The organism is Erythrobacter sp. SN021, assembly GCF_021864455.1.
In genome coordinates this window covers 341,443-454,392 of record NZ_JAKKUW010000001.1, presented here as the reverse complement: position 1 = coordinate 454,392, position 112,950 = coordinate 341,443, and the positions used below count along the sequence as shown (strand labels likewise).

Below are 112,950 nucleotides of genomic sequence, written 5' to 3'. Positions count from 1 at the left end.
TATACCTGCATCGGCAAATCGCATTCCTATAACGGCGTGCAGGTGGTGCCCGGCGTGACCGCGATGATGATGCGCGAAGGCGGGCTCAAAACCTTGGCCTACGATGCCGCGACCGAGACCGTGCGTGTCGGTGCTTCGGTATCCGTGCGCGATCTGAAGCTGTTTCTGCGCGACGAGCATGGCCGCGGTTTGCACAATTCGGGCAATTACATGGAGCAGTCGGTCATCGGCGCCCTGGCGACCGGCACGCATGGCTTCGGCCCGCGTGCGGTGATGGCCGACAGTATCGTCGAGCTGACGTTCCTGAACGGTACGGGGCAGCGGGTGACGCTGAAACGCGGCGATCCCGATTTCGCCTATGTCGCCCTGTCCTTCGGCACGATCGCGCCGATCGTCGAGCTGGTGCTGGAGACCAAGCCGCTCGAACCCTATGTATCGGTCAGCTCGATGAGCCGCCTGTCGAAACTGGACGAGCTGAAGCAAGGCTCGATCGCGGCGAACTGGGCTGTGTTGCCCTATACCGATCCCGACGATCCGGTGATCATGCTCCACGCGCTGGCCGAATGCGACAAGGGGCAGGAGCCTTCCGCACACCCGGAGGCCAAGGGCGGCAGCGGCTGGTTCGCCAAGTGGTTCCTCAAGCGCTATTACAAGTTCGACCGGTTCCTGCCGAAACTGCGCCGACCCATGCAGCGGTTCATCGACTGGCTCGATCTCAAGCAGAGCGAGCGTGTGGTTACCGATCCGGGCGATCTCGATTATCTCTACGATCCCAAACCGGGGCTGAAGGAAAACCGCGCGCCGAGCATTACGCGCGGGCTCTTTTCGACCACGTACACAGGGTACAATCTGGCGTTCTTCGTCCCGCTGGAGAAGGCGCCCGCCGTGGTGAAATTCATCATTCACGAGGCCGATGCGCTGCGCGATCTGGGCTTCTATCTCAAGGGTATCATCTCGGTGCGCGAACTGCCCGGCGAGGCAGGCCCGCACTTCGCCGCCAATGCGCGCCGGCCGATGGCGGCGATCGACCTGTTTGCCGACCCGCGCGATTATGCCTGGCTCGAGCGGCTCCAGCTTCTCGTCATGCAGTACGAACCGGATACGCGCCCGCATTTCGGCAAGAGCGCGCTGGGGCCGCATTTCCGCGATAGTCTCGGCCAGGCGCATCTCGATCGGCTGATGGACATCCATCGTACCCATTACCCACAGGGCAGGCTGATGTTTTCGGAGCGTGTGCGCGCCATGCTCGATGTCGGCCGTCCGCTACCGGGCGAAGCGGCGGCGGATTCGGGGCTGGTCGGCTGAAATTTCGGCGGAACATGCACGGATTCGTGCGTTGAGACAGTGTGTCCGTCCCGCTCCGTTTCCTGCTGATAGCCATTCCGGTCATGCTGCTGGCCGTGCTGGTCGTGTGGCTGGCTCAGGCACAGACGAGTGCGGAAGATCCCGTCGTCGAGCAGGTCCAGGCCGAAATCGAACCGATCGCGCTTTCACCGGACCAGCAAGAGCTTGACCGCGAAATCAGCCGAATCGGCGGCACCTTCGCAGGCCATGTGGGGATCGCCGTGCACGATATCGAGGCGCGCCGAACGCTGCATTTCAACGGGCTGGAGCGCTTCCCTCAACAAAGCGTCAGCAAGCTGTGGGTGGCGATGACCGCCCTGGACGAAGTCGATGCGGGCCGTCTCGATCTGGCCGAAATGGTCGACATCCGCAGCCGGGACCTTACGGTGTTCTATCAGCCGATCCGCAAGATCGTGCGGCGGAAGGGAAGCTTTTCTTCGGATTACGCCGATCTGATCGCGCGTGCGATCATCGAAAGCGACAATACCGCGAATGACCGTGTTTTAAGGCGCGTCGGCGGGCCGGAGGCGGTGCAGGATTTTCTCGACGGTCATGGTCTGGCGAGCATCCGTTTCGGCACCGACGAGCGGACCAAGCAGAGCGCGATTGCCGGGCTGGAATGGCGCCAGTCCTATTCGCAGGGGCCGGCCTTTTTCGATGCGCGCGACCAGGTGCCCGATGCGCGTCGGCGCGAGGCCTTCGAAACCTATCTCGCCGATCCGCCGGACGGCGCGCCGCCGGTGGCGATCGTCGAGGCGCTGGCGCGCCTCTATCGCGGCGATTTGCTGTCCGAAGAGTCGACTCGCTTGCTGCTGGACACGCTGGAGCAGACCAAAAGCGGACCGAGGCGACTGAAAGCGGGCGCGCCCGAGGGCTGGACCGTGCGCCACAAGACCGGCACCGGGCAATTCTTCGACGGGGAGCAATCGGGTTACAACGATGTCGGTATCGTCACCTCTCCCGAAGGACGCAGCTTCGCGATCGCCGTCATGATCGCTCGAACCCGCGAGCCGACGCCTGCGCGGATGGAAATGATGCAGGACGTCGTGCGGGCCGTGGTGCGCTACCACGCGGCGCAATACGGGCCTCAGCTTTCCAGGGAATTGCCTATCGCGGCCGGCGGCACTGCGCCGGGCGCAATTCCGTAATCGACATGGGACCAGATCCTCTCGTGGAAGAAATAGAGGATCAGCTTGGTCACCACTTCCAACCCGCCGATCGATGCAGCCGTGGCGATGTTACCGGTGAAGAGCCATGCGAGCAGCATGGTGTCGAGCGAGGCAAGAACGCGCCAGGTTGCCGTCTTGCTTGTGCTGCGCGAATAGCTCTCGCGCCGCTTGTCGCCAGTGAGAAAGGTGCCCCAGCGGTTCCACTCCCAGAACCGTTCGTGGAGATAATAAAGCACCATTTTGGTGACTACTTCCGCTGTCGCAATCAGCCCCGCAGTGCCGAGGGCTTCCTTCTTGCTGTGTTCGAGGCCGAAGACGGGGCCGAGATAGGCGATGAGCAGGTAGGACAGCAGTAGCGTGTCGAGCGAGCCGACCACACGCCAGGAAATCGCCTTGGCGAGCGAGCGGCGCCGCGTGACCGGCGGGTGGGCCGATGCCGGGTGGACGCGGTTCTCGGGCTTGGGCCGCGAAAGCCCGTCAGCATCGTACATGGCGGGCCTCTATTCAGAGTTCCGAGGATTTGTCGAGCGCCGCTTCGGGACCCAGCGCATGACGCCTCCGGCCAGCGGTGTCCACAGCCCGGTACGGATACCGGCCGCGGCGAGCGTGTCGCTGGTCCACTGGTTGCAGGTGTTGCCGAGGTGATAGGTGCCGGGGGCATCGTAGAACACGTCGTTGCCGAAATAGCCGGGATGGATGACGCGGCCTTCGCGCTGTGGCACGACCCGTTCGATCGCCGTCACCAGTCGGGCGTATTCGTCGGGCGCGATCCGCAGCACGCGCAGCGTCGGACTTGGGGCAGGGCGGACATAGTGCGCGACATGCAGCAGACCGTCGCCATTGGCGAGCGCGCCGACCGCCGTCGACAGCGTGATATCCCCCCAGGTCGGTGTGTTGAGAAATACTTCGCGTTCCCCCCAGCTCACCGAGACATGGGTGTAGGGGCGATAGGGCATCGACAGATCGCGTGCCGGGAACTCCGCACGCCAATCTTTGACCGGACTGACCAGCGGCATGACGATGGCCGTGTGGACGCCATTGGTTTCGACCATGATGTCGATGCCGACGGCGGGCTCGGTCCAGCCTGCATTGCGCGGAATGGCGCTGCCGATCCATGCGGCGAGAAGGAACAGGGTCAGCAGCGTCGCGGGAAGGGCCAGTGCCCAGGCAGCCCACTTCGCCGCGCGTCTCACCGTATGCGGCTCTTGCGCAGCCACAGGATCGACCAGTCGCCATTGACCAGCTTGCGCGACAGACGGAAGCCGAGCGCGCGGTAGGCGCGGCGCACGCGGCTCTCCTGCGTTTCGAGCAGGCCGGCAAGCAGCAGGTTGCCGCCCGGTGCGATCGATCCAGCGAAGGACGGCGCAAGCTCCACCAGCGGCCCGGCAAGGATATTGGCGATGAACAGATCGTATGGTCCGCGCAGCGCGAGAAGCGGGTTGTCCATACCGTCGGCAATCACCATCGTCAGTTCGCCCGGTCCGTCGCCTTCGGCAATGGCATTGGTCGCCATATTGTCGCGCACCACGTCCGCGCAGACGGGATCGATATCCGATGCGGTGGCCGTGGCGTTCGGCCAGAGGTGCATGGCGGCGAAGGCCAGCAATCCGGTGCCCGTGCCGATATCGACGTGGTTGCGCGCGACCACGCCTTCGCGCTTCATCAGGTCGAGCATGGCGAGGCAGCCCGCCGTGGTCTCGTGCTGTCCGGTGCCGAAGGCCTGGCTGGCGGGTATGACGAAATCGACCATCGCCGGATCGGCTTCATGCTCTGGCGTGCGGACGTAAAACCGGCCCGCGCGGATCGGATCGACGCCCTTTTGGCTTTCGGTCACCCAGTCGGTATCGGGCAGTTTTTCGACCGAAAGAGCGGGAGGCGTGCCTTCGAACAGCGCGGCCACGCGCTTGAGATCGGCCGGTTTGGGCTTGCGGTCGAGATAGACTTCGAAAGTCCATTCGTCGGGCAGATGGTCGGCGACCTCCATGCCGGTGACCACCCATTCGCAAGGCCAGTCGAGCGCATCCTCATGCGCGACGAGCGCCGCCCTGGCGACCGGCTTCGATACTTCGGCACGGATCTTCCACGCGTCACTCACCGCCACGCTCCTTGGCGAGCCGCTTGTCGAGCCGCGCCTCGATCGCATCGGCATATTGGCTGCAGCTCATGCCGCCGACCAGCGATCCCCCTGCCGCTCGCTCGACCATCTTGCTCGCCGATGGATGCGGCGTGATCAGCAGGTCGCAGTCGACCTCGCGCAAGGTTTGCAGCCCGGCGCGATAGGCGGCGACATAATCGGGATGATCGGCGAAGCGGTAATCGTCGCTGCTGACCGGCGACGCCGAGTCGGCATAGACGATATCGAGGCAGTCCCCCGCTGCATCGCAGGATTGCCATGTCCAGCTCAGCGCGCCGGGCGAATGTCCGGGGGTGGCGAGCGCGGTGAGGGTGGCGGTTTCGGTGCGGACCGTGTCGCCATCGCCGACCACCACGTCGACCCCGACCGGTTCCATGGCATCGTGCATGCCGAATTGCGGGTCCTGCGGGCCGGATTCGCCCGTTCTCAGGACCTCGACCGCTCTGCGCGAGGCGACGACATGCGCGCCGCTGGCTTGCTTGATCAGCGCGTGTCCGCCGGTGTGATCGAAATGTTCGTGGCTATGCAACAAGCTGGCAATCTCATTGGGGCGGAAGCCGAGCTTGCCGATATTGTCGAGAACCACCCTGGCGCCTGCCTTGGTCCCGCTATCGATCAGCACATGGCCCTGCTCGCCCGCGATAAGGATCGCCGAAATGCCGCAGGTGCCGACGTAATAGGTCGATCCATGGATGCGATAGGGTGGGGCGGGCTTGTCCCATTCGTCCCATTTCGTGCAACCGGACGCCCATTGCTGCGGCGAGACGCGTTCGGGCTCGGGCAGCGGATCGGGCCGCTGGATCGGCGGGGCGCAGGCTGAAGCGAGAGTCGCAAGTGCGCAAGCAAGAAGCGATTTAGCGGACATAGCTGGCTCCATTGGCATCGAGCGTCGCGCCGGTCATGCTCGGCGGTGCATCGAGCGCGCAGAAGGTGATGATCCTGGCGATTTCCTCCGGATCGGCGACGCGGCCCAGCGGGATATCGGCCAGCAGGCCGGAACCGCCGCGGCTTTCGAGATAGTCGCCCGCCATCGACGTGTCGGTAAAGCCCGGGGTGATCGCGAAGCTCAATATGCCCTCGCTGGCATATTGGCGCGCGATGGTCTTGTGCATTGCCAGCATCCCGCCCTTGCTCGCCGCATAGTGCCAGTGCGCGGGCGAATCGCCGCGATGGCCCGCCCGGCTGGCAACATGGACGATGCGCCCCGGCACGCCGCGTTCCTGCCAGTGCTTCACGGCGAAACGGCTGAGCTGCGCGGCGGCGGTCAGGTTGATCCGCATCGTATCTTCCCAGGCATCGAGCCATTCGATGTCCGATCGCTCGATCGGATTGGGATCGAACAGGCCGGCATTGTTGACCAGCACATCGATCGCGCCGCCGAGACGGGCACGGGCGGCCTCCCACAGTTCATAGGGGGCGCCCGGTTCGCAGAAATCCGCCGGAACCGTGTCGACCGAACTGCTCTGTGTCGCCTGGCCGATGACCTCGGCGCCGCGCGCTTCGAGCGCTGTCTTGGCTGCCGCGCCGATCCCGCGGGAACTGCCTGTAAGGAGGATATTCGTCATTGCCGTCGGTTACCGTCTCAACCCCTCTACGTCACCCCCGCGCAGGCGGGGGTCCATTACAACCGTTGCCAGTGGCAGGAAGGGCATCTGGATTCCCGCCTTCGCGGGAATGACGGGAAGGTTGGAAAGAGGAGGCTCTACGCCTTGCACCATGCGCCAGCTTCGCTAAGGGAAGGCCTCCAAATTATCCAACCGGACGAAACGCATGGCCAACCGCCCGATCGCACCGCACCTTCAGATATGGAAATGGGGGCCGCATATGGCGGTCTCGATCCTCCACCGCATCACCGGCGATGGGCTCGCCCTTGTCGGCCTCGGCGTGCTGCTGTGGTGGCTGGGTGCGATGGCTGCGGGGCCGGACGCCTATGCGACTTTCGAAGCGGTCATGGGATCGCCGCTGGGCATGGTGGTGCTGGTTGGCCTGTCGTGGGCTTTCTTCACCCACATGATGAGCGGCCTTCGCCACTTCGTCCTCGACATCGGCGCCGGTTACGAACTCGACACCAACAAGACCTGGTCGATCCTCGCACCGGTCATCGGCATTCTTCTTACGGCGGGCTTCTGGGCCCTCGTCCTTCTCAAGTGAGCATCATCCATGGGTAACGGAACCTCCATCGGACGCGTGCGCGGGCTTGGCTCGGCGCATGAGGGCGCGCATCACTGGCTGGTGCAGCGCTTCACCGCCATCGGCAATCTGGTGCTGATGCTCTTTCTCGCGGTGAGCCTCGCGCTGCTGCCGGACTATTCCTACGCCGCCGTCACCGGCTGGGCATCGCAGACGCTGCCCGCCACCGCGCTGGCGCTGCTAATCGTATCTGTCTTCTGGCACGCAAGGCTTGGCCTGCAGGTGCTGATCGAAGATTATGTCCATGACGCCGGCACCAAGTTCGGCACTCTCGCCCTTCTCAACCTTGCAACCATCGGCGGCGGTGCCTTCGGCCTCGTTTCGATCGCCCGCATCGCCCTCGGAGGAGCCGCCTGATGGCCCGTACCGATACTTTCAGCATCAACGGCCGCGAATATCCGATCACCGACCATACCTATGACGTGGTCGTCGTCGGCGCGGGCGGCTCGGGCCTGCGCGCCACCATGGGCGCCGCCGAAAGCGGTCTCAAGACCGCCAATATCACCAAGGTCTTCCCGACCCGTTCGCACACCGTCGCGGCGCAGGGCGGCATCGCCGCCAGCCTCGGCAACAACACGCCCGATCACTGGACGTGGCACATGTACGATACCGTCAAGGGGTCCGACTGGCTCGGCGATCAGGACGCGATCGAATATATGGTCCGCGAAGCCCCGCAGGCGGTTTACGAGCTGGAGCATGCGGGCGTGCCCTTCAGCCGCAACGACGACGGCACGATCTACCAGCGCCCCTTTGGCGGCCACATGCAGAACATGGGCGAAGGCCCGCCGGTGCAGCGCACTTGCGCCGCCGCCGACCGCACCGGTCACGCCATGCTCCACGCGCTCTACCAGCAGAGCCTGAAATACGACGCGGACTTCTTCATCGAATACTTCGCGCTCGACCTCATCATGAAGGACGGGGCCAATGGCGAGAAGGAATGCGTCGGCGTGATCGCCATGTGCCTCGACGATGGCACGATCCACCGCTTCCGGTCGAAGGCGGTCGTTCTGGCGACCGGCGGCTATGGCCGCTGCTACTTCACCGCGACATCGGCACACACCTGCACGGGTGACGGCGGCGGCATGGTGCTGCGTGCGGGCCTTCCGATGCAGGATATGGAATTCGTCCAGTTCCACCCGACCGGCATTTACGGCGCGGGCGTGCTTATCACCGAAGGCGCGCGCGGCGAGGGCGGCTATCTCACCAATTCCGAGGGCGAGCGGTTCATGGAGCGCTATGCGCCGAGCGCGAAGGACCTCGCCTCGCGCGATGTCGTCAGCCGTTCGATGGCGCTCGAAATGCGCGAAGGCCGCGGTGTGGGCCCGGAAAAGGACCACATCTACCTCCACCTCGACCATATCGATCCCAATGTGCTCGCGCAGCGCCTGCCGGGCATCACGGAAAGCGGCAAGATCTTCGCAGGTGTCGACCTGACCCGCGAACCGCTTCCGGTCACCCCGACCGTCCATTACAACATGGGCGGCATCCCCTGTAACTATCACGGCGAAGTGATGGCGGGCGATGCGAACGATCCGGAAAAGATCGTCCCCGGCCTGTTCGCTGTGGGCGAAGCGGCCTGCGTCTCGGTCCACGGCGCGAACCGCCTCGGCTCGAACTCGCTGATCGACCTCGTGGTCTTCGGCCGCGCGACCGGCCACCGCCTGAAGGAGCTGATCAAGCCGGGCACGTCGCATGACGAGCTACCTTCCGACAGCGCCGAAATGTCGCTCACCCGTCTCGACCACTTCCGCCATGCCGACGGCGGCACGCCCACCGCGGCGCTGCGCGCGGACATGCAGAAGACCATGACCCGCCACGCCGCCGTGTTCCGCGACAGCAAGCTGATGGCCGAAGGCGTCGAAAACCTGAAACAGATCAACAAGCGGATGGAGGACGTGAAGGTCCACGACCGCTCGCTGATCTGGAACAGCGACCTTATCGAAACGCTCGAGCTCGACAACCTCATGGCGCAGGCCAATGTCACCATGGTGAGCGCGGAAAACCGCAAGGAAAGCCGCGGCGCCCATGCGCATGAGGACTTCCCCGACCGCAACGATGGCGAATGGATGAAGCACACCATCGCCTGGTTCGACGGCTGGGGCGGAAACGGCGGCGGCGTGAAGATCGACTACCGCCCGGTCCACGAATACACGCTGACCGACGATGTGAAGTATATCGAGCCGAAGAAGCGGGTTTATTGATCCAGACCGAGAACCATCATTGGGTGCCGAAGTTTCTATTGCGAAACTTCGCCTCCGATGATGGTCGAGTTTATTCATTCGATTTGGCGACGGGCGAGATTGGCAAGCGCCCACCAAAGCGACTCGCGTCGTCGCTTAACTTCAACCAACTTATGGTCGGGGATGCTCCTCATGTCTTTGAGCAGACCTTCGAGCGGATCGAAACGGCGGCGGCGCCCGTCATCAAGAAGGCCCTTAATCAGAATAGGTTGTCCGATCTGTCAGGCCAAGACCGCTTTGCCCTGTCCAGATTTGTTGCCGCACAATCGTTTCGCACGCAAGCATACCGTGAAGGGTTAGGCGCCAGTCGCAGGGGCTACGATATCGGCAAAGTGATCTCCGCTCATTGCGACGACATCGATCAGTTGGCCAATCTGATCGCTATGCGCCGGTGGGCCTTGATGCGCACCGGCGAAGATCGACCGTTTGTAATCGGAGACAATCCGCTGGTCTTGCAAAATACCGCGCGACCGGGGGATGGGGGGAGCCTCGGCCTTGATATGCCCGGAGTCGAGGCGATGATGCCCCTGTCCCCATGTCATGCACTCTATATGCCGTCGCCAGACATAGGCGATCTGCTCATCAAAGGCTATTGGGACGCGCTATGCATCAGGAGCCGAATGCTTGCAGGGTTTGAAAACCATTCCGACTTTACGGAGAGCGAGCATGCTACTGTGGAGAGATGTCTCCAGAAGGGCGTGTGTCTCTACCGTGCGCTTCGTCTTGGAGAACCTTTGCAAGCTGATGGTGAGAATGTGATCAATTTAAATGCTCTACAGGTCTTCTGGGCATCATCGAAGGTGTTCTCGAACCTAAAGGATTTTAACTTTGTGAAGCAAGTTCTAGATCGCTCCCCGCGTGCCCGAGAGATAATACCAGTACATCTTGTTCGCTGCGGCTAGTGATCAGCATTCGAAAGAGCGGCCAAAGCTCATTTGCCAATCAGTTGAGAGCCCCAACGCATCTTGTAGCGTGATCTATAGCCACGCTTCCCAATCCCGCGCCACATGCACGATATTTACGATCTCGATTGCCTCGTCCGACACGCGGTAGAACACCAGATGCTGGCCGCAGCGCATTTCCCGGATGCCGGGCCTGCCGACGACCTCCGGGAAGCGTAACGGAAATTCACGGAGCGCCTTGATCCGCTGGCGCAGTTGCGCCGCATACCGTCGCGCCTGCGTCTCTCCCCATTCGCGTTTCGTATAGCGTGCAATGCGGCGCAACTCGGCCGATGCTGCCGCGCGATAGACGAGTTTTCTCATTCCTCGCCGAATTCACCCTCAAACCAGCGATCGATATCGAAATCGTTGTCGATCGAGCTGGCCAGTCCCTCGTCGATCTTTTCCAGCAGTTTCGAACGAAAGTGTGCGCGCTCTTCATGTAGGCGCAAGGCATCGCGGATCACTTCACTGGTCGAAGCATATTCGCCGGATTCTACCTTTTTGCGGGTATATTCCGCGAAGCGTTCTCCCAAGGCGATAGAGGTATTCTTGGCGGCCATTGGCCAGCTATACCAAAATTTGGTATTTGCGGCAAACGCATTGACTTGCGAGGACCGAAACCGTCAATTCGCGCAATGCGTTTCATTCTCCCGATGCTGGCAATCGCAGCCTCCTTGGCTTCCCCCACTGCCGCCCAGCTCACCGCGCCCGAGCAGGCCATCGTCGAAACCGTGGAGAGCGGGTTCGAGAGCGATGCCGCGCTGCTCGAGGAAATCACGCTCATCAATTCGGGCACGCACAATCATGCGGGCGTGAAGGCGGTGGCCGATGTCCTGGTCCCCGAATTCGAGGCGCTGGGATTCGCGGTCGATTGGATCGACCAGTCCGCGGCGGGCCGGGCAGGGCATCTCTTCGCGCGGCACGAGGGCACCCCCGGCACCACCAAAATCCTGCTGATCGGACATCTCGACACGGTGTTCGAACCCGATTCCTCCTTCACCGGTTTCGTGCGCGAGGGCGACAGGGCGGTCGGGCCGGGCGTGGTCGACGACAAGGGCGGGATCGTCGTGATCCTTTCCGCCCTGCGGGCGATGAAGGCGGCGGGCACCCTCGATGGCGCCAACATCGTCGTCGCGCTGACGGGCGACGAGGAGGATGCGGGCGAACCCCTGGAGGCTGCGCGCCGCGACCTTGTCGAAGCAGGCGAATGGGCCGATGTCGCGCTGGGCTTCGAGGGGTTGTCGGTGCTCGACGGCAAGGATGCGGGCGTGATCGCGCGGCGATCCTCGGGGAGCTGGACGCTGACGACAAATGCGAAGAGCGGGCACAGTTCGGGCATTTTCTCCGAGCATGCGGGCTATGGCGCGATCTACGAGATGGCGCGCATCCTCGACACTTTCCGCCGCGAACTGCCGGAAGAAAACCTGACCTATAATGTCGGCTTCATGGCGGGCGGGACGCCGGCTGAATTGGGCGAGGACGGCCTTTCCGCTACCACCAGCGGGAAGACCAACATCATCCCGTCCAGCGCCGTGGCGCGCGGCGATCTGCGCGCGCTGACGCAGGAGCAGAACGAGCGCACGGCCGAAACGATGCGCGCCATCGTCGCCGATCACCTGCCCGGCACCGAAGCCGAGATAACGATCGAATTCCGTTATCCGCCGATGGCGCCGACCGATGGTAACCGCGCGCTGCTGGACAAGCTCAACTCCATCAACGCCGATCTCGGCCGCGAGCCGATGGCCCCCTATCCGCCCTCGCGCCGCGGGGCGGCCGATATCAGCTTCGTCGCGCCCTACACGTACGGGCTCGCCGGAATGGGGCCTGCGGGCAGTGGCAGCCATGCCGAGGGCGAGGCGATCGATTTGCGCTCGATAGTGCGGCAGGCGCAGCGGACGGCGATCCTCATGAGCCGCCTGGCGAAAGAGGCCTCGGACAAATAGCTTTCTCGATGCGGTTTCTGTCGATCACAGCCTGCGCGGCATTGCTCGCCTCTTGCGCGACCACCGCCGGCACGCCTCCTGCAGTGCTAGGGGCGGCGCCCTTCTATCAGAAGCATGTCGACGCGATGGGCATTCCGATCCTCTCGTCCTCGCGCGTGCCCGACGAGGCGCTGTTCGCCGCGCGCGACATGATGCGCGGGATGCTCGCGCACCGGCCCGATCTGGCCGCCTGGCTGGCCGCCAACGACTACCGGGTCGCCCTGATCGCGCGCGACGAGGCGCTGCTCGACCTTCCCGAGAACGCCCACTGGACCAAGCCCGCGAGAGACGACCCGCGCCTCACGCGCTGCGAGATCAAGCATTACGAGGCGCGTATCGGGTCGAAGAGCACCCGCGAATATTGGGACAATCGCGCGCGCGGAATCGGGGGCGAGCGGATGGTCGGATCGGAAGAGGACGTGCTCGGCCTGCCGATCAGCCGCTATTTCGGCGAAACGATCTTCGTTCACGAATTCGCCCATAATGTGCTGTTCGCGATCGAGGGTGCGGACCCTGCGCTCTATCGCAAAGTCGAGGCGGCCTATGCCAATGCGCTGGCGAACGGGCTGTGGTTCGAGGAATATACGACCACCACGATACAGGAATACTGGGCCGAAGGGACGCAGTTCTGGTTCAATTCCAACCGTCTGCAAGCCTTCGACGGGCGGCAGATCCTGGGTCACACCGATCTTTCGGCCTACGATCCGCAGCTTTTCGCGGTGCTGGCCGAGGCTTACGGCGAGCGGCATGCGCTGAAGAGCGATCCCTTCCACATGCATCCCGCACGCACACCGCCCGGACGGCCGCCGGAGAACACGGCCGAAATCTGCTGAGCGCGGTCAGGCCGGTTGCGGCGTCAACCGGTCAAGCAACCGAGTCCGGTTTGCGGCAATATCCGCCAGGGTGAAGCCGTCGAGATGGGCGAGGAATGCCTCGAGCGCACCGGATAATGCGGGTTTGAGCCCGCAGGCCCCATCGATCATGCATTCCGCCTTGCCGCCCATGCAGGCGACGAAGCCGTCGAAGTGCTCGAGCGAGCGTACAACGGCGCCGACATTGATGTCCGCGGCCGGACGGGCAAGCCGGAGTCCGCCACCACGGCCGCGCTGCGTATCGACGAAGCCCGCCGCCGCCAGATCCTGCGCCACCTTGGCGAGGTGGTTGCGGGAAATCGCATAGCGTTGGGCGATCCAGTCGATCGAAAGGGTTCGATCGGTGGCGGCCAGCGCCATGAGCATGCGCAGGGCGTAATCGGTGCGGAGGTTCAGTTGCATAAAAAAGGTATATTGGATGTTGCTTTTGTGTGCAAGTACGATAAAAGGCATATCAAATACCTGTTAAAGAGTCGGAGCCCTTGATGTCGGAAGTCCAGGAACGTACCCGCGAGGAAGTGCGGGCCGCGCGAGCCGCAAAGCGCGCCGAGGCCGAAGCGCTCGGCGTGGACGAGGCTTTCGTCTCGAACATGGTCGAGCACTTCTATGCCGCGATCCGCGAGGACGATCTGCTCGGCCCGATCTTCGCCGAACGGATCGACGACTGGCCTACTCATCTTGCGAGAATGAAAGCGTTCTGGCGCTCTATTCTGTTCAACAGCGGCGAATTCTCGGGCAATCCCATGCGTAAGCACATGGCGATACCGGGCCTCGAAGAGCATCATTTCGCCCGCTGGCTCGAGCTGCTCCACGCCACCCTGCGCACGCTGGAAGAGGAGCCGGGTGGGACCCTGCTCGTCGCCGGTCGCGCGCGCTCCATTGCCGATAGCCTGCTGACCGGAATTGCCGTCCGCCGCGACGGCCTGGTCGGCTCGCGAGCAGGAAAGGACCTTCCACATGTATGACGATCACACATTTCTCGCCTCCGAACATCCTGACGCCGTCGTGGAACTCGAAGCGCTCGAATCCTCGCTCTCGCCGATCGCCGCGCCGCCTGTGGCGCCCGCCAATCACGGCTTCCAGCTTCCGCGCCGCCTCTGGCTGTCGATGTTTGCGTGCTATGCGATCTTCTTCGGCTTCATCGCCATTGCCACCGGGGGCAGCGGTGCCGCGCGGTTCGCAATCGTGGTGTCGGCGCTCTATACGCTCGTCTATTTCGGCGTCGCGCGTATCGGTGCCCGGCAGGCGGGGCCGGAAGTGCCGTCGCCGCTGGAGCGCGGGCGGGCGCTGATGACATGGACCGGCCCGATGGAGCCGCGCGCGGTTTATGCGCAGATCCTGATCGTGCCGGCGGTGATCGCCTTTTTCGCAATCGGTATCGCCATACTCGGTCCTTTCGCGGCATGAGCGAGGCGCGGCTGAAAACCTATCGCCAGATCGGCCCGTTCGATGAAACCAGCCTGCCCGCGGGATTGCTCGCGGAACATCGCCTGAAGCCGGGAACATGGGGGCGACTGGAAATGATCGCCGGGGCGGTCATGCTGGTATGGGACGATGAGGCAGGGGGGCGCGAACGACTTTCCGCCAGCGATATCGCTCGAATACCGCCGCAACGCCCGCATCATCTCGAACCCGAGGGGCCGTTCACGCTCTCGATCGCATTCCAGCGCCCTGCCTGATCCCGGCTCAGTCCGGAGCGGCATCCACGCGCCGCATATCGACGATCTCGACCGGGTCCGCGAGCAATTGCCCCTTCATCCACCCTTCGCCCTTGTCAGGATCGGGCGGGAGCGCGTGGATCGCATGGACCACTTCCATCCCCTCGACGACATATCCAAACACAGCGAATCCCGCCTGCAGGCTGGGGTCGGGTGAGGCCGGATTGGCATCGAGCCCGGTCTGGTCCTTGATCATGATCGAGAAATCGCCCGTCGCCGTGCCGGGATCGTAACGCGCCATCGACAGCGCGCCGTCGGTGTGGCTGAGGCCGGTCCGGGTGGTCGGTTCATGCGCGATCGGATCGAGCACACGGTCGGGATGCATCTGTGTTCCGCCTTGCAGCAAGCCGTTGGGCGGCTCGCCCCAGTCGAGATGCATGGCGCGGTAGAACTTTGTCCCGTCGAAGCGGTCCTCGTCGACATAGCGCAGGAAATTGGCCGCCGTGATCGGCGCACGCTCGGTCTCGATCGAAACGGTGATGTCGCCCATGCTGGTTTCGATCACGACCAGTTGGGTATCGAAGGTCGGCTCTTGCGGAGGCGCTTCTTCCTGCGCGAACAGGGGCGAGGCGAGGAGGGCGAGCGGGGCCAGTGCGGCGATGATCCGTGTCATTCATCCAGACTGATATGTCGTTGGTCGAGAAGCAAGCGTCTTTCCCGCCCATTCATCCACGCTTCAGATTTACAGGCGTAGTCGTCTCGGCTACAGACGTAATCGAAGAATTACGCGTGTCAGATCAGGAGTAGGGAATGGCGAAGCGCAAGAACGCCCCGGGCGAGCGGATCAGCGAAGCCGAGCACGCCGTTATGGAAGTGCTGTGGGACAAGAGCCCGATTTCCGCTGCCGAGGTGTGCGACGAAGTCTGCGCGCAGCGTGACTGGTCGATCCCGACAGTGAAAACGCTGCTCAGCCGCCTGGTCCAGAAGGAAGTGGTCGGCACCGAGCCCGACGGTCGCAAGTTCCTCTATCGTCCGCTGATCGAGCGGTCCGACTATGTCGGGGGCGAGAGCCGCCGCCTGGTCGATCGCCTGTTCGGCGGCCGCGCCGCGCCGCTCTTCGCGCAACTTGCCGAAAGCGAGGCGCTGACCGAGGACGATCTCGCCGAAATCGAAGCGCTCTTGAGGGAGATGCGCAAATGACCGAGCTTATCCGCGAATATTGGGACTGGTTCCTGTTCGACACGCTGATGTGGACAGGGGCGCTGATCGGCGTCGCGCTGCTACTGCGCCGCCCGGTGGCGAAGCATCTTGGTGCCGGGGCGGCCTATGCCCTGTGGTTCCTGCCGCTGGCCCGCCTGCTGTTTCCGCCGGTCACGCTTCCCGCATGGATGAAGCCGAGCTTTCTGGAAAGTGCGCCCGCCCCCGAACCTGTCGTGACAGACCTCGCGCTGACTCCCGCCGCCGAAAACGGTTTTTCCTATACCGATGTCCTGGCACCGGTAGCGCCAGCGACAATGGAATCGCCGGTCGATTTCGTCGTGCCTCTGGTGATCCTCTGGCTGGTCGGCGCGGCGATCTTCATGGGGCGGCGCTTCTGGCTCTATGGAGAGCTGCGCCGCGAATTGCTCGAGGATGCGCGTCCCGTGGGCGAGGTCGGCACTATCCGCCTCGTCGAGACCACTGCGATATCCGGTCCGATGGCTTTCGGCGTCATCGACAAGGTCGTGGCCTTGCCCGATGGCTTCATGGTCAGCCGCGAACGCCAGGTCCGCGATCTCGCCATCGCGCATGAGCTCGAACACCACTACGGCCACGATATTCTCGTCAACGTGCTGATCCAGCCGCTCTTCGCGGCGCACTGGTTCAACCCGCTGGGCTGGATGGGCTGGACCGCCATGCGCCGCGACCAGGAGGCGGCCTGCGATGCCCGTGTGGTCGCCAGCCGCAGCCGCGACGAGCGCGCCGCCTATGCCGCGATCATCGCCGATTTCGCCCGCCGCCCGCAGATCGCCCCGCGACCCGCGCTGGCGGCGCCGATGGCCTGTCCCGTTCTCGGCGACAAGTCGATCATCCACCGCCTGCGCAGCCTGCCCATGACCGACCATTCCCGCCGCCGCCGAGTTGCCGCGCGCGGTGCCGTGGCTGCCGCCGTCCTCGCGCTGCCGATGACCGCCAGCATCTGTTATGTTGGCGTATCGCCGGCCACGGCGGGCGATACGCCGGAGCCGACCGAAGCCGTGTGGGCGCTTGCGGATACGGAACAGCCTGTGTCGGTCGATCGGAACGTGGAGCACATCTTGAAACGCGCCGAGCTCGCGCATCTCGATGTCGAGGCCATGACCGAGATGATCGAGGACCGTGTCGAACGGGCCGAGACGATCCGCGAGCGTGCGGAAGAGAGCCGCGAACGGGCTGAAGAACTCCGGGAGGAACATTTAGCGGACGGTCGCCGTGAATGGACTGAAGACCGCATCCGGTATGCGCAGGACCGCAAGCAATGGGCTGATGGTCGCGTCCAGTGGGCCGAAAGCCGCGCCGCAAGCGCCGAGAGCCAGGCGAAGAGCGCCAGAGCCCGTGCCGTGGCGCATGCCGAATGGACCAACGATCTTGGCGAAACGATCGGTAAATCGGTCGTGATCGGAATGGCCAATGTTCCCGAGGTAATGGAGGATTGCCGCTATCCCGACAACCCCGTCACTTCGATCGAGAATGATGGCCGCGTCACCATGTATATTTGCGATACGGCCGGTGATCGGCTCGCGCTCAAGGCCTTGCGGCAGGCACGCCAAGGGATCGAAACGAACAGTCGACTTTCAGACGAGATGCGTCAGGAGATCCTGCGTGACCTGGACGAAGAAATCCGCGAATTGAAGCGCACGATCCGTAGCTGACCTTGTGCTTCAAGCCCGGCGCTGCGCTACGCAGCATACCCAGGAAGGGCACGGTCGGCGGGACCGCGCCCTTTCGCGTTTTCGTGGTCGGCCTCAGCCGATCGCGGTGATCCGGTCGCAAGCGCGGTCGTCGCCTTGCAGCCCGAGCCTTAGCGCGTCGCTGCGCTGCTTGCTGGTACCGTGGGTGAAATTCTCGCTCGAAACACGGCCACCGGTCAGCCGGTCGTCGCCGATCGCGGCGGCGGCTTCCATGCCTTCCTCGATATCGCCCGGCTCGATCAGATTGCGGTTCTTGCCCGCCCATACTCCGGCGTAGCAATCGGCCTGCAGTTCCATCAGCACCTGCAACTGGTTGCGGCGGCTGGGGTTCTGCTGCTGCGCGCTGCGGATTTGTTCGGAAATCCCGGTGATGGTCTGGATGTGGTGGCCGTATTCATGCGCAAGCACGTAATAGCGCGCGAAATCGCCGCCAGCGCCAAGCTGGCGCTCGAGCGTGTCGTAGAAGCTGGTATCGATATAGATCGTCTGGTCGGCCGGGCAGTAAAACGGCCCCATCGAGGAATTGCCCGCACCGCACCCGGTACGCACCCCGCCGCCGCCATACAGATCGAGCGTGGGCTGCTGGAAACGATCGCCCAGGCCCTGCTGCTGGAACGTCATCGCCCAGGTCTGGTTGAGCGATTGCAACCCGTTGCAGGCTTCGCGCGCATATTCGCTGCTGGTGCAGATTTCCTGTTCGTCGGTATTGGCTGGGCCGGATGCGACTTGCCCCTGCTGCACGCTTTCGACCATGCCCGCAGTCTGCATCGGGTCGAGCCCGAAGACGAAATAGCCGACCGCGGCGATCACGATCGTGCCGCAGCCCAAGCCGCCCGCCTTGCCGCCGGGCATCCCGCCGCCGCTCGATCGCACGTTGATATTCCCGGTATTGAACGGATTGAGCCGCATGCGCTCCCCCATGATTATGGCCGCTTTACAGCGCACCCCATGTGCGCGATGGCCGCTATCGAATACAGACCTAACGCTTGGAGCCCCGAATGTTTCTCGAAGGAAAACGCGCACTCGTCACCGGATCGACCAGCGGCATCGGCCTCGCCATCGCGCGGGCGTTGGCGGGTGAGGGGGCCGAGGTCGTCCTCAACGGCTTCGGCGACGAGGGCGAGATCGCGCAATTGTGCGAAGAGCTGGGCGCCAGCCACAGTGGCGCGGATCTGACCGATCCGGCGCAGATCGAAGCGATGATGGAGCAGGCGGGCGCGGTCGATATTCTAGTGAACAATGCCGGGATGCAGCATGTCGCGCCGGTCGAGGAATTCCCGGTCGAAAAGTGGGAAACGATCATCGCGCTGAACCTCACCGCCGCGTTTCACACCGTGCGGCTTGCCGTGCCGGGCATGAAGGGCAAGGGCTGGGGCCGGATCATCAACACCGCCAGCGCGCATTCCAAGGTCGCGAGCCCCTTCAAGAGCGCCTACAATTCCGCCAAGCATGGCCTTGACGGGTTCACCAAGACCATCGCGCTGGAACTCGCCGAACATGGCGTGACGGCCAACTGCATCAGCCCCGGCTATGTCTGGACCCCGCTGGTCGAAAACCAGATCCCCGACACGATGAAGGCCCGGGGGTTGACCCGCGAAGAGGTCATCAACGATATTTTGCTGGTCAAGCAGGCGACCAAGAAGTTCGTCCAGCCCGAAGAGATCGGTGCGCTCGCCGCATTTCTGTGCCGCGACGAGGCGCAGAACGTCAACGGCGCCAACTGGAGCGTCGACGGCGGCTGGACGGCTGAGTGAGTCTGAGGGGCTAGGGATACTTCTGACGCGCGTGCACAACCGACAGGACTTCCACATCGGTGGAGGTGGCGCGATAGATCAGCAGATAGTTCGGCGAGATGATTGCTTCCCGTGTCCCGGTATTGCGCCCGACGCGATGCATTTTGGGGAACTTCACCAGATGAGCAGCGACTTCATTGATCCTGCCAATCAATCGATCGGCAGCCGCAGGGTTATGTTCTCCGATATAGTCAGCAATCGTATCGAGATCGTCGAGCGCTTCCGCGCTCCACACGAGTCTCAACATGTCTGGGAACGCTTCTTAGCCTTCTCCAGAGTTGCATGTATGCGAGCCATAGCCTCTGCATGTGGGACGCGGGGCTTATTGCTGTCGATCGCCTTCTGCACTTTGGCGCGCAGCCATGCTTCGTAGGCTGCCTCCTCCTCAGGGGAGCCGAATTCCGAAGTGAGGGGTGAGTATTCGTTCATCCAGCCAACATACGTCTTTTCGACCAATTCGCAAAGGGTGTGCCAGTCACACTCTAGCTAATCCCACGAACCGTCGTTACATGGGCCGCCACATTTCCCCCGGCAGGCGATTCTCTCAGTGGCACATCTCGACATTCCCCTCGGTCTTACTTTCGACGACGTTCTCCTCGTTCCGGCCGAGAGCGACATCCTGCCGTCGATGGCGAATACCGCCACGCGGCTGACGCGCGAGATTTCGCTCAACATCCCGGTGATCTCCTCCGCGATGGACACCGTGACCGAGGCCGATATGGCCATCGCCATGGCGCAGCTGGGCGGCATTGGCGTGCTCCACCGCAATTTCGAGATCGAGGATCAGGCCGCCTCCGTGCGTGCGGTCAAGCGCTATGAAAGCGGCATGGTGGTCAACCCGATTACCATCCATCCCGACGCCACGCTGGGAGAGGCGCAGGAAATCATGGCGGCGAACCGCATCAGCGGGATCCCGGTGACCGATCGCGGCGGCAAGCTGGTCGGCATCCTGACCAATCGCGACGTGCGCTTCGCCGAGAACGCGCGCCAGCCCGTGAGCGAGCTGATGACCACCGAGAACCTCGCCACGGTGCCGCTCGGCACGAGCCAGGAGGAAGCGCGCAAGCTGCTTCACCAGCGCCGGATCGAGAAGCTGCTGGTGGTCGATGATAGCGGACGCTGCGTCGGTCTCATCACGGTGAAGGATATCGAAAAGGCCGTCGCCTATCCCGCCGCGACGAAGGATCCGAGCGGCCGTCTGCGCGTGGCTGCCGCCACCACGGTCGGCGATAAGGGCTTCGAGCGCACCGAAGCGCTGATCGATGCCGAGGTCGACGTGGTGGTGATCGATACCGCGCACGGCCACAACAAGGACGTCGCCCGTTCGGTCGAGCGAGTGAAGAAGCTGTCCAACAGCGTGCAGGTCATCGCCGGCAATATCGCCACGGGCGAGGCGGCCAAAGTGCTTGCAGGCGCGGGCGCGGATGCGGTGAAGGTGGGCATCGGCCCGGGCTCGATCTGCACCACGCGCGTCGTCGCGGGGGTCGGCGTGCCGCAGCTCACCGCGATTATGGACTGCGTCGAGGAAGCGGAAAAGCTGGGCGTTCCCGTGATCGGCGATGGTGGCCTGCGCACCAGCGGCGACGCTGCCAAGGCGCTCGCGGCAGGGGCTTCGTCGATCATGGTCGGCTCGATGCTCGCCGGGACCGAGGAAGCGCCGGGCGAAACCTTCATCTACCAGGGCCGCAGCTATAAGGCCTATCGCGGCATGGGCAGCGTCGGCGCGATGGCGCGCGGCAGCGCCGACCGCTATTTCCAGGCCGACGTCAGCCAGCAGAAGCTGGTGCCCGAAGGAATCGAGGGGCAGGTGCCCTATAAAGGCCCGGCAGCCGCCGTGGTTCACCAGCTTGTCGGCGGGATCAAGGCGGCGATGGGGTATACCGGTAGCGCCTCGATCGAGGATCTGCGCAAGCGCGCGAATTTCGTGCGCATCACCAATGCGGGTCTTGCAGAAAGCCATGTCCATGACGTTGCGATCACGCGCGAGGCGCCGAATTATCCCACACGATGACGTCGCTCATGACATCGTGTGAGTCCCCGCGAAGGCGGGGACCTCGGGCCACCTGCGATTCGCCTGCTTCACGCGACCCCCGCCTCTGCGGCGGGTCGGCAAGGGTGCGAACATGACCCCCGCAGCCCGCGTCCAGACCGCGATCGAGCTGCTCGATGCGATCATCGCGGCGGCACAGGCGAAAGGCGCGCCCGCCGACCGCATCCTGGCCGACTGGTTTCGCGGGCATCGCTTCGCCGGATCGAAAGATCGCCGCGCTATCCGCGAACTGGTTTACAGCGCGATCCGCGCCTGCGGGCCGGTGCCTGCCACGGGGCGCGCGGCCATGCTGCGCCTTGCTGAGCTGGACGAGAGCATTGCGCCGCTATTCGATGGGTCGAATTACGGCCCCGCTGCCATCGGTCAGAGCGAGCAGGCGGCACGGGGCGGTGCCGCTCCAGAGTGGCTCGAAAACCGCCTCGCCGCGTCCGACATCTCCGGCGAGGAGGCCGCAGCGCTGCTCGACCGCGCGCCGCTCGACCTGCGCGTCAACACGCTGAAGGCCGACCGTGCCACTCTCGACTTGCCGGTCGACGCCGAACCGACCGCAGTGCCCAATGGCCTGCGGATTGCGACCGGCACATCGATCGAGCAATGGCCCGAGTATCGCGAGGGTAAGGTCGAGGTGCAGGATACCGGCTCGCAAGCGGCCTGCCTTGCGATCGGTGCCCGCCCCGGCGAAACGGTGATCGACCTGTGCGCAGGCGGTGGCGGCAAGACGCTCGCGCTGGCAGCCGCGATGGACAATCTCGGCCGCCTTGTCGCGTCGGACACCGACCGGGGCCGCCTGTCGCGCCTTACACCGCGCGCGGAGCGTGCCGGGGCTACCAATATCGAGGCCGTGCTCCTCAACCCGCAACAGGAACTCGAAGCGCTCGAAGCGCATGTCGGCAAGGCGGATGCGGTTCTGATCGATGCGCCGTGTTCGGGCACGGGCACGTGGCGACGCAATCCCGAAGCCCGCTGGCGGCTGGACGAAAAGGAGCTACAGCGTCTTGCAGCCACCCAGTCGCACCTGCTCGATGTCGCGGCCAAGCTGGTGAAGCCGGGCGGACGGATTGTGTACGTCACCTGTTCGTTGCTGGACGAGGAAGGCGCTGGGCAATTCGAGGCCTTCCTTGCGCGCAACCCGGGCCTTAAGCCCCGCGAAATCGATCTCCCGCTCGGGCGGGAACGCGGGGCCGGAACCCGGCTCACGCCGTACCATGACGGTACGGATGGATTTTTCATCGCCTGTGCAGGATGAACGTGTTAGCCATGTCGATTATGGCTGACACGCCAAGCCCTGAACGGACTAATCTGCTGGAGACGATCATGCGTTTCGTACCCGCCGCCGCCGCCCTTTCGCTGGCCCTTGCCGTGACGTCGAGCGTCGGGTGGGCGGGAGACCGCGAACCGGCCCCGCGTGCGGGCATGCTGATTGCCGAAGGGCAGGCGGCGCTCGACCAGGGCGATACGCAGGGCGCGATCGACGCCTTCGAGGCCGCGTTGGCGGTGGATCCGGGATACGCACCGATCTTTCTCCGCCTCGCCGAAGCCGCGCGGGCGGATCAGCTTCAGGGCAAGGCGATCCGCTATTACCGCGAAGCGCTGACGCGCGACCCGCGTAATCTCGCCGCGATCGCGGGCGAGGGTGAAGCGCTGGTTGAAAAAGGCGCGGTCGAGAAGGCGAAGGGCAATCTCGCCAAGCTCCAGTCGCTGTGCGGGGCGACCTGCCCGGAAACGCAAACCCTGTCGGCCCGCATCGCCGCCGGCCCGCCCACGCGCATTCAGACCGCCGAAGCGGTGATGCCCGATGCCGCGGTGACGCAATCGAACTGATCTGAGCCCCTGCCAAGCGGGCGGGGATTGCCATCGGCATATTCTGCACTAGCGCCCCGGGGCTCCCGCCTTCGGGAACGCCTGCATTCAGACCAGTTCGCGAAATGCCTCGACCACCGCGCGGTAGACCCGCTTCTTGAACGGCACGATCAGCTCGGGAAGCTGTTCGGGTTCGGCCCATTTCCAGTCGCAGAATTCGGGCGGGTTGTGCGCTTCGAGATCGATGTCCTCATCCGCGCCTGAAAAGCGCGCGAGATACCAGACCTGCTCCTGCCCGCGATACTTGCCGCCCCACAGCTTGCCGATCAGCTCCTCGGGCAGGTCGTAGCGCACCGGCTCATCCATCGCCTTGAGAATTGTGACATGCTCCGCCCGCGCGCCGGTTTCCTCGGCCAGTTCGCGCAGGGCCGCGTCCTCGAGGTCTTCGCCCTCGTCGACGCCGCCCTGCGGCATCTGCCACCAGTCGCCTTCCTTGTTGTCGATCCGGCGGCCGACGAAGACCTTGCCATCGCCATTCACCAGCATAACGCCCACGCAGGGACGGTAACCGAGCGTTTCGCTCACCTGTATCGCTCCACCATCAATTTCGTCGCATCGAGGAAAGCCTCAAGATCGTTCTGGCCGCTCGGTATCGCTTTTCTCAGCGTGGTAAAGCCATGAATGATGCCGGGGAATTCGAGATAGACCACTTCCGTGCCGAGTTGCACCAGATGCGCGGCGTATTCCCGACCCGAATCGCGCAACGGATCGAGCCCGGCGGTGCAAACGACCGTCGGCGGGGTGTTCGAGCAATCGCCGACCATTGGCGTGTGGCGCGGATCGCTCGAATCGCCGCCATACTGATCGGTGAACCATGCCATCGCGGCGCCGGTCAGCAGAAATCCCTCGGCGAACATCGCCAGGCTGGAATGCTGGGTGACGTCGGAAGCGACCGGATAGATCGGCGCTTGCACGATCACCGGCACTTCCGCCGGATCGTTCATCAGCTGGTTGGTGGTGACGATGGTGAGATTGCCGCCGGCGCTGTCGCCGGTGATGACGAGGCCGGTGATCTCGCGCCCCAGTTCCCCCGGCGACGAGGCGACCCAGCGCGCGGCGGCCTCGCAATCGTCGGGCGCGGCGGGGAAGGGATGTTCCGGCGCGAGACGATAATCGACCGAAACCACCGGTAGGTCGAGATGATGCGAAATCTCGGTGCACAGCGCGTTGTAGACTTCGAGATCGCCGATCACGAACCCCCCGCCATGGAGGAACAGCACACATGGGGAGGGGCCACGCTCGGCCTTCACATCGTAGAAGCGGATCGGGATCGGACCGGACGGGCCAGGGCAAGTAAGGTCCTTCTGCACGGCCATGGCGCGCGGCTCGGCTTCGGCGACCGCGCCGACCATCCGCATCTGCTGACGGCCTTCCTCCGCGCCGACTTCTTCGACGCCCTTGCCGCCCATGGCTTCGAGCATATCGAGGAATCCGCGCACATCGTCGCGGACATAATGTTCGGTATCGGCCATCGTCTCTCTCCAAATTCGTTGCTTTTCGATACTTACCGTGTTTGCAGTGCTTTTCCATGCGGCTTTTTTGGCCTAGCAGAGAAACTTCATTGCGAGAGGATGGGGCGCGGCTTAGGTGGCGCTTCCCATTGGAAACGGCGCCGAGAGAGACGGCGCAGACAAGGAATTCACGGATGGCAACAGCCGCCACCGCGCCGGAAAACGGCCTCCCCGCAACTCCCGAAAGCGTCGTCGTGCGCTTCGCCGGCGACTCCGGCGACGGGATGCAGCTCACCGGGGGGCAGTTCACCCTGTCGACCGCGCTGGCCGGCAACGATCTGGCGACCTTCCCCGATTTTCCGGCAGAAATCCGCGCGCCGCAGGGCACGTTGTTCGGGGTATCGGCTTTCCAGATCAATTTCGGCAGTCGCGAGATCAACACCGCTGGCGATGCGCCCGACGTGCTTGTGGCGATGAACCCGGCGGCGCTCAAGGTGAACCTCGCCGCATTGAAGCCCGGCGGGCTGATCATCGCCGACACGGGGGCCTTCACCAAGCGCAACCTCGACAAGGCGAAGTACGACAGCAACCCGCTGGAGGACGACAGCCTCGCCAAGTTCGACGTGCTCGCTTTCGACATCAGCGAAAAAACGATCGAGGCGGTAAAGCCCTTCGGCCTCGGCAACAAGGATGCGCTGCGCTCGAAGAACATGTGGACGCTGGGCCTGGCGCTGTGGATGTTCGACCGTCCGCGCGAGCCGATCCACGACTGGCTGAAGGCCAAGTTCAAGTCCAAGCCCGATATCGCCGACGCCAATATCGCCGCGCTCGATGCGGGCCATGCCTATGGCGAGACCGCCGAACTGGCCGGGCCGCTGAAGCAGCTCCATGTCGATCCGGTGCCAAGCGCGCCGGGCCTCTATCGCACCGTCACCGGAGCCGAGGCGGTCAGCCTCGGCCTCGTCGCGGGGGCGCAGTTGGCCGAATTGCCGATGTTCTTCGGCGGCTATCCGATCACACCCGCTTCGGCCATCCTCCACCACCTCGCGCGCTTGAAGGAATTCGGCGTCACAACCTTCCAGGCGGAAGACGAGATTGCCGCGGTCTGCGCCGCCATCGGGGCAAGCTATGCGGGCCAGTTGGGGGTCACGTCCTCATCCGGTCCCGGCATTGCGCTCAAGACCGAAGCCATCGGCCTCGGCATCATGACCGAGCTGCCGCTGGTGATCGTCAATTCGCAGCGTGGCGGCCCCTCGACCGGCTTGCCGACCAAGACCGAGCAGAGCGACCTTTACCAGGCGGTCTATGGCCGCAATGGCGATGCGCCGATGCCGGTGATCGCGGCAAGCAGCCCGTCCGACGCCTTCGAAGTGGCGATCGAGGCGTGCCGGATCGCGGTCGAATACATGACCCCCGTCATGCTGCTGACCGATGGCTATATCGCCAATGCTGCCGAACCGTGGAAGGTGCCCGACCCGGCCGATTTCACCCCGTTCCCGGCGAAGTTCCTCGACCGACCGAACGCTGTCGATGATGGCGGCGACGAGACCTTCCTGCCTTACAAACGCGATGCGAAGGGCGCGCGCCCCTGGGTCAAGCCCGGTACGCCCGGCCTGATGCACCGCATCGGCGGGATCGAGAAGCACGAGCTAACCGGCAATATCGATTATTCGCCCGACAACCACCAGCGCATGACCGATCTGCGCAAGAACAAGGTGGAAGGTATCGCGGTGCCCGACCAGAAGGTCTGCCTCGGCGAGACCTCGGGCAAGCTGGCGGTGGTCGGCTGGGGCAGCACCTATGGCCCGATCCACCGCGCGGTCGACAATGCGATCCGCGAGGGGCTCGATGTCAGCCATATCCATGTGCGCCATATCTGGCCGATGCCGAAGAACCTCGGAGACCTGCTCAAAGGCTTCGACCATGTCCTCGTGCCCGAAATGAATACCGGCCAGTTCAAGACCGTGCTGCGCGATCAGTTCCTTGTGGACGCCCAGCCGCTGACCAAAACCAGCGGCCAGCCGTTCCAGATCGCCGAACTCGAAGAGGCGATCGGCAAGTATTTCGACGGCGTGGCAGGCAATACCGGTGGGCAGGTTCCGGCCAACGACCAGCAGCTTCCGAGCACTGAAGGAGGTGCAAAATGAACGCACCGGTTAAGATCGAAACCACGCTCAAGGACTGGGAAACCGACCAGGAGGTTCGCTGGTGTCCGGGTTGCGGGGATTATGCCATCCTCAAGGCCGTGCAGCGCACGCTGCCGCAGCTTGGCGCCGATCCGAAGAACACGGTGTTCATATCCGGCATCGGCTGTTCGAGCCGCTTCCCCTACTATGTCGAAAGCTACGGCTTCCACACCATCCATGGCCGCGCGCCCGCATTTGCGACCGGCGCGAAGCTGGCCAACCCCGATCTCGATATCTGGCTGGTGACCGGCGATGGTGACGGATTATCCATTGGCGGCAATCACTTGATGCATGTTCTTCGACGGAATGTGAACATGCAGATCATGCTGTTCAACAACGAGATCTACGGTCTCACCAAGGGTCAGGCTTCGCCGACCAGCCGCGAGGGCACCAAGAGCCCCTCGACCCCGATCGGCAGCTACGATCATCCGGCGCGCCCGGCAGCCTTCGCGCTGGGTGCGGGCGCGCGCTTCGTCGGGCGCGGCTTCGACGTGTCGAAGCATCTGCCCGACGTGCTCAAGGCCGCCCATGCGCATCAGGGCGCGGCTTTCATCGAGATTTTCCAGAACTGCATCGTCTATAACAAGGACGTGTTCCACGATTTCGCCGCGCCCAAGGGTGCGGAGGATCAGCAGCTCTGGCTCGAAAACGGCAAGCCCATGCTGTTCGCCAAGGACACGAAGGGCATCATGCTCAACCGCGAGAAGCTGTGTCTCGAGGTCGTTGATGTAATCGACGGCGATTGGGAAAGCGCGGGCGTAATCGTTCACGATGTCACCAACCGCTCGATCGCTCACATGCTGGTCGAAATGCCCTTCGGCCCGTTTCCGATGGCGCTGGGCGTGCTCTACGACGATCCGCGTCCGACTTTCGAGGACGCGGTAATCGCCGAACGCAAGAAGGCGAGCGAGGGCAAGGATGCCAACCTCGCCAAACTGCTTGGCAAGGGGCAGACCTGGACCGTCAGCGGCACGGCACAGGATCCGGTCTGATATCGGGGTTCACGCGAAGGCGCAAAGGCGCGAAGGGGACAGCGTGAAGATCGAAGAACTGGCAAGTATCGCTGTCGATTGCGGGTTCAAGTTGCACAAGGATCTTGGTCCGGGATTGGTGGAATCGGTTTACGAAGTCCTCCTGGCTGAAAGCTTGCGCGAGCGTGGGCTTTCGGTTGCGCGCCAAGTTCCACTTCCGATCAAATACAAGGGCGTTGTCGTCGACAACGCATTCAGGATCGATCTGCTTGTCGAGGACAGGCTGGTGATTGAGCTGAAATCAACCGAGCGCGACAGCGCTCTATACCCCAAGCAATTGCTCACCTACCTTCGCCTTTCGAACCGATCCCTGGGCCTGCTGATGAACTTTGGGCAGGAAACCTTCAAACAAGGCGTCCAGCGCGTCGTGAACAACCATCCTTCTTAGCGCCTTTGCGCCTTTGCGTGAGAAAACCCGATGGATAACCTCACCCATTCTCTTGTGGGCGCATTGCTGGGGCAGGCGGGGCTGAAGAAGAAGACCGGGCTCGCCATGCCCGCACTGATCATCGGGGCGAATCTGCCCGATGTGGATGCGGCGTGTTTCTTTTGGCTCGATGGCGTGGAACATCTCGGCTTCCGGCGCGGGATCACGCACGGACCGATCGCCTGGGTGCTGCTGCCGCTGGTGCTGGCGGGCCTGCTCTATGGCTTCGACCGCTGGCAGGCGAAGCGCGGCACGCGGCCGAAAGAGAGGCTGCCGGTCAGTTTCAAATGGCTCTATTTGCTGAGCTTTATCGCCTGCCTGACCCACCCGGCGCTCGACTGGCTCAACGTCTATGGCATTCGCCTGCTCGAACCGTTCAGCAGCCGCTGGTTCTACGGGGATACGCTGTTCATCATCGATATCTGGCTGTGGGCGCTGCTGGGCTTCGCGACGTGGTTCTCGCTGAGGCGTGAGAAGCAGGGCGGGGAGTGGAAGCGGCCCGCACGCGGTGCGATGGCGGTGGCGCTGGTGTATATCGGGCTGAACGGGGCGATTACTGCCAGAGCAGAGCGCGCATTCGAGAACTGGTTTTTCGGTGTTGGTTTGGTCGAAGAGCAGGTCATTGCTAGCCCTTTGCCATTATTGTTCTGGGATCGGGAAGTGCTGGTGTACGGACCCAGCGCGGGCTGGCATGAGTTTATCTACCCTGCAGATAACCATGCAAATGGCGAAATGCGGCCACTGGGTGAAACCACCTGCAACTTGGATGCCGCTGTTGAGCAGGCCGTCACGGGAAAGGAGCTGGAAGCCTTCCTTTTCTGGTCGCGCGCGCCTTTTGCCGAGCGCGCATCGGACGGATCGGTGATCCTCCGCGACGCGCGTTTCTACGATCCGCGCGCGCGCGACCGGTTCAGTGTCGCCTTGCCCGATGTGGAATGCGAGGAACTTCCCGCCAATTAGGCTCGTTCGAGATCCAAGCTCCCCTCCCTTGAGGGAGGGGCTGGGGGTGGGTGTTCGACACGTGCTGCCAGCGCCGTACACCCCCACCCGGCCTCCCCCTTGAGGGGGAGGGGAAAGTCGAGGCAATGTCCGAACCCCAAATCCTCTGGCTGCGGCGCGACCTGCGCATGGCGGATCAACCCGCGCTTCATGCCGCCGCGCAGGCCGGTCCCGTCATCCCGGTCTATATCCTTGATGACGAGCGCGCGGGCGATCATGCCTATGGCGGGGCGAGCCGGGTGTGGCTGCATCATTCGCTCGATAGTCTCGGCAAGTCACTGGGCCGCCGCCGCTCGCGGATCGTGCTGCGGAAGGGCGATGCGCCGCAGATTCTCGCATCCATCGCCGACGAGGTGGGTGCCAGCTGCATCCATGCGATGCGGCATTACGAGCCGTGGTGGAAGGAGGCGGAGGACGAGCTGCGCGATGCACTTTCAAGTCTGGGTGGCAAGGACCGCAAGCTGTATCTCTACGACGGCAATTACCTGCTCCCCCCGGGCAGCGTGACCACCGGATCGGGCGACCCCTACAAGATCTACACGCCCTTTTCGAAGGCGATGCTTGAGGTGATGCCGCCGCGCGATGTGCTGGGCGAGCCGGAGACCATCTCCTCGCCCGATAGCTGGCCCGAAAGCGACGATCTCGCCGACTGGAACCTCTTGCCCGCCAAGCCCGACTGGGCGGGCGGCATCCGCAGTTTCTGGAAATTCGGCGAAGCCGCCGCGCATGAGCGGCTCGACTGGTGGACCGACCAGGTCGCCGACTATGACGAGGGCCGCAACCTGCCTTCGGAGGATATCACTTCGCGCATGTCACCCCACCTCCATTGGGGTGAAATCAGCCCCGCGCAGGTCTGGCATGCCCTCAAGGACAAGCGCAGCGACGGTTGGCGAACCTTCGCCAAGGAGATCATCTGGCGCGACTATGCGCAGAACGTGATCGACCAGTTCCCCGACTATCCGCGCGAAAGCTACCGCGACTATGACGAGCGGAAACTGTGGCGGAACCCCAATGCCGGGCACCTCATCCGCGAAGACCTCGAATGCTGGCAGCGCGGCATGACCGGTTATCCGATCGTCGATGCCGGGATGCGCCAGCTGTGGGAGACCGGCTGGATGCACAACCGCGTGCGGATGATCGCGGCGAGCTTCCTCGTGAAGCACCTGCTGATCGACTGGCGGCACGGCGAGCAGTGGTACTGGGACTGCCTCGTCGATGCCGATTACGGCAATAACGGCGTCAACTGGCAGTGGATCAGCGGGACCGGGGTGGACAGCAATATGTTCAGCCGGATCATGGCCCCGCTGACGCAGAGCGAGAAGTTCGAAGCGGCGGGCTATATCCGCGAATATGTCCCCGAGCTTGCCGAACTGGACGACAGCGAAATCCACGATCCGCCCGACGAGAAGCGCGGCGACTATCCGGTCAAGATGATCGGCCACAAGGAAGCGCGCGAACGGGCGCTGGAGGCTTACCGGGCCAGCAAACCGTAGCGGACTTGTCGCCTCTTTCCCGGCGGGCCATAGGCAGGGGGATGGAGATGCGGACAAGCCAGCGCGGACGCGACCTTCTCGACGGGGCGAAGAGCTTCGCGCGCAAGCCCGGCATGTTCGCGCGGCTGATCGCACCCGGTTTCGACAAGATCCTCGACCGGATCGACGCGGCGCTGGCTACGGGCGCGATCCATGCCATTTTGCCCAATGGCGGTCGAAGAACCCTTGGCGGGCGTTCGCCGGGCTTCGAGTGCACGGTCGAATTGCGGAGCTGGAGCGCGCTGCTCCGCCTCGCCACCAATGGATCGATCGGCTGGTATCAGGCTTGGGAGGCGGGCGAATGGGCCAGCACCGACCCGGTCCCGCTGTTCGCGCTGTTCATGGCCAATGGCCGCGAATTGGGAAACACCGGCCGTGCGCGCGGCCCCTTCCGCCTGGCGGCACGCTTTGCGCACTGGCTCAATCGCAACACCCATGCAGGCGCGCAAAAGAACATCGCCGCGCATTACGATCTCGGCAATGATTTCTACGCGGCCTGGCTCGATCCCACGATGACCTATTCGTCGGCCCTCAATGTCGCCGATGATGGCCTCGAAGCCGCGCAGCGGCGCAAATGGGATGCTCTGGCCGCGCGGCTCGGCAAGCCCGCCAATGTTCTGGAAATCGGCTGCGGCTGGGGCGGATTGGCCGCCATGCTGTCCTCGCGAGGGATCGCTGCCACGGCAATCAGTCTTTCCGACGCCCAGCTCGCCTGGGCGCGCGAGCGCCATCCGGGGGTCGATTTCCGCAAGCAGGATTATCGCGACACGGCGGGCCAATACGATGCCATTGCCAGCGTCGAGATGGTCGAGGCGCTGGGGCGCGAATACTGGCCGACTTTCATGGATTGTATCGCGCGCAACCTCAAACCCGGTGGGCGCGCGGCAATTCAGTATATTTCCATGCGCGACGATCTGTTCGAAGCCTACGCAAAAAGCGCCGATTTCATTCAGGCCTATATCTTTCCCGGGGGACTGCTGATCCGCACCAGCGAGTTTCGCCGCCTGGCCGAGGAACGTGGGCTTACCTGGCAGGACCAGCACGATTTCGGCCTCGACTATGCCGAAACGCTGAAATGCTGGCGCCAGAATTTCGATGCGGCCGAACGCGAAGGCCGCCTGCCGGAGGGGTTCGACACGCGCTTCGGCGATCTGTGGCGCTATTATCTGATGTATTGCGAAGGCGGGTTCCGCGGGGGCGGGATCGACGTCCACCAGGTCACGCTGGTGAAACAGGGAGAGAGTCAATGAAGGGGTTTTGGATTTCGACCGCAGCACTGGTGCTGTCGGGATGTGCTGGCGCTTACGATAGCGCGCCTGTTGGCGAGGTTACGGTCGTGCCGCCAGCGGTCACGCAATCCATGCCCGAACAGATGGCGAGCATGGATCCGGGCGATTCGATCCTGTTCTGGAGCGATGAACGCCGCTCGGCCGCGTTTCGCGACATGGAGGGGCTGTTTCCCGGCCTCGAAGTGGCGCCCGCCGCCAAAACACGCGTTTTGCCGCGTGCGGGCGAAAACCTTCCCGCAGCCCTGCAGGCCGAAATCCGCGCCTATATGGCGCAAACGCAGGCCGCCGGCGTGATGGCGCTCAAGAATGGCGAGGTGGTGTTCGAGGATTACGGCCTCGGTTTCGGCCCGACCGGTCGCTGGACCAGCTTCTCGGTCGCCAAGAGCTTCACCTCGACGCTGCTCGGCGCCGCGATCGAGGATGGGGCGGTGGACAGCGTCGATACCCCCGTGACCGATATCATCCCCGCGCTTGCCGGGACGGCCTATGACGGTGTCAGCGTCGGCCAGATCGCCAGCATGACCTCGGGCGTTGCCTGGAACGAGGACTATACCGATCCCGACAGCGATGTCGCCAAGATGCTCGCCATCGCGCCGGTCGCCGGGGAATCGCAGGCGGTGACTTATGCCCGCACCCTGACGCGCGAGGCGCCCGCCGGCGAAAAATGGGTTTACAAGACGCTCGAAACCAATCTTCTCGGCCTGATCGTCGAACAGGCGACCGGCCGGCCGCTCGCTGCCTATGCGGCGGAAAAGATCGTCGAACCCGCAGGTTTCGCAGGCGGTCTGTTCTGGATGCAGGACCTGACCGGCGGCAATATCGGCGGCTGCTGCTTGTCGCTGCGCCTGGCCGACTATGCCCGCATGGGTCAGTTCGCGCTCGAAGGTGGCAAGGGTGTCGTGCCCGAGGGCTGGTTTGCCAAGGCCGGTTCGCCGCTGGTCGATTTCGGTGAACGGGCGCCGGGCTTCGGCTATGGCTATCAATGGTGGACCTATCCCGGCGACACCTATGGCGCGCAGGGCATTTTCGGACAGGCGATCACCATCGTGCCGGAAGAGAAGCTGGTCGTCGCCATTGTCAGCAACTGGCCGACAGCCACGAGCAGCGACCATCGCGCCGGTTTCCGCGACCTTGTCGGCAAGATCGCCGAGGCACTCGACGACTGAGCGGGCGGGAGCGGGGCTGCGCCCCCGTCAGTAGGGGCGATAGGCATCCTCTCCGCTATAGCGGGCGAGGATGCTGTCGTGCACAATCGGGCTCAGCAGTTCGCTGAAAGCGCAGCCGACCATGCAGTTTTCCCACCAGATCACCTGTGCCTGAAGCGATTCGAGACCTGCCAGGGTAAGCCAGCATAGCTGGCCTTCGTGCATGCGGTTGAGCGCGGCGGCTGAAAAGCCCGAGATCGAGAGGTCGTGAACCACGGTCCGGAACGCGCGCCCGCCGCTCGGCCGCAATTGTCCTGGAATGGTCAGCCTGGTTCGCGGGGCACAGCGATCCTCCTGCGAGGCTAGCGTATAGGGATCACTCGACCGGTGGATCATGGTTGGCGCCCTTCCTCGATTCGGTGCGACTCAAATCGCCCGGAGGCAACCGGGGCGATTCGCCATGTCTCACCCGATCGGAGTTGAGAAGTCCTGACCGCGCTTGGTTAACCTATCCCTCGACGCGCTCGCGATGGAAGCCCTCGAAACCGTCGACCAGCAGTTCCACCAACCGATCGGCAACAACCGACGGTTCCTTCACCGTCTGCGGGTCTTCGCCGGGATAGGCCTTGGCGCGCATCGCGGTACGGGTGGCCCCCGGATCGATCAGCGCGACGCGGACCTTGGAGATTTTTTCGACTTCCTGCGCATAGCTTGCCAGGAGGTTGTCGAAAGCGGCCTTGGTGGCGCCATAGGCGGACCAATAGGCGCGCGGCGTCGCCCCCACGCTGCTGGTCAGGCCGATCACGCGGCCCGCATCGGCACGTTTGAGCAGCGGGTCGAAATTGGCCAGCAAGGCCTGCGTGGCGAGGAAATTGACCGTCAGGGCCTGACTGAGCTGCTTGCCGTCGATTTGGGTTACCGGGGTGAGCGCGGGCAGATAGGCCCCCGAAATGACGAGGAAATCGAGCTTGTCCCAGCGCCCGGAAATGGCCGAGGCGAGGCGGGCGATGCCATCGTTTTCGTTGAGATCGACCGGCGCAATCGTCGAGGCTCCGCCAGCTTCGTGAATTGCATCCTCGACCGATTCGAGCGCGCGGACATCGCGCCCCGTCAGCACGACGTGGGCACCGGCGGCCGCCAGTGCTTGCGCGGTAGCCGCACCGATCCCCTTGCTCGCCCCGGTGACAAGGGCGAGGCGATTTTCGAGTGGTTTCGTCATCAGGCGACCTGTTCGGATGGAAATGCGAGTTTGTGCTGCTTGTCTTCGCGCCGCGCCATGTCGGTCAGCGAGGTCGGATAATCGCCGGTGAAGCACGCGTCGCAGAATTGCGGGCAGGCCGAATTGCGGGGCTTCTCGCCCACGGCGCGATAGAGACCGTCGATCGAAACGAAGGCCAGGCTGTCGGCCCTGATGAATTCGCGCATCGGTTCGACATCCATGCGCGCGGCGAGCAGCTTGGAGCGTTCGGGCGTGTCCACGCCGTAAAAGCAGCTATGCGCGGTCGGCGGGCTGGCCACGCGAAAATGGACTTCGATAGCCCCGGCATCGCGCATCATTTCGACAATCTGCATCGATGTCGTGCCGCGCACGATGCTGTCGTCGATCAGAACGATGCGCTTGCCCTCCACCAGAGCGCGGTTGGCATTGTGCTTGCGCTTGACGCCCGCGTGGCGAACGCCGTCGCTGGGCTGAATGAAAGTGCGCCCGACATAGTGGGAGCGGATAATGCCAAGCTCGAACGGAATGCCCGATTCCTGCGCATAGCCGATGGCTGCGGGAACGCCGCTATCGGGCACGGGGACCACGAGATCGGCTTCGACCGGTTTCTCGCGCGCGAGTTCGGCGCCGATAGCCTTTCGTGCTTCGTAGATGCTGCGCCCGTCGAACACCGAATCCGGGCGGCTGAAATAGACATGTTCGAAAATGCAGGGACGCGGGGCGTGATCGCCGAAGGGATGGAGCGAATCGATATTGCCGTCGAAATCGACCTTAATCACCTCGCCCGGTTCCACCTGCCGCACGAACTGGGCGCCGACCACGTCGAAGGCCACGGTTTCGGACGCGAAGACGGTGGCATCGCCGATCCGGCCCATCTGTAGCGGACGGATGCCCAGCGGGTCGCGGCAGGCGATCATACCCTCGGGCGTCATCACGATCAGCGCATAGGCGCCCTCAAGCAGGCGCAGTGCATCGATCAGCCGGTCCATGATCGTGGGATACCGGCTGGTCGCCACGAGGTGAATGATGACCTCGGTATCGCTGGTCGACTGGAAGATCGAACCGCGGCGTACAAGGTCGTCGCGCAACACGCCCGCATTCGAGATATTGCCATTGTGCGCCACCGCGAACCCGCCGCTGGCAAGATCGGCGTAAAGCGGCTGGACATTGCGCAGGCCCGCCCCGCCGGTGGTCGAATAGCGCACATGACCCGCCGCCATCGTGCCGGGCAGCTCGGCAATGGCTTCCTGGCTGGAAAAATTTTCCGCCACATGGCCAAGTCCGCGGCGAGTGAAGAATTCGGCGCCGTCGAAACTGGTGATGCCGGCGGCTTCCTGGCCGCGGTGCTGGAGAGCGTGGAGGCCGAGAGCTGTCGCGGCTGCCGCATCGGTCGCGTTGATTGCGCCGAACACGCCGCACTCCTCGCGCAGCTTGTCGCCATCCTCGTCGAGAAACGGGTGGGTGAGGTTCATCGAAAGGCCTGTCTGCCGCGACTGATCGGGATGGGGGTCCCAATGGAGATGTTACGGCCCAATTACAAGGCCGGTGCGATGGATGGCCCAAGGAAAGACACGATTTCATTGCGCAGCAAGGCGTGGATGCCTAAACGCCCTTCCAACGCACCGCCAGATACAAGGGCTGTCTTGATCCTCTCTCCTTTCGAATGGACCATCGCCAAGCGGTATTTGCTTCCGGGCAAGGGCGAGGCTTTCATTGCGCTGGTCGCCAGCATCTCGATCGGCGTTGTCATGCTCTCCGTCGCCATGCTGGTCGTGGTGATGAGCGTGATGAACGGCTTTCGCGCCGAATTGCTCGACAAGATCGTCGGGTTGAACGGCCATGCCATCGTGCAGGCCTATGGCGGTCGGCTCGACGATTGGGAGAACGTCCTCGCGAGAGTGGAGGAAACGCCGGGGGTGGTCAGCGCCTCGCCCTTGATCGAACAGCCCCTTCTGACGAGTTTCAACGGGCGGGTCGAGGCGATCCTCGTGCGCGGCCATACACCGCAGGATTTGCAGGAATTCTCCACCAAGGCGATCAGCGGGAATTTCGATGCGCTGCAGCCAGGTGCGAGCAAGGTGGCGATCGGGGTGCGTCTGGCGGAAAATATCGGCGCGCGGGTCGGCGATACGATCACCATCATCAATCCTCAGGGTCGCTCGACTCCCTTCGGCACCGTCCCGCGCCAGGTGGGCTACGAAGTCGCCGCGATTTTCGAGGTCGGCGTGTTCGATTACGATGGCGCTTTCGTGGTCATGCCGATGGAAGATGCGCAGACCCTGCTGCTGATCGGCGATACGGTCGGCATGATCGAGGTGACGGTAGAGGATGCCGACCGCGTCGGAGAAATCCTCGATCCGGTACAGAAGGCGGTTCAGGGCAGAGCGGTCGTGTCAGACTGGAAGACGATCAATTCTACTCTGTTCGAGGCGCTTCAGGTCGAACGCGTGGCGATGGCTTTCGCACTCAGTTTCATGGTTCTGGTCGCGGCATTCAATATCCTTTCGAGCCTGGTCATGCTGGTTCGTGCCAAGACGCGCGATATCGCCATCATGCGGACCATGGGGGCGACGCGGAAAAGCCTGATGAAGATCTTCGTGACCACGGGCTTCACGGTGGGGGCGATCGGAACGGTGGCTGGCCTTCTGCTCGGTTTCGTCATCCTGACCTTCCGTCAGCAGATCGTTACCGGGATCGGCTATCTCACGGGCGTCGAACTATGGGACCCGCAGGTCCGTTTCCTGACCATGCTGCCGTCCAAGACCGACCCGGTCGAGGTCGGGATGATCGTGCTGCTGGCGCTGGCCCTCAGTTTCCTCGCCACGCTCTATCCTGCCTGGAAAGCGGCGAGCACGGACCCGGTACAGGTGCTGCGCTATGAATAGGCCGGTCGTCGAACTGAAGCGGTTGACCCGCAGTTTCGAGCAAGGCGGGGTGCGCATCGACGTGCTGCGCGGCGTCGATCTTGCGATCCGGCCGGGCGAGATCGTCGCGCTGCTGGGTCCTTCGGGCTCGGGCAAATCCACGCTCTTGCAGGCGGTCGGCCTGCTCGAAGGCGGGTTCGGGGGTGAGATCGTCATCGCGGGCCATTCGGCGGAGAAGTCGGATTCGCGCGCTCGCACCGTGCTGCGCCGCGAACATCTCGGCTTCGTTTACCAGTTCCACCACTTGCTGCCCGATTTCGATGCGCGCGAGAATGTGGTGCTGCCGCAGCTCGTGGCGGGTAGACCGCGAGCCGAGGCCGAGGCACGTGCCGAGCAGTTGCTCGTCGCACTGGGGCTCGAACACCGGCTCGACCACCGGCCCAGCCAGCTTTCGGGCGGCGAACAGCAGCGCGTGGCCGTGGCACGCGGGCTGGCGAACAAGCCCGATCTCGTCCTGGCCGACGAGCCGACCGGCAATCTCGACGAGGCGACGTCGGACAAGGTGCTCGCGCAACTCCTCGATCTCGTCCGGGGCGAGGGCAGTGCCGCGCTGATCGCAACCCATAACGAGCGGCTGGCGCAGAAAATGGACCGTATCGTCCGCCTTCACGAAGGCGTGCTCGAATAGAGGACCCGCAAGCGCTTTCGCTCGTTGGTCGGGCAAAGGAGATTTGCATGACCGACCATCCGAGCACTTTCAAAGGCGACCCGAGCCATGGCGAAGGCATTGAGTGGGACGACCGCGCCAGCCTCCATCGCACCGGCGATGGCGATGGCCTGCTGGATGCGGCCAAGGGCCTGCGGAGCGGCACCTTCGCCGATCTGATCCGTCACGTGATGCTGATGCCTGCCGAAGAACGTGGGGATTACTACATCGAGAAAGCGGGAGACCGCGAGTACCACGTCGACGAGATCGTGAGCCTTTCGAAGCGCGACGATTTCCCGCGCTCGTAGGAGCAGGTTGGTCCTCGGTCGATAGTCGCTCGTCGGACGGTACGGCCCGGCATAACTTGGCAGGATCAGGGGAGAATTGACCATGCTGACCGCCGCGCTCGCGATTGCCTTCGCACAGGCCGCCGCACCTGCCGTCCCGCCACCACCGCAACCGCAATGCGAAGGCGTGAACCACGAAGCTTTCGATTTCTGGGTCGGCGAGTGGGAGGTGTTCCCCAATGGCAGCGACCAGCAAGTGGCCAGCAGCCGTATCGAAAAGGTAAGCGCGGGCTGCGCCATCCGCGAGACCTGGATGCCCTTTCAGGGACGCGGTGGGAGCAGCCTGAGCACATACGACCCCACCACTGGCGGCTGGCACCAATTATGGGTCGGTGGTACGCCGGGGCGCGTGTTCTTTGACGGGGGCGCGGTGGACGGGGCGATGGTGCTGACCGGCTATTGGGGCAAGGGTGCGCAAGGCGATCGCATGCTCGTGCGGATGACCTATACGCTTGAAGAGGACGGCAGCGTACGACAATACGGCCAAGCGAGCGCGGATCATGGTCGTACGTGGTCGGATGCTTTCGACTACGTATACCGCCAGAAGGAATAAACCGCCGTGACCACCATTGCCGATTTTACCGTCGCCACCAACACGGGCGACCAGCTCGACCTGAAAGAGAAACTCGGCATGGTGCTGCTGGTGGTGAACACCGCCAGCAAATGCGGTTTCACCCCGCAATATGACGGGTTGGAGGAGCTGTTTCAGGATTACAAGGACAAGGGCTTCGAGGTCCTCGCCTTTCCCTGCAACCAGTTCGGCAATCAGGAACCGGGAGACGCGGACGAGATTGCCGAATTCTGCAAGGTCAATTTCGGCCTCACCTTTCCGCTGATGGCCAAGGTCGACGTGAACGGCGACGACGCCAGCCCGCTGTTCGACTGGATGAAGGGCGAAAAGCCCGGGCTGATGGGGTCGCGCGCGATTAAATGGAACTTCACCAAATTCCTGATCGACCGCGAAGGCAATGTCGTGAAGCGCTATGGCCCGGCCGATGCGCCCAAGACGATCGCCAAGGATATCGAAAAGCTCCTCTGACGTCTCGATAGTCATTGCGAGGAGTCGCAGGCGGAGCCGACGACGGCCTCCGGCCACCCGGCAATCCAGATAGGGCAGACCTGGACTGCTTCGCTACGCTCGGAATGACTGTGTGAGCTGAAAATCCTGTGGATGCGCCCCTTGGCCGACGAAGGCGCAATCCGCATATTGCCGCCCATGTCCTTCAAGCCCTTCGTCCCGTTTCGTATCCTCTCGGCCTACACGATGCTGGAAGGCGCGATCGATCCCAAGGCGATGGCCAAGCTGGCGAAGGAACGCGGCTTTCCGGCCATGGCGATCGCCGACCGCAACGGGCTCTATGGCGCGGTCATGTTCGCCAATGCCTGCAAGGCGGAGGGCATTCAGCCGATAATCGGCACGCTGCTGGGCGTTGCGCGCCCATCACGAGACGAGGGGGCGGAAGGCAAGCAGGTCGACTACCTGCCGCTCTACGCGCAGGACGAGGCCGGTTACGACAATCTCTGCCATCTGGTTTCCAAGGCGCATCTCGAACGGCCCCTCGAATATGATCCGCATGTGCGGATGGAGGACCTCGAGGGCCATACCGACGGGCTGATCGCCTTTACCGGGGCGAGCGAAGGCGGCGTTACCCGGCTGCTCGCCGAAGGGCAGCAGAACCACGCCGAGACGCTGCTCGACCGCTTGCAGGCGCTCTTCCCCGAGCGGCTCTATATCGAGCTCGCCCGCCGCAGGAACGAGGTGGAAGAGCGCGCGGAGGCCGCGCTGGTCGATCTTGCCTATGCGCGAGACCTGCCGCTGGTGGCGACGAACCCTGCCAATTTCGCCGAACCGCATATGCACAAGGCGCATGACGCCATGCTCTGTATCGCCGGTTCGACCCATATCGATGCGGAGGAGCGGGCGCGCTCCAACCCCGAAAGCTTCGTCAAGACCTACCACATGATGGACGAGGCCTTCGCCGATCTGCCCGAAGCGGTCCAGAACACGCTCGTCGTGGCGCAGCGCTGCGCCTATGCGCCGCCTTATCGCAAGCCCATCCTGCCCAGCCTTGCCGGCGATCTCGAAGGCGAGGCGCGGATGCTGGCGGAGGATGCGCGCAAGGGCCTGGAGGCGCGGCTCGAACCCTATGGCGCGATGAGCGAGGAGGAGCGCAAGGTCTATTTCGACCGGCTCAAGTTCGAAGTCGACATCATCAACCAGATGGGTTTCCCCGGTTACTTCCTGATCGTTGCCGACTTCATCAAATGGGCCAAGGACCACGATATTCCGGTGGGGCCGGGGCGTGGGTCGGGCGCGGGCAGCCTGGTGGCCTGGGCGCTGACGATTACCGATCTCGATCCGATCCAGCTGGGCCTGCTGTTCGAACGCTTCCTCAATCCCGAGCGCGTTTCCATGCCCGACTTCGACATCGACTTCTGCGAAACGCGGCGCGGCGAGGTGATCCGCTACGTCCAGCAGAAATACGGGCACGACCATGTCGCGCAGATCATCACCTTCGGTAAGCTGAAAGCGCGCGCCGTGCTGCGCGATACGGGCCGTATTCTGCAGATGAGCTACGGCCATGTCGACCGGCTGTGCAAGATGGTGCCCAACCACCCGACCGACCCGTGGACACTACCGCGCGCGCTCAACGGTGCGGCCGATTTCAAGCGCGAATACGACAATGACAACGAGGTGAAGCGCCTCGTCGATCTGGCGATGCAGATGGAAGGTTTTCCGCGCAACAGTTCGACCCACGCGGCGGGCGTGGTGATCGGCGACCGCCCGTTGGCGCAGCTGGTCCCACTTTACCGCGATCCGCGTTCGGACATGCCGGTGACGCAGTACGACATGAAGAATGTCGAAAGCTCCGGCCTCGTCAAATTCGACTTTCTCGGGCTGAAGACGCTGTCGGTTCTGAAGAAGGCGGTCGACCTCCTCAAACGGCGTGAGATCGATATCGACCTGTCGCAACTCCCGCTCGACGATCCCAAGGTCTACGATCTGATGAAGGCGGGTAACACGGTGGGCGTGTTCCAGCTTGAATCGGAAGGCATGCGGCGTACGCTGACGGCGGTGAAGCCGACCAATTTCGGCGACATCATCGCGCTCGTCTCGCTCTATCGCCCGGGTCCGATGGACAACATCCCGCTGTTCGGCAAGCGCAAGGCGGGCGAGGTGCCGATCGAATATCCGCACGCCAAGCTCGAAGGCATCCTCGCCGAAACCTACGGCATCTTCGTCTACCAGGAACAGGTCATGCAGGCCGCGCAGATCCTTGCCGGATACTCGCTCGGCGATGCCGACCTGCTGCGCCGCGCGATGGGCAAGAAGGTCCAGGCGGAAATGGACGCGCAGCGCACGCGCTTCGTCGATGGCTGCAAGGAAGTCAGCGGGATCGAGAAAGCCGAGGCCAACGCGCTGTTCGACTTGATCGACAAGTTCGCCGGATACGGCTTCAACAAGTCGCACGCCGCCGCTTACGCGCTGCTCGCCTACCAGACCGCCTGGCTGAAAGCGCATTACCCGGAAGAATTCTACGCCGCCTCCATGTGTTTCGACATGCACCAGTCGGAAAAGCTGGCGGTCTTCGTCGACGATGCGCGGCGCAGCGGGATCACGGTGCTGCCGCCTTCGCTCAACCACTCGGAGGCCGAATACACAGTCGAGCAGACCGATGACGGATATGCCGTGCGCTACGCGCTGGCAGGCATTCGCAATGTCGGCGAACGGGCGATGGAAGCGATCGTGGAAGAGCGCGAGGCTGCGGGCAAGTTCGAGAGCCTGAAGGATTTGTTCGAGCGTCTGCCCAAGGGTTCGATGAATTCGCGCCAGCTCGAAGCGCTGATCAGCGCAGGGGCATTGGACGAGTTCGAGCCCAACCGCGCCAAGCTGATGGCCAATACCGATATGCTGCTGGCAGTCGCCGATGCGGCCGAGCGCGAGCGATCGAGCGGGCAGGCGGGGCTGTTCGGCGGGGAGGATGCGGCGGTGGAGGATACGCTGCGTTTGAAAGACGCCGAAGACTGGTCACTCAGCGAAGCCCGCAATCGTGAAAAGGAGAATATGGGCTTTTCGTTCAAGGAACATGCGACTGCGGCCTATCGCGAAATCGCCAGTGCGCAGGGCGCGCGTTCGCACGCTTCGCTGATGGCGGGCGGTGTGCCGGGCGGCGGGCGCATGGGCGCGGTGATGGCGGTGCAGGTCGAAGGCGCGAACAAGGGCACGACCAAGCGCGGCAAACCCTTCATCCGCGCCGATTTTTCCGACAGTTCGGGCCAGTTCAGCGCGGCTTGTTTCGAAGAAGGGCTGGTCGATAAATTCCTCGAATGGGCCGAGAACGGCACCTGCGTGAAGCTCGATGTCGAACTCGACAGTCCGAGCCCGGACGAACCGCCGCGGATCACCGTGCGCGGCGCGGTGCCGCTCGAGGCGGTGAAGGGCAGCATGGCGATGCTGCTCACGCTCGAGGTGGAGAGCGTCGATGCGCTCACCCAGCTTGCGCTGGAATTGGGTGCGGACGACACTGGAGGCGATGAAGTGCTCGCCACATTGCTCACCGGCGATCCGACACCACCTGTCATGCGGTTGGGGCGAACATTTTCTATCGACGGAGACGTCGCCGAACGCTTGGCAAGCGTGCCCGGTCTTGCCAAGGTGCAGTTGACCGCGCGACGGGGGAAGGCAAACTTGCGCCTCGTTGCCTGAAAACACAGTCATTGCGAGCAGAAGGCGACGCAATCCATCACCCGCCATCGCTCGCGACGGCGATGTTTGAAGCTGGATTGCCGCGTCGCCTTCAGCTTCTCGCAATGACCGAATTGGAGAGGAGAGAGTATGCCGCTTGGCGCGATGCAGGACTGGAACATGCGGATTTCGCATGTGATCGATCACGCAGCCCGGGAAGCCCCCACCCGAGAAATCGTTACCCGCTGGGCCGATGGCAGCGAAACCCGCACCGATTGGGCAGGCATTCATCGCGACGCGCGGAAGATGAGCCAGGCGCTTCAGGCGCTGGGCCTGGAGAAGGGCGACAAGGTTGCCAGCCTCGCGATGAACCATGCGCGTCATCTCGTAAGCTGGTTCGGCGTCGCGGGGATGGGCGGCGTGCTGCACACCTGCAACCCGCGCCTGTTCGAGGACCAGCTCGAATACATCGTCAACCACGCCGAAGACAAAGTCATGCTCTACGATGCGGCCTTCCAGCCGATCGTCGACAAGATGCGCGACAAATGGCCGACGGTCGAACACTATATCTGCTTCGATTCGGGCGAGCATACGACCAGTTTCGAAGACTGGATCGGCGCGCAGGATGGCGATTTCGCCTGGGTCGACGGCGACGAGCGCGACCCCTGCATGATCTGCTACACCAGCGGAACCACGGGCCATCCCAAGGGCGTCCACTACGAACACCGCTCGACCATGCTGCACGCGATTGCCGGGTTGCAGCCCGCGGCGTTCAATTTCAGCTCCTCCAGCGTGATGCTGCCGGTCGTGCCGATGTTCCACGCGGCGAGCTGGGGCCTGCCCTATGCCGGGGCCATGGCAGGGATCAAATTCGTCTTCAGCGCGGTGAACGATCCCGCCGTGCTCGACGAGGTCATGAAGACCGAAGGCGTCACCGATTCCGCCGGTGTGCCGACCGTATGGCTGGCGCATTTCCAGTATTGCGATGCCAACGGTCTCGACCTGCCCAAGCTCAAGGCGGCGACGATCGGCGGCAGCGCCGCGCCGCGCTTCATGATCGAGCGGCTGATGAAGAACGGCACCCGCGTCCAGCACGCCTGGGGGATGACCGAAACCTCGCCCATCGGCACGGTTGGCGGGCCGACCGGCAATTGGGACGAACTTACCTTCGATGAGCAGGTCGAGAAGACGATGAAGCAGGGTCGCCCGATTTTCGGCGTCGAACTGCGCACGGTCGATCTCGACGATCCGGCAAAGGTGTTGCCGCGCGATGGCAAGACCTCGGGCGCGCTGCACATTCGCGGACCATGGGTGGTGAAGCGCTATTTCAAGGCCGAGGAAGACGCGATCGACGCCGATGGCTGGTTCAATACCGGGGACGTGGCGGTCCTCCACCCCGACGGGACGATGCAGATCACGGACCGGACCAAGGATGTGATCAAGTCGGGCGGCGAATGGATCAGCTCGGTCGAGCTGGAGAATGCCGCCGTCGGCCATCCCGCCGTGGCCGAAGCCGCCGCGATCGGCATGCCGCATCCCAAGTGGGACGAACGGCCCGTGCTGTTCGTCGTCCGCAAGGAAGGGCAGGATGTCGGCGCCGAGGATCTCATCAGTTTCCTTGCCGACAAGGTCGCCAAATGGTGGTTGCCCGATGCGGTCGAATTCGTCGACGACATTCCGCACACCGCCACCGGCAAGATCAGCAAGAAAGACCTGCGCAAGCGGTTCAGCGACTATACGCTGGGATGACGGAAATTCCTTCCCCAACCGGAGAGATCGGGAGGAGTTTATGACCGACAGCTACATCGATCCGAGCCCGGCCAATTTCCAGGCATTCAAGGACCTGCCGCGCGACGAGCCGATCCACATGCTCAACCTGCTGCTCTACCGCGACCTCGCGGAATATCCGGAGGGGCATGAGCATCACGGCAATGGCTGGAGCGGACGCCGCGCCTATGAGGAATACGGCAAGACCAGCGGCCCGATCTTCCGCCGCGTGGGCGGCGAGATCGTCTGGCGCGGGGCGTTCCAGACAGTGGTGACCGGCCCCGACGCAATGCGCTGGCACGATGGTTTCGTGGCGCAATATCCCAATGCGGGCGCCTTCTTCGAGATGATCAAGGATGCCGATTACCAGCAGGCGGTCGTCAACCGCACGGCGGCGCTGGCGGATAGCCGTCTTGTGCGGTTCGAGCCGGGAGCAGCGGGCGAGGGGTTCTAGCGTCGATCCTCAAAGTGGAGGTCTGCCAGATTTTCCCTAGCTCTTTCGCCCGCGTTGTCGAACATCTCACTGTCATCGAAGGCCAGGTAAACCGCCCACCAAGGCTCCGGATTATCGAGCGGACCCCCGCCTAGTTCGAAATCGACCATGCCGGTGAAAAGCACCGTGTTGGCGATCCAGTCGCCGAAGTCCCAGTCGTATTCGGACCCCAGATAGCCTTTTGCCAATCTGATCGCGATCGCATCCAAGACTCCGCGCGGAGAGTTGTCGGTCTGGCGGGCCCACCACGAGACTGTTTCTTCGCCCGCGTCCCCATACCATCCACAACGACCTTTTCCGCCTTCGTAGAGAGTCCGCAGGTCATTGAGAATGGCTGACGTGTCCATGCTATTTCAATAGCTTGATCGCGTTTCATAGCAACCGCAACTGCCCGCCCACTGCGGGCGGCCTGAACTGCGTGCAATCCAGTTCGAACTTCGCCTTGCCGAGCCCCGCGCGCTTGCAGGCTACGCGGAACCGCGTGCGGAACAGGTCGGCCCAGACACCGCTCGGTTTCATGCGGGTGTGGAAATCGGGATCGTTGTCCTTCCCGCCGCGGATCGAGCGGACGATGCCCATCACCTTGTCGCCGCGTTCGGGGAAGTGGACCGATAGCCATTCGCGGAACAGCGGGGCGACCTCGTGCGGCAGGCGCAGCGGGATCCAGCCCACGCTACCCACGCCGATGGCCGCGACGCGCTGGACGATCTGCTCCATGAACTCGTCGGTGATCGCCGGGATGATGGGCGAGACCGAGCAATGGGTGGGCACACCCGCATCGACCAGTTTCTGCAAGGCCCGTAGCCGTTTGGCGGGTGCCGCAGCGCGCGGTTCGAGCTTGCCCGACAGCTTCGGATCCAGCGTTGTCACCGATATCGCCACCGCGACCAGCCGCCTTTCCGCCATCTCTGCTAGCAGATCGAGATCGGCCAGAACGCGGTCGGATTTGGTCGTGATCGTCACCGGGTGGCGCGCATCGAGGCACACATCCAGCACGCTGCGGGTTATGCGATACCGCGCCTCGATCGGCTGGTAGGGATCGGTATTGGTCCCCATCGAAATCGGTTTGGGGCGGTATTGGGGTTTGGCCAGCGTGGCGCGCAGCAAATCCGCCGCATTGGGCTTGGCGAACAGCCTGGTTTCGAAGTCGAGCCCGGGCGAGAGATCGTGATGGGCATGCGTGGGCCGCGCGAAGCAATAGACGCAGCCATGCTCGCAGCCGCGATAGGCGTTGACCGACCGGTCGAAGGGTACGTCGGGCGACTGGTTGAAGCTGAGGATCGTCTTCGGGTGTTCCTCGGTCACGGTGGTGCGCAGCTTTACCGGCGGCCCCCCTTCGAGACCGGTAAGTTGCTCCATATAGTCGCGCCAGTCCCCATCCTCCTCGCGCGTGGCGAGGCCGAAGCGCGTCGGCACCTCGGTGCCCTGCGCGCCGCGTCCGGATATTGCAGGAGCGAGTCGGCGATCCATGTTCTGGAACATACATGGAACAAAGTGACTCCTCCATAGTCATTGCGAGCGAAGCGAAGCAATCCATCATCGACCCCTGCCGCTGGATGCGCCGTGGGGAGATGGATTGCCGCGTCGCCTTCGGCTCCTCGCAATGACTGTTTGGGGGGGCGGTTACCGCTCGCGCAATCTCGGCATCAGCTCGACGAAGTTACAGGGGCGATAGCGGCTGTCGAGCTGATGGATCAGGATCTTGTCCCACCCATCCTTCACCGCGCCATTCGAGCCGGGCAGGGCGAAGATATAGGTTCCGCGCGCCACCACCGCGCAGGCGCGGGACTGGATCGTACTCGTCCCGATGGTTTCGTAGCTGAGCCAGCGAAACAGCTCTCCGAAACCGGGAACGTCCTTGCTCTTCACCCGGTCGAGCGCTTCGGGCGTCACATCGCGTCCGGTCAAACCAGTCCCGCCGGTGCAGATAACGCAGTCGATGCTCTCGTCTTCAATCCACCGATGCAGATGCGCGTCGATCTCATTGACATCGTCGTGGCTGATTTCGCGAACCACCAGTTCATGGCCGGCTGCCGCGATACGCTGGGCGAGTATGTCGCCAGACGTGTCCTCGGCAAGCGTACGCGTGTCGGACACAGTCAGCAGCGCAATGCGGACCGGCTTGAAGGCAAGACTTTCGTCGACGGCCATTAGCGTGTCCTTCCTACCGTACCCGGGGGAACATCGGCCAATCGTTCTCGGCCAGATCGATCCGGCTGGGGGCCATGGCATTGGCTTGCCGCAGATACATCCAGTAATTGCGCATGACGATGGCAACATAGCCGCGCGTTTCCCAATAGGGGATGCTCTCCATGTATAGCAGCGGATCGTCCTGATCGCGAATTTCGCTTTCCCATCGCATGACCGGGCTTGGCCCCGCATTGTAGGCAGCCATGATCTTGGGAAGTTTGCCCTGCGTGTAATTGGCGCTGCCGAGAGATTCGAGCGTACGCTGGCCGAACGCCAAGTTGACGGCCGGATCCTTGAGATCGACATCGGCGCTCATATTGATGGAAGCGGCATATTCGCGCCTTGTGATCGGCATGATCTGCATCAACCCGATCGCGCCCGCCGGGCTGACCACTCGCTCGCGAAAATTCGATTCCTGCAGGGCATGCGCGAAAGCGAGTGCCGGATCGACCCGCCACCCTCCGATCGGTGTGCGGAAGGTGACCGGATAGCGCAGGCTCGGGTGGGAGGCCTCTCCGCGCGGAGCGTTGTAGGCCATGAAGTTCTGCGCGCCCGTCAGCCCCAATGCGCGGGCGAGCCGGGCAAGCGCGCCGAAATCGTCGGGATTGCCGGTTCGTACCAACCACAGAATATCGGCTTCGGCTTCTTCGCGCCGCCCGATTTCCGCCAGCATCACTGCCTGGCGCGCGGCCTCCTTGCCCTGAAGCTCGCGCCAGTCGGCTTCGGTCAGGTCCGGCTCGGCGTGGGTCTGGGGGAGTTCGCTGCCCAATTGCTCATGGGCAAGCATGCCATATAGCGTTTCGGGGAAGCGCGCCGCGCCGCGCAGTTGTTCGTCGGCCTGTTCGGGAAAGCGGCAGCGGATCAGGGCGCGGCTTGCCCAGTAATGCGCGGCGGCGCCGAGTTCGGGATTGGCCGCACCGGCAGCCGAACGCTGGAAGGCCTCCGCCGCGCGGTCGCAATCGCCCAGCCGCCAGGCGGCAAGTCCCGCCGCCCAGTCGCCTTCCGCCACCCATGCACCGCTGCCGCCATCGCGCACCGTGTCGGCGAGCGCCCAGGCCTGTGCATCCTGGTTTTCGATGTAATAGCTCCACGCCACGCGATAGCGCCACTCGGCGCGCGCTTCGCGCGAAAGCGTGGCATCGACCCCGTCGAGCAATATGCGGGCTCCGTCGGGATCGTCATTGGTGATCCGTTCGAGAATGGCCGATTTCACCTCGCCGGGCATCGACCCGTCTTCGACCGAGCGCGGGCGTATACGCTTGGTCATGCCCGGCTGGCGGACCAGGTCGCGCGCACCTGGCAGAGAAGGAGAATCGACGAGTCCGCGTGTTTCACCGAGCCGGACGATCGCTTCCGCTTCGCGCAGGCGCGAATAGCGTGCGAGCCAGCTTTCGATGCGTGACAATTCGATCCGCGGGCTTTCGGGATGAAGATAGTAGCTGGCGAGCGCCGCGCCGTGCAACGGGCCGTCATCGCGGTTGGCGAGCATCACTTCCACGCGGCTCCAGTTGCGACTGTCGATCGCTTCGAAGAGCGAGCCGTAATAGGCGCGATCCTCGGCCGACAGGAGCTGAGGTAGGGCGGAGGCGTGCGAGCGCGTGAAATAATCCACGCTGTTGCCTTGGGCTGCAAGCGGTGCGGCAACCGGCAAGGTAGCTGCAGCTATCGCGGCAGTGGCGAGCGTTCGAAGAGTCATCGGGTCCAGTCCAGCCATCGATTCCAGAAATGTTCGCGCCGCGCGGCCGAGCGGGCGAGGTTACGCAGATCGGGGGCGGCGAGCAGCGCGAAGGACCTGTCGCCGCATTCGAGTGAAAGCGGATCGCGTGCAGCTTCTGGCGGAATGTCGAACAGCGCCAGTTGTGCGCGCCCGAAGAGCACCACTCGCTGCGGCGCGGCGAGCGAGATATGCGTTCTCGTGACCTCGCCGAGGCCGGTTGTCGCCAGTTCCCGCCAATCGGGCATCGCCATCGAGGCGGGCAGCGCGCTGGCGAAATAGGCTTCATGTTCCGCGATGCCCATCGCCGCAAGCATGGCTCCGGCAAACCCGCCCGCGTCGCCGGTCAGCAGGCCTTGTGCATCGTCGTCGAAGGGTTGCGGCAAAAGCAGCATCAGTTTCGCGCCCGCAACGCCGCGCGGCGGTACGCGGCGGTCGAGCGCTCCGGAAGCGAGCGAAGGTTCGCTCATCCACCACTCGCGAAATTTTTCGAGGCTCGCAGGCAAACTTGCGCGATCAATACCGCCACCTGCGTCTTTGGAAGGATCGAGTGCGCGCTGAAGCGGTGTCTTGCGCTGGATAGGGGGCGGGGCAGGCGGTGGCGGGGCCGCTACGGCATTCTCGGGCTTGGGCTCGGCCAGCCAGCCGCCGGCTTCGTCTGTGAAATCGGCATCGACCCCTGCTTCGCGCCACCATGCGAACGCCGCCTCAAGGCTTTCGAGCGCTGTGAAATCGCGCGTTTGCGGGGGGTCGGCGTGCATCATTCCTCGGGTCCGGGTCTTGACCTCTATAGCGCCACCAATCAAGGCATTCGCAACAGTTACGCGACGAAAAGAGAGAGACATGAGCGAACGCGAATCAATGCCTTGCGATGTCGTCATCATTGGCGGGGGCGTGGCCGGCCTGGCAGCGGCCATCCGGCTGAAGCAAATCAACGAGGATCTCGAGGTCGTCGTGCTCGAAAAGGGCAGCGAAATCGGCGCGCATATTCTCTCGGGCGCGGTGGTCGATCCCAAGGCGCTGAACGAGTTGCTGCCCGACTGGCGCACCATGGACTGCCCGATGGCGGAAACCCCGGTGACCGAAAACCACCACTGGATACTGACCGAGGCCGGGCATTCGGATTTCCCCGAATTCCTTTTGCCCCCCTTCATGAGCAATGACGGCAACTATACCGGCTCGCTGGGAAATCTCGCGCGCTGGCTGGGCGAACAGGCCGAAGGGCTGGGCGTGATGGTCTTCCCGGGCTTTCCCGCCGCCGAAGTGCTGTTCAACGATGCGGGCGCCGTGACCGGTGTCGTAACGCAGGACATGGGCATCGCCGAGGACGGATCGCACAAGGGCGATTACCAGCCGGGCATGGAAATCCACGCGAAATACACCCTCTTCGCCGAGGGCGCGCGCGGCAATCTGACCAAGAAGATGAAGGCGAAATACGACCTCGAGGCCGATTGCCAGCCGCAGGTCTATGGCCTTGGCATCAAGGAATTGTGGGACATCGAGCCCGCCAAGCACGAGCCGGGCCGTGTGATCCACACGCAGGGCTGGCCGCTGAGCGAAAGCGGCACCTGGGGCGGCGGCTTTCTTTATCACCAGGCGAACGGGCAGGTCGCATTGGGTTTCGTGACCGCGCTCGATTACGCCAACCCTTATGTCTCGCCCTATCAGGAATTCCAGCGCTGGAAGCACCACCCGGCGATCGCCGCGATTCTCGAAGGCGGCAAGCGCGTGGCATATGGCGCGCGCGTCATCAACGAAGGCGGCTGGCAGTCCGTGCCCAAGCTCGCCTTCCCGGGTGGCGCGCTCATCGGCTGCGCTGCGGGCTTCGTTAACGTACCGCGCATCAAGGGCAGCCACACCGCGATGAAAAGCGGGATGCTGGCGGCCGAAAGCCTGGCCGCTGCGATCGCTGCGGGCCACGAGCATACCGAGCTGATGGATTACGACGCCGCGGTGCGCGACAGCTGGATCGCGGACGAGCTCAAGAAGGTGAAGAATGCGCAGCCCGCCGTCGCCAAATGGGGCGAGGATCTGGGCACCGTACTCGCGGGTATCGACATGTGGATGCGCACGCTGAAGATCGGCCTGCCGATCACCATGAAGCACCATCGCGATCATGAGACGTTGCAACGCGCCGATCTGCACCAGCCGATCGCCTATCCCAAGCCCGACGGGAAGCTCAGCTTCGACAAGCTCACCAATGTCAGCTTCAGCTATACCAACCATGCCGAAGACCAGCCGGTCCACCTTAAAGTGCAGGATATGGAGCTGCAAAAGGCAAGCGAGCTGGGCGTCTTTGCCGGGCCATCGAACCGCTATTGCCCGGCCGGCGTCTACGAATGGCTGACCGACGAGGACACCGGCGAGCCGAAGTTCCAGATCAACTCGCAGAACTGCGTCCACTGCAAGACCTGCGACATCAAGGACCCGAACCAGAACATCGAATGGACCACGCCCGAAGGCGGCGGCGGGCCGAATTATCCGAATATGTAAGATCGCGGCGTCGCTTCGACCGTCATTGCGAGGAGCGAAGCGACGCGGCAATCCAGTGAAGACGCCTTTCGCCCTGGATTGCTTCGCTTCGCTCGCAATGACGAGGGGATGGAGTGACGATCTCCGAAACCGCCTACGCCAAAATCAACCTTGCGCTGCATGTCCGCAGGCGGCGCGAGGATGGCTATCACGAGCTTGAGACGCTGTTCGCTTTCGTCGATGCGGGCGATGTGCTGACAGCGGAAAGCGCCGCGCAGGACCGCGTGCAGGTTCTTGGCGAATTCGCTGGCGGGCTTGACGATCCGTTCGACAATCTCGTCGCCAGGGCGCTGGGCAAGCTGCCGCGCGCCGATGGCCTCGCGGTCACGCTGGAAAAGAACCTCCCCGTCGCGGCGGGGCTGGGCGGGGGATCGGCCGATGCCGGCGCGGTGTTCCGCATCGTCAAGGATCGCTACGGCCTGCCCGGCGACTGGCTCGAGCGGGCCACTGCGCTCGGCGCGGATGTCCCCGCCTGCGTCGAAAGCCGCACCTGCATCGGGCGCGGGACGGGGACGGAACTCGAGCCCGCCGACGACAGCCTTGCGGGCACCCCCGTCCTTCTCGTCAATCCGCGCGTTCCTCTCTCCACCGGGCCGGTGTTCAGACAGTGGGACGGCGAAGATCGCGGCGCCCTGCCAAAAGGAGATGCCCGCACGATCGCGCTCGAAGGGCGCAACGATCTCGAGGCGCCCGCCCTTTCGCTCTGCCCCCAGATTGCGGGCGTTCTGGAAGCGCTGCGCGGAACTTCGCCCTTTCTCGCCCGTATGTCCGGTTCGGGCGCGACCTGTTTCGCGCTCTACGACAGTGCGTCCGCTCGCGACGTGGCTGCCCAGCAAATCGAAGAGCGCCACCCGGGCTGGTGGCGGATGAAAGGGTTCCTGCGATGATGATCGACAACCTTCCCTATCGCCAGGTCGGCACCGAAGACCTGCGTCCGGGAGGGCTGCTGTGTATAGTGGACCACGCTTCGAACTTCGTGCCCGAGGGTATCGAACTCGGCATCGACAGCAGGCTGATGGACCAGCATATCGCCCTCGATATCGGCGTGGAGGGCATCGCCGAGCGACTGGCCCGGCGCCACAATATACCCGCCCATATCGCCTGCGTCAGCCGGTTGGTGTGCGATTTTCACCGGCGCGAGGACGAGCCCGCCGTGGTCCCGACCGAGAGCGATGGAAAGCTGATCCCCGGCAATATCGGCGCCGATGTCGAGGCCCGTCTCGAACGCTATCACAGGCCCTATCACGATGCGCTGGCCAAGCTGATTGCCGAGGCCAAGCCCAAGATGCTGGTGGCGTTGCACAGCTTCACACCCAGCCTCGATACCAGCGACGAGGAGCGTCCGTGGGAAGTCGCCCTGCTGTATAATCGCGACGATACCGCCGCACGCCATGCGATCCGGCTGTTCGGCGAGCAGGGGCTGACGGTCGGCGACAACCAGCCTTATTCGGGCAAGCAATTGAACGCGACGATGGACCGGCATGCGGAGGCCCACGGCATTCCTTACTGCACCGTCGAAATCCGGCAGGACCAGATCGAGACCGAGGCGGGCCAGTCGCGCTGGGCCGTGATGCTTGCCGATGTCATGGGGCGCGTCGCGCTCGAGGTGTAAAGCCAGGCTTGGCCCGGCTGGCAGCAAACTTCCGTTAGCTTGCGGCTGTCTCTCTGCTAGACTTCTGCCGAAGTTAAGAGAGACCTGCCATGCCTGCCTATCGTTCCCGCACCACCACCCATGGCCGCAACATGGCCGGCGCGCGCGGATTGTGGCGCGCGACCGGGATGAAAGACGGCGATTTCGGCAAGCCGATCATCGCCGTGGTCAACAGCTTCACCCAGTTCGTGCCGGGACATGTCCATCTCAAGGACCTCGGCCAGCTCGTCGCGCGCGAGATCGAGGCGGCGGGCGGCGTGGCGAAGGAATTCAACACCATCGCGGTCGATGACGGGATCGCCATGGGCCATGACGGGATGCTCTATTCGCTCCCCAGCCGCGACCTGATCGCCGACAGCGTCGAATATATGGTCAACGCTCACTGCGCCGATGCGATGGTGTGCATTTCCAATTGCGACAAGATCACGCCGGGCATGCTGATGGCGGCGATGCGGCTGAACGTGCCTGCCGTGTTCGTTTCGGGCGGACCGATGGAAGCGGGCAAGGTCGTGGTGAAGGGCAAGGAAGTCGCGCTCGACCTCGTCGATGCCATGGTCGCCGCTGCAGACGAGAGTTACACCGACGAGGAAGTCACCGCGATCGAGCAGAACGCCTGCCCGACCTGCGGATCGTGCAGCGGCATGTTCACCGCCAATTCGATGAACTGCCTGACCGAGGCGCTGGGCCTGTCTCTGCCGGGGAATGGCTCGACGCTGGCCACCCATGCCGATCGCAAGAGCCTCTTCGAACGGGCAGGGCGCCTCGTGGTGACGCTGGCCAAACGCTATTACGAGGAGGACGACACCAGCGTTCTGCCGCGCTCCATCGCCAGTTTCGAGGCGTTCGAGAATGCGATGAGCCTCGACATCGCCATGGGCGGCTCGACCAACACCGTGCTGCACCTGCTGGCCGCCGCGCATGAGGCGGGGGTGGATTTCACCATGCAGGATATCGACCGGCTTTCGCGCAAGGTTCCGTGCCTCAGCAAGGTCGCCCCGGCCAAGAGCGACGTCCACATGGAAGATGTCCACCGCGCCGGCGGGATCATGTCGATCCTCGGCGAGCTGGAAAAGGCGGGCCTGCTCCACACCGCGCTGCCAACGGTACACAGCCCGACCATGGGCGACGCGCTCGACGATTGGGACATCGGGCGTACACGGAACAGCAAGGTACGCGAATTCTACTCCGCAGCGCCGGGCGGGGTGCCGACGCAGACCGCCTTCAGCCAGTCTGCCCGCTGGGACAGCCTCGACCTCGACCGCGAGAACGGGGTGATCCGCAGCGCCGAACACGCGTTCAGCCAGGATGGCGGGCTCGCCGTGCTCTACGGCAATATCGCGCGCGACGGCTGCATCGTGAAGACGGCAGGTGTGGACGAGAGTATCCTGACCTTCTCCGGTCCCGCCAGGGTCTATGAGAGCCAGGACGATGCGGTGACCGCAATCCTCGCCGGCCAGGTGGTCGAGGGCGATGTCGTGGTGATCCGTTACGAAGGTCCGCGCGGCGGCCCCGGCATGCAGGAAATGCTCTATCCGACCAGCTATCTCAAATCGAAGGGGCTCGGCGCGGCATGCGCATTGCTCACCGACGGGCGCTTTTCGGGCGGCACCTCGGGCCTGTCGATCGGTCACGTCTCGCCCGAGGCGGCGCAGGGCGGCGCGATCGCCTTGGTCGAGGAAGGCGACAGGATCGACATTTCGATTCCCGAGCGCACGATCCATCTTGCCGTCTCGGATGACGTGCTCGCCGAAAGGCGCGCGGCGCAGGAGGCGAAGGGTTTTGCCCCGGCGTCCCCGCGTGAACGCCGCGTCTCGCCCGCGCTCGAAGCCTATGCGGCGATGACCACCTCCGCCGCGCGGGGCGCCATCCGCGACGTATCGCAAGTCAGACGCCGCTGAGGCTTGCCCCCGCGCGCCGCGCGTGGCAGCGCCGTGGGATGGTGATTGCGCAACGTTTCCTCCTGACGCCTCTTCTGGCCCTGTCTGTCCTGGCCGCATGCGAGGGCGCGCCCGATATCGCATCCGAGGGCGGCACGCCTGTCCGCTGTGCGCTGCGGGGCGCGAGCGATTTTGCCGGCGAGTGCCGTCTGGTCGAAATCGGCCACGGTGGCGAAACCTATTTCGTCATGCGGCACCCCGACGGCGGTTTCCGCAAGCTCGCCCCTGCCGATACGCCTGCGGGTCTCGTTGAGTTCGACGGGTCTCAGGAAGCCGAAAGCGTGCGCGAAGGCTCCACGGTCACGCTGACCATCGGCACCGATCGCTATCGCTGGGAAACGCTCGGCGATGAGTGATCCCGTTCTCACCGTCGACCAGATGCGCGCTGCCGAACAGGCGGCCATGGCCGCCGGAACCAGCGAATGGGAACTGATGCGGCGAGCGGGCGAGGGCGCGGCGCAATGGGTCATGCGCGTGGCAGCGGGCAGGTCGGTAACGGTGCTCTGCGGACCGGGTAACAACGGCGGCGATGGTTATGTGATTGCGCATGCTCTCCGCCGGAAGGGGTATGACGTTCAGGTCGTTGCACCGGTGGAACCGAAAAGCGAGACTGCGCTGCATGCTCGGGCGCAGTTTTCGGGCGAAGTTGCGAGCGACAATTGGCTGCGGAACCCGGTCATTGTCGACTGCCTGTTCGGCTACGGCCTCGATCGCGAGGTAGGTGGGGCATTTGCCAAACTGCTTGAAACTCTATCCACAAGCAATTGCTATAAAATAGCAATCGACGTGCCGAGCGCGGTGCATAGCGACAGCGGCGAGGTGTTGGGACCGTTTGTGCAATACGATTTGACGCTGGCCCTCGGCGCGTGGAAACGGGCGCATTTCCTGATGCCCGCCATGGGATCGATGGGGGCCAGGCGGCTTGTCCGGATCGGCCTCGAACTCGCGGATATGCCTGCATGTTTATCCGCGCGGCCGCATTTCTCCGCCCCCGACCCCGACGCTCACAAATACCGCCGCGGACTGCTCGCCATCGTTGCGGGCGCCATGCCCGGTGCGCCGCTACTGGCGGCGGAGGGGGCAATGCGCGCCGGGGCGGGCTACGTCAAACTGCTCAGCGAGCATTCGCATCCTGATGCGCCCGCCGAACTGGTTATAGAGCAGGGCCGCTTCGCCGAACGGATCGCCGACGACCGGATTTCCGCTTTCCTCGTCGGTCCGGGCCTTGGCCGCGACGATTCCGCGCGCGATCGGCTCGAGCGCGTACTGGCGCGAAAGGTGCCGACCGTCCTCGATGCCGATGCGCTGCATCTGATCGACCAGACGATGCTCGACCGCGCCGACCCGGCAAAACTGTGCGTCACTCCGCACGAAGGCGAGCTCGCCCAGCTATGCGCAACCTTCGGCATCGGCGCCGAGCAGAAGCTCGAGCGCACGCGCGCATTGCACGAGGCCACGGGCCTGACCGTGCTGGCCAAGGGACCGGACACCGTTCTGCAAAGTGACGTCATGACATCGTTTTTCCCCCTCGGTTCGAGCTGGTTATCGACCGCCGGTACGGGCGACGTACTCGCCGGGATCGCCGCCTCGCGCCTCGCAACCCATGGCGACCCGGCCCGTGCTTGCGATGAGGCCGTATGGCTGCATCATGAAGCCGCGCGGTTGGCATCGCCCGCATTTTCGGCCGGCGATCTCGCCCGTGCGGTCAAACCGGCCATGGCGGCATTCCTGTGAGCGAAACCGAGATCATTCAGCGAATTGCGGCGCGCGGCGATGGCGTCACGCCTTCCGGCCGGCATGTTGCGCGCGGCGTGCCCGGCGATGCGGTTGGCGCGGATGGCACGCTGACGCCGGGACCGCATCATGTCATCCCGCCGTGCCGACACGTTCCCGCATGCGGCGGCTGCCAGCTCCAGCACGCCGATGAGACGGCACTGCGCCAATTCGTGACCGATCGTGTCGTCCACGCGGCGGAAGCGCAGGATATTGCCGTGGGCGAGGTGCTGCCCACGCATCTCTCGCCGCCGAACTCGCGCCGCCGTGCGACGCTGCATGCTCTGCGAACCGTGAAAGGCGCGGTGCTGGGCTTTCACGAAGGCGGCTCGCACCGCATCGTCGATATGCGCGAATGCCATATCCTCGTGCCAGAGTTGTTTGCTTTGGTGGAGCCTCTGCGCAAGCTGGTCGCCACGCATGGCGAACGGCAGGCTGTCGATATCGAGTTGACGCTGGCCGATCAGGGCGTCGACTGTATCGTCAAGGGCATATCGGCGGAGGGGCTTGCGGCGACCGAGGCGATGCTCGATTTCGCGCGCGATCATGCGCTCGCGCGGTTATCGCTCGATCGCGGCTACGGACCCGAAACGGTGTGGGAGCCCGACCCCCTGACGGTCAGCTTGAGCGGCGTCGCGGTTCCCTTCCCGCATGGCAGCTTCCTCCAGCCAACGCATGATGGCGAAAGCGTCCTTGTCGAGGATGCGGTGGACTACTTGCAAGGTGCGTCGACCGTGGCCGACCTGTTTTCGGGCCTCGGGACCTTCGCCTTCGCACTGGCCGGGCCGCGCAAGGTGCTCGCGGTCGAGGCGGCGCGCGACGCGCATCTCGCCTGCAAGGCCGCGGCCAATGCCCGGCAGGCGCCCGTTCTGACGCTTCACCGCGATCTGTTCCGCAACCCGCTGCAGGCCGAAGAAGCAAGCCGGTTCGGCGCCATTCTGCTCGACCCGCCGCGTGCGGGAGCGCGCGAGCAGATCGCGCAGATTGCCGGAAGCACGGCGACACGCGTCGCTTATGTGAGCTGCAATCCCGCAAGTTGGGCACGCGATGCGAAGGTGCTGGTCGATGCTGGATTTCGGCTTCGGAAACTGCGCCCGGTGGGTCAGTTCCGTTGGTCCACGCATGTCGAACTGACGAGCTATTTCACTCGCTGAGAGCGTAGCGTAGCGAGGATCTGCTGGCGGAGCCATAGCTGCGCCTCTGCGCTGGAATAGGCATGATCGGCGCCCGGGCAGCGCGCCATGCGGGCGTCGTTGGCGTCCCAGCGCTCGGTAAAGACCTGCGCGGTACGATCCGCCTCGGCAAGCAGGATGGCCGACCGACCGTCGAAGCTTTCCAGGCCCTGCCGCATCTCTTGGGCGAGCGAGGAAGGGGTGCTCTGCGTCCGACCGGCCTTCAGCAATCCCCGCGCAAGCTTCTTGAGATCGACTTGCCCTGAGATAAGCCGGATAAGCTCCCGTGGGTTCTTGAGTTTTTCCAAATAGCGGGACCGAATGGCAGAGGGCGGCGGGCTGTCATCCTCGCCATCCTCGATGGTCCAGGGATTGCTCAGGATCAGCGCATCGCAGCCCGCCCCACCGGCCAGCATAAGGGCGGAAGAAGCATCGCAATTGCCGAAACCGACCACCCGTTGGACCTGCGGTGCGATGGCGCGGAATGCGAGCAATGCGGCCGCGATATCGCTGCGCGATTTCCGAAATCCGCGGTTTTCGCCCTCGCTGTCGCCGATTCCGCGGCGATCGAAGCGGAACACGGGGAAACCAGCCGCCGCGATTTGCGCTGCGAGATGCGCCTGCCCGTTGAAGGCTCCGGCGCGGATTTCATTGCCTCCGCTGACCACCAGCAGGCCGGTGGTGCCGGGTGCATTGTCGAGCGTCGCCCCGCAGCGTGCGCCCTGGCATTCGAAAGTCAGATGCAACCGCGCCATCAGTCGGCCGGTCCGCCAAGGATGATCCCCGCCAGAGTATCGGCCTGGGCAGGGTCGTGATCGTTTTCCGCGCGCAGCCACAGCGGTTTGCCGCCGACTTCGCCCTGTTCGATGGTGACCGCGTCGGCAGGCGGTGCAAATTCACCTTCGTCCAGCTCGCGGATCAAGGCGGCGCCGAGGTCCCATCCGGCGAGAGTGAGGCCCTCTTGCCGACCGCTGGCCAGCAGATCTTCGGAGCTTTCGCTGACACCGGCTTCGCGCGCCGCGAGGCTGCGTGCCCGCAGCATCCCGCGCAAAACCTGCCTGGGCTTGACCGGGGCGTAGATCCAGCCCGGCAAGGTATCGGGCAACAGCCATCCGCCCGAACGCACGGCGAAGACGTGCGTCACCGCGAAATGCGCCGCGGCCGCGACGGTGGCGGCCCGCCAGCCGGCGATGGACTGGCCCGCGAGCGGCGCGGTGCTTTCGTTGCAGCCCGGCAGGTCGGGCAGAAAGCAGTCGACGCCGTTTGCATCGAACCGTCGCATGATTTCAGTTACTTGATGGCGGAACTTGTTGGCTTCATCGAATAGTGGCGGGATCATCAGCAGGCGCCGGGGGCGATCCTTGTCGAAGCGAAGCGCCATTTCCTCGCCCGTGCTGCCATCCGGCAGCGGGCAAGGCCATGTAACGTACATTGTCGAGGTCAGCCTTCGACGACCTTGGCTTCGGTGAAGGCGAGCAGACCGCCGTAGCTTTCGAGCATTTCCCCGTCGACGTCCTCGTCCTCGATGACGATATCGAGGCGGTCCTCGATCTCGGTCAGCAGCCCGGCAACCGCCATGGAATCGAGTTCGGGCAAATGGCCGAAAAGCCCGGTCTCGCCATCGAAGCCATCGACCTGCGCCTGGTCGAGGCCCAGCACATCGCGCAGGATCGCGCGCAGCGTCTGGTCGATTTCGCTGCGGCTCGGCCCGGTCTTCGCGGCACTGGCAGTATCGGCGGTCATTGCTCGAACTTCCCCTATTCCTTGAGGCGACGCCTTTAGCTGGGCCTATTGTGCGGTGCAAGGTGGCGGATCAGCGCCCGGCCTATGGCGGGCCAAGCGCCGAGCTGGCGCCAGTCGAGGCATGTCAGACGATAACGCGGTCGGTTCAGTTCCATCCAGTCGCGCTTGTAAGGATCGGAGCCGGTCCCGAAGTCGACCAGTTCGACCCGGTCGGTATCGATCACGCGCTCGAACAGGGCCGCGCTCAGCGTCGTACCTGCCGAAAGCGGTTTGGCTGCCTCGATATGGGCCAGTTTATGAATATAGGCCGCTCCATCTTCGACCGTCCAGAACTGCGCCGCGACCGGACGCCCTTCGGCGCGTGCGATACCCAGCCGGATACGCCCCGCTTCCCCTTCGGTGCGCGCGAAGGCTTCGAGAATGTCGGCGCGTTCTTCATCGGGCTTCCAGCTTTCCGCATAGACGGCCCGATAATCGGCCCAGGCGGCTTCGTCGAAGCGGTCGAGGATCTCGACGTCGACCTTCTTCGCCTTGCGCTTGAGGGTAGTGCGCATTTTGCCGGGGCGCATCGCCCAGTATTCGGCGAAACTGCGCCCTTCGACCTGGAGGACATGGTTTTCATCGCATTGCTGGCGGAAGACCAGCCAGCCAGCCTTGCGGAAGGCGGTTTCCAGTCGCGAGGCGCTGCCATCTTCTTCGGGGACGGGCGCCAGATCGAGGAGATACGCCCGGCGGCGCAAATCCCTCGCGATCGCCCGAAGCAGAAGGTCGGAGCTGCCGAGAGGCCGCCAGGTGAAAGAGAACCAGTTGGTCAGGCTGGACAGGCCTGACGGCCCGACCTGCAATGGCAGGATTAGCCGTTCGCCAGCACGTTGCGCCTGAACGAAAAGCGGGTCTTCGAGCAGAGCAAACCAATCCAGCCTGTCGAAAGGCCCCTTGCCGGGCAGATCGAGCCCTTGCAGTTTGGTAACCGTCTCGTGATAGCTGACCGCAATGTCCAACGGATTTCCTTCGCCGAGGAGCGTTAATGCCTGATCCCACGCCCTATCCGCTCGATCAACTGATCGAGCGCGGGAGTGCACAGGCGCCTGCATTGGCGCTGCGCGACCGCACACTTACCTATGAGGAGTTGAGGAATGGTGTCGCCAGGCTGGCGGGATGGCTGGCGAGGAAGTTTGACAAGGGAGACAGGGTCGCCAGTTGGGCCGCCAAGGGCGAACTGACCTGCCTGCTTCCACTCGCCGCGGCGCGGGCCGGGCTGGTTCATGTTCCGATCAACCCCCTGCTCAAACGCGCGCAGGTGGCTCATATCCTGAGCGATAGCGGTGCAGCGCTCCTGATAGGGACCAAGGCGCGCCTGGGCTCGCTGGAGGACGAGGATGTACCGCCGGGCTGCGTGACCATTGACGAGGCGGAGACTTCCAGTCTGGCCGAAACCGAAAATACGATAGTTCCGCCCTCCAGCCACGACCCGGAAGAGCTCGCCGCGATCCTCTATACCAGCGGCTCGACCGGCAAGCCCAAGGGCGTGATGCTGAGCCACGCGAATATGGGGCTGGGTGCGGTCAGCGTGGCGCATTATCTCGGCATGGAAAGCGACGATGTCACCCTGGCCGTGCTGCCGCTGAGCTTCGACTACGGCCAGAACCAGTTGCTTTCGACCTGGTATGCGGGTGGCTGCGTGGTACCGCTCGACTATCTCTTCCCGCGCGATGTCGCCAAGGCTTGCGCCAGGCATGGCGTGACCACGCTCGCCGCAGTACCGCCGCTCTGGGCGCAGCTCACCGATCTGGACTGGCCTGCGGAAGCGGTGTCCTCGATGCGTCGGCTGACCAATTCGGGCGGCGCGCTCACGTTGGAACTCGTGCGTGATATGCAGTCCATCTTCCCGAAAACACGCATTTTTCCGATGTATGGTCTGACCGAGGCATTCCGGTCCACCTATCTCGATCCGGCGCTGGTAGACACGCATCCGACATCGATGGGCCGGGCCATTCCCTTCGCCGAGATCCTTGTGATCGCCGATGACGGATCGCTTGCCGAACCCGGCCAGGAAGGAGAGCTGGTGCATTGCGGGCCGCTGGTCGCGCATGGCTATTGGCAGGATGGGAAACGCACGCGCGAGCGGTTCAAAGCCGCGCCCGATATGTCCGAATATGGCGGAACCGCCGTTTGGTCGGGCGATCGTGTGATGCGCGATGCGGATGGCCTGCTCTACTTCGTCGGCAGACGCGATGCGATGATCAAGAGTTCGGGCAATCGCATCAGTCCGCAAGAGATCGAGAGCGCGGCGCTGGGCACCGGACTGGTCGCGGAAGCGGTCGCGCTCGGCGTGGAGGACGAGCGGCTCGGCCATGCCATCCACCTCGTGGTGCGTCCGGCGCGAGATGCCGCCGAACCCGAAACGGCACTGCCCAGGGCCTTGCAGAAGGAGCTTCCTAATTTCATGCAACCGCATGTGATCCACTGGCGCGATGCGTTGCCGCTCAACCCCAATGGCAAGATCGATCGCACCGCAATTGCGGCGGAGATCGGCGCATGAAGCCTCTCGGTCCCATTCCCCCCGGTTTCAAGGCGATCGACGGAGAGCTGGCCATTGGCGATACGCCTGTGAGCGACCTTGTAGGGCGGGCCGGGCGCACGCCGCTTTTCGTCTACTCACGCGAGCGGGTCGCACGGCGTTTCGCCGAATTGCGCGCCGCAATGCCGGATCGCTTGAAGATAAATTATGCAATTAAAGCCAATAGTTTTGCGCCGCTTCTTGAGTATGTTTCCAGTCTCGCAGACGGTCTCGATATCGCCTCGGGGGGAGAGCTGGAGATGGTACGGGCCACCGGTTTCGATCTGTCGCGGGTGAGTTTCGCCGGACCTGGCAAGCGCGACGAAGAACTCGAAGCCGCTGTCGCTGCCGGTGTCACACTCAATCTCGAAAGCGAGAACGAAGCCGAGCGCGCGCTCGCGATTGCAGAGCGGCTTGGTGAAACCCCGCGGTTCGCCGTTCGCGTCAATCCCGATTTCGAACTCAAGGGCTCGGGCATGAAGATGGGCGGGGGGGCCAAGCCTTTCGGGGTCGATGCGGAGCGTGTTCCGGCCCTTATCCAATCCATCATTGCCGCCGGTTGCGATTTTCGCGGGCTGCATATTTTCACCGGCAGTCAGGCGCTCTCTGTCGATGCAGTCATCGATATGCAGGCGAAGGTGCTCGATTGCGCCGACCGCCTGGCGCGCGAGGCGGGTGTTATCCTGCCCAAGCTCAATATGGGTGGCGGCTTCGGCATTCCCTATTTTCCGGGCGACGAGCCGCTCGATATCGGAGCGGTGGGCGCTGCGCTCGAGGATCGCTTCGAGACCTTGCCGGAAACCCTTTCGCAAGCTGAACTTTTCATCGAACTCGGCCGTTATCTCGTTGGCGAAGCAGGAGTTTACCTGACACGCATCGTCGACCGCAAGGATAGCTACGGCGAGACCTATCTGGTTACCGATGGCGGCCTGCATCACCAGCTCGCCGCGTCGGGGAATTTCGGAACCGTGGTGCGGCGCAACTATCCCGTTGCCATCGCCAGCCGCTTCGAAGCCGAGCCAGACGAGATCGTGAATGTGGTCGGTTGCCTGTGCACGCCGCTCGACCGGCTCGCCGACAAGGCGCATCTGCCCCGCGCGCAGGCAGGAGACATCGTCGCGGTGTTCTGCGCCGGCGCATATGGCGCGAGTGCCTCGCCGAGTGCCTTTTTGGGACAGGGTCCGGCAATCGAAATGCTTGTTTGAACCGGATGTGGCAAGGCCTGCCAAATCCAAGATTTCCGCGGGTTGGCGCGGTATGACTAACGGTATATTCACCTTTTCCGGGCAATAGTCGTTCCAAACCTCGGGAATATCGGGCGCATTCCGCGTGCCGAACACCCCCGACAATGCCAGGGAAACGATCGATGCGCTTCACTCGAACTGCCATGCTTCTCGCCGGAGGCGCTGCTTCTACGCTCGTGCTTGGCGGCTGTGCGAGCGGGAGCGGTACGGAGCTCCCCCCGGCGACCTTCGTGGCGATGCAGGAAGGTCCGGGCGAGGAATATGTCATCGGCCCGCTCGACGAATTGACGATCCATGTCTGGCGCAACCCCGAACTGGGCGCGGAAAAGATTCAGGTCCGGCCCGATGGCCGGATTACGATCCCGCTCGTCAAGGATATGCCTGCCGTCGGCAAAACGCCTTCGATGCTCGAAGAGGATATTCGCCTCCAGCTCAGCCAGTATATCGAGGATCCGCTGGTTTCGGTCATCGTCAACGAGTTTGCCGGCACGTTCAGCCAGCAGGTCCGTATCGTGGGCGCGACGGCCCAGCCTGCATCGTTGCCATATCGTGCGAACATGACAGTCCTCGACGCGATGATCGCGGTCGGCGGTCTCTCGGAATTCGCCGCGGGCAACCGCGCCAAGCTCATCCGGTTCGACAAGCAGCTCGGCCGCCAGCGGGAATACGCGCTGCGCCTGACCGACCTGCTGAAACGCGGTGACAGCAAGGCAAATGTGCTTCTCCAGCCGGGCGATGTTATCATCATCCCGGAAAGCACGTTTTAACGGGATCGCGGGGGCATGCAGGAAGTCTTGGACGAGATTCGCAGCGCGCTGCATACGGTGTGGAACCGCCGCTGGGTTGCGCTTGCCGTGGCCTGGGCCATTTGCATTCTCGGCTGGCTCGCAGTCGCTTTCATTCCCAACAGCTATGAAAGCCGCGCGAGGATCTATGTCGAGCTGGAGGATATCTTGTCCGAACAGCTCGATATTTCGGGCGATGGCAAACAAGCGATCACCAAGGTGCGGCAGACGCTGATCAGCGCTGTCAATCTCGAACGCGTGGTGCGCGATACCAAGCTGGGCGACAAGGTGGCGACCGACGCCGAAATGCAAAGCGCCGTGCAGAACCTGACCGAGACTATCGTAGTGGAAAGCGAGCAGGACAATCTGTTCGAGATTACCGCGACGATCGGCAAATCCAGTTTGAGCGATGCCGAAAACGCGGCTCTTGCGCGTGACGTCGTTCAGAGCCTGATCGATATCTTCCGCGAATCCAACATCGCCGGCAATCGTGGCGATGTGGCGGATACCATCGCCTTCCTCGACGAGCAGTTGGACGAGCGCAAACGCGAACTCGAGGCCGCCGAGCAGCGCCGCCTTGCCTTCGAAGCGCAGTACCCCGACCTGATCGGCGGCAGCGGAACCGTGACCGGTCGACTGCAAGGCATGCGGACGGAAATGCGCGGCATCGATGCCGATATCGCCGCGGCGCAGAGCGCGCTGGCGGCGATCAACGGCCAGATCGCGAGCACGCCGCGTTCGATCATGACCGCCAATAGTGGCGGCGCACGCGGTGGCCTGATGCAGGCGCAATCGCAGCTGGCGGCCATGCGCGCCCGCGGGCTTACCGACAGCCATCCCGACGTTCAGGCGATCCAGCGTCAGATTTCCGCGCTGCGGGATCAGGCGGCGAGCGAGCCGGCCGGTACCGGAGGATCGCCTAATCCGGCCTATACCTCGCTGCAATCGATCCGGGCGGAGCGGCAGGCCAATGTCCAGGCGCTACAGGCTCGCAAGGCCGCGCTTCAGTCCGACATTTCCGCCCTTATCGCAGCCCAGGCCGATGAGCCGGCCGTGGCGGCGGAAGCCAATCGTATCAGCCGCGATTACGAGGTGCTGAAAGACAAATATGACGAGCTGCTGAAAAATCGCGAGGAAATGCGCTTGCGTGGCCAGGTGGAGACCGAGCGCAGCGCGTTCCAGTTCGAGGTGATCGACCCGCCGACCGCACCGCGCAATCCAGCGGCACCCAACCGGCCGTTGCTGCTGCTGGGGGTCTTGATCGTCGGGCTCGGTGCCGGTGCGGGAGTGGCGTTCGTGATGGGCCAGCTCAATTCGAGCTTCACCACGGCGGACAAGCTCGAGCGCACGCTCGACCTGCCGGTCATCGGAACGATCTCGAGATCCATGACGCGGGCCACGCGCCAGCACGAAAAATTGCGTTTGAAGCAGTTTCTCGCGGGAGTCGGGGGGCTGGCGGGGATTTGTTTTCTGTTGCTGGTCGTCGAAATCGTCCAGGTCGGATCGGTGGCCTGAGGGGGAACGTGCCAGTGAACAAGCCCAGCAATATCGTTCCGTCCGATAAAGACGACAAGAAGGCCAAGCGTGGGTCGCTCCTCGAGCGCGCAAGCGGTCTGTTCGGATTGGACAAGCTGTCGCCGGCATCGGTTCCGGACAAGCTCGAGGGCGAAAAGGCGAAGAAGTTCGCGCCGAAGCGGCGATCCGCCGATTCGGCTGCCTCTCGCGAAACGCCGCGACGCCGCGCATCGGACTGGATCGGCGAGGCCGCATCCGCGGCGCCATCGGCCGACACGGCCCCTGCGGAGCCACCCGAGCCGAAAACGCCGGATGTCACCTTTTCCGGGCCGAAGCGCGAGATCGTTCGGTCGCTGCTGCGCGAACAGGGGCTGATCGATCCGGATGGCGGGTCTTCGACTCTGCTCGAGGAATTCCGCATTGTGAAGCGGCAGGTTCTCGCATCCATAAAGACCGAAGGCACGCCACTGGCACGCCGTGTACTCGTCTGTTCGCCCCACCCTAACGAAGGCAAGACCTTCTGCTCGCTCAATCTCGCCATCGCTTTGGCCGGCGAGCGCGATCTGGAAGTGCTTTTGGTGGATGCCGATTTCGGCAAGCCGTCGATCATGAACAAGCTCGGGCTTAGCGCGGGCAAGGGTTTGATGGACGTGATTGCCGATCCCGCCAGCCGGATCGAGGATTTCGTGGTCGGAACGGATATTCCGGGCCTGTGGGTTCTTCCGGCCGGTCAGCGCACGGGCCGGGACAGCGAGTATCTCGCCAGCGAGCGGACTTGGACCGTCCTTAACAGCCTGACGCGCGGCGCTCGCAACCGGATCGTCGTATTCGACAGCCCGCCGGCTCTGGCGGCGACACCAGCCGCGGAGCTGGCCAAGCACGTCGGACAGGCTCTGCTGGTCGCACGGGCCGACATGACCGGCAGAGCGGCGCTGGACGATGCGATCGATCTCCTATCAGCCTGCCCGGACATCAAGCTGTTGCTCAACGACGTGACTTTCAGCCCCAGTGGGCGGAAGTTCGGCAGCTATTACGGATATGGGGAGTAAGCCCGTGGCCCGGCCTGCACAGTTCCATCATCTGGCTGCAACCGTCCTGGTAGCAGCGCTGTTCCATGCCATGCCCTCGCACGCGCAATCCTATCGGGGAGCGGACAGCGGTGAGAGCGAGGCCGGAGATACCTCCTTCGCCAGTGAGCGGACGAGCATCGATCCCTATATCGAGGCGAATTCGATCGCGAGCTGGCAGATCTCGCCCGGCAGCGACGTCGTCACCTATACTCAGCTTGCCGCCGGTGTCGACGCCGCGATCGTCGGGCGCAACAATGGCGGCAGCATCTCGCTGCGCTACGAGCGCAACTTCGCGCACCAGTCGGACGGTGCGGATTCGGATACTCTGACCGGTATCGCGCGGGGGTATGCCTCCATCGTGCCGCGCGTCCTGACTGTCGAGGCCGGGGGGCTGGCCAGCAGCACCCGTGTCGATTCCCAGGGGCGCTCGGTCATCAATCCCACGGTGGATGACGATTTCTCGACGCAGACCTATTCGGTCTATGCGGGTCCCAATCTGCAAACCCGGGCGGGCGATGTCGATGTCAGCGCAAATTATCGCATCGGCTATACCCGCGTGGACGGCCCCGATTTCGTCACTGCTGGGGGAACCCAGGCGGATCTGTTCGATGAAAGCGTGACGCACAGCGCGACGGTGCGAGCGGGTACGCGGCCCGGGCAACCCCTTCCTGTCGGGATTGGTGTCGGCGCCGGGTACTACCAGGAGGACGTTTCCAACCTCGACCAGCGCGTGCGCGATGCCTATGTCCGCGGCGATGTGACTGTCCCGATCAGCCCGACTCTGGCGGTCGTTGCGGGGGCCGGGGTCGAGGATGTCGAAGTATCGAGCCGCGATGCCGTGCGCGACGCGGCAGGCGACCCGGTCATCGGCTCCGACGGTCGTTTCATCACCGACGAATCGAGCCCGCGTATCATCGCCTATGAGGCAAGCGGGTTGATCTGGGATGTCGGCGTGGTCTGGACCCCCAGCCGCCGCACCCGGCTCGAGGCGCATTTCGGCCATCGCTACGATAGCGAAACTTTCTACGGCAATTTCAGCTGGCGACCGAGCAGCCGCAGCAATCTGCAAATCGGCGTTTACGATGGCATTCAGGGCTTCGGCGGACGTCTCAACAACGCGCTGGCGCAGCTACCAACCGATTTCACCGTCACACGCGACCCCGTGACCGGGGAGATCACCGGCTGCGTGACCACGCTCGACGGTAGCGGCTGTCTCGATGGTCTGCTCGGATCGGTGCGATCGTCCGTGTTTCGCGGACGCGGCGTCACCGCCAGCTATTCCCGGCGGATCGGCCGGATGACCGCCGGTATCGGAGCGGGCTACGACCGTCGCAAATTCATCGGGGCGCCGGGCACGGTGCTGGCCCTTGCCGACGGTATCGTCGATGAAAGCTACTATGTCACCGCCGGTCTTTCCGGGCCGGTGGGCCAACGGGGTTCCTTCTCGATCAACACCTTCGCCAACTGGTTCGACAGCGGGACGGCGGGAGTGGGCGACGTCCGGTCGATCGGCAGTTCGGCGAGCTACACCGAACAGGTCATGCGCAATCTCTCGGCCCGCGCCGCCGTGGCGATCTCGACGCTCGACAGCGATATCGCTCCCGACAATTTCACGACAGCATCGGCCCTGCTCGGCCTGCGCTACGATTTCTGATAGGATCTGTTCGATGTACGAAGAATTTTACGGCTTCAGCGAGCGGCCCTTTCAGCTCACGCCCGATCCGGCGTTTTACTTCGAAAGCCTGACGCATAAGAAGGCGCTGAGCTATCTCGGCTACGGCCTCAATCAGGGCGAGGGGTTCATCGTCATCACCGGCGAGGTCGGATCGGGTAAATCGACCCTGGTGGCGCATCTCAAGCAGAAGCTCGACGACGAACGCATGACCGTGGGCGAGGTGGTCACCAGCGCGCTGGACGGAGAAGAGATGATCCACGTCGCGGCGCGCAGTTTCGGCCTGGATGTAACCGGGCGCGACAAGGCAGCGGATCTGGCCGCAATCGAGCTGTTCCTGCACGAGGAAGCCCGCAACGGCAGGCGTGTGTTGCTGATCGTGGACGAAGCGCAAAACCTGTCGATCGGGGCGCTCGAAGAATTGCGCATGCTGTCGAATTTCCAGCTTGGTTCGCATCCCTTGCTGCAAACACTGCTTTTGGGGCAGCCGGAATTCAAGCAGCTTCTCGCCCAATCGGATGAACTCGAACAATTGCGTCAGCGTGTAATCGCGGCGCATCACCTGGATGCGATGCAACCGGGGGAGATCGAGCCCTATGTCATGCACCGGCTCAATCATGTCGGTTGGCAGGGCAATCCCGAGATCGAAAACGGTATTTGGGTCGATCTGCACAAGGCAACAGGCGGGATACCCCGCAAGGTCAATCAGGTGATGACCCGCTTGCTGCTTCTGGGTGCTGTCGAAGAACGCTCCTTGCTCGATGGCGAGATGCTTGGCGCGGTCGTCGAAGAGATGAGCGGCGATGCGGCGCCGGTCGATACCCATGCGGCCAAGCCGCGCCCGGACCGCGACCTCCCGGCCGCCGAGGCGATCGCGCGGGCACGGGACCAAGCCCAGCATTCGCGAACGGCGCCCGAGCCCGTTCCAGCGACGACCGGGGAAGACGATGCCCGGAAGAAGGGTCTCCTCGACCATCAGATAGAAGCGATCGAAGCCGCATTCGCCGAGCGCGACAAGCATATGGCCGTGCTGCGCCGCGAGGTCGAAAAGCTTGGCGCAAGCCATGCATCGAGCGATCTGCCCGAAGACGTGGGCCAGCGCCTTGCCTCGATCGAGGCTAGGCTGGACGAGCAGGAGCGCTCGCTCCGCCACGTCCTGACCATGATGATCGACTATTTCGAAGCGCAAGGTTCGCGCGTGGCGGCCTGAAAATCGAGGAGGGGGTGTTGAGCGACAGCACCATCGTCAACGGCCTCTCGGTCGATGTCGAGGACTGGTTCCAGGTCGGCGCGTTCGAAAACACCATTTCGCGCGAACACTGGGATGGACTCGAATTGCGGGTGGGCGACAATGTCGCGCGCATCCTCGATCTGTTTGACGGTGCAGGTGTTAAAGCGACCTTCTTCACTCTGGGTTGGGTCGCGGAACGCAACAAGGCTGCCATGCGCGCAATCGTCGAGCGCGGTCACGAACTGGCCAGTCACGGCTATGACCACACGCGGGTCTTCACCTTCTCGCCTGCCGAGTTTGCAGAGGATCTCGCCAAAGCCCGCGCCATTCTCGAGGATGCAGGCGGTCAGCCGATCACCGGCTATCGCGCACCCAGTTTTTCGATCGACGCGCGCAATCGCTGGGCACACGATATTCTGGCCGAACAAGGCTATGTCTACTCGTCCAGCGTGGCGCCGGTGGTGCACGATCATTATGGCTGGCGAGAGGCTCCGCGCTTCGCATTCCGCCCTGTCGAGGGCAGCGAGCTGGTCGAAATCCCGGTGACCACGGCGCTGCTGAAGGGAAAGCGCCTGGCTGCGGGCGGCGGCGGTTTCTTTCGCGTCTTGCCCTATGGTTTCAGCCGCTGGGCGATCGGGCAGGTCAACCGCGAGGGCCGTCCGGCGGTGTTCTATTTCCACCCATGGGAGGTCGATCCCGATCAACCGCGGGTTGCCGGAGCACCGCTGCGCTCCCGCATCAGGCATTACACCAACCTCTCAAAAATGGAGGGCAAGCTTTCCAGGCTACTTGGCGATTTCGCCTGGGGCCGGATGGACGAGATCGCCCAGGGCGAGAAGGCGCGTAGCCGGGTATGGTCGGCATGAATGCGCCGATCTCTAATAAGGCCTCCATAAGGCAGGCCGATCTTGGCGATGCGGAAGAAGTTGCGCGGATCGAGCGCTTCGTCGCACGGCACTGCGGCAGCGTCTTTCAGCGCCCGCTATGGCTGCTTGCGATAGAGCGCGGGACCGCTAACGACGCGCTCGGACTTGTGATCGAGCGAGCAGGGGATCTGCAAGGCTGGCTGCCGCTTACCGATGTTCACTCCCCACTATTCGGCCGGGCGCTGGTGTCGAGCGGGTTCGGCGTCGACGGGGGTGTGCTGGCCGAACGCGAAGAGGACGTAAGCGGGCTGTGCCATGCTGCGGAAGAACTCGCAAATCGCCGCGCGGCGTCGAGCGTCGAGTTGCGTGGGGGACCGGCGCCTTCCGAGTGGCGCCCCGTTACCGGAAAGCATGCAGGTTTTACCAGCGATCTTGCAGCGGACGACGAGGCACAGTTGCTGGCCATCCCGCGGAAGGCGCGAGCCGAGGTGCGCAAGGGCCTGAAGAATGACCTGGATGTCAGCATCGGTCAGGGTCCCGAAGACCGGGCAGCCCACTACGCGGTCTATGCGGAAAGCGTGCGCAATCTGGGTACTCCGGTATTCCCGCGCCGCCTTTTCGATGCCGTGCTGGACATGTTCGGGCAGACGGCGGATATCCTGACGGTCAGTCATCGTGGCACGCCTGTCGCCAGCGTCTTGTCGCTTTACCACCATGGCGCGGTTATGCCTTTCTGGGGTGGGGGCAGGTGGGCTGCACGTAGCCTGCGTGCCAATGAGCGAATGTATTACGAGCTGATGTGTCATGCGCGCCGCAAGAGCTGCACGCGGTTCGATTTCGGGCGTTCCAAGATCGGCAGCGGCCCCTATGCCTTCAAGAAGAACTGGGGTTTCGAGCCAGAGCCGCTGACCTATCATATGTGGACTCCGCCAGGCGTAGAGCCGCGCAATGTCGACCCGACCGACGAGGGCTACTCAGCGAAAATTGCGCTGTGGAAACGTCTGCCGCTTCCGATCGCCAATCGGCTGGGGCCGTGGATCGCGCGCGGGCTCGGCTGACATGGGCCAATTCCTGTTCCTGGCGCATCGGGTTCCCTTTCCTCCGGACAGGGGGGACAAGATTCGTTCGCACCATTTGCTCAAGGGGCTGGCCAAGCTCGGCCCGGTCCATGTCGGGACCTTCGGCGAAACGCCGCAGGACATGGCGCAGAAGGGTGAACTGGCTGCGATCGCGAAGACCCATGCGCTGATCCAGCGCAAGAAACCGCTTCCGTTTGCGGGGGTGGAGGCCCTGATACAGCACAGGCCTGTCAGCCTGACCGCTTTCGAGCATGAGGCCATGCACCGCTACGTCGCCAAGACGCTGGGAAATCACAAGATCGATACGGTTTTCGTTTTCTCCGGCCAGATGGGTCAGTACGTCCCCGGCGACTATGCCGGTCGCGTGATTATCGACCTGTGCGATGTCGATAGCGCCAAATTCGAAGCCTATGCCGCTGCCGGACAGCGGAGCTGGCTGAACCGGCGCGAGGGGAGGCTGCTTGCTCGCGAGGAGGAGAGATTGGCCCACCGTGCCGATACGACGCTGCTGATAAGCGACAACGAGGTCGCGCTTTTCCGCTCGCGGCTGTCGAGTACACGGCAAGTCGAGCTATGTGCCCTGGGTAACGGCATCGATGCGTCCTTCTTCGATCCGGATCGCGTCGCCCTTCATCCTGATCTGGAGGAGGGCGAGGACCCGCAACTCGTTTTTACGGGCCAGATGGATTACGCGCCCAACGTGGCGGCGGCCGAATGGATGATCGAGAACATCATGCCTGCACTGCGCCGTACCTATGCGCGGGCGCGGTTCCATATAGTCGGGCGGACTCCGACGGCAGCTCTGAGAGACCGGCATGGCGAGAACGGGGTTCGCGTGTGGGGCGAAGTGCCGGATGTCAGACCCTTCCTTAAATCGGCCGATCTGGTTGTAGCACCGCTCCTCATCGCGCGCGGCGTTCAGAACAAGGTTCTGGAAGCCATGGCCATGGCGAAACCCGTTGTCCTGACGCCCGGCGCGGCTACCGGCATCGCTGCCGAGAATGACTTGCACTTCGCCATAGCACGGCCCGACCCGGCAGAAATGCTCGTCCGGATTGAAGCGCTTCTGGCCGACCGCGACAAACGGATGGAAATGGGGCGTGCGGCTCGTGGGTTTGTGATCGACCGCATGAGTTGGGACAGTGTCCACAAGCGGCTTGCGCAATTGCTCGCCCCAAAAGACAGTACGAAGCATGCGATCTGAAGCCGCCTTGGAGAACCGTACTACCTCAAGCTGGGGGAGGGCCCTCACGCTGTTCGCATTGGCCTGGGCAGCCCTTTTCTGGGTCACCTTCCCCGAGTGGTCGGAGATGGCCCACCAATGGTGGGATATCGATACCTACAGTCATATTCTGCTGATCCCGCCGATTATTGTGTGGTTGGTCTGGATCAGGGGAGACGAGCTGCGGCGCGTGGAGCCTTCGGGCTGGTTGCCGGGCCTTGCCTGGTTTTTCATGGGCTTGACCCTCTGGCTCGCTGGCCGGATCGCAGACGTCAATCTGATCGCGCAAGCTGGTGTCGTTGCCGCGTTTCAGGGAACCGCGCTCGGCATTCTCGGCTTGCGCGCAGGCCTCGTGCTGGCGTTCCCTCTGGCCTATATGGCATTTCTTGTTCCCTTCGGCGACGAGATCATCCCGCCGCTGCAATTTGTCACGGCGGAAATCGCCACTTTGCTCACGCAATGGAGTGGCATCGACACGGTCGCGGATGGTATTCTCATCGATACGCCCGCCGGGCTGTTCATCGTGGCCGAGGAATGTTCGGGCGTGAAATTTCTCATAGCGATGATCGCCCTGGGCGTGCTGGTGGCCCATACTTGCTTCTCCAGTTGGCATCGTCGGTTATGGTTCATGCTCGCCTGCGTAGTCGTACCGATCATCGCCAACGGTATCCGCGCATGGGCGACGATTTTCATCGCGCAATACGTCGGCGCCGAAGCTGCGGGGAGTTTCGATCACATCATCTATGGCTGGGTCTTCTTCGGTATCGTCATCGCAATGGTGTTGGGGGTTGCCTGGCGCTGGTTCGAGCGCGAGCCCGAGGACGCGGGATGGTCCGTTGCCGAGGTATCCGCCATGCCATTGGTGCCGCGCATTGAAGGGAAGGGCGTCAAGCCAGCACTCGTCCTTGGCGCAGTCCTTACCATCGCATTGGTCTTTGCCCTGCTTGCTCGGCTCGTCTAGGCCCTCGCGCATATGTGCGGGATCGCGGGGATTTTTCATTACCAGACGGTGAAGCCGGTCGATCCGAGGCGGGTAGAACGCATGACCGATGCGCTCGCCCATCGCGGCCCCGACGGCAGCGGTGTGTGGACCGCACCGGGCGTGGGGCTGGGGCACCGCCGCCTGTCGATCATCGACCTCGATGGCTCGCCGCAACCGATGCCTTCGGCCGATGGGCGCGCGGTGATCGTCTTCAATGGCGAGATCTACAACTACCGCGAATTGCGGCGCGAGCTGGAGCGGGGCGGGGCGCGTTTTCGCACCGATGGCGACACCGAAACCATCCTGGCTGCCTGGGAGAAGTGGGGACCAGACTGCCTGTCGCGTCTCGACGGCATGTTCGCCTTCGCGCTCTACGATCTCGACCGGCGCCAACTGTTCCTCGCCCGCGACCGCCTGGGCGTGAAGCCGCTTTACCTTGCGCGGCTCGAGGGCGGGGCACTCGCCTTCGCCAGCGAGATGAAGGGCCTGCTCGCCAATCCGCTGATGCGGCGCGAGATCGATCCGCTGGCGATCGAGGACTATATGACCTGGGGCTATGTCCCCGACCACCGCGCGATGCTCAGAGGGGTGGAGAAGCTCCCGGCGGGCCACTTCCTCCTGCTGGAGCACGGCCGCGAGCCGGGGCCGCCACGCCAGTGGTGGGATGTGAGCTTCGCCGACCGCGAGAAGGGACGGACAGAGGACCTTTCGGCCCAGCTCCTGCACCTGATGCGCGAGGGCGTGACTAGTCGCATGATTGCCGACGTGCCGCTGGGCGCTTTCCTTTCCGGCGGGGTCGACAGCTCCTCGGTCGTGGCGCTGATGAGCGAGGCGAGCGCGGTCCCGGTAACGAGCTGCTCGATCGGCTTCGATGTCGAGAGCGTCGACGAAACGCGATATGCGCGGCAAGTGGCGGAACTCTTCGCCACCGACCATCACGAACGCATCGTATCGGCCGACCAGTTCGGAGAGATCGACCGGATCGCCGCGATCTTCGACGAGCCCTTTGCCGATGCCAGCGCCCTGCCGACCCTGCGGGTGTGCGAACTCGCCCGCGAGCACGTGACGGTCGCGCTGTCGGGCGACGGCGCGGACGAGGCCTTTGCCGGCTATCGTCGGCAGATCTTCCACGCCCGCGAGGAGCAGGCCCGCGCCGTGCTTCCGCGCGGCTTGCGCGAACCGGTGTTCGGCGCGCTCGGACGGCTTTGGCCCAAGGCCGACTGGGCGCCGCGTCCGCTGCGCGCGAAGACGACGCTGCTGTCGCTCGCCGCGAGCGGGGAAGCGGGCTATGCTCGTGCCCTGTCGATCCTCGCGCCCGAGCAGCGCGAGCGGCTCTATGGCGAGACTCTGCAGCGCGAGCGGGGTGAGTACCGCGCCGAACAGCCGTTCGAAAAGCTGATGCGGGATGCTCCTGCGCGCAGCGGACTCGACCGGGCGCAATATGCCGATCTCAAGTTCTGGCTCCCCGGCGATATCCTCACCAAAACCGACCGCACCAGCATGGCTGTGGGCCTCGAAGCGCGCGAGCCGCTGCTCGACCATCGGTTGATCGAATTCGGCGCGCGCCTGCCGCATCGTCAACGACTGCGCGGGACGACGGGCAAGTGGCTGATGAAGCACACCATGGAACGCTACCTGCCCGAAGACATACTCTACCGGCAAAAACAGGGATTCGTGACCCCGCTCTCCGAATGGTTCCGCGGCCCGCTGGCCCCAGAAGCCAGGGCGGTAGCCTCGAGTGAACTGCTGACGGGCAGCGGATGGTTCGCCCGCAAGGCACTCTCACGCCTCGCGGACGATCACATTTCGGGCCGTTCGGATCATGGGCGCGTGCTGTGGCAATTGCTGATGCTGGAGCGCTCGCTCCGGCATCTGGGACCCACGGGATAATCACGAACCACCGTCACCCCGGCCTCTGAGCCGGGGTCCCGCTTCTTTCTGGCGGAGCGCTAGGTCGCGAAGAAGAGCGGGACCCCGGATCGAGCCCGGGGTGACGAAGGGAAAAAGGTGTAACGGGCTAACGCGCGTCGACCAGCACCACTTCGGCGTCGTCGAGCGCTTCCACCACGATCTCGGTCTCGCCGGTCACGGCAATCCCGTCGCGCGGCTGTGCCTCGATGCCGTTGACCTTCACGCGGCCTTTCGGCGCGACGAGATACTGATGCCGCTCGCCCGAGGTGCTCCACATCGCCGTCTGACCGGCCGCAAGCGTCGCCGCGGCCACCTTGGCATCGGTGCGGATCGGCAAGGCATCGTCGGTCTCGGGGGTGCCGCTGGCGAGCACTTCGAAAGCGCCTTCACGACTGGCCTTGGGAAACGCGCGCTGGCCCCAGCCGGGCTCCTCGCCTGCGCGATCCGGGATGATCCAGATCTGGAACAGCGTCGTGTCCTCATCCTCGAGATTGTATTCGGCATGGGTGATACCGGTGCCCGCGCTCATCACCTGCACATCGCCAGCGGCCGTGCGGCCTTCATTGCCGAGGCTGTCGCGGTGGCTGATCGCGCCTTTGCGCACGAAGGTGACGATTTCCATGTCACGATGCGGATGCGGGGGAAAGCCGGTCTGCGCCTGTATCGTGTCGTCGTTCCACACGCGGATGCTGCCCCAGCCCATCCGGTCGGGATCGTGGTAGCCGGCGAAGCCGAAATGGTGCCGCGCGTCGAGCCAGCCGTGATTGGCATGGCCCAGCGTGGCGAAGGGTCGGATATCGATCATGCAGTGTCTCACATCGGCGGGGTGTTGACGCCGGAAGTAGCATCGATGTGGGACGCGCTTTTCCGTCTTCAAGAACGCACACGGATGTGACTGCCCCGGCGGCAGCTAGCCGAGGCCGTGGCCGCGCGCCATGTAATCGGCGCTCTGCATTTCCTTGAGGCGGCTGACGGTGCGCTCGAATTCGAAGGCGCCATCGCCTGCGGTGTAAAGGTCTTCCGGCTCTGCGGCAGCAGTGACGAACAGTTTTACGCTGTTTTCATACAGCGCATCGATCAACTTGGTGAAGCGGATTGCTTCATTGCGGTTATCGGGAGACAGGGTGGGAATGCCGACGACGATCACCGTGTGATAGGCATGCGCGATGGCAAGGTAATCGGCCGCGCCGCGGTTCTCGCCGCACAGCCGCTTGAAGCTGAACACGCCGACGCCTTTGAGGCTTTTGGGTACATGCAGCGTGCGCCCGCCGCCGAGGTCGAGCTCGGCGCTGGGGACGTGTTCAGCATCCTCGGGCTTGTAGTCGGTAAGGCGGAAGAAGGCCTCGCGCACCTGCGCGGTCGCGGCATCCCCCAGCGGGGAGTGCCATGTCGCCATGTCGCCCAGTCGGTCGAGCCGGTAATCGGTCGGCCCGTTGAGCGGCAGTACGTCCAGTTCGGCTTCCACCAGATCGATGAAGGGCAAAAACAACGAGCGATTGAGCCCGTCCTTGTAAAGATCGCGCGGCGCGCGATTGCTGGTGGTCACCACCGTCACGCCCTGGTCGCGGATCAGCGCGGTGAAGAGGCGTGCCATGATCGCGGCATCGGCAGTGTTGGTGACGACCATCTCGTCGAAGGCCAGACAGCGCACGTCCTCTGCGATATCGCGCGCAACCTTACCCGTGGGATCGCCCGGATCGCTCTCGCGCCGTGCGCGCATGCGGCGGTCGACTTCGAGCATGAATTCGTGGAAATGCGCGCGGCGTTTCTCGTCGATGCCCAGCGTCTCGACGAAAAGGTCCATCAGCATCGATTTACCGCGACCGACGCCGCCCCACATATAGAGGCCCTGGGGTCGCGCTTTCTTGGGCCGGAACAGTTGCGCCAGCAGCCCGCCGCTGGTTTCCGCTTCCAATTCCTTCTGCAGCCGGTCGAGCCGCTCGGCGGCGCGCCGCTGGTCGGGATCGGCCTGTAGTTCGCCCGCGGCGACGAGCCGCTCGTAGCGGGCGAGCATTCCGGTCATTGGGTTGCGCGGCGCTTCATCTTCTTCACGATACCGGAGAAGCTGGCGACCGTATGATCCTCCTGCACGACCGTCCCGCGCACGAAGACCATGCTGCCGGTCTCGCGGACGATTTCGCATACCGCATCGAGCGGTTCGGCGGGTTTGCCACCGCCGACGAACTGGGTCGACAGCTCCACCGTGACCGACGGCCCGGCATTGCCGGTGCCGATCGTGTGCATGGTGGTGAACAGGCTGATGTCGATCAGGGAAAGCGTGACCGCGCCGTGGATGATGCCCTGAAGGTTCTCGTGCCGCCGTTCCGGGAACATGCGCAGCCGCGCCTTCCCGTCATCGTCGACGCGGGTGATGAGCTTGCCCATCACCGCGCCGTTGAACAGGCTCTGGTCCTTCAGGTTCCAGTGCCGCCAGCCCGGATTGTCCGGGTCGGGGCCGTGTTCGAAGATTTCGTCCCGTGAAAGCAAGCCGGATCAGATCGCGCGTTCGGCGATCATCTTCTTGGTTTCGGCGATCGCCTTGGCCGGGCTCAACCCCTTGGGGCAGACATTCGCGCAGTTCATGATCGTGTGGCAGCGGTAGAGGCGGAAGGGGTCTTCAAGCTGGTCGAGCCGTTCGCCGGTCATCTCGTCGCGGCTGTCGGCCAGCCAGCGATAGGCTTGCAACAGGATCGCCGGGCCGAGGAACTTGTCGCTGTTCCACCAATAGCTGGGGCAGGCGGTCGAGCAGCAGGCGCACAGGATGCACTCGTAGAGCCCGTCGAGTTTTTCGCGCTGTTCGGGCGACTGCAAGCGTTCCTTACCGCTCGGCGTGGTCGAAACGGTCTGGAGCCAGGGGCGGATGCTGGCATATTGCGCGTAGAAATGGGTGAAGTCGGGCACGAGGTCCTTGATCACGTCCATGCTCGGCAGTGGGGTGATGCGCACCTCGCCCTTGAGGTCCTCGATCGCGGTGGTGCAGGCGAGGCCGTTCTTGCCGTTCATGTTCATCGAGCACGAACCGCAGATTCCCTCGCGGCACGAGCGGCGGAAAGTCAGCGTCGGGTCGATTTCGTTCTTAATCTTGAACAGCGCGTCGAGGACCATCGGGCCGCACTCATCGAGATCGAGCTCGAACGTATCGTAGCGCGGATTTTCGCCGCTGTCGGGATCGTAGCGGTAAATCTTGAACTTGCGGATGCGCGAACCGCCATCTGCCTTGTGGGCGCGGCTCTTGCCGGTGATCTTCGAATTCTTCGGAAGGGTGAAGGTCGCCATTACGCTTTCGGTCCTGTTTCTCTGCGCACCCCATCTAGCGGTTCACGCGAGGGGCGCAAGGCCATCTATGACGCAATTGCGGCAATGCCGTTGCCGCGGGATCGAGGGCGGCAGGCCCGCTTGAGGAGAAAGGGCCGCCGGTCACGGCAATCGCTGGAAATCCTCTTTGCGGAGAGGAACCTGCAGACCATCCCATGGGTCTATCTCGATGAGATGAATGCACAAACAACATTTCGGCGCGCTGCCGTCTTCGGCGCGAGCGGCGGTATCGGCGGGGCACTGGCCGGGACACTGGCGGATCGGGGGGTGGAGGTATGGGCGGGAAGTCGCTCCGGCTTTTGCCGCGACGAGCGGATACGCGGTTTCGCCTTCGACCTGGCCGACGAAGCCTCGATCGCGGCAATGGCTGCGGAGCTGGCGGCAACGCCGCCCGATCTCGTGATAGTGGCCAGCGGCGTTTTGACATTGGACGATGGGAAAGGCCCGGAACGCTCGTTCAAACAGATCGATGCCGATGCGATGGAAGCCGCCTTTCGGCTCAACACTATCGGGCCGGCCCTGATTGCCAAACATTTCCTGCCCCTGCTGCCGCGCAGGGACCGGGCCGTATTCGCCGCATTATCGGCGCGGGTCGGCTCGATTTCGGATAATCGACTCGGGGGCTGGCACAGCTACCGGGCAAGCAAGGCGGCTCTCAACATGCTCTTGAAGAATTTCGCCATCGAGCTCGGCCGAACGCACGAGGAGGCAGTGGTCGCGGGTTTGCATCCCGGCACTGTCGACACGCGTCTGTCCGAACCGTTCCAATCCAACCTGCCGGATGGACAACTGACAGCTGCCAACGCCGCGGCCGCGAACTTGCTCAAGGTGCTCGACGGATTGACGCCGAGAGACAGCGGAAGTGTTTTCGACTGGAAGGGTGAGGAGGTGCCAGCCTAGCACGGTTTCTACATTGGGGGGCGTGCCCGAAATCCGAGAGAGAATTTCGGCATGCATATATTGGCGGCAATCACATAGGGGCCGGTTTCAGACGTACTGTCCGGCCCGTCGGTTCAGGCCTCGGTTAAAAAACGTCGTCCTGCCGCCGTGCGATTTTCCAGATGGTAGCGGATCAGTTCACCATGGCGCGTTGCGCCGATACCCAAGCCCGTGGCGCGTTGGGGCACGCGGACATTCGGCCGCGCATTCGCTTCGATTAACATAGGGCCTCGGTCACTCGGCGCAACGTCCCAGCCAATTTGAACATGCGCAGGAAAGTGATCGCCATGCGCATCGAGGGCAAGCCGCCTGAGCGCCGGCCAGTCCGGGATCCGCCTGCCGGTAATGGGACGATCATTGGCCGGATGCCGGTCGAATTCGCCCGGTGCCGTGGCGTATCTCGCCAGTCCCAATTCGCCCGTTTCGAAATCGATGGCGGAAAAGATACCGCCGGCATGTGCGTTGTCGACGATGACGCCGGGCTGGGCCGCGAGACGGAGAACCGCCGTAACCAGTTCAGGCTTACCGCGCTCGTCGAGGATGGTGGTGATGCGTGCTGTGGGCAGGGCGTCGAGCGCGATGCCCGCAATATCGAGATGGGGCCGAAGCAGGTCCTGCGCTATCCAGCCGCCGGTCGTTTTCGTCTCTTCGAGCATCCGCAGGAAGCCGGTGGGCTCCAGATCGTCAGGCTGCGCGGCAATCAACTCGATACCCGCGCCTCCCGACCCTCTGATCGGCTTCAGCAGGAAAGGCCCGGCTTCGGGCCGTTGGAATATCTTCCATCCGTCCTTGTCAGAGCGTTCGGCAAGAACGCGGGGGTGGGGCAGGCCAGCATGCGCGCAGACGCGATAGAATTCGCCTTTGTCGGTGATTGCGGGGTCGTGATCGGTCGCCGGGTTGGCGATTGCGCGGCTCACTCCGACATGTTCGAACCGCCGCATAACGGTATCGAAGTCACTTTCGCCGCGAATGTCGTAGAGGGCGACATCGCCGGGGTCGGCAAACCGGCTGAGGCAGATCCGTACCGCCTCCAAACGGCGAGGCTTGCTCCATCCCCACTTGCGCGCGACCTTGCGCGCGCGAAGGGCGATGAAAAGCCGGAAGGCCGCATAAAACAGAGCGTTAAAGGCAATCCTCAGCGGACCTTGGCCCCGGCGCATCCGTGCGTAATAGGGATCGAGAAAAGCGGCGGAGCGAAAATCGACGATGCCCGGATAGATGGCGAAGTTCAGCCGGACGAGATCGTATAGCCGCTTCATCGATCGTCAATGGGCTGCTGAGACGAGCCCCTGGCGCCGCCAGCTTTCCGCCAGCAGTGTTTCCAGCAAGTCCGCGTGGCTGAATCCGGCCTGCGCGGCGGCCTTGGCCATGACCTTTTCGGACCACAGGTTGCAGTTCAGATTGATCTCGATGAAATTTATGTCGCCGGTCTTGAGATCGAGGCGGAATTCGATCCGGCCGTAATCGAACGGGACGAATTCGCGCGCGACCTTCTTTGCCATCGCTTCGATCTTGGGGGCGATTTCGGGATCATCGAAGCGCTTGAGGGCGGCTTTCTCGGTGTTCTGCACGAGATCGCGCTTTTCGTAATAGGTCCACAGCCGTTGCGTGTCCTCGCGCTCGTACCATAGCATCGGAAGCGCAATCGGTTCGTCGTCGATCGTAATGAAGGCACACTGGACGTCGTAACCGTCAAGATAGGGCTCGACAATGGCATCGTGCCCTTCGGTGTGGATGTGCCACACGGCGTTGGCGACTTCGGTCCAGTCGTGGGCATCGGTGATCCCCCAGCTTGCCGAAGACGCGTTGGGCTTGATAACCCATCTTCCGGCATCTTTGGCGGGAAGGCTCTTTTCCAGAACCGGTGCTCCCCGACGATAGCAGAACCACGGTGCGGTCGGCACTCCGGCATGGTCGCAGACGAGCTTCGATACCGATTTGTCGTCACCCAATCCGCGTAGAAAAGGCATGGCGCCAAGATAGGGAATGGCGTGCCTGTTGCACAGAATCGGGATCAGCATTTCGCTGTTCACGAAGCCCCCTCGATTAAGCAACGGGAACACGAAATCGACGTCCGGCTTTTCGAAGAGTACTTCATAGTGGTTGGCAAGCTCCAGATTGAGCCCCAGACCTTCCAGTGTCGTGCGTACTTCGTGGTGATATATCGCGTGATTGCCGTCTTCGGGGTGCATCCCGCCGCCGAACAGGGCGTGCTTGGCCATGAACAGTGTGCGGATGCGCTGCTTGGCTTCTTCGGGAATGCGCATAGGTTCGATGCGAGTGTTCATGTAGACCCGTTGGTGGTGGTTTTGGCGCGCCTTTAGTCGCACGGCCCCGGCTCCACCAGAACTTTGTAGCGGACAAGTTAGCACTTGCTGTGCGCGGAAATGTCGATAGCGTCGGATTGTCGCGCAATCGGAGGGACTTGCTCGGTGGGCTTGAGACAATGGTACGATCGCCACGTGATGCCCCGCCTCGTGACGGCTGCTTGCGGCCAGGAGGGGATCGAGAAGCGCCGCCGTGAAGTTATTCCGCTTGCACAGGGAAGGGTTTTCGAAATCGGCTGTGGCGGCGGGTTCAACCAGGCGCTCTACGACAGCGACAAGGTGACCAGCTTTGCGGGGATCGATCCGCATGCGAAGCTGCTTGACGGTGCGCGCTTAAGGGCGCTGGCGAAGGGCTGGGAAACCGACATTCGTCAAGGGGTAGGCGAAGATATACCGTTCGCCGACGGGTCTTTCGACACGGTTGTCTGTACCTACACGCTATGTTCGGTCGACGATCCCGCGCGTGTTCTTTCGGAAATCCGCCGAATTCTCGCACCGAGCGGGCAGTTGCTGTTCCTCGAGCACGGGCGTGCTCCAGATGCCGCGGTGGCGCGCTGGCAGGAACGGATAGAGCCGGTGTGGAGCCCGCTGGCCGGGGGATGCCACCTTAGCAGACCGATCGGCGCGTCGCTGCGCGGGGCGGGATTCGCGGTGGAGCCGCTGGGTCAGGCCTATCTGAAAAAAGCCCCCAGGATCATGGGCTGGATGGAATGGGGCGTGGCGCGCAAAGCCTGAGGGTCGGCGAACGGTTTTCGGTCCGCCAACCCTCTAATCGACCTATTCGTCGCCAAAAGTGCGCTGCCACCAGCCGCGCTTGGGCTTGGCGGGTTTGCCTGGTTCGGGGCTTTCCTCGGCCGCAGGCTCTGCCGCTGCCGCGTCGGGCTGGGGCGCCGGTTCGGGCTCGGGTACCGGTTCCGGCTGCGGCGCCGGTTCGGCTGACTTTTCCGCCGGAGCTTCGGCTACGGGCTTCTTCTTGCGCGGTGCGCGCTTCTTGGGCTTGGGTTTTTCTTCCGCCTCGGCTGCAGCTTCCGCAGTTTCGGGTGAGTCCTCGGGACCGGCGACTACCGCCATGTCCTCGACAACCGCTTCGGAAACCTCCTCAAGCTTCTCAGCGTCTTCCGCAGTGACCTCGTCGGAATTCTTACCGCGTCCGCGTCCACCCCGGCGGCGGCCCCCACGGCGACGGCGCTTCTTGGGTTTGTCTTCGCCGCTTTCGTCATCATCGCCATCGTCGTTTTCCATGTCGTCAGCGAGATCGTCGGCGTCGTCCTGATCGCCGTCGTCATCGCGCTGGCGGTTCTTGTTGCGACCGCGACCACCGCGGCGCCGGCGGCGCTTCTTGCGCTGACGACCGTCACCATCGCCGTCACCATCGTCGTCTTCGGCTTCCTCGACGATGTCCTCGTCTTCCTCATCGTCGACGATGAGGTCGAATCTCGGGGCGTCCTTGGGCTTGGGGCCGTGGCTCGACACGGTCATCTTCGCACCTTCGTCCTCGCCCTCGGGGACGACTTCGACGGTTACGTGATAGCGCTGCTCGATTTCCATTAGGTCGGCGCGCTTTTCGTTGAGCAGATAAATCGCCGCTTCGGTGCTGGCACCGAGGCGGATGGTCGAACCCTTGCCCTTGGCCGCCTCGTCCTCGATCAGGCGCAGCGCGGAAAGGCCCGCGCTCGATGCGGTGCGGACAAGACCGGTGCCATCGCAGTGCGGGCAGTCGCGCGTGGTCGCCTCGAGCACGCCGGTGCGCAGGCGTTGGCGGCTCATTTCCATGAGGCCGAAGGAACTGATGCGGCCGACCTGGATGCGCGCGCGGTCGTTCTTGAGCGCTTCCTTCATCGCCTTCTCGACCTTGCGGGTGTTGGAGTGGTGCTCCTGATCGATAAAGTCGATGACGACGAGGCCAGCCATATCGCGCAGGCGCAGTTGGCGGGCGATCTCGCGCGCTGCTTCGAGATTCGTGTGCAGCGCGGTCTGCTCGATATTGTGCTCCTTGGTGGAGCGGCCCGAGTTGATATCGATCGACACCAGCGCTTCGGTCGGATTGATGACCAGATAGCCGCCCGATTTGAGCTGGACCACCGGATCGTACATCGCCTTGAGCTGATCTTCCGCACCGTAGCGCTGGAACAGTGGCACGGGGTCCGAATACTGCTTCACGCGCCGGGCATGGCTGGGCATCAGCAGCTTCATGAATTGCTTGGCCGATTTATAGCCATCCTCGCCCTCGACGATGACTTCCTCGATCTCGCGATTGTAGATGTCGCGGATGGCCCGTTTGATCAGATCGCTGTCCGAGTGGATCAAGGCAGGTGCCGAGGATGAGAGGGTGCGTTCGCGGATTTCGTCCCATAGCCGGGCGAGATAATCGAAGTCGCGCTTGATTTCGGTCTTGGTGCGGCTGAGGCCGGCGGTGCGCACGATCAAGCCCATGGTGCGCGGAAGGCTGAGAGCGGAGACGACCTGCTTGAGCCGTTTGCGGTCCGAAGCGCTCGAAATCTTGCGCGAAATGCCGCCGCCATGGCTGCTGTTGGGCATCAGGACCGTATAGCGGCCCGCAAGGCTGAGATAGGTCGTCAGCGCGGCGCCCTTGTTCCCGCGTTCTTCCTTGACGACCTGCACGAGCAGGACCTGGCGGCGCTGGATGACATCCTGGATCTTGTAGCGGCGACGCAGCGCCATGCGCTTGGCGCGCGCTTCGTCCACTTCCTTGGCCCGCGCGCGACCCTTGCCCTGGCGGCGATTGCGTCCGCGACGACCCCGGTCGCGCCCTTTGGGCCGTTCATCATCTTCGTCGATGCCTTCGTCTTCATCGGAGTCTTCATCGTCCGACTCGTCATCGTCCGACTCGTCATCGTCCTCGCGGTCGAGATGACCTTCCTCGATGGTAGCGACGTCGTCCTTATCGGATGTATCGACTTCCTCCAGCCCGTCTTCGGCCAGATCTTCGGCCAGCGCCTCGGCGCTTTCGTCATCGGCGTCGTATTCCTCGCCCGGCATTTCGCCGCGCTGCTCTTCCTCGTCGCGCAGGCGCTGCTCTTCCTCCGCAGCCTCGGCCTCCGCGGCCAGCAAGGCTTCGCGATCTTCCTTGGGAATCTGATAATAGTCGGGATGGATTTCACTGAAGGCGAGGAAACCGTGGCGATTACCGCCGAAATCGACAAAAGCGGCTTGCAGCGAGGGTTCGACCCGCGTGACTTTCGCCAGATAGATATTGCCTTTTATCTGCTTGTGATCGGCAGATTCGAAATCGAACTCCTCAATCCGATTGCCTTTGAGTACCGCCACCCGGGTTTCTTCCTGGTGGCGCGCATCGATAAGCATGCGCGTTGCCATTGATATTTCTCCAGCCGCGTCGGGGCAGGGCGAACCCTGCGTTTGCGCGGCGCATTACGTTGGAAATTCCGCGGCCCTGTCTGGGCATCGCGGTGTTTGCTAACCGGCCGTGTTCGCTCTGTAGGAAAGGCCGGGTATTCGTGACTGCGGGAGTAGCCCTGCGCATATTGGGCGCTGTCCGGCCCGACACGGCGGCATAGGCGGGAGCCTGTGCTGCTGTCGTCGGGGAAAAACGGGCCATGTCCGGCATCAACCTGTATTGTCTTGGGCCGTGACGGCTCTTGCCGCTATAGCCTGAAAAAGAACGGTTTTTCACGGTGACCCTCTTCGTCGCGGAATATTCGCGCCGATCGGAGGCATCGGAAAACCGGTACGATGTCGCTAGCACCGTGGGTTTCGCACGGCAACCATATTGCGTGATTGGATAACAAGGTCATAACCATGCGGGCGATGTCGATCCGTGCGCAAATCATTTTGCTGCTGCTGTTGCCAGTGGCCTTGTGCGCAGCGCTTATTGCCACGGCCCAGCGGATTCCCGTACCCGCAATCGGCAGGGAATACGTTCTGCGGGTCGAACTTCCTCAGGCGGATGTTCCTGCGGCTCTACCGCAAATCGCGGGCCGGGAGGGTCTGCCCTTGGTGGTCATCGACCCCGGGCACGGGGGGCACGATCCGGGCGCATCGGGCCAGGGCTATCGCGAAAAGACCGTGGTGCTCGGCCTTGCCCGGGCTTTGCGCGACGAGCTTGAGCGGGAAGGAACCGTTCGCGTGGCACTGACCCGCGACGACGATCGCTATCTCCTTCACGCCGAAAGGATCGATATCGCGCGCCGCCTTGACGCGGATCTGTTTTTGTCCATCCATGCCGACAGCGCGGGCGATGCGGCCGAAGTAACCGGAGCGAGCATTTATACCCTCTCCAATGCGGCATCGAGCGAAGCGGCGGCGCGGTTTGCCGCGCGCGAGAATGCTTCCGACCGACTCAACGGCATCGACCTGGGGGGGCAGAGCGACACCGTGAGCACCATCCTCGTGGAGCTGTCGCAGCGGCGCACACAGGAACAATCGGATGAGTTCGCGCGACTGATCCGCCGCGAGGGGGAAGGTGCGATCCGCTTTCATCCCAGATCGCGCCACTCCGCAGCGCTCAAGGTGCTGCGCGCACCCGACGTACCCTCGGTTCTGTTCGAGAGCGGTTTCATAACCAACGAGGCCGATGCCCAGCGGCTTACATCCGTCGAAGGCCGCGCGCGTTTCGCCAAGGTGATGGCGCGCGCGATCCGCATCTATTTCGCGCGGCAGCAAGAAAGCTGACATCAGAACACTGTTCGTTCTGGCGATTTGCGGAAATGGCGTGCTAGAGGCTCGTGCAAGATCATGTCCGACGAACCCTCCCTGACCTATTACCGCTACCGCATCAGCCGCGATCCGAAGCGTCTGGTGGCGTGGTTCACCGATAATTGGGCGCATAACCGCAAGTTGCGTGCCGCGAGCTATATAGGGGGCTTCGCGGTTGTCACGCTGGTGCTGGCCTGGGCCACGCTCGGCCGCAATCTGCCCGATGCCGAATCGCTGCTCGAATACGAAACACCGCTACCCACCGTGGTACGCGGCATCGATGGCGAGATCGTTCATACCTATGCCCGCGAACGCCGGGTGCAGTTGCAATATGTGGATTTCCCGGAGCGGCTGATCGAGGCTTATCTTTCGGCCGAGGACAAGACCTTCTTCAGCCACGGCGGCGTCGACATCACCGGCACTGCCAACGCCGTGATCGATTATGCCACCAAATTCGGATCGGGCGAACGCGCGGTCGGGGGCTCGACTATTACCCAGCAGGTCGCGAAGAACCTGCTGCTGGGCGACGAATATTCGGTTACCCGCAAGCTGAAGGAAATGATCCTCGCCACGCGCATCGAAAGCGTGCTGACCAAGCAGGAGATTCTGGAGCTTTATCTCAACGAAATTCCGCTCGGTCGTCGCAGCTTTGGCGTACAGGCAGCCGCGCGCGCCTATTTCGACAAGGATGTCGGCGATCTCGACCTGCACGAGATGGCCTTTCTTGCGATCCTGCCCAAGGCGCCTGAACGTTATGGACGCGAGCGCCATCGCGACCTGGCGCTTGTTCGCCGAAATTTCGTGCTGGATCAGATGGTAGCCAACGGTTTCATCAGAGCGGACGAAGGGGCGGCGGCAAAGCGGTTGGACCTCGGGCTCGTGCGGCAGCGTAGCGAACGTTCCGCTGATGCGGGGTACTTTCTCGAGGAAGTGCGCCGCCAACTGATCGAGAAATTCGGAGAAACCGCCGACGATGGTCGCAACAGCGTCTATTCGGGGGGGCTATGGGTACGTACCTCGCTCGACACCGAGCTGCAGGATGCGGCCCGCGATGCGCTGCGCGCGCAGCTCCTCAGCTATCATGGCAACCGAGGTTTCACTGGCCCGATCGCGACGCTCAATCCGGATAATGGCGATCTGACAGCGCAGCTCGCGTCGTCCAATATCTCGATAAACTACGAGGATTGGCGTATCGGGGTGGTGACAGCGCCCGGGCGTGTCGGCTTCACCGATGGCGAGGAGCACACCTTGTCGGGAGGGCCGTCGACACTCAAGGTCGGCGATGTGGTCGCTACCGTGAAATCGGGCAATGGTTACGCGATCCGCGGTGTTCCCAAGGTGTCGGGCGCTTTCCTGGCGGAAGCGCCGCAGACGGGGCGGATCCTTGCCATGCAGGGCGGATTCGATAGTCGCCTGGGCAGCTTCAACCGGGCCACACAGGCGCTGCGACAGCCCGGCTCGACGATCAAGCCGTTCGTCTACGCCGCGGCGTTGGATCAGGGGATGACCCCGGCGACCCAGGTGCCCGACCAGACCTTCTGCGTCTGGCAGGGGGCAAATCTCGGCGAGAAATGCTTCCGCAACTTCGGTGGCGGTGGTGGCGGAGTGCACACCATGCGCTGGGGTCTGGAGCAGAGCCGCAATCTGATGACCGTTCACATCGCCGATGACGCCGGCATGGACAATGTCATCAAAACCATCGCTCGCCTCGGCATCGGCGAATACGAGCCTTACTATTCCTTTGCCCTGGGCGCGGGGGACACAACCGTTGCGCGCATGGTCAATGCCTATGCCGCGCTGGCCAATTGGGGGCGCCAGAACGAAGGATCGGTGATCGATTATGTTCAGGATCGCGACGGAAAAGTGATCTTCCGCACCGACACCCGCGATTGTTCGGGCTGCAATATGGAAGAGTGGGACGGCCAGCCGATGCCGCGCTTCGATGTCTCGGGCCGGCAGGTGATGGACCCGCGCACCGCGTTCCAGATGGTTCACATGTTACAGGGCGTGGTGACGCGGGGCACGGCGGTGCGCCTACGCAGCCTCGATCTGCCCCTGTTCGGGAAAACCGGGACGACCAATGGCCCGACCAATGCCTGGTTTGTGGGCGGTTCGCCCGACATTATCGCGGGGATGTATGTCGGTTTCGACCAGCCGCGCAATCTGGGCGGATGGGTGCAGGGCGGCAATACCGCCGCAACCATTATGAAGCGGTTCGTCGACGCGACGAAGGATCGCTGGACGGCAGAGGATTTCATCGCTCCGCCGGGCATTCGTATGGTCAAGATCGATCGCCGCAGCGGCAAGCGTGTATTCGATGGTAGCCCCTCCGACGAACCGACCGCCGCGATCATCTGGGAAGCCTTCAAGCCGGACACGGAACCGCCGCGCTCTACTCGCTCGGACGCTATTGCGGCCAAGCGCAACGAGATCCTCGAACTGATCCGGCGTGGCAGACAAGGCGCCACCAGCGCCGCCAATAGCGGCCGAGATGACGAGCCGAGCGACTTCGTCGAGGATCAGGGCGGAATTTACTGACGCGCGCGCCTGGCGGGCGCTGCACTTTACAATCCGCCCGCGCGCATTAGGGGCAGGATCAATCCCAAGCGAAGGAATTTTCTATGCGTGCCGAAGGGCAGGCCCACATCGAACGGATCGAAGCAGCGCTTTCGCTCGTGCGGCAGTCGCTCGACTGGGAACGCGCGCTGCGCCGCCTGGAAGAACTCGATGCGCGTGTTCAGGATCCGACCTTGTGGGACGATCCCAAGCAGGCCCAGGCGATTACGCAAGAGCAGAAACGGCTCGAAACCGCGATCAACACTGTCCGCGAGATCGAAAGCGAGATGGCCGATGCCATCGAATTCGTCGAGATGGGCGAAGCCGAGGGCGACGCCGATGTCGAGCGCGAGGGCCTCGACACGCTGGCCCGTCTTGCCGAGCGGGCCGACCGCGACAAGGTCCAGGCGCTGTTGTCGGGCGAAGCGGACAGCTACGACACCTATCTTCAGATCAATGCCGGTGCAGGCGGAACGGAGAGCCAGGATTGGGCCGAAATGCTGCTGCGCATGTATGCCCGGTGGGCGGAACGGCGCGGCTTCAAGGTCGAAACGGTGGAATATGCCGCCGGAGACCAGGCCGGCATCAAGAGCGCGACCCTGCTGATCAAGGGCGAAAACGCCTATGGCTATGCGAAAACCGAAAGCGGCGTGCATCGATTGGTGCGGATCAGCCCCTACGATAGCTCCGCGCGCCGCCACACCAGCTTCAGCTCGGTGTGGGTTTATCCGGTGATCGACGACGATATCGATATCGAAATCAACCCCTCCGATCTCAAGATCGATACCTACCGCGCAAGCGGTGCGGGCGGACAGCATGTCAACACGACCGATTCGGCGGTGCGTATCACCCACCAGCCGACCGGAATCGTCGTGGCCAGCCAGAACGACCGCAGCCAGCATAAAAACCGCGCCACCGCCATGAACATGCTGAAAGCGCGTCTGTTCGAGCGCGAAATGGCGGAACGCGAAGCAGCCGCCTCAGGCGAGTATCAGGAGAAGAGCGATATCGGGTGGGGGCACCAGATCCGCTCTTACGTCCTCCAGCCATACCAGATGGTGAAGGACCTGCGCACCGGTGTACAGTCGCCGACGCCCGACGACGTGCTCGATGGTGCGCTCGACCCTTTCATTTCGGCGGCGCTGGCGCAGCGCGTAACGGGCGAGACCGTCGAGGTGGAGGACGAGGATTGAGGCGCCGGTTCGCCTTGATTTCTATCTTTGCACTGCTCGCGGCGTGCAATGGCGAGGTGATCGGCGGTGACGAAACACCGCGCTTTCCGGAACCCGATCGCCCGGTTTCCAAGGTGGGTTCCAACCAGTTTTCAACCGAAGACCAGCGCGACAGCCGAGGCGAGGCGAAAACGGTCATGGATCTCGCGCAAATCGCCGAAGGCATGACTGTGGCCGATATCGGCGCGGGCAATGGGTACTATACCGTGCGGCTTGCCGAACGGGTGGGCGAGACCGGGCGGGTTCTCGCGCAGGACATCGACAGCGCGGCGCTCAGTCGCCTTGGTCGCAGGATCGAGCGCTATCGACTGGAAAATGTATCGATCCGCCTTGGCGAATTTGCCGATCCCAAACTGCCGGCCAACAGCTTCGATCGCATTTTCATGGTTCATATGTATCACGAGATCGAACAGCCTTACGAATTTCTCTGGCGAATGTGGCCGGCCTTGCGCGATGGCGGTCAGGTGGTGGTGGTCGATATCGACCGCCCGACCGACCGCCATGGGATCGATCCCCTGCTACTGAGCTGCGAGTTCGAGGCAGCGGGGTACGAGCTGGTTGCCTTTAAGGATGCGCCCGAATTGGCCGGGTACTATGCACAGTTCAAGGCAGCCGCTACGAGGCCCAAGCCTGGAGAGATAGAGCCCTGCCGCGGCGATCGCGCTGCGCTGGGCGAGGGGGCTGAGATCCCCGGCAAGAAAGAGAAAGCATAATATATGAGTTTCAAGGGTCTCGAGCCGATCACCTATGGCGGCAAGGAAGTCTGGCCGCTGGTCGAAGGCGGCAAGGGCGTTTCGGCCACAAATCATATGAGTTCCGGCGCCTGGGCGGCCGCTGGGGGTATCGGCACGGTCAGCGCGGTCAATGCCGACAGCTATGACGAGGACGGCAACCCGATCCCGCAGGTCTATCCGCAGGCCACCCGCAAGGAGCGTTTCGAGCAGCTCGTGCGCTACGGCATCGATGGCGGCACCGAACAGGTCAAGCGCGCGCACGATATCGCGGGCGGCAAGGGCGCGATCAACATCAACGTGCTGTGGGAAATGGGTGGCGCACAGCAGGTGCTGGAGGGCATCCTCGAAAACTGCCCCGGCCTCGTGACCGGCGTCACCTGCGGCGCGGGCATGCCTTATAAGCTCGCCGAGATCGCGGCGCGGCACAATGTTCATTATTTGCCGATCATCTCCTCCGCCCGCGCCTTTCGCGCGCTGTGGAAGCGCAGCTATTCGAAGGTGCCCGAGCTGATGGCCGCCGTGGTCTATGAAGATCCCTGGCTGGCGGGCGGTCACAACGGACTGTCCAACGCCGAGGACCCGACCAAGCCGGAAGATCCCTATCCGCGTGTGAAGGCGCTGCGCGAGACGATGCGCAAGGAAGGCGTTTCGGAGGAAACCGGCATCGTCATGGCCGGTGGTGTGTGGTTCCTGCGCGAATGGGAAAACTGGATCGACAACCCCGAACTCGGCAAGGTGCTTTTCCAATTCGGCACCCGCCCGCTGCTAACGCAGGAAAGCCCGATCCCGCAGGTCTGGAAGGATATGCTGCGCACGGTCGAACCGGGCGATGTCTTGCTGCACAAGTTCAGCCCGACAGGGTTCTATTCGAGCGCGGTAAAAACGCCGTTCCTCTATGATCTGATGCACCGCAGCGAACGTCAGATTCCGATCTTCAAACGCGATGAGGAAGAGGGCACCATCCCGTTGATGGATCACGGCAAGGCGAAGTACTATTTCGTCCACCCCGGCGATCAGCGCAAAGCGCAAGCCTGGATGCATGAAGGCTTTACCGAAGCGCTCAAGACCCCCGATAGTACCGTGGTTTTCGTCACTCCCGAAAGCGCCGAGCAGATCCGGGCGGACCAGCAGGGTTGCATGGGCTGCCTGTCGCACTGCCAGTTTTCGAGCTGGAAAGATCATGACGATCACACCACCGGCCGCCTCGCCGACCCGCGCAGCTTCTGTATCCAGAAGACGCTTCAGGACATCGCCCATGGCGGTGATCCTGACGAGAACCTCGCCTTCGCCGGTCACGCGGCCTACCGATTCAAGCAGGACCCGTTCTACTCGAACAACTTCACCCCGACGGTGAAGGAACTGGTCGATCGGATATTGACGGGGGATTAGGCGGCGCTCAGCGCCACAACTGCATCGCTCGGATCGCTTCGGGCATCCGGGCATCGCTGTCGGGGCGCGAAAGAACCCGCTCGACCAGCTTCCATTTGCGCTTGATCTTCGATTTCTGCCAGAGGTCGACGACCCAGCTATCGCCGTTCCAGTGATGATCGCCGATCGTGGCTTCGAGGCCCAGCCGCGTCGCGAAGACCGCTACCGGGCCGTGGCGACGGACATAGACCTCGTCGAAACGGTATCCGGTGCAGCGAAAACGCGTTGTCGCCGCCTCGAGCCAGCTCGCGCGATCGAGGATGGTCGGCTTTTCCGAACCCAGCAGAAAGATGAAATCGCGCGCGGCGATGGCCTTCATCTGATTGCGATCGCGCTGCATCCATGCACGCATCCAAAGATGTTCGAGAGCTTCTATCTTGGCCGAGAATTCATCCATGAGAGCAGCGCTTACATCATGGCGCGGGGCGGGCAAGACTTCTCAACCCAGCCCGGTCAGTACCTGGTCGGGCGGCCGGTGACCGTCGGCCCACATACGGATATTGGCGATAACCTTGAGGCCGCTCTCCTCGCGGCCCTCGCGCGTCGCGCTGCCGATGTGGGGCAGCGTCATTACGTTGGGATGGCGGATCAGGCGGCGGTCGACATTGGGTTCGTCCGGATAGACGTCGAGCCCCGCCCCCGCGAGCTTGCCGCTCTCCAGCGCCGCGATCAGCGCATCCTGGTCGACAAGATCGCCGCGCGCCGTGTTGATGAGGCTCGCGCCGTTCTTCATCAGGTCGATCCGCCGTGCATCGATCATATGGTGCGTATTCGGCCCGGCAGGACAATGAAGGGTGAGAATATCGGCCTTTCCCATCAATTCGTCGAGGCTTTCGACCCAGCGGGCGTGGAACATGCGCTCCACCGCTTCGGGCAGGCGCTTGCGGTTGTGATAGGCGATTTCGAGCCCGAAGGCGCGCGCGCGGTGTGCCACCGCCTGCCCGATGCGCCCCATGCCGACGATACCCAGCACCTTGCCCGCCAGCTTGGTGCCGAGCAACGCGGTCGGCGTCCATCCGGTCCACTTTCCGCTGCGGATCAATTCCACACCCTCGCGAATGCGGCGGGGAACTCCGATGATCCCGGCCATGGTGAGATCGGCGGTATCGTCGGTGAACACGCCCGGCGTATTGGACACGATGATGTGCCGGTCGGCAGCGGCATTCAGATCGATGTGCTCGGTCCCGGCACCGAAATTGGCGATCAGACCGAGATCTTCACCGGCACTTGCAATCATGTCCGCATCGATCAGGTCGGTGACGGTAGGGACCAGCACGTCGCAATCCTGCATCGCCTCGATCAGTTGCTCGCGCTCGAGCGGCACATCCTCCGGGTTGAGGCGCACGTCGAATAGCTCGCCCATTCGGTCCTCGACACTTGGCATCAGGTGGCGTGTGACGAACACGCGCGGGGTGCGGTCGAGGCGTTTGGCGGGGCGGATATCGGAACGTTCCATGCGGGAACGATCGCTAGGACGCGGGGAGGGGAGCGGTCAAGGATTCGGATGCGCGAAGAGCGTTGACTGTTCACGGTCTATAGTCGATTCAGCTGGCCATGTTTACGCGCCTTTTCATACTTTTCCTTCTGTTCGTTGGCCTGGCTGGGCCGGGCCACGCACAGGATCGCGAAGTGCCCTATTGGGCAAGTATCCGGGCCAGCGTGCTCAACATGCGCGTGGGTCCGAGCGCCGATTACAAGATCGACTGGGTTTATCGCCGCCCCGGCCTGCCGGTAAAAGTCCTGCGCCTTATGGAGGGCTGGCGACTGATCGAAGACCCGGATGGCGCGCGGGGCTGGGTGGTTGCCCGCCTGTTGAGTCCGGAGCGCGCGGCGATCGTTACCGGCGAGGGCCTGGCGGATATGCGCGCGGATGGGAATGACGGCGCGGCACTCAAATGGCGAGTCGAGCCCGGCGTGGTCGGGGCATTGGGCGATTGCGCCGATGAATGGTGCGAGTTTGTTGTCGGAAACCGCCAGGGCTTTGTTCGCGAATCGCGCCTGTGGGGTGCCGGCGAGCCGTAGCGCTGCTTCTACAGGCTATTCCGCCGGATCCGCCTCGGTCGTTGCCGGTGGGGCTGTGTCGGCACGGTCCGGATCGAGCTTGCGCACGGTCGACTGGACCGTGCCGTCCGCGTCTTGCATTTCGAAGGCTCCGTCTTCGCCCGGTTCGCCGCCCGAATAGCATTCTTCGCCCAGTTGGCCTTCGGGATCGAAGCACATTCGGCCATTCTCGCCGATGCGCCATGCTCCGCCACCGGTGCGCGCACCCTCGGGGGTGGTTTCGACATAAGTGCCATCGGCATTGATCGTCTGCAGGACAACGGTCCCATCGGCCATGGCAATCTCGTAAGTGCCCGAGATATCACCCATAGCGGTACTGTCGAGCTCCGCTTCGACCGGTTCGATCGCTTCGTCCGTGTCCTCGGCCCCCCCGCAGGCGGCCAGTGCCGCACTGGCCGCCGCGAGGAAAAATATGGTCTTCATGGCAAACTCCCTGTCCCTGTAGCTGGCGCGTTCGGGCAGGGAGGCTGCCCGCCGCATCAAACGAGTTCGACCGCCACGGCGGTTGCCTCGCCGCCGCCAATGCACAGCGACGCAATACCACGTTTCTTACCCTGGTTCTTGAGCGCGTTGAGCAGTGTCACGATGATACGCGTACCGCTGGCACCGATCGGGTGGCCGAGCGCGGTGCCGCCGCCGTTCACGTTGATCTTTTCATGCGGGATGCCGATGTCGCGCATGGCGAACATGGCCACGCAGGCGAAGGCCTCGTTCACTTCCCACAGGTCGACCTCGTCGGCAGACCAGCCCGCCTTGTCGAGCACTTTCTCGATAGCGCCGATCGGGGCAATTGTGAATTCCGAAGGCTCCTGTGCGTGGGCGGCCATGGCGACGATCTTGGCGACCGGCTCCTGCCCGTTCTCCTTCGCAACGCTCTCGCGCGTCAGCACCACGGCCGCCGCGCCATCCGAGATCGACGAGGAGGTCGCTGCGGTAATCGTACCGTCCTTGGCGAAGGCCGGGCGCAGCTGCGGGATTTTGTCGGGGCGACCCTTGCCGGGCTGCTCGTCATGCTCAACCGTTACATCGCCCTTGCGGGTGGAGAAGGTGACCGGCACGACTTCACCATCGAAGGCGCCGCTTTCGATCGCGGCATTGGCGCGGCGGAGCGATTCGATCGAGTAATCGTCCATCTCCTCGCGCGTCATCTGGTAATCATTGGCGGTGTCCTGGGCGAAGGTGCCCATCGCGCGGCCTTCCTCATAAGCGTCTTCGAGACCGTCGAGGAACATGTGGTCGTAGGTCGTGTCATGGCCGAGCCGTGCGCCCGAGCGGTGCTTCTTGAGCAGGTAAGGCGCGTTGGTCATGCTTTCCATGCCGCCCGCGACGACATAGTCGATCGTGCCGCTGGCAAGCGCTTCTGCCCCCATGATCACCGTCTGCATGCCGCTGCCGCAGACCTTGTTGACCGTGGTCGCCTGAACCGATTTGGGCAGGCCTGCCTTGATCGAGGCCTGACGGGCAGGGGCCTGGCCGAGACCCGCGGGCAGCACGCAGCCCATATAAGTGCGGTCGAACTTGTCGGGCGCGACGCCCGAACGTTCGACTGCCGCCTTGACCGCCGTCGCCCCGAGATCGGTTGCCGAGACATCGGCGAGGGCGCCCTGCATGCCGCCCATCGGAGTACGGGCGTAGGACAGGATGACGACGGGATCGGATGCGCTGAACTGGGTCATGCTTGTGCTGGTCCTTCTGTTCTGGAATATCGGTTGCCGAAGGCGACCTATCTGGCTGCCCAACATCCTAGTGCTGCATTGCAGCAAGATCAAACGGAGAGAGCAATGGCGGACGAACGGAAAAGCGAAATGGAAGCCGTGATGCGCAAGCAGCGGGCCGCCCACCACCAGATGCGCCCCGAGCCGATGGCGCTGCGCAAGGACCGGATCGAGCGCGCAATGAAGCTGCTCACGGACCATGGCGAGGACCTGTGCAAGGTGATGGCCGCCGATTTCGGCAACCGCTCGCCCCACCAGTCGATGATTACCGACATCGCGGGGACCGTTAAGTTCGGCAGATATTGCCTCAAACACATGGACAAGTGGGCGAGGGCGGAAAAACGCCATGTCCAGTTCCCGCTCGGCCTGCTCGGCGCGAAGGCCGAGGTGCGCTACGAACCCAAGGGTGTCGTCGGGATCCTCAGCCCGTGGAACTTCCCGGTAAATCTTGCCTTTGGCCCGCTGATGCAGATTTTCGCTGCCGGCAATCGCGCAATGATCAAGCCGAGCGAATTCACCGAGAAAACCAGCCTGCTGACCAAGGAACTGGTGGAAGAGTATTTCACCCCCGACGAGTGTGCGGTCTTCACCGGCGGCCCCGAAGTTGCGGCGGCTTTCAGCGAGCTGCCCTTCGATCACCTGATCTTTACCGGCTCGACCGCCACAGGTCGCAAGGTCATGGAAGCAGCGGCGAAGAACCTCGTGCCCGTCACGCTCGAACTCGGCGGCAAGTCGCCGGTCTTCATGGGCGAAAGTGCCGATTTCGCCAAGGCGGGCGAACGCGTTGCGCTGGGCAAGATGCTGAATGCGGGTCAGATCTGCCTCGCACCCGACTACCTGTACGTCCCCGAAAGCAAGCAGGACGAGGCGATTCATGGCGTGTGGCAGGGCACCGCCAACATGTATCCGACGCTGCTCGACAACGAAGACTATGCCAGCGTCGTGACCGATCGCCACTTCGACCGTCTGCAGGAACTGGTGGCCGATGCGCGCGACAAGGGGGCGGAGGTGATCGAGGTCAATCCGGGTAACGAGGATTTCGGGGGCACCAACGCCCGAAAGATGCCGTTGACGATCCTCAAGAACGTCACCGAGGACATGAAGGCGATGCAGGAGGAGATTTTCGGCCCCGTCCTGCCGGTGAAGACCTACGGTCATATCGATGAAGCCATCGAATATGTGAACGAGCACGATCGTCCGCTAGGGCTGTATTATTTTGGCCAGGATTCGGACGAGCGCGAGAAGGTTCTGAACAAGACGATCAGCGGCGGTGTGACCGTGAACGACGTGATTTTCCACGTTTCGATGGAAGATCTGCCGTTCGGCGGTGTCGGCCCCTCTGGCATGGGCAGCTACCACGGCGTGGAGGGCTTCCGCGAATTCAGCCATGCGCGCAGCGTCTATACTCAGCCCAAGATCGACGTAGCCAAGCTGGGCGGGTTCAAGCCGCCCTATGGTCCGGCGACGGAAAAAGCCGTCAAGACGATGATGAGATAGCGATAATGGAGGCCCTTGCCTTCGGGCGGGGCCTCCAACTGGGGAGCATAGCGGTTTGTGCAGGAATTGGGCCATCCGCACCCTTGCACCATACGGGCGAGCGGCCTAGAGGCGGGCGCGAACCAAGCCCGACGCCTAGGAATCATTCGTGGTCGACCTCGAACAATACCTGCCCATCCTGATCTTCCTGTTCATCGCTGTGGGCCTCTCGGCGCTTTTCGTGTTCCTGCCGATGGGCGTTTCGCGCCTCACGGGCGCTCACAAACCCGATGCGGAAAAGCTCAGCGAGTATGAATGCGGCTTCCCGGCGTTCGAAGAGCCGCGCAGCCAATTCGATGTGAAATTCTATCTCGTCGCGATCAGCTTTCTGCTATTCGACTTGGAGGCTTCCTTTCTCTTTCCATGGGCGGTGAGCCTCGAATACACCGGGTGGACCGGTTGGATCGCCATGATGATCTTCCTGGGCATCCTGGCTATCGGCCTGGCCTATGAATGGAAGATGGGCGCGCTGGACTGGGACTGACATGAGCACTTCTACCATCATCACCCCGCCTCAGAGCGTCCCCGCCGCGCAAGGCGGCGAGGTGCGCCAGCCCGATGCGGATTATTTCAACGCCCTACAGACCGAAGTGAACGACAAGGGGTTCCTCGTCACTTCGACCGAGGATCTGTTCCAATGGGCGCGGACCGGATCGCTGTGGTGGATGACCTTCGGCCTTGCCTGCTGCGCGGTGGAGATGATCCACGTCAACATGCCGCGCTACGATATGGAGCGTTTCGGCGTCGCGCCGCGTGCCTCGCCGCGGCAGTCGGATGTGATGATCGTCGCCGGCACACTGTGCAACAAAATGGCTCCGGCGCTGCGCAAGGTTTACGACCAGATGTCGGAACCGAAATACGTCATCTCGATGGGGAGCTGCGCCAATGGCGGCGGCTATTACCATTACAGCTATTCGGTGGTGCGTGGCTGCGACCGCATCGTGCCGGTGGACATCTACGTTCCGGGTTGCCCTCCGACTGCCGAGGCGTTGCTCTACGGCGTGATGCAGCTGCAGCGGAAAATCCGCCGCGTGGGCACGATCGAAAGGTAAGTGGCGATGGCAGTGTTACATTCCGCGCCCCGGTTCACGCAGATCGACGGGCTCAAGGCGACGCTTACGCAGGCCCTCGGCGATCATCTGGTCGAGGCGGATGAAGAGCACGGCGAGCTGTTGCTCACCGTGAAGCGCGACAGCATCGAGGATGCGCTGCGCATCCTGCGTGACGATCACGCCTATCAGCAGCTGATGGAAATCGCGGGGGTTGACTATCCCAGCCGCGCCGAGCGGTTCGAAGTGGTTTATATGCTGCTTTCGCTCACCAGCAACAACCGCATCATGGTGAAGTGTTCGGCAAGCGAGGATACGCCCGTTCCGACCGTCACCACCCTCTGGCCGAACGCAGGCTGGCTCGAGCGCGAAGTATTCGACATGTATGGTGTGCTGTTCTCGGGCAATACCGATCTGCGCCGTATCCTGACCGATTACGGCTTCGAAGGGCATCCCTTCCGCAAGGATTTCCCGCTGACCGGCTATCACGAGTTGCGCTATTCGGAAGACGAGAAGCGCGTCGTCTACGAGCCGGTCGAACTCGCCCAGGATTTGCGTCAGTTCGATTTCATGAGTCCGTGGGAAGGTGCCGATTACGTGCTGCCGGGCGACGAGAAAGCGGACACGCCGCCGGTCGACGATCCCAAGACCACCGAAAGCCCAAAACAGACGGGCGCGGGAGCCAAGGCCGATGCCAAGGCTGCCGAAAAGGTAAGCGCCGACGCTCCGGCCGAGAAAGATGGCGGCAAGAACCCTCCGGCGCCCGAGCCGACAGAAGACGAGCCCGCCCGTTCCGAGCGCAAGGGCAAAACGACAGACACTGCCGAGGCCACCGAGCCGAAGAAGAAGGATAAGAAATGATGCGTCGTCTTTTTCTTCCCCTTGCGGTTCTCGCCTTGGCAGCCTGTTCCTCGGAACCTGCCGAGCAGGAAGATGCCGACGGATTCGCCGATCGAATTGGCCAGGGTGGCGAGACATCCGAGGTGGCCAAGGCCGACCCTGATGCTCCAAACACTGCCGTGCCGGTGCCTCCCGCTGGCGCCGATCTGACCGCGCTCCAGCAGCTCGGTGACATTGGCGGCGTCGATCTCGGTCCGCGCGATGGCGGGTGTACGCTGATGGTCGGCAGTGAAGAGATGCTGATTGCCGCCGGTATGCGCGATAAGGCGCTTCCCGGTAAGGCTGTGGTTCGGCTTGGCGGAAGCCTGATCGTCGTCGATGCCGATATGGGTGGTCTCGACGCCATCAGGACCGGGACAACCTTCAATGGGGAAGGTTTCGCCATCACCGTGACCCCGGCAGCGGGCGAGCAGCAGAGCCGCCCGGCCAACGTCACGGTGCGCGATGCGGCGGGCAAAACCCAATCCTATAGCGGTAACTGGATCTGCGCATGAGCCACGCCATGCATCTTGAAGAATCGCCCACCACCGGCGACGAGGTGATCACCAATTACACGATCAACTTCGGGCCTCAGCACCCTGCGGCGCACGGCGTGCTGCGCATGGTCATGGAGCTCGACGGCGAGATCATCGAGAGGATCGATCCGCATGTCGGCCTGCTCCACCGCGGCACCGAAAAGCTGATCGAACACAAGACCTATCTGCAGGCGCTCCCCTATTTCGACCGGCTCGACTATTGTTCGCCGCTGGCGCAGGAATACAGCTATGTCCTCGCGATCGAGAAGCTGCTCAATGTCGAAGTGCCCGAACGCGGGCAGTATCTGCGCGTTCTGTTCGCCGAGCTGACCCGCATCTGCAACCACATGCTCAATATCGGTGCCCACGTCATGGACGTCGGCGCGATGACGCCGAACCTGTGGGTGTTCGAGCTGCGCGAAGACTGCATGAACTTCTTCGAGCGGGCTTCGGGTGCGCGCATGCACAGCGCCTGGTTCCGCCCCGGCGGCGTCCATCAGGACGTGCCCGAAAAGCTGCTGGTCGATATCGGCAACTGGGTCGATGGTCGGCTCCAGGAATTGTTCGGCGATGCAATGAGCCTCGTGCTCGACAACCGCATCTTCAAGCAGCGCAACGTCGATATCGCCGTTGTGAGCAAGGACGACGCGGTGGCCTGGGGTTTCTCCGGCCCGATGATCCGCGCCGCGGGTATCCCATGGGACCTGCGCAAGTCGCAGCCCTATGATGTTTACGACCGGATGGAGTTCGATATTCCCGTCGGCACCAATTCGGACTGTTACGACCGCTTCGTGGTGCGCGTGAAGGAAGTTTACGAGAGCGCGAAGATCATCAAGCAGTGCCTGCGCGATATGCCGTCCGGCCCGATCGCCAGCGACGACCGCAAGGTTTCGCCGCCCAAGCGCGCCGAGATGAAGCAGTCGATGGAAGCGCTGATCCACCACTTCAAGCTCTATACCGAGGGCTTCCACGTGCCAGCGGGCGAAGTCTACGTCGCCACCGAAAGCCCCAAGGGCGAATTCGGCGTCTACCTCGTCAGCGACGGGTCGAATAAACCCTATCGCTGCAAGATCCGTCCGACGGCCTTCAGCCATTTGCAAGCAATGGACTTCATGTCGAAGGGCCATATGCTGCCCGACGCAACTGCCATCCTAGGCGCCATCGACGTCGTGTTCGGGGAGTGTGACCGCTAATGGCGCGCGAACTGTTCATCTTTGTCGCGGCATTCGCGGCCTTTGCTTCGGCGGTTGCGGCTTACCTTGCCGCCTTCCACGGCGAAGCTTCGCTCAAGGAAATTCTCTCGACGGCCTTCGCCGCCGTCATCGGTCTCTATGTGGGCCGCTATGTCGAACGCAGGTTGATCAATGGCTGACCGTTCCCCCGCACCCGATACTCCCGAACTGCGCGAGCGCTGGGGTGCTTTCGAGTTCACCGAAAGCTACCGCGAGCGCGCCGACACTGCGATTGCGCGCTATCCCGAAGGGCGCCAGCGCTCGGCGGTGATGCCGCTGCTCGACTTGGCCCAGCGCCAAGTGGGCGAGGAAACCGATACGCAGGGCTGGCTGCCGCTGCCGGTGATCGAATATGTCGCCGACTATCTCGACATGCCGGTCATCCGCGTGCTCGAAGTCGCCAGCTTCTATTTCATGTACAATTTGAAGCCCGTGGGTAAGTACCACGTGCAGGTCTGCGGCACGACGCCGTGCATGCTGCGCGGTTCGGACGGTCTGTTCGAAACCTGCAAGAAGCGCGGCATGAAGAAGGGGCATGTCTCCGAAGACGGTCTCTGGACCCTCACCGAAGTCGAATGCATGGGCAATTGCGCCACCGCGCCGATGGTCCAGATCAACGACGACAATTACGAGGATCTCACGCCCGAGCGCCTCGATGCCATCCTTGACGAACTGGCCGCAGGCAAGCAACCCAAGACCGGCACCCAGATCGAAGGCAAGCGCACCAGCGAGCCCGAAGGCGGCCCGACCACGCTGAAGGAAATGGTCGACGCCAACCACGATTACCGGAAGGACTGGTGATGAGCATTGCCACCATCCTGATCGCGCTGGTTCTCGGCTTCATCGCCTGGAAGGTGCTCGTCGGCCTCGTGAAATTCGGTGTGCTCGCGGTTATCGCGGTCGCCGCTATCTATTTCCTCTCGCAAGGGGGTGCATTCTGATGCTTGCCGACAAGGATCGCATCTTCACCAACCTCTACGGCTTCCAGGACTGGGGCCTGAAGGCAGCGCAGCAGCGCGGCGACTGGGACGACACCAAGTCGCTGATCGCGCGCGGTCACGATACTATCATCGAGGAAGTGAAGGCCTCGGGCCTTCGCGGGCGCGGCGGCGCAGGCTTCCCGACCGGCCTCAAATGGTCGTTCATGCCGAAGGAATCGAAGGACGGCCGTCCCAGCTTTCTCGTCATCAATGCCGACGAATCCGAACCCGGCTCGTGCAAGGACCGCGAGATCATCCGCCACGATCCGCACAAGCTGATCGAAGGCGCGCTGGTCGCGGGCTACGCGATGCGGGCGAGGGCCGCCTATATCTACATTCGCGGCGAATACATCCGTGAGGCCGAAACGCTGCAGGCGGCGATCGACGAGGCTTATGACGCCGGGCTGATCGGCAAGAACGCGGCGAAGTCGGGCTACGATTTCGACGTCTTCCTGCATCGTGGCGCAGGCGCCTACATCTGCGGCGAAGAAACCGCGATGATCGAAAGCCTCGAAGGCAAGAAAGGCCAGCCGCGCCTCAAACCGCCGTTCCCGGCAGGCGCGGGCCTCTATGGCTGCCCGACCACGGTCAACAATGTCGAATCGATCGCCGTCGTCCCGACCATCCTGCGCCGTGGCGCGAGCTGGTTCGCGAGCTTCGGGCGCGAGAACAACAAGGGCACCAAGCTCTTCCAGATCAGCGGCCATGTGAACAAGCCCTGCGTGGTCGAGGAAGCGCTTTCGATCCCGTTCAGCGAGCTGATCGAGAAGCATTGCGGCGGCATTGTGGGCGGCAAGGACAATCTCCTCGCCGTGATCCCGGGCGGTTCGTCGGTTCCGCTGGTGCCCGCAGAGCAGATCTGGGACGCGCCGATGGATTTCGACGGTCTCAAGGACCTCGGCTCGGGCCTCGGCACGGCAGGCGTCATCGTGATGGACAAGTCGACCGACATCGTCCGCGCGATTTCCCGTCTCAGCTATTTCTACAAGCACGAGAGCTGCGGCCAGTGCACCCCCTGCCGAGAAGGTACGGGCTGGATGTGGCGTATGATGGAGCGCCTGCGCACCGGTGATGCGGCAATCGAGGAAATCGACATGCTGCAGCAGGTCACCAAGCAGGTCGAAGGTCACACCATCTGCGCGCTGGGCGATGCGGCGGCCTGGCCGATCCAGGGCCTCATCCGCCACTTCCGCCCCGAGCTCGAACGCCGGATCGAAGAACACAACGCCAAGTTTGCCGAGGCCGCGGAATGAGCGGCGCGGTCATCATTCGACTGGTTTCGATTGCCCTCATCGCTCTCGCTGCGCTCGTAGCGGTTCTCGGCTATGCCGACTATGCGGCGGGCGAAGCTTCGAAATTCGATTATGCCATTTCATTCGGCGGTCCGCTGTTCATAGGGATTGCCCTGCAACTATTCGCGCGGGCGAACCTGCGCACCGAAGGATCCCACGATGCCTAAGGTAACCGTAGACGGACAGGAAATCGAAGTCCCGGACGGCGCGACCGTGCTCCAGGCCTGCGAGCTTGCGGGCAAGGAAATCCCGCGTTTCTGCTATCACGAGCGGCTGTCGATCGCCGGCAACTGCCGCATGTGCCTGGTCGAGGTGAAGCCCGGGCCGCCCAAGCCGCAGGCAAGCTGTGCGCTCCCGGCTACCGAGGGGCAGGAAATCCGCACCGATAGCGAGATGGTCAAGACCGCGCGCGAAGGGGTGATGGAATTCCTTCTCATCAACCACCCGCTCGATTGCCCGATCTGCGACCAGGGCGGCGAATGCGATTTGCAGGACCAGTCGGTCGCCTATGGCCGCGGCGCGACGCGTTACGAGGAAAATAAGCGCGCCGTCACCGAGAAATACATGGGGCCGCTGATCAAGACGGTCATGACACGCTGCATCCACTGCACCCGCTGTGTGCGCTTTAGCGAAGAAATCGCGGGCGTGGACGAGATCGGCGCGGTCGGTCGCGGCGAGGACATGCAGATCACGACCTATCTCGAACAGGCCGCCGAACACGAGTTGAGCGCCAATGTGATCGACCTGTGTCCGGTCGGTGCACTCACCTCGCGTCCCTATGCTTTCGAAGCGCGGCCGTGGGAGCTCAAGAAGACGCTCAGCATCGACGTATCCGATGCCGTCGGCGCGAACATCCGTCTCGACAGCCGTGGCCGCGAAGTCATGCGCGCGCTTCCGCGTATCAATGACGACGTCAACGAGGAATGGCTGTCCGACAAGGGCCGTTACCAGGTCGATGGCCTGACCAAGCGCCGCCTCGACAAGGTTTTCATGCGCAAGAAGGGCGGCCTCCAACCCGCGAGCTGGGACGAGGCTTTCAAGGCCATCGCCAAGGCGAAGCCGGGCAAGGACATTGCCGCCATCGCGGGCGACATGGTCGATTGCGAAACCATGTTCGCGGCCAAGGCGCTGCTGAAGGCTTGCGGATCGAGCCTGCTCGAAGGCCGCCAGACCGGCATGGATTACGACGTGTCGAATCTTGCCGCGGTCAATTTCAACTCGACCTTCGCGGGGATCGAAACCGCCGATGCGATCCTGATCGTCGGCAGCCACATTCGTTGGGAAGCCCCGCTGGTGAATGTCCGCCTCCGCAAGGCGGTAAAGCGCGGCGCCAAGGTTTTCGTCATCGGCCCGCGCTGGGACACGACCTATCCGGCCGAATTCCTCGGCGAGGACCTCTTGGCGCTCTCCAAGCTCCCGAAGGAAGCCGCCGAAGCTTTCAAGGGTGCGGAACGTCCCGCTATCATCATGGGCGGTGCGGCTCTCGCCAAGGGCGCGCTCGGCGCGGGCCTTGCCTTCGCCGAGACTTACGGTCTCGCGAAGGATGGCTGGAACGGTTTCAACGTCATGCACTTCAGCGCCGCGCGCATGGGCGGGCTTATGCTCGGTTTCGCGCTGAAGGGCGGAATGAAGGATATTGCCGCGGCCAAGCCCAAGGTGGTCATCAGCCTTGGCGCGGACGAGATGGATTTCGAACCCTTCGCCGACGCGCTCAAGGTCTATATCGGCCACCACGGCGATCGCGGTGCGCATGCGGCGGACATCGTCCTGCCGGGCGCCAGCTTTGCCGAGAAGGACGGGACCTACGTCAACACCGAAGGGCGCGTGCAATTCGCCGAAAAGGCCGTCTTCGCGCCGGGTGACGCGCGCGAGGACTGGACGATCCTGCGCGCGCTGGCCGATGCGCTGAAGGTCGAGGTCGGCTTCGACAGTTTCGCACAGCTTCAGGCGGCGATGATCGCCGAAGTGCCCGCGCTGGGCGAAGAAGGTCTCGCCAGCTACGGCGCGCTGCCCCGGGCCGATGCAAACGCGAAGGCCGAAGGCACGATCTCGTCCTATCCGATCAAGGACTTCTACCTCACCAATCCCATCGCCCGCGCCAGCGCTGTGATGCAGCAGTGTTCGAGCGAACTGCTCGGCAGCGGCGAGCTTGCGGAGGCTGCGGAATGACCGAATTCTTCCAATCCCTCGGCATGACCTACGAATGGGCGTGGTTCACCGCCACCATCGCGGGCATCCTGCTGATCGCGCTGCCGCTGATGCTGGCCGTCGCGATGATCATTTACGTCGACCGCAAGGTCTGGGCGGCGATCAATTTGCGCCGCGGCCCCAATGTGGTCGGCCCCTTCGGTCTGCTGCAGAGTTTCGCCGACGGCCTGAAGGTCTTCCTGCAGGAAACCATTATCCCGAGCGCGGCGAACAAGGGCATCTTCCTGCTCGCCCCGATCATCACCTTCACCGTTGCGCTGCTCGCCTGGGCGGTGATCCCGTTCGATGCGGGCGTGGTGCTTGCCGATATCAATGTCGGCTTGCTCTACGTTCTCGCGATCAGTTCGCTGGGCGTTTACGGCGTGGTCATGAGCGGGTGGGCGAGTAACTCGAAATACCCGTTCTTTTCGGCGATGCGCGCCGCCGCGCAGATGATCAGCTACGAAGTCTCGATCGGCTTCATCCTCGTGTGCGTCGTGCTGTTTGCAGGCACGTTCAACCTGTCCGGCATCGTCGCAGCTCAGCAGGAATTCGGCCTCGGCATCATCAATGCCTATGTGGTGCATCCGCTGATCTTCCCGATCTGGGTGATGTTCTTCATCTCCTGCCTGGCCGAAACGCAGCGCGTGCCGTTCGACCTGACCGAGGCCGAGAGCGAGCTCGTCGCCGGCTACCAGACAGAATATTCCTCGATGAGCTTCGCGCTTTTCTGGCTGGGCGAATATGCCAACATCCTGCTGATGTGCTCGCTCAACACGGTCCTGTTCTTCGGTGGCTGGCTGCCCCCGCTCGATATCGATCTCATTCCGTGGTTCGATGTGCCGGGGATCGTCTGGTTCCTGCTGAAGACCTTCTTCTTCTTCTTCATGTTCAGCTGGGTCATGGCGACCGTTCCGCGCTATCGTTACGACCAGTTGATGCGCCTGGGCTGGAAGGTCTTCCTGCCGATGAGTCTGTTCTTCGTCGTTGTCATTTCCGGATATCTCATGGCCACCGGCCACTATGGAGCCGCCGCATGAGCGTCGCGCATCTGATCAAGTCGTTCACCCTGTGGGAGTTCGTGAAGGCACACGCCCTCACGCTGAAATACTTCTTCAAGCCCAAGGTGACGATCAACTACCCCTTCGAGAAGAACCCGATCAGCCCGCGTTTCCGCGGCGAACATGCGCTGCGCCGCTATCCCAACGGGGAAGAGCGCTGCATCGCTTGCAAGCTGTGCGAGGCCGTGTGCCCCGCGCAGGCGATCACGATCGAGAGCGAACCGCGCGAGGACGGCAGCCGCCGCACCACGCGCTACGATATCGACATGACCAAGTGCATCTATTGCGGTTTCTGTCAGGAAGCCTGCCCGGTCGATGCGATCGTCGAAGGGCCGAACTTCGAATACGCGACCGAAACGCGCGAGGAATTGCTGTACGACAAGGCGAAACTGCTGGCCAACGGGGACAAGTGGGAGCGTGCGATTGCCGCGAACCTTGAAGCCGACGCGCCCTATCGCTAACCGCCGCGCCAACGAGAAACGGGGCCAATGATTCAGATTATCGCCTTCTACCTGTTCGCTGCACTGGTCATCGCCAGCGCCGTCATGGTGATCATGGCGCGCAACCCGGTGCATTCGGTGCTGTGGCTGATCCTCGCCTTCTTCAATGCCAGCGGCCTGATGGTGCTGGTGGGCGCGGAATTCATCGCGATGCTGCTGCTGATTGTCTATGTCGGCGCGGTCGCGGTGCTGTTCTTGTTCGTCGTGATGATGCTCGACATCGATTTCGCCGAACTGCGCGCCGGATTCATCGCGAATTTTCCGCTCGGCATAGCCATCGCATTGATCCTGGCTGCCGAGCTGATTTTCGGCATCGGGGCCTACCAAGCGGGGCAGCTCGACCTTGGGGTTGCGGATGGGCTCGCATCGCCGATGCTCGAAGCTTCGAACACGGCCAGTATCGGGGCTTTGCTCTACAGCGACTACGTCTTCCTGTTCGAGGCTGCCGGTATCATCCTGCTCGTGGCCATGGTGGGGGCGATCGTTCTCACCCATCGCAAGCACCCCGGCGGCAGGCGCGGTCATCAGGATATCGGCAAGCAGAATCGTCGCAATCCCGATGAAGCGACCGTTATGAGGCAGCCCGAAGTGGGCAAGGGGGTAGAGCTGTGATCGTCATCGAACACTATATCGTCGTCAGCGCTCTGCTTTTCGTGCTGGGTGTGCTGGGCATCTTCCTGAACCGGAAGAACATCATCGTCATCCTGATGGCGATCGAACTCATACTGCTTAGCGTAAACCTGCAACTGGTGGCTTTCAGCGCCTTCCTCGGCGATCTCGTCGGACAGGTGTTCGCCATGTTCGTCCTGACGGTCGCTGCGGCAGAGGCGGCTGTCGGGCTGGCAATTCTTGTCATCTATTTCCGTGGCCGCGGCACGATCGCGGTCGACGATGTCGACCGGCTGAAGGGGTAAGCCACGGTGCATCCGATCCTTCTTATCGTCTTCCTGCCGCTGCTTGCGGCGATCGTTGCCGGCCTGACCAACAAGGCCGCGCCCAGCATATTCGCCAAGTCGATCACGACTGGCGCGCTGTTCGTCAGCGCCGCGCTGAGCTGGCCGATTTTTCTCGGCTTCGTCGGCGGCACCTACGAACCGACGGTCGTGCCGGTGCTGAAATGGGTGCAGTCGGGCACGCTGACCTTCGACTGGGCGCTGCGTGTCGACACGCTGACGGCGGTCATGCTGGTGGTTATCAACACCGTTTCGGCGCTCGTCCACCTGTATAGCTGGGGCTATATGGAAGAAGACCCGGACCAGCCGCGCTTCTTCGCCTACCTCTCGCTGTTTACCTTCGCCATGCTGATGCTGGTGACCGCCGACAATCTGGTACAGATGTTCTTCGGTTGGGAAGGCGTGGGCCTCGCCAGCTACCTGCTCATCGGTTTCTGGTTCAAGAAGCCCAGCGCCAATGCGGCCGCGATCAAGGCCTTCGTGGTCAATCGCGTGGGCGACCTCGGCTTCATGCTCGGCATTTTCGGCACCTATCTGGTGTTCGACACGGTTTCGATCAGCGAGATTCTGGCGGCCGCGCCCGGCATGAGCGGGGCGACGATCGGTTTCCTCGGCTACAATGTCTACACGATGGATGTGCTGTGCATCCTGCTGTTCATCGGTGCGATGGGCAAATCCGCGCAGCTCGGCCTGCACACCTGGCTCCCCGATGCGATGGAAGGCCCGACCCCGGTCTCCGCGCTGATCCACGCGGCTACGATGGTCACTGCGGGCGTGTTCATGGTTGTCCGGCTATCGCCCATGTTCGAAACAGCTCCTATCGCGCTTGGCCTGGTGACCTTTATCGGTGCCGCGACCTGTATCTTCGCCGCAACCGTCGGCACGACGCAGTGGGACATCAAGCGGGTCATCGCTTATTCGACCTGTTCGCAGCTAGGCTATATGTTCTTTGCCGCAGGCGTCGGCGCCTATGGCGCGGCCATGTTCCACCTGTTTACGCACGCCTTCTTCAAGGCGTTGCTGTTCCTTGGCGCGGGCTCGGTCATCCACGCGATGCACCACGAACAGGACATGCGCTATTACGGCAATCTGCGGAAGCATATCCCGCTGACTTTCTGGGCGATGATGATGGGCACGCTGGCGATTACCGGGGTGGGCATCTATGACCTCGGGATTGGGTTCGCCGGTTTCTGGTCGAAGGATGCGATCATCGAAGTCGCCTTTGCACGCGGCACGGAACTGGGCATGTTCGCCTTCTGGATGGGCGTGTTCGCCGCGCTGCTGACCAGCTTCTATAGCTGGCGCCTGATGTTCCTTACGTTCTGGGGCAAGCCGCGCTGGATCGAGAGCGAACACATCCAGCACAGCGTTCACAAGACGCCGGAAGAAGCGGGCGAGGACACCACTGGGGGCTATCACCCGCATGAAAGCCCGATTTCGATGCTTGTCCCACTTGGCGTTCTGTCGATCGGTGCCGTGTTGGCCGGGCAGATATTCGCACCGACCTTCCTCGACGATGCGGCGTTCTGGGGCAGCTCGATCTTCTACAACGAGCCGTTGATCCATGCGATGCACGCGGTGCCCTACTGGGTGAAGTATTCGGCGCTGGTCGTCATGCTCATCGGTCTGTTCGTCGCCTGGCTGGCCTATATCAAGGACACCACTATTCCCGGTAAGACGGCCGAACAGCTCGGCCCGATCTACCGCTTCCTCTACAACAAGTGGTATTTCGACGAACTCTACCACTATCTCTTCGTGGTCCCGGCCTTCTGGCTTGGCCGCCAGTTCTGGAAACTCGGCGATGTCGGCACAATCGACCGCTTCGGCCCCAACGGCGTGGCCTGGGTGGTCGAGAAGGGCGCTGTCGGCGCCAAGAAGTTCCAGACCGGATATTTGTATAGCTATGCGCTGGTGATGCTTCTCGGGCTTGTCGCCGCGATCACCTGGGTGCTGTTCTGATGGAGTTTCCCATCCTTTCCCTGATGCTCGCCGTCCCGATGGCCGGCGCAATCGCCTGCCTTTTCCTAGGGGCACAGGCCGCGCGGATGACCGCGTTGCTGGCCACGCTGGTCAACCTTGCTCTCGGCATTCTCCTCTGGGTGAATTTCGAGATAGGCGGGCCGCAGTGGCAGTTCGTCGAGCGCGCCGAAATCTTCGCCGTCTTCAGCTACGCCTTGGGGATCGACGGTATCGCGCTGATGCTGATCATGCTCAGCGTGTTCCTCATGCCGATCTGCATTCTCGCCTCCTGGGACGCGATCACCAAGCGCGTGGGCGAATACATGAGCGCCTTCCTGCTGATGGAAGTGCTGATGATCGGCGTGTTCGCTGCGCAGGACCTCTACCTGTTCTACATCTTCTTCGAAGCCGGTCTGATCCCGATGTATCTGATCATCGGCGTGTGGGGCGGCGATAACCGGATCTACGCCTCGTATAAGTTCTTCCTCTACACGCTGCTCGGCTCGGTCCTGATGCTGATCGCGATGATGTGGATGGTGAACCAGGCGGGCACCACCGACATTCCGACTCTGCTGAATTACGATTTCGACCCGTCTGCGCAGACGTGGCTGTGGCTCGCCTTCTTCGCCAGCTTCGCGGTGAAGATGCCGATGTGGCCGGTCCATACCTGGCTGCCCGACGCGCACGTTCAGGCGCCCACTGCCGGTTCGGTGATCCTCGCCGGCGTATTGCTGAAGCTCGGTGGTTACGGTTTCCTTCGCTTCAGCCTGCCGATGTTCCCCGAAGCGAGTGGGCAGTTTGCGTGGCTGGTGTTCTTCCTGTCGATGGTGGCAGTGATCTATACCTCGCTCGTGGCGCTGGTTCAGAACGACATGAAGAAACTGATCGCTTATTCCTCTGTCGCGCACATGGCGATCGTGACTGCTGGCCTGTTTGCCTTCAACGTGCAGGGCATAGAAGGCGCGGTGTTGATCATGTTGGGCCACGGCCTCGTCTCGGGCGCGTTGTTCCTGTGCGTTGGTGTGATCTACGATCGCCTGCACACCCGCGAGATTGCGCGCTATGGCGGCCTCAGCATCAACATGCCGAAATATGCGCTGTTCTTCCTGTTGTTCACCATGGCCAGCATCGGCCTGCCGGGGACCAGCAATTTCGTAGGCGAATTCCTCGCGCTGGCCGGGATCTACAAGGTTTCGACATTGGTAACGCTGGTCTGCACCACGGGTATCATCCTGGGCGCCGCCTATATGCTTTACCTCTATCGCCGCGTGGCCTTTGGCGAACAGAAGAACGCCGATGCGGCCGCCATGCCCGATCTCAACGCCCGTGAATGGGCCATGCTCGCCCCGATCGCAGCCGCCGTGTTGTGGATGGGTGTCTATCCGGAAAGCTTCCTTGCCCCCATGCGTCAGGACATTGCCGCACTCGAGGCGCGTATCGCGCGTGCCGCACCCGATTTCGACGCCGACAATGTGATCGGCACCCCGCGCGAGCATAATGCGAATTATGTCGCGGCGGCCCATGGTGAGGAGGGAGCGCACTGATGTCCTATGCAAGCTCTCTTTACCTGACCGGGGCTGAGGTCGGGCTTTCGCTGCTTGGGCTCGTTCTTCTGCTCGTGAGTGCCTGGAGCGGTCCCAAGTCGGG

General features: G+C 63.2%; 115 protein-coding genes (2 of these 115 cut by a window edge). 78 read left to right on the top strand and 37 right to left on the bottom strand.

Going from position 1 to position 112,950, the window contains the following annotated elements:
- Both L5849_RS02190 and bla (L5849_RS02185) read left to right on the top strand, forming a co-directional pair.
- Positions 1-1,305: the 3' portion of an FAD-binding protein gene (locus L5849_RS02190; protein WP_236924176.1), read on the top strand. 168 nt of this gene lie to the left of the window's left edge; 1,305 of the gene's 1,473 nt are visible here — the last part of the coding sequence; its start codon lies beyond the left edge, outside the window; the stop codon is at positions 1,303-1,305.
- Between the two features lie 41 nt (positions 1,306-1,346).
- Positions 1,347-2,492: a class A beta-lactamase gene (bla, locus tag L5849_RS02185; protein ID WP_236924175.1), complete on the top strand. Its 1,146-nt coding sequence runs from the start codon at positions 1,347-1,349 to the stop codon at positions 2,490-2,492.
- Here bla (L5849_RS02185) and L5849_RS02180 read toward each other — a convergent pair.
- Genes L5849_RS02180 through L5849_RS02160 form a run of 5 tightly spaced genes read right to left on the bottom strand, consistent with a single transcriptional unit; the run spans position 2,432 to position 6,212 of the window.
- Positions 2,432-3,004 carry a DUF2061 domain-containing protein gene (locus tag L5849_RS02180; protein ID WP_236924174.1) on the bottom strand — a complete coding sequence of 191 codons (573 nt, stop codon included), beginning with the start codon at positions 3,002-3,004 and terminating at the stop codon, positions 2,432-2,434. The two genes, bla (L5849_RS02185) and L5849_RS02180, sit on opposite strands and share 61 nt — an antisense overlap.
- 9 nt (positions 3,005-3,013) lie before the next feature.
- Entirely contained in the window at positions 3,014-3,706 is a 693-nt protein-coding gene (locus tag L5849_RS02175) for a DUF2459 domain-containing protein (protein WP_236924173.1), read from the bottom strand.
- Positions 3,703-4,656 (bottom strand): 50S ribosomal protein L11 methyltransferase, encoded by a 954-nt coding sequence (locus L5849_RS02170; protein ID WP_370459088.1) that lies wholly within the window; start codon positions 4,654-4,656, stop codon positions 3,703-3,705. Before L5849_RS02170 ends, L5849_RS02175 begins: the two co-directional genes overlap by 4 nt.
- Positions 4,601-5,512: a subclass B3 metallo-beta-lactamase gene (gene bla / locus L5849_RS02165; RefSeq protein WP_236924171.1), complete on the bottom strand. Its 912-nt coding sequence runs from the start codon at positions 5,510-5,512 to the stop codon at positions 4,601-4,603. The genes L5849_RS02170 and bla (L5849_RS02165) overlap by 56 nt, the downstream gene beginning before the upstream one ends.
- Entirely contained in the window at positions 5,502-6,212 is a 711-nt protein-coding gene (locus tag L5849_RS02160) for an SDR family NAD(P)-dependent oxidoreductase (protein WP_236924170.1), read from the bottom strand. The genes bla (L5849_RS02165) and L5849_RS02160 overlap by 11 nt, the downstream gene beginning before the upstream one ends.
- A 205-nt stretch (positions 6,213-6,417) precedes the next feature.
- Between L5849_RS02160 and sdhC the strand changes: the two genes are divergently transcribed.
- From sdhC to L5849_RS02140, 4 genes are read left to right on the top strand one after another with little or no spacing between them, the layout of a single operon-like run.
- Positions 6,418-6,798 (top strand): succinate dehydrogenase, cytochrome b556 subunit, encoded by a 381-nt coding sequence (gene sdhC, locus L5849_RS02155; protein WP_115416924.1) that lies wholly within the window; start codon positions 6,418-6,420, stop codon positions 6,796-6,798.
- A gap of 9 nt (positions 6,799-6,807) precedes the next feature.
- On the top strand, positions 6,808-7,194 hold the full coding sequence (gene sdhD / locus L5849_RS02150) for a succinate dehydrogenase, hydrophobic membrane anchor protein (RefSeq protein WP_236924169.1): 387 nt from the start codon (positions 6,808-6,810) through the stop codon (positions 7,192-7,194).
- Entirely contained in the window at positions 7,194-9,038 is a 1,845-nt protein-coding gene (gene sdhA / locus L5849_RS02145; protein WP_236924168.1) for a succinate dehydrogenase flavoprotein subunit, read from the top strand. Before sdhD ends, sdhA begins: the two co-directional genes overlap by 1 nt.
- Positions 9,035-9,979 (top strand): DUF4238 domain-containing protein, encoded by a 945-nt coding sequence (locus L5849_RS02140; protein WP_236924167.1) that lies wholly within the window; start codon positions 9,035-9,037, stop codon positions 9,977-9,979. Before sdhA ends, L5849_RS02140 begins: the two co-directional genes overlap by 4 nt.
- Before the next feature lie 75 nt (positions 9,980-10,054).
- Here L5849_RS02140 and L5849_RS02135 read toward each other — a convergent pair whose 3' ends face one another.
- Both L5849_RS02135 and L5849_RS02130 read right to left on the bottom strand, forming a co-directional pair.
- On the bottom strand, positions 10,055-10,342 hold the full coding sequence (locus L5849_RS02135; RefSeq protein ID WP_236924166.1) for a type II toxin-antitoxin system RelE/ParE family toxin: 288 nt from the start codon (positions 10,340-10,342) through the stop codon (positions 10,055-10,057).
- Positions 10,339-10,581, bottom strand: a complete 243-nt coding sequence (locus L5849_RS02130) for a type II toxin-antitoxin system ParD family antitoxin (RefSeq protein ID WP_236924164.1) — start codon at positions 10,579-10,581, stop codon at positions 10,339-10,341. The genes L5849_RS02135 and L5849_RS02130 overlap by 4 nt, the downstream gene beginning before the upstream one ends.
- A 75-nt stretch (positions 10,582-10,656) precedes the next feature.
- Between L5849_RS02130 and L5849_RS02125 the strand changes: the two genes are divergently transcribed.
- Together L5849_RS02125 and L5849_RS02120 are read left to right on the top strand one after the other, a co-directional pair.
- Entirely contained in the window at positions 10,657-11,964 is a 1,308-nt protein-coding gene (locus L5849_RS02125) for a M20/M25/M40 family metallo-hydrolase (RefSeq protein ID WP_236924163.1), read from the top strand.
- 8 nt (positions 11,965-11,972) lie between these two features.
- The gene (locus L5849_RS02120; protein ID WP_236924161.1) at positions 11,973-12,836 is read left to right on the top strand and encodes a glycoside hydrolase; all 864 of its coding nucleotides are present in this window, start codon (positions 11,973-11,975) and stop codon (positions 12,834-12,836) included.
- A gap of 6 nt (positions 12,837-12,842) precedes the next feature.
- Here L5849_RS02120 and L5849_RS02115 read toward each other — a convergent pair whose 3' ends face one another.
- On the bottom strand, positions 12,843-13,277 hold the full coding sequence (locus L5849_RS02115) for an Rrf2 family transcriptional regulator (RefSeq protein ID WP_236924160.1): 435 nt from the start codon (positions 13,275-13,277) through the stop codon (positions 12,843-12,845).
- Between the two features lie 83 nt (positions 13,278-13,360).
- Here L5849_RS02115 and L5849_RS02110 point away from each other — a divergent pair, with 83 nt between their 5' ends.
- From L5849_RS02110 to L5849_RS02100, 3 genes are read left to right on the top strand one after another with little or no spacing between them, the layout of a single operon-like run.
- Entirely contained in the window at positions 13,361-13,840 is a 480-nt protein-coding gene (locus tag L5849_RS02110) for a group III truncated hemoglobin (RefSeq protein ID WP_236924158.1), read from the top strand.
- Complete coding sequence (locus tag L5849_RS02105; RefSeq protein WP_236924156.1) at positions 13,833-14,282, top strand: hypothetical protein; 450 nt, start codon at positions 13,833-13,835, stop codon at positions 14,280-14,282. The genes L5849_RS02110 and L5849_RS02105 overlap by 8 nt, the downstream gene beginning before the upstream one ends.
- On the top strand, positions 14,279-14,554 hold the full coding sequence (locus L5849_RS02100; protein ID WP_236924154.1) for a DUF1971 domain-containing protein: 276 nt from the start codon (positions 14,279-14,281) through the stop codon (positions 14,552-14,554). Before L5849_RS02105 ends, L5849_RS02100 begins: the two co-directional genes overlap by 4 nt.
- A 7-nt stretch (positions 14,555-14,561) precedes the next feature.
- On the opposite strand, the gene L5849_RS02095 is transcribed toward L5849_RS02100, so the two are convergent.
- Positions 14,562-15,206, bottom strand: a complete 645-nt coding sequence (locus tag L5849_RS02095) for a peptidylprolyl isomerase (protein WP_236924153.1) — start codon at positions 15,204-15,206, stop codon at positions 14,562-14,564.
- A gap of 137 nt (positions 15,207-15,343) precedes the next feature.
- Between L5849_RS02095 and L5849_RS02090 the strand changes: the two genes are divergently transcribed.
- Together L5849_RS02090 and L5849_RS02085 are read left to right on the top strand one after the other, a co-directional pair.
- Positions 15,344-15,733, top strand: coding sequence for a BlaI/MecI/CopY family transcriptional regulator (locus L5849_RS02090; RefSeq protein WP_236924151.1), 390 nt, complete (start codon positions 15,344-15,346; stop codon positions 15,731-15,733).
- Positions 15,730-17,424 (top strand): M56 family metallopeptidase, encoded by a 1,695-nt coding sequence (locus tag L5849_RS02085; RefSeq protein WP_236924149.1) that lies wholly within the window; start codon positions 15,730-15,732, stop codon positions 17,422-17,424. The genes L5849_RS02090 and L5849_RS02085 overlap by 4 nt, the downstream gene beginning before the upstream one ends.
- Positions 17,425-17,517: 93 nt before the next feature.
- Here the strand turns inward: L5849_RS02085 and L5849_RS02080 are convergent, their stop codons facing one another.
- Positions 17,518-18,372: a neutral zinc metallopeptidase gene (locus L5849_RS02080; protein WP_236924147.1), complete on the bottom strand. Its 855-nt coding sequence runs from the start codon at positions 18,370-18,372 to the stop codon at positions 17,518-17,520.
- Between the two features lie 89 nt (positions 18,373-18,461).
- Here L5849_RS02080 and L5849_RS02075 point away from each other — a divergent pair, with 89 nt between their 5' ends.
- Complete coding sequence (locus tag L5849_RS02075) at positions 18,462-19,217, top strand: 3-hydroxybutyrate dehydrogenase (RefSeq protein ID WP_236924145.1); 756 nt, start codon at positions 18,462-18,464, stop codon at positions 19,215-19,217.
- 10 nt (positions 19,218-19,227) lie between these two features.
- On the opposite strand, the gene L5849_RS02070 is transcribed toward L5849_RS02075, so the two are convergent.
- Together L5849_RS02070 and L5849_RS16080 are read right to left on the bottom strand one after the other, a co-directional pair.
- Positions 19,228-19,503: a type II toxin-antitoxin system RelE/ParE family toxin gene (locus tag L5849_RS02070; RefSeq protein ID WP_236924143.1), complete on the bottom strand. Its 276-nt coding sequence runs from the start codon at positions 19,501-19,503 to the stop codon at positions 19,228-19,230.
- Positions 19,497-19,685, bottom strand: coding sequence for a stability determinant (locus L5849_RS16080; protein WP_368735712.1), 189 nt, complete (start codon positions 19,683-19,685; stop codon positions 19,497-19,499). Before L5849_RS16080 ends, L5849_RS02070 begins: the two co-directional genes overlap by 7 nt.
- Positions 19,686-19,803: 118 nt before the next feature.
- On the opposite strand from L5849_RS16080, the gene guaB reads away from it, so the two are divergent.
- The 3 genes from guaB (at position 19,804) to L5849_RS02055 (ending at position 23,127) form a co-directional block, all read left to right on the top strand.
- Positions 19,804-21,267, top strand: a complete 1,464-nt coding sequence (guaB, locus tag L5849_RS02065; RefSeq protein ID WP_236924141.1) for an IMP dehydrogenase — start codon at positions 19,804-19,806, stop codon at positions 21,265-21,267.
- Positions 21,268-21,379: 112 nt separating this feature from the next.
- Entirely contained in the window at positions 21,380-22,552 is a 1,173-nt protein-coding gene (locus L5849_RS02060; RefSeq protein WP_236924140.1) for an RsmB/NOP family class I SAM-dependent RNA methyltransferase, read from the top strand.
- A gap of 68 nt (positions 22,553-22,620) precedes the next feature.
- A complete protein-coding gene (locus L5849_RS02055) occupies positions 22,621-23,127 on the top strand; it encodes a lipopolysaccharide assembly protein LapB (RefSeq protein WP_115417906.1) in 507 nt (168 codons plus the stop codon).
- Between the two features lie 87 nt (positions 23,128-23,214).
- Here L5849_RS02055 and L5849_RS02050 read toward each other — a convergent pair whose 3' ends face one another.
- Both L5849_RS02050 and L5849_RS02045 read right to left on the bottom strand, forming a co-directional pair.
- Positions 23,215-23,691: an RNA pyrophosphohydrolase gene (locus L5849_RS02050; RefSeq protein WP_115416907.1), complete on the bottom strand. Its 477-nt coding sequence runs from the start codon at positions 23,689-23,691 to the stop codon at positions 23,215-23,217.
- Positions 23,688-24,638 (bottom strand): alpha/beta hydrolase, encoded by a 951-nt coding sequence (locus tag L5849_RS02045; protein WP_236924138.1) that lies wholly within the window; start codon positions 24,636-24,638, stop codon positions 23,688-23,690. The genes L5849_RS02050 and L5849_RS02045 overlap by 4 nt, the downstream gene beginning before the upstream one ends.
- 173 nt (positions 24,639-24,811) lie before the next feature.
- Here L5849_RS02045 and L5849_RS02040 point away from each other — a divergent pair, with 173 nt between their 5' ends.
- The 7 genes from L5849_RS02040 to L5849_RS02010 all read left to right on the top strand — a co-directional run bounded on the left by L5849_RS02040 (position 24,812) and on the right by L5849_RS02010 (position 33,247).
- Positions 24,812-26,764, top strand: a complete 1,953-nt coding sequence (locus L5849_RS02040; RefSeq protein ID WP_236924137.1) for a 2-oxoacid:acceptor oxidoreductase subunit alpha — start codon at positions 24,812-24,814, stop codon at positions 26,762-26,764.
- Positions 26,761-27,795, top strand: a complete 1,035-nt coding sequence (locus L5849_RS02035; RefSeq protein WP_115416904.1) for a 2-oxoacid:ferredoxin oxidoreductase subunit beta — start codon at positions 26,761-26,763, stop codon at positions 27,793-27,795. The genes L5849_RS02040 and L5849_RS02035 overlap by 4 nt, the downstream gene beginning before the upstream one ends.
- A gap of 43 nt (positions 27,796-27,838) precedes the next feature.
- Positions 27,839-28,222, top strand: coding sequence for a GxxExxY protein (locus tag L5849_RS02030; protein ID WP_236924135.1), 384 nt, complete (start codon positions 27,839-27,841; stop codon positions 28,220-28,222).
- A gap of 30 nt (positions 28,223-28,252) precedes the next feature.
- A complete protein-coding gene (locus L5849_RS02025) occupies positions 28,253-29,221 on the top strand; it encodes a metal-dependent hydrolase (RefSeq protein ID WP_236924134.1) in 969 nt (322 codons plus the stop codon).
- 125 nt (positions 29,222-29,346) lie between these two features.
- Positions 29,347-30,753 carry a deoxyribodipyrimidine photo-lyase gene (locus L5849_RS02020; RefSeq protein WP_236924132.1) on the top strand — a complete coding sequence of 469 codons (1,407 nt, stop codon included), beginning with the start codon at positions 29,347-29,349 and terminating at the stop codon, positions 30,751-30,753.
- Between the two features lie 41 nt (positions 30,754-30,794).
- Positions 30,795-32,042: a cyclopropane-fatty-acyl-phospholipid synthase family protein gene (locus tag L5849_RS02015; protein WP_236924129.1), complete on the top strand. Its 1,248-nt coding sequence runs from the start codon at positions 30,795-30,797 to the stop codon at positions 32,040-32,042.
- Positions 32,039-33,247 (top strand): serine hydrolase, encoded by a 1,209-nt coding sequence (locus L5849_RS02010; RefSeq protein WP_236924128.1) that lies wholly within the window; start codon positions 32,039-32,041, stop codon positions 33,245-33,247. Before L5849_RS02015 ends, L5849_RS02010 begins: the two co-directional genes overlap by 4 nt.
- Before the next feature lie 27 nt (positions 33,248-33,274).
- Here the strand turns inward: L5849_RS02010 and L5849_RS02005 are convergent, their stop codons facing one another.
- The 3 genes from L5849_RS02005 to purF form a co-directional block, all read right to left on the bottom strand.
- On the bottom strand, positions 33,275-33,622 hold the full coding sequence (locus L5849_RS02005; protein ID WP_236924126.1) for a PilZ domain-containing protein: 348 nt from the start codon (positions 33,620-33,622) through the stop codon (positions 33,275-33,277).
- A 112-nt stretch (positions 33,623-33,734) separates the two neighbouring features.
- Positions 33,735-34,445, bottom strand: coding sequence for an SDR family NAD(P)-dependent oxidoreductase (locus L5849_RS02000; protein WP_236924124.1), 711 nt, complete (start codon positions 34,443-34,445; stop codon positions 33,735-33,737).
- Positions 34,445-35,917: an amidophosphoribosyltransferase gene (gene purF, locus L5849_RS01995; protein WP_115416896.1), complete on the bottom strand. Its 1,473-nt coding sequence runs from the start codon at positions 35,915-35,917 to the stop codon at positions 34,445-34,447. Before purF ends, L5849_RS02000 begins: the two co-directional genes overlap by 1 nt.
- Before the next feature lie 171 nt (positions 35,918-36,088).
- Between purF and L5849_RS01990 the strand changes: the two genes are divergently transcribed.
- From L5849_RS01990 to L5849_RS01955, 8 genes are all read left to right on the top strand, one after another.
- Complete coding sequence (locus L5849_RS01990; protein ID WP_236924609.1) at positions 36,089-37,330, top strand: lipoprotein-releasing ABC transporter permease subunit; 1,242 nt, start codon at positions 36,089-36,091, stop codon at positions 37,328-37,330.
- Positions 37,323-37,997, top strand: coding sequence for an ABC transporter ATP-binding protein (locus tag L5849_RS01985; RefSeq protein WP_236924122.1), 675 nt, complete (start codon positions 37,323-37,325; stop codon positions 37,995-37,997). Before L5849_RS01990 ends, L5849_RS01985 begins: the two co-directional genes overlap by 8 nt.
- 47 nt (positions 37,998-38,044) lie before the next feature.
- Positions 38,045-38,323, top strand: coding sequence for a hypothetical protein (locus L5849_RS01980; RefSeq protein WP_236924121.1), 279 nt, complete (start codon positions 38,045-38,047; stop codon positions 38,321-38,323).
- An 82-nt stretch (positions 38,324-38,405) separates the two neighbouring features.
- Positions 38,406-38,915, top strand: a complete 510-nt coding sequence (locus L5849_RS01975) for a hypothetical protein (protein ID WP_236924608.1) — start codon at positions 38,406-38,408, stop codon at positions 38,913-38,915.
- Positions 38,916-38,921: 6 nt separating this feature from the next.
- Positions 38,922-39,401 carry a glutathione peroxidase gene (locus tag L5849_RS01970; RefSeq protein WP_236924120.1) on the top strand — a complete coding sequence of 160 codons (480 nt, stop codon included), beginning with the start codon at positions 38,922-38,924 and terminating at the stop codon, positions 39,399-39,401.
- Positions 39,402-39,578: 177 nt separating this feature from the next.
- Entirely contained in the window at positions 39,579-43,070 is a 3,492-nt protein-coding gene (gene dnaE / locus L5849_RS01965) for a DNA polymerase III subunit alpha (protein ID WP_236924607.1), read from the top strand.
- A gap of 129 nt (positions 43,071-43,199) precedes the next feature.
- Entirely contained in the window at positions 43,200-44,798 is a 1,599-nt protein-coding gene (locus tag L5849_RS01960; RefSeq protein ID WP_236924119.1) for a long-chain fatty acid--CoA ligase, read from the top strand.
- 40 nt (positions 44,799-44,838) lie between these two features.
- Positions 44,839-45,270, top strand: coding sequence for a DUF1330 domain-containing protein (locus tag L5849_RS01955; protein WP_236924118.1), 432 nt, complete (start codon positions 44,839-44,841; stop codon positions 45,268-45,270).
- Here the strand turns inward: L5849_RS01955 and L5849_RS01950 are convergent.
- The 5 genes from L5849_RS01950 to L5849_RS01930 all read right to left on the bottom strand — a co-directional run bounded on the left by L5849_RS01950 (position 45,267) and on the right by L5849_RS01930 (position 49,974).
- Positions 45,267-45,656, bottom strand: coding sequence for a hypothetical protein (locus L5849_RS01950; RefSeq protein WP_236924117.1), 390 nt, complete (start codon positions 45,654-45,656; stop codon positions 45,267-45,269). The two genes, L5849_RS01955 and L5849_RS01950, sit on opposite strands and share 4 nt — an antisense overlap.
- 25 nt (positions 45,657-45,681) lie before the next feature.
- A complete protein-coding gene (locus L5849_RS01945; protein WP_236924116.1) occupies positions 45,682-46,779 on the bottom strand; it encodes a PA0069 family radical SAM protein in 1,098 nt (365 codons plus the stop codon).
- Positions 46,780-46,932: 153 nt separating this feature from the next.
- Positions 46,933-47,460, bottom strand: a complete 528-nt coding sequence (moaB, locus tag L5849_RS01940; RefSeq protein WP_115416887.1) for a molybdenum cofactor biosynthesis protein B — start codon at positions 47,458-47,460, stop codon at positions 46,933-46,935.
- Between the two features lie 13 nt (positions 47,461-47,473).
- A complete protein-coding gene (locus tag L5849_RS01935; RefSeq protein WP_236924115.1) occupies positions 47,474-49,195 on the bottom strand; it encodes a lytic transglycosylase domain-containing protein in 1,722 nt (573 codons plus the stop codon).
- Positions 49,192-49,974, bottom strand: a complete 783-nt coding sequence (locus L5849_RS01930) for a hypothetical protein (RefSeq protein ID WP_236924114.1) — start codon at positions 49,972-49,974, stop codon at positions 49,192-49,194. The genes L5849_RS01935 and L5849_RS01930 overlap by 4 nt, the downstream gene beginning before the upstream one ends.
- 82 nt (positions 49,975-50,056) lie before the next feature.
- Here L5849_RS01930 and L5849_RS01925 point away from each other — a divergent pair, with 82 nt between their 5' ends.
- The 7 genes from L5849_RS01925 (at position 50,057) to L5849_RS01895 (ending at position 58,260) form a co-directional block, all read left to right on the top strand.
- Positions 50,057-51,706 (top strand): electron transfer flavoprotein-ubiquinone oxidoreductase, encoded by a 1,650-nt coding sequence (locus L5849_RS01925; RefSeq protein ID WP_236924111.1) that lies wholly within the window; start codon positions 50,057-50,059, stop codon positions 51,704-51,706.
- Between the two features lie 113 nt (positions 51,707-51,819).
- Entirely contained in the window at positions 51,820-52,632 is an 813-nt protein-coding gene (locus L5849_RS01920; RefSeq protein WP_236924110.1) for a 4-(cytidine 5'-diphospho)-2-C-methyl-D-erythritol kinase, read from the top strand.
- The gene (locus L5849_RS01915; RefSeq protein ID WP_236924606.1) at positions 52,632-53,357 is read left to right on the top strand and encodes an N-formylglutamate amidohydrolase; all 726 of its coding nucleotides are present in this window, start codon (positions 52,632-52,634) and stop codon (positions 53,355-53,357) included. Before L5849_RS01920 ends, L5849_RS01915 begins: the two co-directional genes overlap by 1 nt.
- 89 nt (positions 53,358-53,446) lie before the next feature.
- A complete protein-coding gene (gene ilvD / locus L5849_RS01910; protein ID WP_236924109.1) occupies positions 53,447-55,294 on the top strand; it encodes a dihydroxy-acid dehydratase in 1,848 nt (615 codons plus the stop codon).
- A 38-nt stretch (positions 55,295-55,332) separates the two neighbouring features.
- Entirely contained in the window at positions 55,333-55,689 is a 357-nt protein-coding gene (locus tag L5849_RS01905; protein ID WP_236924108.1) for a hypothetical protein, read from the top strand.
- Positions 55,682-57,067 carry an NAD(P)H-hydrate dehydratase gene (locus tag L5849_RS01900; protein WP_236924107.1) on the top strand — a complete coding sequence of 462 codons (1,386 nt, stop codon included), beginning with the start codon at positions 55,682-55,684 and terminating at the stop codon, positions 57,065-57,067. The genes L5849_RS01905 and L5849_RS01900 overlap by 8 nt, the downstream gene beginning before the upstream one ends.
- Complete coding sequence (locus tag L5849_RS01895) at positions 57,064-58,260, top strand: class I SAM-dependent RNA methyltransferase (RefSeq protein ID WP_236924106.1); 1,197 nt, start codon at positions 57,064-57,066, stop codon at positions 58,258-58,260. Before L5849_RS01900 ends, L5849_RS01895 begins: the two co-directional genes overlap by 4 nt.
- Here L5849_RS01895 and L5849_RS01890 read toward each other — a convergent pair.
- The 4 genes from L5849_RS01890 to L5849_RS01875 are packed head-to-tail and all read right to left on the bottom strand — an operon-like array spanning position 58,245 to position 61,022.
- Entirely contained in the window at positions 58,245-59,033 is a 789-nt protein-coding gene (locus L5849_RS01890; protein ID WP_236924105.1) for a hydrolase 1, exosortase A system-associated, read from the bottom strand. The two genes, L5849_RS01895 and L5849_RS01890, sit on opposite strands and share 16 nt — an antisense overlap.
- Positions 59,033-59,710, bottom strand: coding sequence for a hypothetical protein (locus L5849_RS01885; RefSeq protein WP_236924104.1), 678 nt, complete (start codon positions 59,708-59,710; stop codon positions 59,033-59,035). Before L5849_RS01885 ends, L5849_RS01890 begins: the two co-directional genes overlap by 1 nt.
- Positions 59,711-59,718: 8 nt before the next feature.
- Entirely contained in the window at positions 59,719-60,021 is a 303-nt protein-coding gene (locus L5849_RS01880; RefSeq protein ID WP_115416878.1) for an acyl carrier protein, read from the bottom strand.
- 35 nt (positions 60,022-60,056) lie between these two features.
- Positions 60,057-61,022 carry a GNAT family N-acetyltransferase gene (locus L5849_RS01875; RefSeq protein WP_236924103.1) on the bottom strand — a complete coding sequence of 322 codons (966 nt, stop codon included), beginning with the start codon at positions 61,020-61,022 and terminating at the stop codon, positions 60,057-60,059.
- A gap of 26 nt (positions 61,023-61,048) precedes the next feature.
- Between L5849_RS01875 and L5849_RS01870 the strand changes: the two genes are divergently transcribed.
- The 12 genes from L5849_RS01870 to L5849_RS01815 all read left to right on the top strand — a co-directional run bounded on the left by L5849_RS01870 (position 61,049) and on the right by L5849_RS01815 (position 76,137).
- Entirely contained in the window at positions 61,049-62,563 is a 1,515-nt protein-coding gene (locus L5849_RS01870; RefSeq protein ID WP_236924102.1) for an acyl-CoA ligase (AMP-forming), exosortase A system-associated, read from the top strand.
- Complete coding sequence (locus L5849_RS01865) at positions 62,560-63,786, top strand: pyridoxal-dependent decarboxylase, exosortase A system-associated (protein WP_236924101.1); 1,227 nt, start codon at positions 62,560-62,562, stop codon at positions 63,784-63,786. The genes L5849_RS01870 and L5849_RS01865 overlap by 4 nt, the downstream gene beginning before the upstream one ends.
- A 161-nt stretch (positions 63,787-63,947) precedes the next feature.
- Positions 63,948-64,592, top strand: coding sequence for an XrtA/PEP-CTERM system exopolysaccharide export protein (locus L5849_RS01860; RefSeq protein ID WP_236924099.1), 645 nt, complete (start codon positions 63,948-63,950; stop codon positions 64,590-64,592).
- A 15-nt stretch (positions 64,593-64,607) separates the two neighbouring features.
- Positions 64,608-66,125 (top strand): XrtA system polysaccharide chain length determinant, encoded by a 1,518-nt coding sequence (locus tag L5849_RS01855; RefSeq protein ID WP_236924098.1) that lies wholly within the window; start codon positions 64,608-64,610, stop codon positions 66,123-66,125.
- 14 nt (positions 66,126-66,139) lie between these two features.
- The gene (locus L5849_RS01850; RefSeq protein WP_236924097.1) at positions 66,140-67,174 is read left to right on the top strand and encodes a capsular biosynthesis protein; all 1,035 of its coding nucleotides are present in this window, start codon (positions 66,140-66,142) and stop codon (positions 67,172-67,174) included.
- 4 nt (positions 67,175-67,178) lie between these two features.
- Positions 67,179-68,849, top strand: a complete 1,671-nt coding sequence (locus L5849_RS01845) for a preprotein translocase subunit YajC (protein WP_236924096.1) — start codon at positions 67,179-67,181, stop codon at positions 68,847-68,849.
- A gap of 13 nt (positions 68,850-68,862) precedes the next feature.
- Positions 68,863-70,077, top strand: a complete 1,215-nt coding sequence (locus L5849_RS01840) for an XrtA/PEP-CTERM system-associated ATPase (RefSeq protein WP_236924095.1) — start codon at positions 68,863-68,865, stop codon at positions 70,075-70,077.
- Between the two features lie 32 nt (positions 70,078-70,109).
- Positions 70,110-70,964, top strand: a complete 855-nt coding sequence (locus L5849_RS01835) for an XrtA system polysaccharide deacetylase (RefSeq protein WP_236924605.1) — start codon at positions 70,110-70,112, stop codon at positions 70,962-70,964.
- Positions 70,961-72,022, top strand: a complete 1,062-nt coding sequence (locus L5849_RS01830; RefSeq protein WP_236924094.1) for a FemAB family XrtA/PEP-CTERM system-associated protein — start codon at positions 70,961-70,963, stop codon at positions 72,020-72,022. The genes L5849_RS01835 and L5849_RS01830 overlap by 4 nt, the downstream gene beginning before the upstream one ends.
- 1 nt (position 72,023) lies before the next feature.
- Positions 72,024-73,247, top strand: a complete 1,224-nt coding sequence (locus L5849_RS01825; protein ID WP_236924093.1) for a TIGR03087 family PEP-CTERM/XrtA system glycosyltransferase — start codon at positions 72,024-72,026, stop codon at positions 73,245-73,247.
- Positions 73,237-74,226 carry an exosortase A gene (gene xrtA / locus L5849_RS01820; protein WP_236924092.1) on the top strand — a complete coding sequence of 330 codons (990 nt, stop codon included), beginning with the start codon at positions 73,237-73,239 and terminating at the stop codon, positions 74,224-74,226. Before L5849_RS01825 ends, xrtA begins: the two co-directional genes overlap by 11 nt.
- Positions 74,227-74,238: 12 nt before the next feature.
- Positions 74,239-76,137, top strand: coding sequence for an XrtA/PEP-CTERM system amidotransferase (locus L5849_RS01815; RefSeq protein WP_236924090.1), 1,899 nt, complete (start codon positions 74,239-74,241; stop codon positions 76,135-76,137).
- A gap of 127 nt (positions 76,138-76,264) precedes the next feature.
- Here the strand turns inward: L5849_RS01815 and L5849_RS01810 are convergent, their stop codons facing one another.
- From L5849_RS01810 to L5849_RS01795, 4 genes are all read right to left on the bottom strand, one after another.
- Complete coding sequence (locus L5849_RS01810; protein WP_236924089.1) at positions 76,265-76,963, bottom strand: pirin-like bicupin family protein; 699 nt, start codon at positions 76,961-76,963, stop codon at positions 76,265-76,267.
- 105 nt (positions 76,964-77,068) lie between these two features.
- Positions 77,069-78,181, bottom strand: a complete 1,113-nt coding sequence (zapE, locus tag L5849_RS01805) for a cell division protein ZapE (protein ID WP_236924088.1) — start codon at positions 78,179-78,181, stop codon at positions 77,069-77,071.
- On the bottom strand, positions 78,178-78,645 hold the full coding sequence (locus L5849_RS01800; protein WP_115416867.1) for a PaaI family thioesterase: 468 nt from the start codon (positions 78,643-78,645) through the stop codon (positions 78,178-78,180). The genes zapE and L5849_RS01800 overlap by 4 nt, the downstream gene beginning before the upstream one ends.
- A 6-nt stretch (positions 78,646-78,651) precedes the next feature.
- Positions 78,652-79,434, bottom strand: a complete 783-nt coding sequence (locus L5849_RS01795) for a succinate dehydrogenase iron-sulfur subunit (protein WP_115416866.1) — start codon at positions 79,432-79,434, stop codon at positions 78,652-78,654.
- A gap of 213 nt (positions 79,435-79,647) precedes the next feature.
- On the opposite strand from L5849_RS01795, the gene L5849_RS01790 reads away from it, so the two are divergent.
- Positions 79,648-80,373, top strand: coding sequence for an SDR family NAD(P)-dependent oxidoreductase (locus L5849_RS01790; RefSeq protein WP_236924604.1), 726 nt, complete (start codon positions 79,648-79,650; stop codon positions 80,371-80,373).
- Positions 80,374-80,486: 113 nt separating this feature from the next.
- On the opposite strand, the gene L5849_RS01785 is transcribed toward L5849_RS01790, so the two are convergent.
- Positions 80,487-81,671: a sugar-transfer associated ATP-grasp domain-containing protein gene (locus tag L5849_RS01785; protein ID WP_236924087.1), complete on the bottom strand. Its 1,185-nt coding sequence runs from the start codon at positions 81,669-81,671 to the stop codon at positions 80,487-80,489.
- Positions 81,672-81,677: 6 nt separating this feature from the next.
- Positions 81,678-82,700 (bottom strand): phosphoribosylglycinamide synthetase, encoded by a 1,023-nt coding sequence (locus L5849_RS01780; RefSeq protein ID WP_236924086.1) that lies wholly within the window; start codon positions 82,698-82,700, stop codon positions 81,678-81,680.
- Between the two features lie 177 nt (positions 82,701-82,877).
- Here L5849_RS01780 and L5849_RS01775 point away from each other — a divergent pair, with 177 nt between their 5' ends.
- The gene (locus L5849_RS01775) at positions 82,878-83,474 is read left to right on the top strand and encodes a class I SAM-dependent methyltransferase (RefSeq protein ID WP_174223777.1); all 597 of its coding nucleotides are present in this window, start codon (positions 82,878-82,880) and stop codon (positions 83,472-83,474) included.
- Positions 83,475-83,516: 42 nt separating this feature from the next.
- Here L5849_RS01775 and L5849_RS01770 read toward each other — a convergent pair whose 3' ends face one another.
- A complete protein-coding gene (locus L5849_RS01770) occupies positions 83,517-86,075 on the bottom strand; it encodes a ribonuclease E/G (RefSeq protein ID WP_236924085.1) in 2,559 nt (852 codons plus the stop codon).
- Positions 86,076-86,516: 441 nt separating this feature from the next.
- Between L5849_RS01770 and L5849_RS01765 the strand changes: the two genes are divergently transcribed.
- The 5 genes from L5849_RS01765 (at position 86,517) to L5849_RS01745 (ending at position 93,324) form a co-directional block, all read left to right on the top strand.
- On the top strand, positions 86,517-87,389 hold the full coding sequence (locus tag L5849_RS01765) for an N-acetylmuramoyl-L-alanine amidase (protein ID WP_306664113.1): 873 nt from the start codon (positions 86,517-86,519) through the stop codon (positions 87,387-87,389).
- Positions 87,390-87,452: 63 nt separating this feature from the next.
- On the top strand, positions 87,453-89,951 hold the full coding sequence (locus L5849_RS01760; protein WP_236924084.1) for a penicillin-binding protein 1A: 2,499 nt from the start codon (positions 87,453-87,455) through the stop codon (positions 89,949-89,951).
- 83 nt (positions 89,952-90,034) lie between these two features.
- Complete coding sequence (gene prfB, locus L5849_RS01755) at positions 90,035-91,162, top strand: peptide chain release factor 2 (protein WP_236924083.1); 1,128 nt, start codon at positions 90,035-90,037, stop codon at positions 91,160-91,162.
- Positions 91,163-91,179: 17 nt separating this feature from the next.
- Positions 91,180-91,914, top strand: coding sequence for a class I SAM-dependent methyltransferase (locus L5849_RS01750; RefSeq protein ID WP_370459125.1), 735 nt, complete (start codon positions 91,180-91,182; stop codon positions 91,912-91,914).
- Between the two features lie 3 nt (positions 91,915-91,917).
- Complete coding sequence (locus L5849_RS01745; protein ID WP_236924082.1) at positions 91,918-93,324, top strand: nitronate monooxygenase family protein; 1,407 nt, start codon at positions 91,918-91,920, stop codon at positions 93,322-93,324.
- Between the two features lie 7 nt (positions 93,325-93,331).
- Here L5849_RS01745 and L5849_RS01740 read toward each other — a convergent pair whose 3' ends face one another.
- The gene (locus tag L5849_RS01740) at positions 93,332-93,760 is read right to left on the bottom strand and encodes a nuclear transport factor 2 family protein (protein WP_236924081.1); all 429 of its coding nucleotides are present in this window, start codon (positions 93,758-93,760) and stop codon (positions 93,332-93,334) included.
- A gap of 42 nt (positions 93,761-93,802) precedes the next feature.
- Positions 93,803-94,819, bottom strand: a complete 1,017-nt coding sequence (locus tag L5849_RS01735; RefSeq protein ID WP_115416855.1) for a D-glycerate dehydrogenase — start codon at positions 94,817-94,819, stop codon at positions 93,803-93,805.
- A gap of 98 nt (positions 94,820-94,917) precedes the next feature.
- Here L5849_RS01735 and L5849_RS01730 point away from each other — a divergent pair, with 98 nt between their 5' ends.
- Positions 94,918-95,385: an SH3 domain-containing protein gene (locus tag L5849_RS01730; RefSeq protein ID WP_236924080.1), complete on the top strand. Its 468-nt coding sequence runs from the start codon at positions 94,918-94,920 to the stop codon at positions 95,383-95,385.
- Between the two features lie 15 nt (positions 95,386-95,400).
- Here L5849_RS01730 and L5849_RS01725 read toward each other — a convergent pair whose 3' ends face one another.
- Positions 95,401-95,847, bottom strand: coding sequence for a hypothetical protein (locus L5849_RS01725; RefSeq protein WP_115416853.1), 447 nt, complete (start codon positions 95,845-95,847; stop codon positions 95,401-95,403).
- 56 nt (positions 95,848-95,903) lie between these two features.
- Positions 95,904-97,100: an acetyl-CoA C-acyltransferase gene (locus L5849_RS01720; RefSeq protein WP_115416852.1), complete on the bottom strand. Its 1,197-nt coding sequence runs from the start codon at positions 97,098-97,100 to the stop codon at positions 95,904-95,906.
- 105 nt (positions 97,101-97,205) lie between these two features.
- Here L5849_RS01720 and L5849_RS01715 point away from each other — a divergent pair, with 105 nt between their 5' ends.
- The 19 genes from L5849_RS01715 to nuoN all read left to right on the top strand — a co-directional run.
- Positions 97,206-98,636, top strand: a complete 1,431-nt coding sequence (locus L5849_RS01715; RefSeq protein WP_236924079.1) for a coniferyl aldehyde dehydrogenase — start codon at positions 97,206-97,208, stop codon at positions 98,634-98,636.
- A 148-nt stretch (positions 98,637-98,784) separates the two neighbouring features.
- On the top strand, positions 98,785-99,159 hold the full coding sequence (ndhC, locus tag L5849_RS01710) for an NADH-quinone oxidoreductase subunit A (protein ID WP_115416851.1): 375 nt from the start codon (positions 98,785-98,787) through the stop codon (positions 99,157-99,159).
- Position 99,160: 1 nt separating this feature from the next.
- Positions 99,161-99,727: an NADH-quinone oxidoreductase subunit B family protein gene (locus L5849_RS01705; protein WP_174223741.1), complete on the top strand. Its 567-nt coding sequence runs from the start codon at positions 99,161-99,163 to the stop codon at positions 99,725-99,727.
- 6 nt (positions 99,728-99,733) lie between these two features.
- A complete protein-coding gene (locus L5849_RS01700; protein ID WP_236924078.1) occupies positions 99,734-100,585 on the top strand; it encodes an NADH-quinone oxidoreductase subunit C in 852 nt (283 codons plus the stop codon).
- Positions 100,585-101,118, top strand: coding sequence for a hypothetical protein (locus L5849_RS01695; RefSeq protein ID WP_236924077.1), 534 nt, complete (start codon positions 100,585-100,587; stop codon positions 101,116-101,118). The genes L5849_RS01700 and L5849_RS01695 overlap by 1 nt, the downstream gene beginning before the upstream one ends.
- A complete protein-coding gene (locus L5849_RS01690; protein WP_115416849.1) occupies positions 101,115-102,332 on the top strand; it encodes an NADH-quinone oxidoreductase subunit D in 1,218 nt (405 codons plus the stop codon). Before L5849_RS01695 ends, L5849_RS01690 begins: the two co-directional genes overlap by 4 nt.
- Positions 102,332-102,511 (top strand): hypothetical protein, encoded by a 180-nt coding sequence (locus L5849_RS01685; protein WP_236924076.1) that lies wholly within the window; start codon positions 102,332-102,334, stop codon positions 102,509-102,511. Before L5849_RS01690 ends, L5849_RS01685 begins: the two co-directional genes overlap by 1 nt.
- A complete protein-coding gene (nuoE, locus tag L5849_RS01680; protein ID WP_115416847.1) occupies positions 102,504-103,172 on the top strand; it encodes an NADH-quinone oxidoreductase subunit NuoE in 669 nt (222 codons plus the stop codon). Before L5849_RS01685 ends, nuoE begins: the two co-directional genes overlap by 8 nt.
- Positions 103,172-103,312, top strand: a complete 141-nt coding sequence (locus L5849_RS01675; RefSeq protein ID WP_162814787.1) for a hypothetical protein — start codon at positions 103,172-103,174, stop codon at positions 103,310-103,312. Before nuoE ends, L5849_RS01675 begins: the two co-directional genes overlap by 1 nt.
- Positions 103,312-104,604, top strand: coding sequence for an NADH-quinone oxidoreductase subunit NuoF (nuoF, locus tag L5849_RS01670; RefSeq protein ID WP_115416846.1), 1,293 nt, complete (start codon positions 103,312-103,314; stop codon positions 104,602-104,604). The genes L5849_RS01675 and nuoF overlap by 1 nt, the downstream gene beginning before the upstream one ends.
- On the top strand, positions 104,601-104,810 hold the full coding sequence (locus L5849_RS01665) for a hypothetical protein (RefSeq protein WP_115416845.1): 210 nt from the start codon (positions 104,601-104,603) through the stop codon (positions 104,808-104,810). The genes nuoF and L5849_RS01665 overlap by 4 nt, the downstream gene beginning before the upstream one ends.
- Complete coding sequence (gene nuoG, locus L5849_RS01660; RefSeq protein ID WP_236924075.1) at positions 104,803-106,812, top strand: NADH-quinone oxidoreductase subunit NuoG; 2,010 nt, start codon at positions 104,803-104,805, stop codon at positions 106,810-106,812. The genes L5849_RS01665 and nuoG overlap by 8 nt, the downstream gene beginning before the upstream one ends.
- Positions 106,809-107,870: an NADH-quinone oxidoreductase subunit NuoH gene (nuoH, locus tag L5849_RS01655; protein WP_115416843.1), complete on the top strand. Its 1,062-nt coding sequence runs from the start codon at positions 106,809-106,811 to the stop codon at positions 107,868-107,870. The genes nuoG and nuoH overlap by 4 nt, the downstream gene beginning before the upstream one ends.
- Positions 107,867-108,352, top strand: coding sequence for an NADH-quinone oxidoreductase subunit NuoI (nuoI, locus tag L5849_RS01650; protein WP_115416842.1), 486 nt, complete (start codon positions 107,867-107,869; stop codon positions 108,350-108,352). The genes nuoH and nuoI overlap by 4 nt, the downstream gene beginning before the upstream one ends.
- A gap of 27 nt (positions 108,353-108,379) precedes the next feature.
- Positions 108,380-109,003, top strand: a complete 624-nt coding sequence (locus L5849_RS01645; RefSeq protein ID WP_115416841.1) for an NADH-quinone oxidoreductase subunit J — start codon at positions 108,380-108,382, stop codon at positions 109,001-109,003.
- Positions 109,000-109,305 (top strand): NADH-quinone oxidoreductase subunit NuoK, encoded by a 306-nt coding sequence (nuoK, locus tag L5849_RS01640; protein ID WP_236924074.1) that lies wholly within the window; start codon positions 109,000-109,002, stop codon positions 109,303-109,305. The genes L5849_RS01645 and nuoK overlap by 4 nt, the downstream gene beginning before the upstream one ends.
- A gap of 6 nt (positions 109,306-109,311) precedes the next feature.
- Positions 109,312-111,303, top strand: coding sequence for an NADH-quinone oxidoreductase subunit L (gene nuoL / locus L5849_RS01635; RefSeq protein WP_236924073.1), 1,992 nt, complete (start codon positions 109,312-109,314; stop codon positions 111,301-111,303).
- Positions 111,303-112,847, top strand: coding sequence for an NADH-quinone oxidoreductase subunit M (locus tag L5849_RS01630; protein WP_115416838.1), 1,545 nt, complete (start codon positions 111,303-111,305; stop codon positions 112,845-112,847). Before nuoL ends, L5849_RS01630 begins: the two co-directional genes overlap by 1 nt.
- Positions 112,847-112,950, top strand: the 5' portion of a protein-coding gene (gene nuoN / locus L5849_RS01625) for an NADH-quinone oxidoreductase subunit NuoN (protein WP_236924072.1). The gene runs 1,360 nt beyond the window's last position; the window shows 104 of its 1,464 coding nt (coding positions 1-104); it begins with the start codon at positions 112,847-112,849; its stop codon lies off the right edge, out of view. Before L5849_RS01630 ends, nuoN begins: the two co-directional genes overlap by 1 nt.

Bases quoted from the DNA above. Each gene is read 5' to 3' on its own strand.
- L5849_RS02180 (WP_236924174.1), bottom strand. From the start codon at position 3,004: ATGTACGATGCTGACGGGCTTTCGCGGCCCAAGCCCGAGAACCGCGTC.
- L5849_RS02170 (WP_370459088.1), bottom strand. From the start codon at position 4,656: ATGCGATCGAGGCGCGGCTCGACAAGCGGCTCGCCAAGGAGCGTGGCG.
- bla (WP_236924171.1), bottom strand. From the start codon at position 5,512: ATGTCCGCTAAATCGCTTCTTGCTTGCGCACTTGCGACTCTCGCTTCA.
- L5849_RS02160 (WP_236924170.1), bottom strand. From the start codon at position 6,212: ATGACGAATATCCTCCTTACAGGCAGTTCCCGCGGGATCGGCGCGGCA.
- sdhC (WP_115416924.1), top strand. From the start codon at position 6,418: ATGGCCAACCGCCCGATCGCACCGCACCTTCAGATATGGAAATGGGGG.
- sdhD (WP_236924169.1), top strand. From the start codon at position 6,808: ATGGGTAACGGAACCTCCATCGGACGCGTGCGCGGGCTTGGCTCGGCG.
- sdhA (WP_236924168.1), top strand. From the start codon at position 7,194: ATGGCCCGTACCGATACTTTCAGCATCAACGGCCGCGAATATCCGATC.
- L5849_RS02135 (WP_236924166.1), bottom strand. From the start codon at position 10,342: ATGAGAAAACTCGTCTATCGCGCGGCAGCATCGGCCGAGTTGCGCCGC.
- L5849_RS02130 (WP_236924164.1), bottom strand. From the start codon at position 10,581: ATGGCCGCCAAGAATACCTCTATCGCCTTGGGAGAACGCTTCGCGGAA.
- L5849_RS02125 (WP_236924163.1), top strand. From the start codon at position 10,657: ATGCGTTTCATTCTCCCGATGCTGGCAATCGCAGCCTCCTTGGCTTCC.
- L5849_RS02120 (WP_236924161.1), top strand. From the start codon at position 11,973: ATGCGGTTTCTGTCGATCACAGCCTGCGCGGCATTGCTCGCCTCTTGC.
- L5849_RS02115 (WP_236924160.1), bottom strand. From the start codon at position 13,277: ATGCAACTGAACCTCCGCACCGATTACGCCCTGCGCATGCTCATGGCG.
- L5849_RS02110 (WP_236924158.1), top strand. From the start codon at position 13,361: ATGTCGGAAGTCCAGGAACGTACCCGCGAGGAAGTGCGGGCCGCGCGA.
- L5849_RS02105 (WP_236924156.1), top strand. From the start codon at position 13,833: ATGTATGACGATCACACATTTCTCGCCTCCGAACATCCTGACGCCGTC.
- L5849_RS02100 (WP_236924154.1), top strand. From the start codon at position 14,279: ATGAGCGAGGCGCGGCTGAAAACCTATCGCCAGATCGGCCCGTTCGAT.
- L5849_RS02095 (WP_236924153.1), bottom strand. From the start codon at position 15,206: ATGACACGGATCATCGCCGCACTGGCCCCGCTCGCCCTCCTCGCCTCG.
- L5849_RS02090 (WP_236924151.1), top strand. From the start codon at position 15,344: ATGGCGAAGCGCAAGAACGCCCCGGGCGAGCGGATCAGCGAAGCCGAG.
- L5849_RS02085 (WP_236924149.1), top strand. From the start codon at position 15,730: ATGACCGAGCTTATCCGCGAATATTGGGACTGGTTCCTGTTCGACACG.
- L5849_RS02080 (WP_236924147.1), bottom strand. From the start codon at position 18,372: ATGCGGCTCAATCCGTTCAATACCGGGAATATCAACGTGCGATCGAGC.
- L5849_RS02075 (WP_236924145.1), top strand. From the start codon at position 18,462: ATGTTTCTCGAAGGAAAACGCGCACTCGTCACCGGATCGACCAGCGGC.
- L5849_RS02070 (WP_236924143.1), bottom strand. From the start codon at position 19,503: ATGTTGAGACTCGTGTGGAGCGCGGAAGCGCTCGACGATCTCGATACG.
- L5849_RS16080 (WP_368735712.1), bottom strand. From the start codon at position 19,685: ATGAACGAATACTCACCCCTCACTTCGGAATTCGGCTCCCCTGAGGAG.
- L5849_RS02060 (WP_236924140.1), top strand. From the start codon at position 21,380: ATGACCCCCGCAGCCCGCGTCCAGACCGCGATCGAGCTGCTCGATGCG.
- L5849_RS02055 (WP_115417906.1), top strand. From the start codon at position 22,621: ATGCGTTTCGTACCCGCCGCCGCCGCCCTTTCGCTGGCCCTTGCCGTG.
- L5849_RS02045 (WP_236924138.1), bottom strand. From the start codon at position 24,638: ATGGCCGATACCGAACATTATGTCCGCGACGATGTGCGCGGATTCCTC.
- L5849_RS02040 (WP_236924137.1), top strand. From the start codon at position 24,812: ATGGCAACAGCCGCCACCGCGCCGGAAAACGGCCTCCCCGCAACTCCC.
- L5849_RS02035 (WP_115416904.1), top strand. From the start codon at position 26,761: ATGAACGCACCGGTTAAGATCGAAACCACGCTCAAGGACTGGGAAACC.
- L5849_RS02025 (WP_236924134.1), top strand. From the start codon at position 28,253: ATGGATAACCTCACCCATTCTCTTGTGGGCGCATTGCTGGGGCAGGCG.
- L5849_RS02020 (WP_236924132.1), top strand. From the start codon at position 29,347: ATGTCCGAACCCCAAATCCTCTGGCTGCGGCGCGACCTGCGCATGGCG.
- L5849_RS02015 (WP_236924129.1), top strand. From the start codon at position 30,795: ATGGAGATGCGGACAAGCCAGCGCGGACGCGACCTTCTCGACGGGGCG.
- L5849_RS02010 (WP_236924128.1), top strand. From the start codon at position 32,039: ATGAAGGGGTTTTGGATTTCGACCGCAGCACTGGTGCTGTCGGGATGT.
- L5849_RS02005 (WP_236924126.1), bottom strand. From the start codon at position 33,622: ATGATCCACCGGTCGAGTGATCCCTATACGCTAGCCTCGCAGGAGGAT.
- L5849_RS02000 (WP_236924124.1), bottom strand. From the start codon at position 34,445: ATGACGAAACCACTCGAAAATCGCCTCGCCCTTGTCACCGGGGCGAGC.
- purF (WP_115416896.1), bottom strand. From the start codon at position 35,917: ATGAACCTCACCCACCCGTTTCTCGACGAGGATGGCGACAAGCTGCGC.
- L5849_RS01985 (WP_236924122.1), top strand. From the start codon at position 37,323: ATGAATAGGCCGGTCGTCGAACTGAAGCGGTTGACCCGCAGTTTCGAG.
- L5849_RS01980 (WP_236924121.1), top strand. From the start codon at position 38,045: ATGACCGACCATCCGAGCACTTTCAAAGGCGACCCGAGCCATGGCGAA.
- L5849_RS01975 (WP_236924608.1), top strand. From the start codon at position 38,406: ATGCTGACCGCCGCGCTCGCGATTGCCTTCGCACAGGCCGCCGCACCT.
- dnaE (WP_236924607.1), top strand. From the start codon at position 39,579: ATGTCCTTCAAGCCCTTCGTCCCGTTTCGTATCCTCTCGGCCTACACG.
- L5849_RS01960 (WP_236924119.1), top strand. From the start codon at position 43,200: ATGCCGCTTGGCGCGATGCAGGACTGGAACATGCGGATTTCGCATGTG.
- L5849_RS01955 (WP_236924118.1), top strand. From the start codon at position 44,839: ATGACCGACAGCTACATCGATCCGAGCCCGGCCAATTTCCAGGCATTC.
- L5849_RS01950 (WP_236924117.1), bottom strand. From the start codon at position 45,656: ATGGACACGTCAGCCATTCTCAATGACCTGCGGACTCTCTACGAAGGC.
- L5849_RS01945 (WP_236924116.1), bottom strand. From the start codon at position 46,779: ATGGATCGCCGACTCGCTCCTGCAATATCCGGACGCGGCGCGCAGGGC.
- moaB (WP_115416887.1), bottom strand. From the start codon at position 47,460: ATGGCCGTCGACGAAAGTCTTGCCTTCAAGCCGGTCCGCATTGCGCTG.
- L5849_RS01935 (WP_236924115.1), bottom strand. From the start codon at position 49,195: ATGACTCTTCGAACGCTCGCCACTGCCGCGATAGCTGCAGCTACCTTG.
- L5849_RS01930 (WP_236924114.1), bottom strand. From the start codon at position 49,974: ATGCACGCCGACCCCCCGCAAACGCGCGATTTCACAGCGCTCGAAAGC.
- L5849_RS01925 (WP_236924111.1), top strand. From the start codon at position 50,057: ATGAGCGAACGCGAATCAATGCCTTGCGATGTCGTCATCATTGGCGGG.
- L5849_RS01915 (WP_236924606.1), top strand. From the start codon at position 52,632: ATGATCGACAACCTTCCCTATCGCCAGGTCGGCACCGAAGACCTGCGT.
- ilvD (WP_236924109.1), top strand. From the start codon at position 53,447: ATGCCTGCCTATCGTTCCCGCACCACCACCCATGGCCGCAACATGGCC.
- L5849_RS01905 (WP_236924108.1), top strand. From the start codon at position 55,333: ATGGTGATTGCGCAACGTTTCCTCCTGACGCCTCTTCTGGCCCTGTCT.
- L5849_RS01900 (WP_236924107.1), top strand. From the start codon at position 55,682: ATGAGTGATCCCGTTCTCACCGTCGACCAGATGCGCGCTGCCGAACAG.
- L5849_RS01890 (WP_236924105.1), bottom strand. From the start codon at position 59,033: ATGGCGCGGTTGCATCTGACTTTCGAATGCCAGGGCGCACGCTGCGGG.
- L5849_RS01885 (WP_236924104.1), bottom strand. From the start codon at position 59,710: ATGTACGTTACATGGCCTTGCCCGCTGCCGGATGGCAGCACGGGCGAG.
- L5849_RS01880 (WP_115416878.1), bottom strand. From the start codon at position 60,021: ATGACCGCCGATACTGCCAGTGCCGCGAAGACCGGGCCGAGCCGCAGC.
- L5849_RS01870 (WP_236924102.1), top strand. From the start codon at position 61,049: ATGCCTGATCCCACGCCCTATCCGCTCGATCAACTGATCGAGCGCGGG.
- L5849_RS01865 (WP_236924101.1), top strand. From the start codon at position 62,560: ATGAAGCCTCTCGGTCCCATTCCCCCCGGTTTCAAGGCGATCGACGGA.
- L5849_RS01860 (WP_236924099.1), top strand. From the start codon at position 63,948: ATGCGCTTCACTCGAACTGCCATGCTTCTCGCCGGAGGCGCTGCTTCT.
- L5849_RS01855 (WP_236924098.1), top strand. From the start codon at position 64,608: ATGCAGGAAGTCTTGGACGAGATTCGCAGCGCGCTGCATACGGTGTGG.
- L5849_RS01840 (WP_236924095.1), top strand. From the start codon at position 68,863: ATGTACGAAGAATTTTACGGCTTCAGCGAGCGGCCCTTTCAGCTCACG.
- L5849_RS01830 (WP_236924094.1), top strand. From the start codon at position 70,961: ATGAATGCGCCGATCTCTAATAAGGCCTCCATAAGGCAGGCCGATCTT.
- L5849_RS01825 (WP_236924093.1), top strand. From the start codon at position 72,024: ATGGGCCAATTCCTGTTCCTGGCGCATCGGGTTCCCTTTCCTCCGGAC.
- xrtA (WP_236924092.1), top strand. From the start codon at position 73,237: ATGCGATCTGAAGCCGCCTTGGAGAACCGTACTACCTCAAGCTGGGGG.
- L5849_RS01815 (WP_236924090.1), top strand. From the start codon at position 74,239: ATGTGCGGGATCGCGGGGATTTTTCATTACCAGACGGTGAAGCCGGTC.
- L5849_RS01810 (WP_236924089.1), bottom strand. From the start codon at position 76,963: ATGATCGATATCCGACCCTTCGCCACGCTGGGCCATGCCAATCACGGC.
- zapE (WP_236924088.1), bottom strand. From the start codon at position 78,181: ATGACCGGAATGCTCGCCCGCTACGAGCGGCTCGTCGCCGCGGGCGAA.
- L5849_RS01795 (WP_115416866.1), bottom strand. From the start codon at position 79,434: ATGGCGACCTTCACCCTTCCGAAGAATTCGAAGATCACCGGCAAGAGC.
- L5849_RS01790 (WP_236924604.1), top strand. From the start codon at position 79,648: ATGAATGCACAAACAACATTTCGGCGCGCTGCCGTCTTCGGCGCGAGC.
- L5849_RS01785 (WP_236924087.1), bottom strand. From the start codon at position 81,671: ATGAAGCGGCTATACGATCTCGTCCGGCTGAACTTCGCCATCTATCCG.
- L5849_RS01780 (WP_236924086.1), bottom strand. From the start codon at position 82,700: ATGAACACTCGCATCGAACCTATGCGCATTCCCGAAGAAGCCAAGCAG.
- L5849_RS01775 (WP_174223777.1), top strand. From the start codon at position 82,878: ATGCCCCGCCTCGTGACGGCTGCTTGCGGCCAGGAGGGGATCGAGAAG.
- L5849_RS01770 (WP_236924085.1), bottom strand. From the start codon at position 86,075: ATGGCAACGCGCATGCTTATCGATGCGCGCCACCAGGAAGAAACCCGG.
- L5849_RS01765 (WP_306664113.1), top strand. From the start codon at position 86,517: ATGCGGGCGATGTCGATCCGTGCGCAAATCATTTTGCTGCTGCTGTTG.
- L5849_RS01760 (WP_236924084.1), top strand. From the start codon at position 87,453: ATGTCCGACGAACCCTCCCTGACCTATTACCGCTACCGCATCAGCCGC.
- prfB (WP_236924083.1), top strand. From the start codon at position 90,035: ATGCGTGCCGAAGGGCAGGCCCACATCGAACGGATCGAAGCAGCGCTT.
- L5849_RS01745 (WP_236924082.1), top strand. From the start codon at position 91,918: ATGAGTTTCAAGGGTCTCGAGCCGATCACCTATGGCGGCAAGGAAGTC.
- L5849_RS01740 (WP_236924081.1), bottom strand. From the start codon at position 93,760: ATGGATGAATTCTCGGCCAAGATAGAAGCTCTCGAACATCTTTGGATG.
- L5849_RS01735 (WP_115416855.1), bottom strand. From the start codon at position 94,819: ATGGAACGTTCCGATATCCGCCCCGCCAAACGCCTCGACCGCACCCCG.
- L5849_RS01730 (WP_236924080.1), top strand. From the start codon at position 94,918: ATGTTTACGCGCCTTTTCATACTTTTCCTTCTGTTCGTTGGCCTGGCT.
- L5849_RS01725 (WP_115416853.1), bottom strand. From the start codon at position 95,847: ATGAAGACCATATTTTTCCTCGCGGCGGCCAGTGCGGCACTGGCCGCC.
- L5849_RS01720 (WP_115416852.1), bottom strand. From the start codon at position 97,100: ATGACCCAGTTCAGCGCATCCGATCCCGTCGTCATCCTGTCCTACGCC.
- L5849_RS01715 (WP_236924079.1), top strand. From the start codon at position 97,206: ATGGCGGACGAACGGAAAAGCGAAATGGAAGCCGTGATGCGCAAGCAG.
- L5849_RS01705 (WP_174223741.1), top strand. From the start codon at position 99,161: ATGAGCACTTCTACCATCATCACCCCGCCTCAGAGCGTCCCCGCCGCG.
- L5849_RS01700 (WP_236924078.1), top strand. From the start codon at position 99,734: ATGGCAGTGTTACATTCCGCGCCCCGGTTCACGCAGATCGACGGGCTC.
- L5849_RS01695 (WP_236924077.1), top strand. From the start codon at position 100,585: ATGCGTCGTCTTTTTCTTCCCCTTGCGGTTCTCGCCTTGGCAGCCTGT.
- L5849_RS01690 (WP_115416849.1), top strand. From the start codon at position 101,115: ATGAGCCACGCCATGCATCTTGAAGAATCGCCCACCACCGGCGACGAG.
- L5849_RS01685 (WP_236924076.1), top strand. From the start codon at position 102,332: ATGGCGCGCGAACTGTTCATCTTTGTCGCGGCATTCGCGGCCTTTGCT.
- nuoE (WP_115416847.1), top strand. From the start codon at position 102,504: ATGGCTGACCGTTCCCCCGCACCCGATACTCCCGAACTGCGCGAGCGC.
- L5849_RS01675 (WP_162814787.1), top strand. From the start codon at position 103,172: ATGAGCATTGCCACCATCCTGATCGCGCTGGTTCTCGGCTTCATCGCC.
- nuoF (WP_115416846.1), top strand. From the start codon at position 103,312: ATGCTTGCCGACAAGGATCGCATCTTCACCAACCTCTACGGCTTCCAG.
- L5849_RS01665 (WP_115416845.1), top strand. From the start codon at position 104,601: ATGAGCGGCGCGGTCATCATTCGACTGGTTTCGATTGCCCTCATCGCT.
- nuoG (WP_236924075.1), top strand. From the start codon at position 104,803: ATGCCTAAGGTAACCGTAGACGGACAGGAAATCGAAGTCCCGGACGGC.
- nuoH (WP_115416843.1), top strand. From the start codon at position 106,809: ATGACCGAATTCTTCCAATCCCTCGGCATGACCTACGAATGGGCGTGG.
- nuoI (WP_115416842.1), top strand. From the start codon at position 107,867: ATGAGCGTCGCGCATCTGATCAAGTCGTTCACCCTGTGGGAGTTCGTG.
- L5849_RS01645 (WP_115416841.1), top strand. From the start codon at position 108,380: ATGATTCAGATTATCGCCTTCTACCTGTTCGCTGCACTGGTCATCGCC.
- L5849_RS01630 (WP_115416838.1), top strand. From the start codon at position 111,303: ATGGAGTTTCCCATCCTTTCCCTGATGCTCGCCGTCCCGATGGCCGGC.